Raw genomic sequence first — 115343 nt, 5'->3', positions numbered from 1 at the left:
CCGCTTGCCTCACGCGATAACAGGGCAGCCAACTCGGCGTAAACACGCGTTGCCGGGAGATTCTCCAGCCGGTTATCCTCTGACTGCAATGCATGCTGATTATTGCCGTAACCACCAATAAGCCCGGGATCGGTGGGACCGTATAGCGTAATATTCGGCCGATCGAGCGCGGCGGCAAGATGGCTTAAGCCGGTGTCAACCGAGACCACCGCCGTCGCGCCGGCCAGCACGTCGGCCACTCCCGCCAGATTAAGCCTGGGAAGCACCACAACTGAAGGGAAATTGTCCGAAAGACGCAGGGCGCGTTCATATTCCGACGCGGTGCCCCAGGGCAGCCTGATGTCAAAACCGCTGGGCGATAACAATTCTATCAGCTCGCGCCAATGCGTTTCCGGCCAATGTTTTTCTTTCCGGGTGGTGGCATGCAAAAAAACCAGATAAGGCGCGACAGGATCATGCCGGGCGGCGGCGCCGGTAAAATGTCCGGCAATGGCATAATCCCCGGGTCCCGCCGGCACGTCATAACCGAGGCTGACGGCAAACAGCTGGCGAATGCGCTCAACGGCGTGCTGCTGGCGATCGATGTGATGGCGATGATTATAAAACCAGCTCGCAAAAGGTTCACGCGCGCTTTTGCCATCCAGTCCATGTTTTTCCCCCCGGGCAACCCGGGTCACCAGCGCGGCGCTTTTTATCAATCCCTGCGCATCGATCACCCGATCGTAGCGTTTTAGCTGCAGCTGGCGCTTAAAGTCGCAGCGTTCCTGGCGGGTTGCCGCGCCAAACCAGTTTTTGCGCCAACGCCTGATTGCCACCGGTATCACCCGGTCGACCGCCGGGTGCCATGAGGGGATCTGCGCAAAACCTTCTTCCACCACCCAATCAAAACGAATGCCCGGCAACGCATGCATGGCGTCGGTCAGGGCGGGCAGCGTATGCAGCACGTCGCCCATGGAGGAGGTTTTGACAATCAGCACCTGCATCAGCGCCCCTCATCCGCAGCGAGCAGTGTGTCCAGCTCTGCCGCCACCCGCTCGGGCTGGATATCCATCAGGCTCTGATGATAGCCTTGTGCGTCGCTCCCTTTACGGATGCGCTGATAACCGCTGATTAAACGGATCACTTTGGCATGCCGGGCCAGCGGCGGGGTAAAATCGGGACTGCTGGGGCCGTAAAGCGCCACCAGGGGTCTCTCCAGCGCGGCGGCGATATGCATCAAGCCGGAATCGTTGCTGACCACCGCCCGACAACCGGCCAGCAGGGCCACCGCCTGTTCAAGGGATGTTTGCCCCGCCAGATTGCGGCAGTGTTCGCCCGCGGACGCCTCCAGCATGCCGGTTATCTCGTCGGCGGTGGCGCGATCTTTCGCCGAGCCGAACAGCAGGACCTGATAGCCGCGGGCGATAAGCGTGCCTGCCAGCGCGGCGTAATGATAATGGGGCCAGCGCTTGGCCGGCCCGAATTCCGCGCCGGGACAAAAACCGATGGCCGGCCGTTCCGTGGTGAGGGAAAAGGCGGCGCGGGCAGCCAGGATTTCATCCCGCCGGACCTCAAGGCGCGGCCAGAGCAATGGCTGCGGTAAATCCTCCGCGCTGCGGATATCCGCTTTATCATATGCCAGCGCCACATAGCGCTGCACCATGAGGGGAAACGCGGTTTTATCCAGCACGCGCAGATCGTTTAACAGGCCGTAGCGCATTTCACCGCGCCAGCCGGTGCGCCTGGCGATGCCGGCAAAAAAAGGCACCAGGGCGGATTTGAAGGAGTTGGGCAGTACGATGGCCTGCTGATAATGCTGCTTTTTCAGTCTGAGGCCAAGCCGCCGCCGCTGCGCCAACGCCAACGCGCCATGGCCAAGCGGCATCGACAGCGCCTGCTTCACCTCCGGCATACGGTTTAGCAACGGACGGCACCAATCGGGCGCCATCACCTCTATTTCCGCGCCGGGATGAAGGCTCAGCAGGGTACGGTACAGGCTTTGCGACATCATCATATCGCCAACCCACGACGGCCCGATAACCAGTATTTTCATACCGCTGATATCATCCTTGCCTGTGCATTAATGGTTGCGATTTAACCATGCTAAATATTCGCCCACGCCTTCGGCCACGGTTTTGAACGACTTAGTGTAGCCCGCGGCCCGCAGCTGGGTCAGATCGGCCTGGGTGTAAGCCTGGTAACGCCCCCTGAGTTTCTCGGGGAAATCGATATACTCAATCTGGCCTTTTTTATGGAAATCCAGCACCGCGTCCGCTACCGCCTGGAAGGACTCCGCCCGTCCGGTGCCGCAGTTGAAAATACCGGAAACCCCTTTTTGCCAAAACCATAAATTCACCTCGGCCACATCGCCGACGTAGATGAAATCACGTTTAAAGCCTTCGCTGCCGGAAAATAATTTGGGGTTTTCACCGGCATTGATCTGGTTATTCAAATGGAACGCGACGCTGGCCATGCTGCCTTTATGACCTTCATGCGGACCATACACGTTAAAGTAGCGAAAACCGCAAATCTGGGACTCGGCTTCCGGCAATATAGCGCGAACATACTGATCGAACAGGAATTTTGAGTAGCCGTACACATTCAGCGGCTGCTCGTACTGCCGTTGTTCGATAAAATGTTCCGTCCTGCCGCCGTAGGTGGCGGCGGAGGAGGCGTACAGAAAGGGAATCGAACGCTCAAGGCAATAATGCAGCAGCTCCTTGGAGTATTGATAGTTGTTATCCATCATATACTTGCCGTCCCATTCGGTGGTGGAGGAACAGGCGCCCTCATGGAATACGGCTTCGATATCGCCAAAATCATCGCCGGCCATGATGCTGGCGATAAAATCTTCCTTATCCATATAATCGGTGATATTCGCCTCTACCAGATTAATGAATTTTGTGCCGTCCTTGAGGTTATCCACCACCAGGATATCGCTGTGCCCGAGGTTGTTCAGCGACTTAACAATATTACTGCCGATAAATCCGGCCCCACCTGTGACGACTATCATGGGATACCCTTGTTGAGCTTACGCGGAGCTGGCACTGTGTCTGCTCCTTTATGTCCACTATGATACCATTTCCTCTGTGACCTTAGTATCCGTGCGGTAAAATGCCGCCGGGTTATCGCCATGCCATGAGGAATGCATGCAGTCATAATGATTGCTTTTCATTATCAGTGAGATAGCGCACTTTTCGGGTATAATCCTGTGATTTGAACAGCAGTTCGCCATCGGGGGACGCCAGATATTTTTGCCACTCCGCCAGCGGAAAACCCCCATGCGCCCCCACTACCTGCGCTGGAATCACCGAGGGCGTGCCGCCGATTTTTTTCGACACCGGCCAATTCATCCAGTCGCCCAGGTTGATGGTGCGGATATCAAGCGTATCGAGCATGGCGGCCAGAGGCAATTGGTCGGTCGGCGGCTGATCATCGCCCAATTGCGTCCAGGTATCGATGAAAAAAGCCGTCCATATGGGACACATCCGCCGCCAGGTGCTGGCCGTAGCCGCAAGAAAAGCGCCGTTAACATGATCCAGCAGGCCCGGCCGCACGGCATCGCGATAATATGCCGGGATGCGTTCCGGCGCGGCGCGGCTGAGTTTAGCCGTCATTTTCCCCTGCCGGAAACTGGAGTAAATATGATCGTCCACCAGGCGGATAACGGGCATCCGCAGCAGGTTCAAATCGGAATCGATCATCAATATACCCTCGGTGCGGGCCTGCAGAGGCGCCTGCAGCTTGACCAGGCGGCTGAGATAGATTTGTTTATAGCGATAATCGCCGTCACGGGTTTCCAGCGCCAGGGTAACTATCCTGACCTTTTCGGGCAGCGGCGGAAATTTATGCGCCGGCTGGTCGGTGACAATCACGATTTCACGCACCTCCTGCGCATAACGCTGCGCAAAGGTGGCGCTCAGCATCGCTTCCTCAATATAATCCTCGCCCACCGAGGGGATCACGACGGACGTTACCGGCACCCAAGGCAGGGAAGCGTCTATTTTTTCGTCATAAGCGATATTATGACGACGGACGATATGGCGATATTTGGCGTTAAGAAATTCGAACATATCTACCTCAAAGCGTTTTTATGCTGCCGAGCACGGCTTCGACACCCAGGACATATTTATCAATGGTGAAGTGGGTCTTTACCATATGGTTGGCCTGCTGGGCCAGCGTGCGGCGGTATTGGGCGTCCAGGTAAACCGTTTTCAACTGTTTGAACAGGGCCTGGGTATCGCCGTAGGGGAATAGCAGTCCGGTTTCCTGATGTTTAATCAATTCCATGGTGCCGGTGACATCGGAACCGATGACCACCGTATTCAGCAGCATGGCTTCAAGGATCACGCGCGGCAGTCCTTCGCTGCGCGACGCCAGGATGAAGGTATCAAAGGCGGCCAGGTATTCCATGGCGTTGCTTTTGAAACCGGTAAAAATCACCTTATCCAGCAGACGAAAGCCGGCGGCCATCCGGACCAATCGCTGATGCTCGGGACCCGCGCCGACGATCACCATTTTCCAGCGTGCCTCGGGGTAGGCCTGGTTGAATAAATGCAGGGCCTGCAGGGTATGGTGATGGGCCTTGCGCGGGATAAGCGAGCCTATGCTGCCGAAGATAAAGGTGTGATCGTCGGCGCCAAGGGTGTGGCGCAGCGGGAGTCCGTCCGGCAGGGGCTGATCGATGTCGATACCGTTAAACACCGTATAACAGATCTCCGGCTGCACGCCGCTTTGGATCAGCTTGTCCTGCACCCCGGAGGATACCGAGATAATGGCATGGCACAGGGTATTGACCATTCTGACTATCTGGCGGCTCATCACGGGTTCGATACGGCAATGTTGCACCACGGTGGTCGATAAGCCCATGGTGGCGTAGTACCCCTCGACATTGGAGCTGGGCTGGTTGTTCATATATAAAATATCATATTGGCCCATTTCCAGTAATGAACTGATTTTATTGATATTGGGATCAATTCGCCAGATTTTGTCGATGGCGTAAATCGCGGCGAGACGAACCTTTTTATTGAAGAAAAGCAGGGTGCGCAGGATTTCCTTGCCCCATTTGGCCCAGGCAGGTTGCCGGGTCTGGGGAATGAAGAACACCTGAATCCCCAGCGCGGCCAGGACCTCGCTGACCGTTTCGTTATTATCGCGGGCATAATTATTGTAAAAACAGCAGCTGATGTCGAATTTTTCGCGGTCGATGCGTTTAAGCAATTCCAGCATGCTGTTGGTGCCGCCGCCCCATTCCTTGCCGCTGTCCAAGAGAAGAATTTTCATCCGGCTTTGTGGCATCGTCATGCATTCCCAATATTTGAATGATTATCATTTAAGGTACATTAACGCGGGCACCGCCCCGTCACTATTCCGTTATTTATTGCCGGGATCCGCTATTTTTCCGGGCGCAGCGGCGCCGGGAGCGGTTTGCCATGCTCCCCGAGCATAACCCGCCGCGTCTCATCCAGGCTAGAGAATATGGCCTTGAACATGGCGTCGGCGTACACCGGCGGCGGCGCCTGTTTCACGGTACATTGCGGGATGCCGTGGAACGGATTGCGCGGCCTGACGGGCTTCGGTTCCGGCGCGGGGGCCGGGGCGTAACGTTCATTCAATAACATGCTCGGGCGCACCAGCACAATATCCGCGGGCAGCGTGGGCAACATTTGCGCCAAGACCCTGACGGTATTGGGGTGGGGGTGACCGATGGCGATGGCTGAACCGTTACGCCGGGCCAGGGCCACGGCGCGGTTGAACTGCTGGCGAATGTCCGCTTCGTTGCTGGTATCGTCCAAAAAAACGTTGCGCCTGATGACGCTGATGCCGGTGCCCGCCGCCGCCTGGCGCGACTGGCTGTTGCCGATGGTCATGCTATCGAGAAAATAAAAGGGGTATTGTTTCAGCACCTGCATGACATTCTGCATGCCGCCAAGGCTTGAGGTCATGGCGCTGCCCATATGGTTGTTGACCCCCACGGCGAAGGGCACCTTGCCGACCGCGTCGCGCACGATGCGCGTTATTTCATCGCGGCTCATCTCGGGGCGCAGGGTATCGCGTTCCAGGGGTTGCTTGCTCAGGGGCGCCATCGGCAGGTGGATCAGCACTTCGCGCCCCTGCTGATGCGCCCTGGTGGCCATTTCCCGCGCGTAGGGCGCATTCGGCAGCACCGCAATCGACACCGCCGTCGGCATGGCGAGTACCTGATACTCGTTATGCGGCTGATAGCCGAAGTCATCAATGACGATAGCCAGTTTGCCGGCGTCCACACCGGTGGAGGCGGCGAGCAGCGTGCAGACTAAAATGCGATGAAGGTTTTTCCTTAGCAAACTATCTTCCTAACCAGGGTAACGGATTCACCGCCTGGCCCTGGCGACGAATTTCAAAATAAAGCGCAGGAGTGCCCTGGCCGCCGCTGCTGCCCACCAGCGCAATAGGCTGGCCGGATCGGACCTGGGCGCCCACGCTGACCAGCGCGCTCTGGTTATAACCGTAAAGGCTCATATCGCCTTTGCCATGTTCAACCACCACTACCAGCCCATATCCCTGCAGCCAGTCGGCCATCAGGACGCGTCCGTCGGCGATGGCCCTGACTTCGCTGCCTTCGGCCGCGGCGATGACCATGCCCTTCCAGCGTAGTTCACCCTGCAGGGATTCACCAAACCGATGCAGCGTACGTCCCCGGACCGGCCACAGATCCTGGCCCGCCGGCTGGCCCAGGCCGCCGGTGCGGGATACCAGGGCGCGTTCGCTGGGCGAAGGTTTATACGTATCGCCTTTGCGTTTGGCCTGTTCCTGACGTTCGCGCACCTGCTGCGCCTCCCGCGCTTCACGCTCGGCCCGCGCCCGCGCTTCCCGCTCCGCCCGGGCGATATTATCCCGCAGTCGCGATTCGTTCTGGCGCAGTTCGTTCAGTGTTTGCTGATCCTGCGCGATAGACGAGTCGAGACCGGAGAGGGTTTTACGCCTGGCCGCGCGGGCTTTTTCCAGCGCATCTTGCTGCGCGTGCTGCTGTTGCAACAGGGCGGTTTGCTGCTGCTGCTTTTGCTGCAGGTCTTTTTTCTGGTCCGCCAGCGCCTGCCGGGTCGCGCCCAGGTCGCGGATGGATTTTTCCCGCGCTTCATTCAGGTAGCTGTAATAAGCGAAGATACGCTCGTTACGCTGGCTCTGCTCACCGCTCAGAATCAGCTGCATGCCCGCATTGCGGCCTTGGCGGAACGCGGCGTCAAGCTGTTGTGCCAGCAGTTTTTGCTGCTCGGCCAAACGTGCTTCCAATTGTTTGATGGACTGGTTCAGCCGGGCGATAGCCTTGTCCAGCGCCGCAAGCGTGGTCTGCGTTTCGTGCAGGATGCGGCTGGATTGGGAAACGGCGATTTCCTGCTGTTTCAACTGTCCGAGCAGTTTGCCGCGCTGCTGCTGTTGCAAATGCACGTTTTTTTCTTTTTCGGCAATGCTTTGCTGCAGGGTTTTGAGCTGTTCCTTGTTATCCTCGGCATGGCTGCTGGCAGGCAATAACATAACGCCAGCGAAGATAATGCTGGCGTACATGGTAAGTTTTCGCGCGGAAGGACGGCGCTGCGGGCCGTTTTCCCTGTGACTCAATCTGTTCAACGATGCCTTTCCCCTCATTGTCTGGATTATTCCACGTTGACCAGCCGCTTACCAGTCATCTCTTGCGGCAATACCGCGGCGGCGGCGCGCGCGGACCGGAGGAAACGGTTGATAAACCGCCCGGTTTTTAGCGACATGACGCGCATTGCAGGTAGTTTCTTCTTTCCGGTCATGTATATTGGCTGAATTTGCCGTAATGCGAGGGTATACTCGAAGGCTTTAAAGCGTGGCCACAACTAACGGGAGCTTTTACACCCCATGCAAGAAATTACGCAGTTTGTCAGCGATCACCCTATGCTATGTTTGGCGTGGGTCGCTTTATTGATCGCCGTCATCGTAACAACGTTCAAAAATCGTTTTTCCAAGGTTAATGAAATTTCCCGCGGCGAAGCCATCCGCTTGATCAACAAGGAAGACGCAGTGATCGTTGATCTGCGTACCCGGGATGATTACCGTAAAGGGCATATCGCCAACGCGCTTAACCTGACGTCGGCCGAGATAAAAAGCGGCAGCCTGGGCGAGCTTGACAAGGCCAAGACCAAACCGGTTATTGTCGTTTGCGCCACCGGCAGCACGTCTCGCGAACCGGCCGAAAACCTGAATAAAGCAGGCTTTGATCGGGTTTATGTTCTGAAAGAAGGCATATCCGGCTGGAGCGGAGAAAATTTACCGCTGGTCCGGGGTAAATAAATTATCACCTGAGAGGGGGAACCATGGCCAATATAGAAATCTACACTAAATCAACGTGTCCATATTGCCATCGCGCCAAGGCTTTACTCACCCGCAAGAACGCCGTGTTCCAGGAAATACCCATTGACGGGGACGCGGATAAACGGGAAGAAATGATTAAACGCAGCGGGCGCACCACGGTTCCACAAATTTTCATCGACGGACAGCACGTGGGTGGCTGTGATGATTTACACGCGCTTGATGCGCGCGGCGGCCTGGATCCCCTGCTGAAATAGACGGGGCCGGCTGACGTGCGCGGGCGCATGCAGCAAATTAACCATAGGGTTTTTTTAATGTCAGAACAAAATAGTACCGAGATGGCGTTTCAGATCCAGCGTATCTACACCAAAGACGTCTCGTTTGAAGCGCCGAACGCGCCGAAGGTTTTCCAGCTGGAATGGCAGCCGGAAATCAAACTGGATCTGGATACCGCTTCCAGCCAGCTGGCGGAAGGCATCTATGAAGTGGTGCTGCGGGTTACCGTCACTGCCTCGCTGGGCGAGGAAACCGCGTTTTTATGTGAAGTCCAGCAGGCGGGGATTTTCACCATCTCCGGCATCGACGGCACGCAAATGGCCCATTGCCTGGGCGCGTACTGCCCGAATATCCTGTTCCCGTATGCCCGTGAATGCATCACCAGCCAGGTTTCGCGCGGCACGTTCCCGCAATTGAACCTGGCGCCGGTAAACTTTGACGCCTTGTTCATGAACTACCTGCAACAGCAGTCGGAAAGCGAAGGAAGCCAACCGGCGCAGGAAGCCTGATAATGCACGCTAACGCCTCAATGATTGTTATCGGTGCCGGTTCCTACGGTACGGCCCTGGCTATTACCCTGGCACGCAACGGTCATGAGGTGGTGCTGTGGGGGCACGATCCGCAACATATCCAGGCGCTGCAGGCGGCGCGGTGCAACCAGGCGTTCTTGCCCGATGTGCCTTTCCCGCCCTCGCTGCGCCTGGAGAGCGATTTATCGCTGGCGCTCGCCGCCGGCCGCGATGTGTTGATCGTAGTCCCCAGCCACGTGTTCGGCAGCGTCCTGACGCAGCTTAAGCCGCACCTGCGGCCGGATGCGCGGGTGGTCTGGGCGACCAAGGGCCTGGAGACGGAAACCGGACGGTTGCTGGCGGATGTCGCGCGCGACGTGCTGGGCGACGCTATTCCCCTGGCGGTCATCTCCGGACCGACCTTTGCCAAGGAACTGGCGGCGGGCCTGCCCACCGCTATCGCCCTGGCCGCCACCGACGCCGTTTTTTCGGCGGATTTACAGAATTTACTCCACTGCGGCAAAAGTTTCCGGGTCTATGGCAACCCTGATTTTATCGGCGTCCAGCTCGGCGGCGCGGTTAAAAATGTCATTGCCATCGGCGCCGGCATGTCCGACGGCATCGGTTTCGGCGCCAACGCCCGTACCGCCCTGATTACCCGCGGACTGGCTGAAATGACCCGCCTCGGCACGGCGCTGGGCGCCGATCCGAGCACGTTCATGGGCATGGCCGGTTTGGGCGACCTGGTATTGACCTGTACCGACAATCAATCCCGTAACCGGCGTTTCGGCATGCTCCTGGGCCAGGGCATCGATGTGCAGTCCGCGCAGGATACCATCGGCCAGGTGGTGGAAGGTTACCGTAACACCAAGGAAGTACTGGCGCTGGCCGGGCGCGCAGGGGTGGAAATGCCGATCACCGAGCAAATCTACCAGGTGCTCTACCGGGATAAAAATGCCCGGGAAGCCGCCCTGACCTTGCTGGGCCGGGCGCAGAAAGATGAGAAAACCGGCGGCTGACGCCGGTATGTCAGAAGATAGCCATCCGCGGAAGGTAGTGAGTATGTCCACTGAAGAATTGGAATTAGTCTGGAATAACATTAAAGCTGAAGCACGTTTGCTGGCGGATTGTGAACCCATGCTGGCCAGTTTTTTTCATGCGACCCTGCTCAAACATGAAAACCTCGGCAGCGCGCTCAGCTATATGCTGGCCAATAAGCTCGCCAACCCGATTATGCCGGCCATCGCCATCCGGGAAATCGTCGAAGAGGCCTACAGCGCCGATCTGCAGATGATTATTTCGGCCGCGCGCGATATCCACGCGGTGCGCCTGCGCGATCCGGCGGTGGATAAATTTTCCACCCCGCTGCTGTATCTCAAGGGGTTCCACGCCCTGCAGGCCTATCGCATCGGCCACTGGTTGTGGCGCCAGGATCGCAAGGCGATGGCGATCTATTTCCAAAACCAGATTTCGGTTTCCTTCGGCGTCGATATCCATCCGGCCGCCAATATCGGCTGCGGCATTATGCTCGATCATGCCACCGGTATCGTTATCGGTGAAACGGCCGTTGTGGAAAACGATGTCTCCATCCTCCAGTCGGTCACGCTCGGCGGGACCGGAAAAACCAGCGGCGATCGCCACCCCAAGATCCGCGAAGGCGTAATGATTGGCGCCGGCGCAACTATCCTTGGCAATATCGAGGTCGGGCGGGGCGCCAAAATCGGCGCGGGTTCCGTGGTGCTGCAATCGGTGCCGCCCCATACCACCGCCGCCGGCGTGCCCGCAAGGATTGTCGGCCGGCCGGATAGCGATAAGCCCTCCATGGATATGGACCAGTTCTTCGGCGGCCATGGTTTTGAATATGGCGACGGCATTTGACCGGCGTTAACGGCTACGGGCGCGCGCTTTCATACCCTAATTGGCGCCAGGCTTCATAAACCACCACTGCGACGGCATTGGACAGATTCATGCTGCGGCTGCCGGGTTGCATTGGAATGCGGATTTTATGATCCCCGGGCAGGGTATCGAGAATGGCGGGCGGTAAGCCGCGCGTTTCCGGACCGAACAGCAAATAATCTCCCGGCTGATAGCTCACCGCGCTGTGGGCGGGACTGCCCTTGGTGGTCAGGGCAAACAGCCGCCGCGGCGCCTGCGCGGCCAGGAATGCGCCATAATCATGGTGACGCCTGATATCGGCGAACTCATGGTAATCCAGCCCGGCGCGGCGCAGGCGCTTATCATCCCAGGTAAACCCCAACGGCTCGATCAGATGCAGCTGAAACCCGGTATTAGCGCACAGGCGTATGATATTGCCGGTATTTGGCGGGATTTCCGGCTCGAATAAAACGATGTGTAGCATGGTGCCCCCTTGACGAGGGCGAAGGATAGCAAATAAAACGCCGCCATGCCGCAATTGCCCACTTCCGGCCGCGTCTTATTTGCTCTCGGCTTTGTTCTCCGTGCCCGCCGCCGGGCGCCGGTGATGCAACGGTAGCCACATGACCAGCCGCAGCCCGCCAAGCGGGCTGTCTTGCGCTTTAACCCAGCCGTGATGCTGCTCCACCGCTTTTTCGACAATGGCCAGGCCCAGTCCCGAGCCGCCGGATGCGCGATCGCGCGCTTCATCGGTGCGATAGAACGGGCGAAAAATCTGTTCGCGATCTTCAGCGCTGACGCCCGGCCCGTCGTCATCGACGATAATGGTGACCCCCTGCTGATCGGCGGTAAACGTCACCGAAATTTGCTGATTCGAGTAACGCAGGGCGTTGCGCACCACATTTTCCAGCGCGCTGTCGAGCGCGGCGGGATTGCAGACCAGCATCCAATTGCCGGGAGGCGAGGCGATGCGCAGGGTTTTGCCCATCTGTTCGGCTTCGAATTTGGCATCGTCCAGCACATCGTTCCACAAATCGCCGGCCGTGACGTATTCGCGGGTCAATTCGTTCTTATGCTGATTGCGCGACAGCACCAGCAAATCATTAATCATCGAGTCCAGACGCTGCGCTTCGGTCTCGATACGGGCCAGTTCATGGCCCTCGCCATGTTTACGCCGCATCAGGGCGGTGGCCAGCTGTAAACGCGTCAGGGGGGTGCGCAGTTCGTGGGAAATATCGGACAGCAGGCGTTGCTGGGCATTAACCATTCTTTCCAGGGCGCTGACCATCTGGTTGAAGCTGACGCCGGTGGCCAGAAATTCTTGTGGACCGGCTTCCAGCTCGGGATGCTGGCGCAAATTGCCCCGGGCCACCTCATCGGCGGCATGCTTGAGTTTACGCGCCGGTTTCGCCAGGCTCCAGGCCAGCCAGAGCAGCAGCGGGATGCTGATAAGCATGGTGACAATCAACAGCAGCAGCGGCCGGTCGAACATCAGGCTGATGAAGTCCGACTGTGAATTGCCGGCGGGGCGGATTTGATACAGCTGATAGTTATCCTCGCCGTCCCGCACCGGGAACGGCCCCACCAATTCCACGCGGCCATATTTTTTCTTTTGCGGATGATCGGAGTTGTCGGACTGGCCGATAAAATTACGGATAACCTGCATTTCATTACGCTGGGCGCCGATGACCCGCCCTTCGCTGGTGACCAGAATCAGCCGCTGCCCGGGAGGCGCCCATTTATCGATGGAGCGGAACAGCCGCCGCCACCACATCAGGTCGTTGGCAGGATCTCCCGCCAGCTCCGCTTCCACATGCTGTTGCAGCATAATGCCCTGGCGCTGTTCGCTGTCGAGCAGCGGCGTCAACTGACGGGAATCCAGCTTGGGCACCATCAGCACCAGCATCAGCACCAACGCCAGGGTCAGCCAGAAAATGGCGAAGATCCTGGCGGTTAAACTGTTTATCATGCGGCGGATACCATCAGGTAGCCTCGTCCCCGCAGGGTTTTAAACCACGGATGCCCGTCCCTGCGTTCCGGCAGTTTACGCCGCAGGTTGGAGATATGCATATCGATCGCCCGGTCGAACGGCGTCAGGCGTTTGCCCAGCACCTCCTGGCTCAGGTGTTCGCGGGAGACCACTTGGCCAAGATGCTGGGCCAGCAGGTAAAGCAGCGTAAACTCGGTACCGGTCAGCTCCAGCGCAACGCCGTCGAAGGTGGCTTCCTGACGCCCCGGATTCAGGCGCAGAAAATCCACCTCCAGCGCGGGCGTGCCGGCATCGCCGACCTGCTGCTGCTCGGTCCAGTGCGAACGGCGTAAAATGGCCCGGATACGCGCCACCAGCTCGCGATCGTTGAACGGTTTGGGCAGATAGTCATCCGCGCCCAGCTCAAGCCCCAGCACCCGATCCAGTTCGCTGCCGCGCGCGGTCAGCATAATCACCGGCGTTTGATGCTGCTGGCGCAGCTCCTTAAGCGTATCGATACCGTTTTTGCGCGGCATCATCACATCAAGCAATAGCAAATCCACCGAGCTGTCCAGCATGTTCAGCGCCTGCTCGCCGTCATAGGCGACCAGGACTTCAAAGCCTTCCATCTCGAGCAATTCTTTTAATAATGCTGTTAATTCGCGATCGTCATCAACCAAAAGGATTTTATTCATTTTTATTCACCTCATGATGCAAAATACGTCAACAATCACTACCAATCCATGACTTTACGTAGCTTTACATCCCCTGACGCATGTTTGCAGCGGCCTCAGTAGAATGACTTCATGGTTAAGCAACAAAGAAAGAGTCAAGGGGTTAAGGATGCACAAGCTTAACGTATTGGTCATCGCCGCCGCCCTGGTAACAGGAAGCACCCTGGCCGGCGAGCAGACCGCTACGGAAAGTTGGCATCACGATGATATCGCCAGTCGGCTAAGCGATAGCCATTACAGCATGTTTGACGGCGTCAGGCTCACCGAACAACAGCGGCAACAAATGCGTGATTTAATGAGTCAGGCCCTGCTTGCCACTCCTCGCTTTAATATTAGCGAAATGGAACGGCTGCATACATTGGTGACGGCGGAAAATTTTGACGAACCGGCAGTGCGGGCCCAAACGGAAAAAATGGCGCAGCAGCAGGTGATCCGTCAGGTTGAAATGGCCAAAGTACGCAACCAAATGTACAACCTGCTGACCCCGGAGCAAAGACAAATTTTGAATCAAAAACATCAGCAGCGTATCGCCGAGATCCAGCTGCAGATGGCGGAAATGACCCAAACTTCGTCCCAGAAGCCAGCGTTGAGTAACGAGTAGCAACGCCCAGTGTAGTGATGTGAGATGTGAAAAGTTGTGATGAGTACCGTAACGCGTAAGTAAGTAAATAGTGCATTCCCATTTTTCCTTGCCATAGACACCATCCCTGTCTTCCCCACCGAAAGGTGGGGTTTTTTTTGCCTGAAGATCCTGGATGCGACCCGCTCGGAAAAACCGGGCGTCGGCCATATGGCATCGGAGGCCTACAGCGAGACGGTAACATCTGTTATCAACTGCAATGCTGCATTCATCCGGCGGCGGCATTATGGTATTACGCGGCTGCGTTTATCGGCACCCCATATCCTTTTTGTGGCGAAAAAAAGCGCGGGCAAGCGGAAATGCAATGCATTATCATATGGCTTAAAACCAGCAGATAGTCGGATGTTGCCTGACCTGAATCAATTCAGCAAATCGGATTTGAGATACTATTTTTACCATAAGCCAAGGGCCTTAGTGCAAATGGGACCCGATATTCAGCCGGCATAGTGTATTCTACAATTATATTTAAAGTTCAGAGGTAGTCATGATTAAGAAAATCGGTGTACTGACAAGCGGCGGTGATTCACCAGGCATGAATGCAGCGATCCGGGGCGTGGTGCGCGCCGGCCTGTCCGAGGGATTGGAAGTGTACGGCGTCTATGACGGCTACCTCGGCTTGTTTCAGGATCGGATGAAGAAGCTGGACCGTTATAGCGTGTCGGATATGATTAACCGTGGCGGCACCTTCCTCGGCTCCGCCCGCTTTCCAGAATTCCGGGAAGAGGGTACCCGCGCGATAGCCATAGAAAATATGAAAAAGCGCGACCTTGACGCCCTGGTGGTCATCGGCGGCGACGGTTCCTATATGGGGGCGAAACGCCTTACCGAAATGGGTTTCCCCTGTATTGGCCTGCCCGGCACCATCGATAACGACGTCGCCGGCACCGATTATACCATCGGCTATTTCACCGCGCTTGAAACGGTGGTCGAGGCGATAGACAGGCTGCGCGATACGTCCTCCTCGCACCAGCGCATCTCCATCGTCGAAGTTATGGGGCGCTATTGCGGCGACCTGACTATGTCCGCGGCTATCGCCGGCGGCTGTGAATTCATCGTGCTGCCGGAAGTGGAATTCAAACCAGACGATCTGGTGTATGAAATCAAAGCCGGGATCGCCAAAGGTAAAAAACACGCCATCGTCGCCATTACCGAACATATCTGTAATGTTGCCGAGCTGGCGCAATATATCGAAAAAGAGACCGGCCGCGAGACCCGCGCCACGGTTTTAGGGCATATCCAGCGCGGCGGCAGCCCCGTGGCCTACGATCGCATCCTCGCCTCGCGCATGGGCGCGTTTTCGATTGAGCTGCTGCTGCAAGGCTACGGCGGGCGTTGCGTCGGGGTGCAAAACGAAAAACTGGTTCACCATGACATCGTCGATGCCATAGAAAATATGAAGCGGCCATTTAAAAGCGATTTGCTGGAATGCGCTAAAAAACTGTATTGATATCCGCGCCGCAAGCCGATGGCCACGGCGCCGCCAAAGGACAAGGCCCTGGTTCTCACGGATGAGAACGCCATTGCGGCGTTTCCCGGCCCCCTTAGAATAATACCCGGCTTTTCTTGCCTCACCCGCCTTTACTCCGCCCAACCTCTCGTAGACGCCAATGCCAGAGCACGCCCGTTACGCCGCCGTTCCTTTGCCGTGCCGTTGCGGCACATTCACTGGTTATCTCTTTTGATTATATAAATTACGTTTTTATTCTTTAAAACACGCAGCGATTTCTGACACTCTCTGGTTAAGCACTATTCACATGACAAAAAATTCTCTTGGGGAGTGGAACGATGTCGAAATGGCAAGCAGGGCTGTTGTTGATGCTGTTATCTGGAAGCGCACTGGCAAAGGATGTTCAATTATTAAACGTATCCTATGACCCGACGCGTGAGTTATACCAGGATTATAACGTGGCTTTCAGTAAGTATTGGCAGGACAAGACCGGAGATAAGGTGACGGTGCGCCAGTCGCACGGCGGCTCCGGCAAACAGGCCACTTCGGTTATCAACGGACTCGACGCGGATGTCGTAACCCTGGCGCTGGCATACGATGTGGATGCGATTGCCGAGCGCGGCAGCATCGATAAAAACTGGATAACCCGCCTGCCCGATAACTCCGCCCCCTACACCTCCACCATTGTCTTCCTGGTGCGTAAAGGTAATCCTAAACAGATCCATGACTGGCCGGATCTGATTAAACCGGGTATTTCGGTCATTACGCCAAACCCGAAAACCTCCGGCGGCGCGCGCTGGAATTACCTGGCTGCCTGGGGTTACGCCCTGCATCATAATAATAACGATCAGGCGAAGGCCCAGGACTTTGTCAAGGCCCTGTTTAAAAACGTCGAAGTACAGGATTCCGGCGCGCGTGCCTCTACCAATACGTTTGTGGAACGCGGCATCGGTGATGTGCTGATCGCCTGGGAAAACGAAGCGCTGCTGGCCGTCAATGAAGTCGGCAAAGATAAATTCGATATCGTGGCGCCAAGTGAATCCATCCTGGCTGAGCCTACCGTATCGGTGGTTGACAAGGTGGTCGACAAGCGGGGCACGCGTGACATCGCGACCGAATATCTGAAGTATCTTTATTCAACCGAAGGTCAACGTATCGCCGCCAAGAATTATTATCGCCCGCGCGATCCGGCAATCGCTAAAGAGTTCGCCAAGGAGTTTCCGCAGATTAAATTATTTACCCTTAAGGATGACTTCGGCGACTGGCAGAAAGTGCAAAAAGTCCATTTCTCCACCGGTGGCAGTTACGATCAAATCAGCCAGCGTTAATTATAAATTAACTCAATACGAAGTTTTATCTTAAAAAAATGCCGTGCGGCGACACCGTACGGCATTTTTATGATTTGTATGACAGCCGTTTAAAATATCCCGCAGCGCGGTCTGCCGCCGGCACAAGGGCTGGCCGCTTCGTTAATCTATCGTTAACCCACTGTATTCCATATTTTAATTATCTCCCGCTAATTTTTTATGCAACATATGGATAACAGCACCAAATTCTCAATTAATGAACACCCGGCTTGTCATGATTAAGGGTTTTTTGCCTTGGCAAAGGTCATTGCGACTTGAATAACATCATGATAGAGGGAGGGAAGGGATTCACATTATGCCATCATCCGCTATTCAGCACAGGGAACATATCGGACGCTACCACAGCCAGACTCACGATTATGTCAGTAATAAAAAAATCCAGCAAAAATTGAACGGCATGGCCGCGTCGCCAGGCGATGGGGTCGTGGGCGCCAGGGCGCATCTCATGCTTCAGGCGCTCACGCTGGCCACCAATATATCAGTGAGCCTGGCGCCGGCAGCCGTGCGGCCATCCGGGCGCGCCGTTTCCCCGTTGCTTTCTCGCCAGGCCGCGCCCACAGGCCCGGCGGCGCCACCCCCCGCAAACAGCATCCATGAAATGAAGGGCAAGGCACCACAACGGCTACTGTTTAACATGTTAAGCGCGGGACAAGGCTATGCGGAGCATGGCATCGGTCAAGACGCGATTGCGTTTATGTATATTTCGCCAGAAAAGGATAAGTCTTTTAGACAGAAGCGAATATCTTTAGATATCTCAGCCGGTCTGCAAGAACAGGATTACCGGGATTATATTGAAAAGAATTGCCATATCAGGACCAAAACCAACCAAGGGAAAGTATTGGGGGATAGTCTGCTTGTCACCGGCGAATATATCAGGAATCCCGTTCGTGGTTTCGCCGAAAAACTTAAGGAGTGGATCTGGGGTAATGGTGAACTTTCTGAAATAGGAGCCATACTGTTTGAAGTTGTCAATCTTGGTCATGACATCATTTTCGGGATTTACACTATTGGCGCGTACCCGATTATAAAATATACTTCGGCAAAAGCCTTGTCTGTATCAGGCCATTCCATCAATGGTGACAGCAACTGCGTCAGGAACGAATTTTCGGCTGAGGAAATGGCCAATCTGCTGTTCAATACCGAGGTTGGCATTACCGACCGCAGGGGTTTTTCAAATCCACTGTTACATCACAAACCACGGGAATTGCAAAAGGCAAATGCCTTTGATCCAGACGGGGTATTTGTTCACGAAAAATATCCGACCGGTATCAATACTGTCAAACATCTTGCCGTTGACCTGGATGGCGCCATCCAGCGTGTTCGGCAAACAGAAGCGGGTGAATACATTATTCCACCTGGGCAGCAGGGTAATAACGCTAAAACTGGCCGGAAAGTTTTTTATGACGCGATAAATGATAAGATCCATATCGACGGAGATGTGCCTGAAGGGCAGGGAGTTGATTATACAGTACAAAACGGTAAGAAATTTATTAAATTATATGGCGAGAATTATGAACTTAAGTATAGCGCGGGGAAAAGAACCCACGAAGTGAAATTGCGGAACCATGACGGAACGGAATCCCGGATTCCGGTATATCATGAAAAAATCAGCCATTCTTGGCATCTTGGCACACACAATAACAAACCCGCCTTCACGTTTAGACAAGAGAAAAGAATTAAGTCGTTCAAGGTGAGGTTTGACGGCGCCTATGAATATATTCAGGTTGATAACCTTAATCCCAAACACTATGGTGCCGGTAAAATTATTGAAGTCAGGTCAAAAGACACAATGGCTATGGGTGATAATGTCATAATGAGGGTGGTTGAGCTGAAGGGAGAATTAGTGCCTGTGCGCGCGGCGGTAGTGCCCAAAAGAGGCCTTAAATATGAAATTTTTAATCGGGCTATGCCTGGCCGGCGCGGCCATCCCGTCGAGTTTGACGGTCGCCGCTGGTTGTTTGAAGCGCCGACGTCAATCCATGTCGCCAAAACGCTGCGACGCGCCATTGCCAAGGATATTGTCGGGGAGAGCGTCAACGCGTTCGATTTGTCCACGCCTGATAAGCTTGGCCTGCGCTGGGATATAAATAATAATTCATATCTGAAAATTAAAAATAAATATTTTAAAGTGAAAAGGTATCCGCAAACCGCATACAAGTTTTTTCTGATGAATAATCATCGAAAAATCAACCTTCGCTTCAAGAAAAATAAATTTCATGTCGAAAATTTTAGGGAAAGGATTAACGATCTCCGTAAGATTGGCATGAGCGGCCGGGCGGGACTCAGGCCGCGTAAGCATGCTGTGGATATTCTCAAGGACCTGGATGGGTTCGACCTTGAACAGGCCAAAACACTGCTGTCTCAATACCATTTCCCCCAGGAGGGACTGTTTAACGAATATTCGTTTGCCTTGCATATTGAACAGTTTAGTGAAATTCCTCCCTGGGCAAAACGGTTTAAAATTGATGAAAGCGCCGTCAATGTGGCGCCGGCGCAAGGGCGGAAAGTGCCTGTGTTTGATCCCGATGACGAATCCGTTAACCTTGAACTCCTGCTCGGTACGCAGATTGGTGAAGGTGATTACGGTATCGTTTTCCAGGATGGCCAGGATCCCAATTGGTATATCAAGATGATGCGCCCACATCCGGATGGCGACGCCGATATAGATATTGAAATGTTGGCGGAAAAGGAGGCTGAAAGCTTTCGTTTATATTATGGCCCGGAATCGGCAAAGGTATTTGCTGATAATGATGGTAATTTTTATAACAGAATGTACAAAATTCCCGGCATAACGTTAGATTCACTTCCCGAGGGCTCCCTGCCGCACGATGCAGTTGAACGCTTTGTCGATATGCTGGAAAAACTAAATAATGTCAATATGATACACGCTGATCTCCATGGGGCGAATATGTTGTGGGATGCAGAAAGTGAAATGTTTTTCCCCATTGATATCATTGATATTAAAAAAGATTTTTTTCGCAGCGGCAACGACTATAAACACAGTCTAAACATGCGTGGCGAAGAAAGATGGGACGATGTGATTTATGAGATCAAACAAAAGATGGCGCCCTGAGGCCATGGCAAGGATGCGGCCGCTCTTTATCCGGCGATAATGAACAACGCGCCGGTGGTCACGCCAGCCGCCGCCGTGCCGCCTGGTCCAGCGAAACGTTTCGATGGCGATCACATTTTTGATGTTTCCCGCTTGTGGCTTGGCCCGTTTGTGATTATTTTCAGCCCAGCGAAACGTTTCGCTGGGAGGATCTGCCAATGAAAAAAGGATTACTGCTCAACGCCGAGGTTTCCGCGTTGATTTCCCGCTTGGGGCATACCGATGAAATCGTCATTGCCGATGCCGGGTTGCCCATACCCGCGACAGCCGCCAGGATCGATCTGGCGTTGACCCAGGGCGTGCCGGGCTTTTTACAGGTGTTCGACGTCGTGGCCAGTGAGATGCAGGTGGAAAGGGCGATAATCGCCAGCGAAATGGCCGCCCATAATCCCGCGCTGCACCAGGCGTTGCTGGCCGGGCTGTCCCAGCTGGAGCAAGCGCAGGGCAATACCATCGTCATCGACTATATCAGCCATCAGGCATTCAAAGCGCAGACCGCCCACAGCCGGGCCGTTATTCGCAGCGGGGAGTGCTCGCCCTTCGCCAACGTTATCCTCTGCTCCGGCGTCACCTTCTGAGGCATTTATGCAACCCTTACTGCAACTGAGCGGGATAGACAAGTCGTTTCCGGGCGTCAAAGCGCTTTCCGGCGCGGCGCTGACCGTGTATCCCGGCCGCGTGATGGCGCTGGTGGGGGAGAACGGCGCCGGTAAATCCACCATGATGAAGGTGTTGACCGGGATTTACAGCAAGGATGCCGGTACGCTCATATTTATGGGAAAGGAAGTTGCCTTCAGCGGCCCCAAGGCGTCGCAGGAGGCCGGTATCGGTATCATCCATCAGGAACTTAACCTGATCCCTGAACTGACGATCGCCGAAAATATCTTCCTGGGGCGCGAATTCCTTAACCGTATCGGCGGCATCGACTGGAAGCGGATGTATCGCGAAGCGGACCGACTCCTGGGCCGCCTGAACCTGGCCTATAGCAGCCACCGGTTGGTGGGGGAATTATCGATTGGCGATCAGCAGATGGTGGAAATCGCCAAGGTAATCAGCTTTAAGTCGCAGGTGATCATCATGGACGAGCCCACCGATGCGTTAACCGATACGGAAACGGCATCGCTGTTCAGTGTGATAAACGAACTGAAGCAGCAGGGGTGCGGTATTGTCTATATCTCCCATCGGCTAAAGGAAATTTTCGAGATCTGCGACGATGTCACGGTGATGCGCGACGGGCAGTTTATTGCCGAACGGCCGGTAAACGAGCTGCAGGAAGACAGGCTGATTGAAATGATGGTGGGCCGCCGCCTGGAGGAACAGTATCCGCGCGTCGCGCAGCGTCCGGGCGAGGAGCGCCTGCTGGTCAGCCACCTGTCGGGCCCCGGGGTGCATGACGTCAGTTTCTCCCTGCGCCAGGGGGAAATCCTGGGCTGCGCCGGGCTAATGGGCGCCGGCCGTACCGAACTGATGAAAACCCTCTATGGCGCCGCCAGGCGCACCGGCGGCAGCGTGACGCTCGACGGACGCGCCGTGGTCGCCAGGTCGCCCCAGGACGGGCTTGCCAACGGCATTGTCTATATTTCCGAGGATCGCAAGCGCGACGGACTGGTGCTGGGCATGTCGGTTAAGGAAAACATGACTTTAACCGCCCTGCGCTACTTTAGCCATCAGGCCGGTTGGCTGAAACACGCCGACGAGCGGGTGGCTGTCGGGGATTTTATCCGTTTATTTAATATCAAAACGCCGTCGATGGAGCAGCCTATCGGCCTGCTGTCCGGTGGCAACCAGCAAAAAGTCGCCATTGCGCGCGGCCTGATGACACGCCCTAAGGTGCTGATCCTGGATGAGCCGACCCGGGGCGTCGACGTGGGCGCCAAGAAAGAGATTTACCAGTTGATCAACCAGTTTAAACAGGAAGGACTCTCCATCATCCTGGTGTCCTCCGAGATGCCGGAGGTCCTTGGCATGAGCGATCGCGTCATGGTGATGCATGAAGGCCGCTTAAGCGGCATATTCCCCATCGAACAGGCCACCCAGGAAGTGCTGATGGCCGCGGCCGTCGGCAAGCTTTATCGTACCCAGCAGGAGAATCAGTAATGAATTCCCGGACTATCCCCGTTAAACGCGGCATCAGCAAAGCCTGGCTGCTGGAGCAAAAATCGTTGATTGCGCTGCTGGTGCTGATCGCCGTGGTTTCTTCAATGAGCGCCAATTTTTTCAGCCTCAACAATCTGTTCAATATTCTCCAGCAGACCTCGGTCAACGCCATCATGGCGGTGGGTATGACGCTGGTGATCCTCACCGCAGGCATTGACTTGTCCGTCGGGTCCCTGCTGGCGCTGACCGGCGCGGTAGCCGCCTCGGTGGTGGGGCTGGAAATGAATGTCATGGTGGCGGTGGGCGCCTCCCTGGCGCTGGGCGCGGCCATCGGCGCCATCACCGGCCTGATTGTGGCGAAGGGCAGGGTACAGGCCTTTATCGCCACCCTGGTCATGATGCTGCTGCTGCGCGGTATCACCATGGTGTATACCAACGGCAGTCCGGTAAACACTGGTTTCAGCGATACGGCCGACGCGTTTGGCTGGTTTGGCATCGGTCGTCCCCTTGGCGTGCCCACGCCGGTATGGATCATGGCCGTGGTGTTTCTTGCCGCCTGGTACATGCTGCATCACACCCGCCTGGGCCGTTATATCTATGCGCTGGGCGGTAATGAAGCCGCCACCCGGCTGTCCGGCATCAGCGTCGATCGGGTCAAGGTCATCGTCTACGCGCTGTGCGGGTTGCTCGCGGCGTTGGCGGGCGTTATCGAAGTGGCGCGCCTGTCCTCGGCGCAGCCCACGGCGGGTACCGGCTATGAGCTGGACGCCATCGCCGCGGTGGTGCTGGGCGGTACCAGCCTGTCCGGCGGGAAAGGGCGCATCATGGGGACGCTGGTCGGCGCGCTGATCCTGGGCTTCCTTAATAACGGACTGAATTTATTGAGCGTTTCCTCCTACTACCAGATGATTGTTAAAGCCGTGGTGATTTTGTTGGCGGTGCTGGTAGATAACAAAAGCAGTAAATAACCTCTCCCGCAGGAATGATAAAGATGAAAATGAAAAAATTAGCTTTTTTGATGTCCGCCGTGGCGTTAAGCGCCACTCTCAGCGCCAATGCCCTGGCGAAAGACAGCATCGCGCTGGTGGTGTCCACGCTGAATAATCCGTTCTTCGTTTCCATGAAAGACGGCGCCCAGCAGGAAGCGGATAAATTGGGTTATCAGCTGGTGGTGCTCGATTCGCAAAACAACCCGGCCAAGGAACTGGCCAATGTGCAGGATCTGACGGTGCGCGGCGTTAAGCTTTTGCTTATCAACCCAAGCGATTCCGACGCGGTGGGCAACGCGGTCATTATTGCCAACCAGGCCAAGATCCCGGTGATCACCCTCGATCGTAAGGCCAGCAAAGGGGCCGTCGTCAGCCATATCGCCTCCGACAACCGGGTCGGCGGCAAAATGGCCGGTGATTTTATCGGTGAAAAACTGGGCCAGAACGCCAAGGTTATCCAGCTGGAAGGTATCGCCGGCACGTCTGTTGCGCGTGAGCGCGGCGAAGGGTTTAAACAATCGGCCGATCAGTATAAATTTACTATGCTGGCCAGCCAGCCCGCCGATTTCGATCGCACCAAAGGACTTAACGTGATGCAGAACCTGCTGACCGCGCATCCGGCGGTGCAGGCGGTATTCGCGCAGAACGACGAAATGGCCCTGGGCGCCATGCGCGCCCTGCAAACCGTGAATAAAACCGATGTGCTGGTGGTGGGTTTTGACGGCACCGCCGACGGCATCAAAGCGGTGCAAAGCGGTAAACTTGCCGCCACCGTGGCGCAGCAGCCCGACCAGATCGGTATAATCGGCGTGGAAACCGCAGACAAGGTTCTGAAAGGCGAAAAAGTGGATGCGGTGATCCCGGTTGCCCTGAAGCTGGTCACCAAATAAGCCCGTAAAACCTCGACAGCAGCGCCTTGTGTTATCGCCGCGCGCCGGCGATAACGCTTCTAACCAGGATACAGGCTATGGCAATAAAAAAGCTGGTGGTTCTCGGCAGCATTAACGCGGATCATATACTTAATCTACAACAATTTCCCCGTCCCGGTGAAACGGTAATTGGCGGCAGCTATCAGGTGGCGTTCGGCGGCAAAGGCGCTAATCAGGCGGTGGCCGCCGGCCGCAGCGGCGCCGATATCGCCTTTATCGCCTGCGTGGGCGAGGATGCTATCGGCGCGCAGATTCGCCGGCAGCTGCAGGCGGACAACATTGATATTCTGCCCGTGGAACCCAGCCCTGGCGCCAGCACCGGCGTCGCGCTGATTTTTGTCAACGCGGAGGGTGAAAATGTCATCGGCATCCATCCCGGCGCTAACGCCGCGGTAACGCCGGCCTACCTGGCCCGCTATGAGCAGTTGGTCATCCATGCCGCGGCATTACTGATGCAGTTGGAATCCCCCCTTGATACCGTGATCGCCGCCGCCCGCCTGGCGCGCGATCACCAGACCCAGGTGATATTAAACCCGGCCCCGGCGCGTCAGCTGCCGGACGAATTGCTGGCCTTGGTAGACATTATTACGCCCAATGAAACCGAGGCGGAGCAACTGACCGGCGTCGCCGTCACCGATGACGCCAGCGCCGCCCGCGCCGCGCGGATTTTGCATGATAAGGGCATCGCTACGGTTATCATTACCCTTGGCCGCCGCGGCGTGTGGCTGAGCGAACGTGGCAATGGCAAGCGGGTTCCCGGATTCAAGGTCAAGGCGGTGGATACCATCGCGGCGGGCGATACGTTTAACGGCGCGCTGATGACCGCGCTGCTGGAAGACCAGGACCTGGATAACGCCGTCAGGTTCGCCCATGCCGCCGCCGCGTTGGCGGTAACCCGTCCGGGGGCGCAGCCGTCAATTCCCTGGCGTGATGAAATCGACGCTTTTCTGCAGGGTTAGGAGCTTATTTGGCCACCATGAAGGATGTTGCCCGTCTGGCGGGCGTTTCCACGTCCACCGTATCGCACGTGATCAATAACAACCGGTTTGTCAGCGATCGGGTGCGCGCTAAAGTGATGGCGGTGGTGGAACAGCTCAACTACGCGCCGTCGGCCCTGGCCCGCAGTTTAAAGATCAACCAGACGCGCACTATCGGCATGCTGATTACCTCCAGTAATAACCCGTTTTACGCGGAGGTGGTGCATGGCGTCGAACGTAGTTGCTACGAGCGGGGCTACAGCCTGATCCTGTGTAATACCGAAGAGGATGCCGATCGCATGAGCCGTAGTATGGAGACGCTGCTGCAAAAACGCGTCGACGGGCTGCTTATCATGTGTACCGAAAATAACCGGCCTTCCCGTCTGGCGCTGCGCCGCTACCCCTCGCTGCCGATTGTCATGATGGATTGGACGCCGTTTGAGGACGCGCTGGATATTATCCAGGATAACTCGTTATTGGGCGGGTGCCTGGCTACCGACTATCTGATTGCGCGCGGCTACAGCAAAATCGCCTGTATATCCGGCCCGCAGGATAAAACCACCGCCCGCCATCGCCTGCAGGGGTATCGCCTCGCCATGGCGCGCGCCGGGCTGGCGGTGCCGGCCGGTTATGAGGTTTTCAGCGATTTCGAATTTGGCGGCGGCGTAAGCGCGATGCAACAACTGCTGTCCCTCAGCGAGCCGCCCCATGCGGTATTTACCGGCAATGATGCGGTTGCGGTGGGCGTCTACCAGGCGCTGTACCAGGCCGGGCTGTCGGTGCCGGGAGATATGGCGGTCATCGGTTATGATGATATCGAGCTGGCAAAATACCTTACCCCGCCGCTGACCACGATCAACCAGCCGAAAGACTCGCTTGGCCAATTGGCGATCGACACCCTGCTTTACCGGTTGGAACATCCCGATACCGAACCCCAGGTGCTGGTGCTGACCCCCGAGCTGGTGGAGCGGGCGTCGGTCGGCCGTCGCTGAGTTGTGCCGTGGGTTTAATCATGGCGAAAAAAAACCGCAAACACGGGGGATGAGACCCGGTTTACGGTTCAGGGCGACGATAACGAGGGGGCGGGACGGTTAACGCGCTGTGAACCCGCCCGTGGCGTTATCTCAGGCCTGTTTGGCCTGCGCCGCCGCTTTGACGATCACCGCAAAGGCGTCGGCTTTCAGCGAGGCGCCGCCTACCAGCGCGCCGTCGATATCCGGCTGGGTAAACAGTTCCGCCGCGTTGCCGGCATTCACCGAGCCGCCGTACTGAATAATAACCTGTTCAGCCACCGCGGCGTCGTGTTTGGCGATATGGCCGCGGATAAATTTATGAACCGCCTGCGCCTGCGCCGGGGTGGCCGATTTGCCGGTACCGATGGCCCAGATAGGTTCGTAGGCGATAACCGCGTTGTCAAAGGCCTTGGCGCCCATGGCGTTTAATACCGCGTCCAGCTGGCGGGCACAGACCGCTTCGGTCTCACCGGCTTCGTTTTCGGCTTCGCTTTCGCCGATACACAATACCGGGATCAGGCCCGCTTCTTTCAGAACCGCGAATTTCTCGGCGATAAGTTCGTCGCTTTCTTTATGATAGGTGCGGCGTTCGGAGTGGCCGATGATGATATATTTGGCGCCAATATCCTTTAGCATCTCGGCGGACACTTCACCGGTAAACGCGCCGGAGAGATTGGTATCGACGTTTTGGGCGCCCAGCGCCAGTTGGCTGCCGGCAAGCTGGCGCTTAGCCTGCTCCAGATAGACGACCGGCGGCGCAATAGCCACGCCACAGCCGGTCACGCCGTTTAATTCCGTGCGCAGCGCGGCGATCAGATCGTTAACCAAACGCTTGCTGCCGTTCAGCTTCCAGTTACCCATCACTAACGGATATCGCATTTTAAAATCTCCAATAGGGAACGCGAAATAAAAAAATTGACTGTCCCGGGGACAGCATTACCTGTCCCCAGTATAGAGAGAAAGCGCCGCGGTGGCTTTGTTTTTTGTCATGAAACCGCGGCCGCTCAGGGTTCGGATAAGGCGAGCTTAACCGGCTCTATGGCAAAAGTGAGACCTTTATCACCATTATCGGCCACCACATAACGCAAGGCTCCCCAGGACTGCTGGAAAAAGCGCGAGCCTTTCCCTTTGGCCAGCAGGTCGGCCACCCGGGCGTTACTTTGCGCCGCCGTCAATGCCGGCTCGAACTCCCGCAGCAGCGCGGCCATATAACTCACGGCCACGGCGCGCGCCGCTTTTTCGCTGCCGCCTTCCACCGCCAGATAGGTCAGTTGCAAGGTCTTGATCTTGCCGCTGCCCTTTTCCAGGGCGGTGGACGCATACAGGGTGCCGTTGATTTTACTGGCGGCGCGCGTGAGATTCATGCCGTCGCCACGGCTGTCGATAGCCCGGAACTCGCCTATCTGCAGCGCGGGATTGTGCGCATTAAACTGCTCGCGGAATGTCACCACCGTCAGATCAAAGGTGGGGGCGCCGGCCAGCAAATAAGGCGCGGGGGCGGGCGTGTCGGCGGGATTTTCCGCCGCCGCGCCCATCGCCGCCGGGAACAGCAATGCCAGCAACAGGGCCGGGATAACGAAGCGGATTTTGCTGTTCACAGTGCGTAGATTCCCAGTGATCTTAACCAGTAAATTCGCATGGCGCTTACCAGTAGTGCTCGCTGGTAATATGGCCCGGCTTGCGCCGCAGATGTTTACGCATTTCGCGGGTATCTTTTAATATCTGCTGGGTGTCCCTGACCATTTGCGGATTACCGCATAACATCACATGGCCGGTTTGGGCATTTAACGGCAGCCCAACCGCGGCTTCCAGGGACCCGTCGGCTATCAGGGCGGGAACGCGGCCGGTCAGCGAGCCGGGAACCTCCTCGCGGCTGACCACCGTCTGCACATGCAGCTTGCCGTTAAAACGCTGCTGCAGTTCCAGCATCAGGGGCAGGTAGCTGAGGTCACGGGCAAAACGCGCGGCGTGTACCAGCACGATATCCTTAAAGCGCTCCAGTCCCTCCCCCTGCTGCAGGATGGACAGAAAAGGCCCCAGCGCCGTGCCGGTCGCCAGCATCCATAGCGTTTCACATTCCGGGATTTCATCAAGGACAAAAAAGCCGGCGGCCTCTTTGGTGATCATTAACGAATCCCCAGGCTGCAAGGCGTGGAGCGGCGGGCTAAGCTTACCCTCCGGCACCGTCACCAGGTAAAATTCCAGGTTATCGCTGTGCGGCGCGTTGACGTAGGAATACGCGCGCTGGACACGCTCGCCGTTGATCTCCAGGCCGAGTTTGGCAAACTGTCCGGCGGTAAAAGGATCGACGGGGGCGTTAACGGTTAAGCTAAACAGGCTCTCCGTCCAGTGTTCCACATGTATGATTTTCCCGGTCACCCATTCTGCCATAACTCACTTTCCCCTTGGTCTTTCCGGCCGGTACCCGGACCGGCTAACGATTCTCCACTCTGTCACAGCGGCTGGTGATGATAGCGGATCCGGTAAGCGCCGGCATGGTTGCCTGCGCTACCTTTTTTGTTACGCCGCGAACGCGTCATTATCGGCTAATTCAGCCTTGGCATCCAGCGGGACGACTGTAATTGTTAACAATACGTTTTGCAATTGATGCCATGGCGCGAAATCCGCAGGTTAAAGAATAAAGGGGTGCAGGGCGGCATCCTTGCGATCAAGGTAATGGGTTGAGGCGATACGCCTGATGGTGCGGCTGTTGCCGCGGATCAACAAGGTTTCAGTGGTAGCCAGGTTGCCTTTGCGGGTGATGCCGTTTAACAGATCCCCTTTGGTAATGCCGGTGGCGGAAAAGACCACGTTGTCATTGCGCGCCATATCGTTAAGCGTCAGCACGGTATTGGCGCTGATGCCCATGGCGGCGCAGCGCGCCAGCTCATCGTCGCCTATCAGGCGGTTGGCCGCGGTGTCGCCTTTGACCTGATGGCGGGGCAACAGCCGGCCCTGCATATCGCCATCCATCGCGCGGATGGCCGCCGCCGAGATAACCCCTTCAGGCGCGCCGCCTATACCGTACATCACGTCCACTTCGCTATCCGGCATGCAGGTAAGCAGGGAGGCGGCCACATCGCCGTCGGGAATGGTAAATACGCGCACGCCAAGCCGCTGCAAAGCGGCAATACAGTCGTCATGACGGGGTTTGGCCAGAATGGCCACGGTCAGCTGCGAAAGCGGCTTATTCAGCGTATGGGCAATATTACGCAGGTTTTCGTCCAGGGGCAGGCTGAGGTTAATGGCGCCTTTGGCATCTGGGCCGACCACCAGCTTTTCCATATACATATCAGGCGCATGCAGAAAAGCGCCTTTTTCACCCACCGCCAATACCGCCAGCGCATTTGCCTGGCCCATGGCCGTCATACGGGTGCCTTCGATAGGGTCCACCGCGATATCCACCGCGTCTCCCTGGCCGGTGCCGACGGCTTCGCCGATGAAAAGCATCGGCGCTTCGTCAATTTCGCCTTCGCCAATCACAATCCGGCCGTCGATCTGCACCTGGTTGAGCATAATGCGCATGGCCTGAACCGCCGCATTGTCGGCCGCGTTCTTATCGCCGCGGCCCAGCCAGCTATAGCCCGCCAGCGCGGCGGCTTCGGTCACCCGGGAGAATTCGATGGCTAATTCACGTTTCATGCTTAAACCTTGCGTATCCACTTAAGAGAAGTTTATCGCAAAGTTTATCACACCTGGCGCGCATTCCGGGCGCGGGGACCGCGGCGCAATGCGGCCAGGGTAAAAAAACGTGCCGGCCGGGGTATTATTCGTCCGAGCGTTCTTCCCATGAGCGGGCGCGCTCAACCGCTTTTTGCCAGCCGCTATAGCGAACGTTGCGTTCCACCGTTTCAATGCTTGGGCGGAATTCTCGCTCGATAATCGCCTTGCTCCTGACCTCCTCCAAATCGCTCCAGAAGCCTACCGCCAGGCCGGCCAGATACGCCGCGCCCAGTGCGGTCACTTCCCGTACTTCGGGACGCTCGACGCGGGTGCCGAGGATATCGGACTGGAACTGCATCAGGAAATTATTGGCCACGGCGCCGCCGTCAACCCGCAGGGACTGCAGGCGGGCGCCGGAATCGGCCTGCATGGCGTCAAGAAGATCGCGGGTCTGGAAGGCGATGGATTCCAACGTGGCGCGAATAATATGATTCGCATTAACGCCGCGGGTCAAACCGAATATCGCGCCGCGCGCATAGGGATCCCAATACGGCGCGCCCAGGCCGGTGAACGCCGGCACCACGTACACCCCGTTGGTATCCTTCACCTTGCTGGCGAAATACTCCGAATCGGTAGCGTCGCTTATCAGTTTCATTTCGTCGCGCAGCCACTGGATGGCGGCGCCGGCAACAAACACCGCGCCCTCCAGGGCGTAATTGACTTCCCCACGCGGTCCGCAGGCGATGGTGGTCAGCAGGCCGTGTTTCGATTGCACCGCCTTGGTGCCGGTATTCATCAGCAGGAAGCAGCCGGTGCCGTAGGTATTCTTGGCCATACCAGGCTGGACGCACAGCTGTCCGAACAACGCGGCTTGCTGATCGCCGGCAATACCGGCGATGGGAATACGGGTCCCGCCTTTACCGCCGATATTGGTCTGGCCGTACACTTCGGACGAGGGACGGACCTCGGGCAGCATGGAGCGGGGAATATCCAGGATTTCCAGCAGCTTGTCGTCCCATTGCAGGTTATGGATGTCATACAGCATGGTACGGGAGGCGTTGGTATAGTCGGTAACGTGCACGCGACCCTGGGTCATGCGCCAGATAAGCCACGTATCTATGGTGCCGAACAGCAGTTCGCCGCGTTTGGCGCGTTCCCGGGCGCCCTCGACATTATCCAGGATCCATTTCACCTTGGTGCCCGAGAAATAGGGATCGATAACCAGCCCGGTGGTTTTGCGTACGTACTCCTCATGGCCATCGCGTTTAAGCTTTTCACACATATCCGAAGTACGGCGGCACTGCCAGACGATGGCGTTGTAAACAGGCTTGCCGGATTCCTTATCCCAGACCACCGCCGTTTCACGCTGGTTGGTAATGCCGATGCCCGCGATCTGGTCGGAGCGGATGTCGGCTTTAGCCAGCACTTCCACCAGTGTCGAGCTTTGCGATGCCCAAATTTCCATCGGGTCGTGCTCTACCCAGCCTGGTTTGGGATAAATCTGGGTGAATTCGCGCTGCGAAACGCTGACGATATTGGCGTCATGATCCATGACAATGGCGCGTGAGCTGGTCGTTCCCTGATCGAGAGCCACAATATATTTTTTATCTGATGACATAATAGATTCCTGCAAAAGTTAACATTGGCACAGTAAGCATTACGCTTTGCGTTCGGATTTTGCTGTGTTTGCCGAGCGGGTCTCTTCCAAACCATCCTCGATAATATTAGAAGGAAGGTAAGGGCTGATCAGCGAGCGATAGATAAAGGCGCCAAGGCAGCCGCCGATGATCGGTGCAATCAGCGGCACCAGGAAGTAGGGAATTTCACGGCCGCCGGTAAAGGCTACCTTGCCCCAGCCCATCAGGTAGGCGAATACCTTGGGACCGAAATCACGGGCGGGGTTAAGGGCGAACCCGGTCAACGGCCCCATGGATGCGCCGATGACCGCGATAAGGATACCGATCAGCAGCGGCGCCAGCGGGCCGCGGGGAATGCCATTGCCGTCGTCGGTCAAGGCCAGGATCAGGCATAACAGAATGGCGGTAATCACCGTTTCCACTAAAAACGCCTGGATCACGGAAATATGCGGGTTAGGATAGGTTGAGAATACCCCGGCCAGCTGGAGGCTTTCCACGCTGCCGCGGACCATATGGTTTGCCTGCTCGAAGTCGATGAACAGGTTGTAGTAAAGACCGTAGACCACCGCTGCGCCGCAGAAGGCGCCGAGCATTTGCGCAACGATGTAGGGCACCACCTTGCGGCGCTCGAAATTGGCGAACAGCCATAGCGCGATGGACACCGCGGGGCTGAGATGCGCGCCGGAAACGGCGGCGGTAAGATAAACCGCCATGGCGACGCCAAAGCCCCAGATGATACTGATTTCCCATTGGCCGAAGCTGGCGCCGGCCAGCTTCAGTGCGGCAACGCAGCCGGCGCCGAAGAAAATCAGCAAGGCGGTGCCCAGAAATTCAGCGATACATTGGCCTTTCAGTGTTGGAGTTTTTTGTTGGCTCATAATCTTTTCCTGCTGGCGAAAAGTGGGGTAGCAGCGGTGGACATGTCTGCTTACCGAATCAAATCTTACCTAGTAAGGCATGTAGGTATGTTGTAAATTTATCGTTAACGAGCAGAAACGAGAAATATCGAAATCAAATTGTGTGCAGTACGTCATAAAAATGAGCGTATTCGCTTAATTTAGGCTGTTATGGGCAAAATTTCTGTGTGCTGGCTATCACCTTTTTTAACAAAATGTGTTAATTGCTAAAACGAGCATCTCATCGCCGGCAAAACTTTCCGCTGCACGTTGGGTTCATAGCGTACAATAACCGACTCATTCGGCCGTTTAGACGATTGCGGCTGGACACTGGGGGAGGCGCTACATAAAATCCCCTCTCCAGGCTGTACCCGGGGCAATGTGATACGCGCCTGTAGCGGTGCTGACGCCAAGACGATTTAAGGGCTACACGCCGGCGTGTAGCTCCCATTCATGATTACACCTTGTAGGCTTAAGGGGGCTGAAATGGCTTTTGAAGTATTTGAAAAATTAGAAGCGAAGGTACAGCAGGCGATAGATACCATCACGCTGTTGCAAATGGAAATTGAAGAATTGAAAGAGAAGAATAACAGTCTGGCTCAGGAAATTCAGCAAGCGTCCAGCAACCGCGAGTCGCTGGTTAACGAAAATGAGCAGTTGAAGCAGGAGCAGGGCGTGTGGCAAGAGCGTTTACGCGCATTGCTCAGTAAGATGGAGGAAGTGTAACGCCGGCTTGCGGGCAACAACAAGGGCGATGCCAGATCGCCCTTTTGCGCGTTGCCGCCAATTACTCAAGATCTAGCGCGTCTTCCGACAGGATAATACCGGTATTGTCGGCGTAAAGATGATCGCCGGAAAAGAAGGTTACCCCGCCAAAATTGACCCGGATATCGCTCTCGCCTATGCCTTCGCTCGCGGCGCCGGCAGGCGTGGCGGCCATGGCCTGGATGCCTAGGTCAAGCTCTTCAAGATCGTCCACCTGGCGCACCGCGCCGTAAACCACGATACCTTCCCACTCGTTTTGCACCGCAAGCGTGCCCAGCTCGGCATTAATCAGCGCGCGCCTGACCGACCCGCCGCCATCAACGACCAACACGCGGCCAAGGCCGTTTTCTTCAAGCACGTCATAAAGCAAACCATTATCCTCGAAACATTTCACGGTAACGATTTGCCCGCCAAACGATGTCCTCCCGCCGAAATTGCTGAAGAGAGGTTCGACAACATTCACGTCTTCATGATAAATGTCGCATAGTTCTGAAGTATCGTATTTCATAGGATTTACGTCGGTTTGCCGCTGGAGCGGAAAGTATATCGCGTTCTCGCGCCAGTTGCCAAAACCATCAATTGTTAACTTGATGCGCGTCAGAAAACGTTTAGCTAAACAGCAGCCCCACGGCAAACAGGATATTGATCAGCAGCGCGCATTTTACGGTTTTTTCCAGCATGGGACGGATGCCTGACGGGTCTGGCTCGTGCAGGACATAACGCGCCTGCATATACAGCGCCGGCACGGCCAGGGCGAACAGCCAGCCTACCAGGTTGCGCAACTCAAGCAGGGTGAAAACGGCCAGGCACAACACCGCGCACGCCAGCAGGCCCGCATGATAATAACGCGCCCGCAGCGGCCCGAGACGCACCGCGAGCGTGTTCTTCCCGGTCAGGCGATCGGTTTCGATATCCCGCAGATTATTGATATTCAACACGGCGGCCGCCAATAGCCCACAGGCGGTAGCCGGTAGCATCACGATGGTATGGAAGGCGCCGGTTTGCAGATAATAGCTGCCGCCGACGCTGAGCCAGCCGAAAAAAATCAGCACCGACAGATCGCCCAAGCCCATATAACCGTAGGGGCGCGTACCCATGGTATAAGTAATGGCGGCGATAATCGACAGTACGCCGAGGGCCAGGAAACCCAGGATATCGGCGGGTTTTTCGCAGGCCACGGCAATAAGCGTTGCGCCGGAAATCAGCGACAGGGCGATGGCGATAATCAACGCCAGTTTCATCTGCCCGCGGGAGATAACGCCCATCTGCATACCGCGCAGCGGCCCGATGCGGCCGTGATCGTCGCTGCCTTTCACTGAATCGCCATAATCGTTGGCCAGATTGGACAGGATTTGCAGCAGCGCGGCGGTAAGCAGCGCCAGCAGCGCGACGCCGGGTTTAAAATGGCCTTGCCAGCCGGCAATCGCCGAGCCGGTGACGATAGAGGCCAGCGCCAGCGGCAGCGTGCGCAGGCGCAGGCTGACCATCCAGGCTTTGGTCGGGCTGATGGTGACGGTTTCGCTCATAATTAACGAATCTTATGTGTAATACCCGGTTTTGGCAAAAAAAACGGGAGGCCGGAGCCTCCCATTGCGGATGTCGTTTACCCCTTGGCGCTTACAGGATAAATCGGCTCAAATCTTCGTCAGATATTAGCTCATCCAGATGGCTACGAACATAATCTGCATCAATTGAAATTGTTTTACCATCCCATTCGCTGGCGTCATAGGAAATATCTTCCATCAGGCGCTCAAGCACGGTATGCAGGCGACGGGCGCCGATATTCTCGGTGCGTTCGTTGACCTGCCAGGCGGCCTCGGCGATGCGTCGGATGCCGTCGGCGGTGAATTCGATGCTGACGCCTTCGGTGGCCATCAACGCTTTGTACTGAATCGTCAGGGAAGCGCTGGGTTCGGTCAGGATACGCTCGAAATCGTTGGTCGTCAGAGCTTCAAGCGCGACGCGGATCGGCAGCCGGCCTTGCAGCTCCGGAATCAAATCGGACGGGCTGGACACCTGGAACGCGCCGGAGGCGATAAACAGGATATGGTCGGTTTTTACCATGCCGTGTTTCGTCGAGACGGTACAGCCTTCCACTAACGGCAGTAAATCCCGTTGCACGCCCTCGCGGGAGACATCCGGGCCGGACGTTTCGCCGCGTTTGCAGATTTTATCAATTTCATCGATAAATACGATGCCGTGCTGTTCGACGGCTTCGATAGCCAGCTCTTTCAGCTCTTCCGGATTGACCAGCTTTGCCGCCTCTTCCTCGACCAGCAGCTTCAGCGCTTCCTTGATTTTAATCTTGCGTGGTTTTTGTTTTTGCCCGGCCAGGTTTTTGAACATCGATTGCAGCTGATTGGTCATCTCCTCCATTCCCGGAGGCGCCATAATCTCGACGCCCATCGGCGCGGCGGCCAGGTTTATCTCGATCTCTTTATCGTCCAGCTGGCCTTCGCGCAGCTTTTTACGGAAATTCTGACGCGCCGCCGACGGTTCGGCGGTCTCCTCCGGCTGGCCCCAATTATTTTTCGGCGGCGGGATCAGCACATCCAGCACGCGTTCTTCCGCTAACTCTTCAGCGCGCTGGCGGTTTTTATCCATGGATTGCAGGCGCACCATTTTTACCGCCGCGTCGGTGAGATCGCGGATGATTGAATCCACTTCTTTGCCGACGTAACCGACTTCGGTAAATTTAGTGGCTTCTACCTTGATAAACGGCGCGTTGGCCAGTTTTGCCAGACGGCGGGCGATTTCTGTTTTACCGACGCCGGTCGGGCCGATCATCAGGATATTTTTTGGCGTCACTTCATGACGCAATGCTTCGTCCAGCTGCATGCGGCGCCAGCGGTTGCGCAGCGCGATGGCAACCGCGCGTTTTGCATTATGCTGTCCGATAATATAGTCGTCGAGTTCGCTGACGATTTCGCGTGGAGTCATCTCAGACATTTTCAGGCTCCTTCACTTTGGAGGTGATTTCTTTAATCGTGTGGAATTGATTGGTGTAAATGCAGATGTCCCCCGCTATCGTCAATGCTTTCTCCACGATATCCCGCGCGCCAAGCTCGGTGTTATCAAGCAAGGCGCGCGCGGCGGCCTGGGCATACGGCCCGCCGGAACCAATGGCGATCAGATCGTCTTCCGGCTGGATAACATCGCCATTGCCGGTAATGATAAGCGACGTCTGTTCATCCGCCACCGCCAGTATGGCCTCCAGCTTGCGTAACATGCGATCCGTACGCCAGTCCTTAGCCAACTCCACGGCCGCCTTGGTCAGATGGCCTTGATGCAGTTCCAGCTTACGCTCGAACAGTTCGAATAAGGTAAAGGCATCCGCGGTGCCGCCGGCAAAACCCGCTATCACTTGATCATGGTAAAGCGTACGGACTTTGCGCACATTCCCTTTCATCACGGTATTACCCAGGGTAGCCTGGCCGTCGCCGCCGATGGCCACACGGCCATTGCGGCGTACGCTTACGATTGTTGTCACGTGCAACCCTCCGGTAACTATAGATTCAAGCGTCTCATAATGAGTATGAGACATATTGAATTTATAGATGGGGTGGGATTAAGGGTTTTCAACCCCCACTGGCAATGGGAATGCAATTTGACACCCCGGACGCGCGTAAATTTTGCAGCGACTTATCGGCGCCGGCGCGGGTGGAATAGGGGCCCAACATGACGCGGTTCCAGCCGCCATTGCTGGTGATCCGGCTTTCAATGCCGCCGAAGGCGAGCTGGGCGCGGATAGACTCGGCCTGATCCATCGCTTTAAACGAACCACACTGGATCAGCCAGCGTTGGGCTTTTTCCGCCGGTTCTTTTTCCGCCTTCGCTTCGGCGCGGGCTTCCGTTTTCGTCTGGGGCGCCGGTTGTATGGCGGTCACCGGCGCCTGATGAGGCTGTTGCACCTGCTGTGCGGCCGGCGCCTGGCGCGGCGGTTGTTGCACCTGCTGTGCGGCCGGCGCCTGGCGCGGCGGCTGTTGCACCTGCTGTGCGGCCGGCGCCTGGCGCGGCGGTTGTTGCACCTGCTGTACGGCCGGCGCCTGGCGCGGCGGCTGTTGCACCTGCTGTGCGGCCGGCGCCTGGCGCGGCGGCTGTTGCACCTGCTGTACGGCCGGCGCCTGGCGCGGCGGCTGTTGCTCAACCGGCGTGGAGAAAACCTGGCGCGGTTGTACCGGCGTGGCGGCAGGCGTTGGACGCGGCGCAGGCGTCGTCTGGAATGATTGCTGGTTCTGCTGGTTACGGGCGTGATTTGCCGCCGACGATTTCACCTGGTCGTTATAAGGCACTTCGTTGAGGTGGGTCGGCTGCTGGCGCATGTCCGCTTGCATCTGCTCAAGCAACTGGCGCTGCTCGTCGGTCAACTGGGCGGGTGTTTGCACCTCGCCGCCCGCGGTGGGCTCGGTAGGCGTTTGCACCCCTATCTGGCGATTTTCCAGCTCTTTAATATAACGCCAACGCTCTTCCGGTTTAGGCGGCAGGCCGTTGCTGGTATGGTTGCCGTGGCTCGGCAGAATGACTGCCTCCTCCGTCTTATTGTGGGCAATAAAGTAGAGACCGCCAATAAACGTAATCAATACGGCAACGGCCAATGCGATCATGGTCTTTGAGATGCCGGAAGAGGTGCGTTTTTTTCGACTGTTGGTTTTTTTGCGCCGCGTGTTTGTCCTTCCACGGCCTACATAGTCTCTTTGTGCCACTGTCGTTTCGCTAAGTTTGAGAAAGTAACCAGCCCGTCATGTTACTGAAGGCAATAATATTTGACCAGCGCCTGTAGTCCTAAAGCGCATTTCGTTTTATGCGGGGCATGGCGGTACTGCCCCGGACGATCAGTTTGCTATCCAATAGCAGGGAGGTATTCGCTACCGCCTGTTGCCTGAGCTGCTGCAAGAGTAACAATAACGCCTCTCGGCCAAGCTGGTAGCTCGGCTGGGCCACGGTAGTCAACGGTGGGTCGCAGAATTTCGCAAGCGTTATATCGTCGAAGCCGACCAGGGACAAATCCCCCGGCACGTCCAGCCCAATTTTCTTCGCCTGGGATAAAACGCCAAACGCTATGATATCACTGTGACAAAAGATAGCAGTAGGCGGATACGTTCGCGAAATTAATGCATTAAGTCCCGCCGCGCCTGCCTCGTAACTCACGTCGCCCTGGATGACAATATGATCTTCGGGCGGGATGCCATGACGTCGCAGCGCCTGAATATACCCCTGTACCCGATAATGACAAAGCATCAGATGCTCCGGGCCGCTAATGCAGGCGATACGCTGGTGGCCAAGGCTGAACAGATAATCCACCGCCTCATAGGCCGCGGTAAGATTATCGATATGCACCGTGGGCAATGCAAGCTCCGGAACAAACTCATTGACCATCACCATCGGCGGCAGGTTTTGCTGCTCTGCGATATCAATGGCAAATGGCGGCTCGGACCCGAGCAGCAACATACCATCTATCTGCCTGGCAATGATCAAATCACTGAAGCTTTTTTTATGTGGGCGCTGGTGGGCGTAGTCGGCAATCAGGACCAGATAGCCGTTTTCATCGGCGGTTTCCTCAATGCCGCGCAGGATTTCAGAGAAAAAGGGATCGCAGATATCCGGCACCAGGGCCAGCAGGTTGCAGGTTTCATTTCGTTTTACCTGGCGGCCGAGAGGCTGCGGGGAATAGCCGACATCGCTTACGGCGAGCTGGACTTTTCTACGCGTGGTGACGGAGACTTTCTCCGGATTCATGAGCGCCCTGGAAACCGTGGCTGTCGACACGCCGGCTTTTTCCGCCACATCCTTCATGGTCGCCAGGCCGGCAAACTTTTTAGATTCCACATCTTTCTCCTGATGTCAGCGCAATAGGCACGTTTTATCGCGCATGTTCCATACGGTGTTCCGGTGCGACCCTCAACACCAGCGCCCGGAAAGATGCCGGCCGCGCGTGGCGGCACGGGACGATCCCAGTGTCCCCTGGCCCGTCTTTTCTATCAGATAGTGCGTTACTTGAGTGACTAAAAAGATCGTTCCGGTACAAACTTTGAATATTATCCGAATGTGATGCGCAAAATACTGATAACCCCGTCAGGATTAAATATCCACCGGATCCACATCCAGCGACCATTTTACCTTGCGCGCCTGGGTCATGGTGCCCACCAGCGGCAGGCTGGCGGCGACCAGTCGTTGCAATTGCGCGCGCGAAGGGTGCTGCAGCAGCAGTTGCCAGCGAAAACGTCCGCCGCGTTTGGGCTGCAGCGCTGGGATAGGTCCCATCAGCCACAGGGACTCATCGCGTAACGGGCTGGCATCCAGCAACTGGCGCAGTCGCTCCAGGAACTGCCTGGCCTGTTGGTTATCGTGGTCTTCCGCCCGAAACAGAATATGGCTGGTAAAGGGCGGCAACAGCACCGTCTGGCGTTCGGCCAGCGCCTGTAGCGCAAAAGCCATATACCCTTCATGCAGTAATACCTGCAATAACGGATGATCGGGATGATGCGTTTGCAAGAACACTTCGCCCGGTTTACCGGCGCGCCCCGCGCGTCCCGAAACCTGGGTATAGAGCTGCGCGAACCGCTCCGCCGAGCGGAAATCGGCCGAAAACAGCGCGCCGTCCACATCCAGCAGCGACACCAGCGTGACGTCCGGGAAATGGTGCCCTTTCGCCAGCATCTGGGTGCCGATTAAAATACGGGCGCCGCCTTTATGCACTTCGGCCAAATGGTGTTCCAACGCGCCTTTGCGCGACGTGGTGTCGCGATCGACACGGGTAATGGGGGTGGTGGGGAATAATGCCGTCAGCGTTTCTTCAAGCTGCTCGGTACCGAGGCCGACCGGCACCAACTGGGTTGAACCGCACTGCGGGCATTGATTGGGGATCGGTCGCTGGCTGTCGCAATGATGGCAACGCATCAGGCGCTGCTGCTGGTGAAGGGTATAATAATGATCGCAGCGCTGGCATTCGGCGATCCAGCCGCATTCGTGGCATAACAGCGCCGGGGCGAAGCCGCGCCGGTTCAGGAACAGCATCACCTGGTTGCCGGCATCAAGATGGGTACGCATTTTTTTCAACAGCGGCTGCGACATGCCGTTGGTCAGCGCCAGTCCCTTCAGATCCTGCAACTGCTGCGTGGCGGGCCTGGCGTTGCCCGCGCGTTTGCCAAGCGTCAGGTTGCGGTATTTTTTCAGTTGGACGTTATACAGCGTTTCCAGCGCGGGCGTCGCCGACCCCAGCACAATGGGAATGTTTTCTTCGCGCGCGCGGAATACCGCCAGGTCGCGGGCATGATAACGCCAGCCCTCGTGTTGTTTATAAGAGCTGTCATGCTCTTCGTCGATAACGATAATGCCCAGGCGGGCAAAGGGCGTAAACAGCGCCGATCGGGTGCCGATGACAATCGCCGTTTCGCCGCTGCGCGCGTTCAGCCAGACCGCCATGCGTTCACTGTCGTTTAAACCGGAATGCAGCACCTCCACCGGCGCGTGAAAGCGTTCACGAAAGCGGGCAATCGTCTGCGGGGTCAGGCCTATTTCCGGCACCAGGATCAGTGCCTGCTTGCCTTTGGCCAGGATATTTTCCAGCACCGTCAAATAGACTTCTGTCTTGCCCGAGCCGGTAACCCCGGCCAGCAGCCAGGCGGCGAACCGATCGTCTTCGCTGCGGATGGCGCCGACGGCGGTGGCCTGTTCGGTATTAAGCCGCAGTCGTTCCCCCTCGACCCGATAACTCTCGCGCCAGTCGCCGACGGCGGCGGGGCTGGAACGTAAATCACTCAACCCCTTGGCGCGCAGGGCCTGCAGCGCGCTGTCGGCCAGCATGAGTTCCCCAACCTGATGCCGGTAGACAGGGCCTTGCAACAGGGCGGCCAGCGCCTGCTGCTGTTTCGGCGCCCGTTTCAGGGTGTCAAGCGCCGTAGCGCGTCCCTGCTCGGTGGCGAACCATTGCCATAACGGCGCCGTTTCCGCCGCTTTGCCCTGGCGAATCAATACCGGCAACGCGTGGAACAGCACTTCCCCGACCGGGTAATGATAATAACCGATGGCCCAGTTCAGAATCCGCCACAGACTTTGCGGGAATAGGGAATGTTCATCAAGCACGTCGGTGATGCTTTTGAGTTTATCCAGCGGCAGTTCGCTTTCTTCGCTGATGCCGGTGACGATGCCGATGGCGTGGCGTTGTCCAAAGGGAACGCGGACGCGCCCACCCACCGCGGGGCGCAGATGGCCGGGCAAAAGATAATCGAACGTGCGTGCCAATGGCACCGGTAGCGCAACGTGAACAACAGGCATCGACTCATCCAGGGTGGAAAAATTGCGCTGATAGTGTACACTGTGTCGCCTTCAATGCACGGATGTGTTTGCAAAGCCCGGCGGCATTCTGTATGATTCGCCGCCTTTGGTGCCATCCGGCATTAGAGAAACTCAACTCCCTTCGCGTGGTGTCCGGCGGAAGAAGACTGGATAGCGACGCGGCCTTACGACGAGGTTTTCCATGAAAAAAGATATCCATCCGAAATACGTAGAAATTACTGCAACCTGTTCTTGCGGTAACGTTATCAAGACCCACTCCACCCTGGGCCACGATTTGACCCTGGACGTTTGCGGCGCCTGCCATCCGTTCTACACCGGTAAACAACGTGTTGTTGATACCGGCGGACGTGTTGATCGCTTTAACAAACGTTTCAGCGTTCCGGTCAGTAAAAAATAATTGCCTGACCGACAGCACAAAAATCACCCAGTGTGACTTTTGCTGTTTAACGAAGCCCCGGCCGCAAGGCTGGGGCTTCGTTTTTTAACGGCAGGAAAAGAACGCGCCCGCCCCGCTGTGTTGATCGCCCTTGATGTTCAAGCCCCCCGCAGAAAAGTGCCGCGCTGGTCGTTACCTTTCTTTCAGCAGCCTGGTAATGCCGCCTTCGCGCCGGATTAACGCATAGAATAATGCGTTGCAGCCATAATTATCCGTGGCTTTAATATCGATATCCGGCTCGTCAAGCAAACGTCTTATCGCCTGGGTATGACCATTGAGGACGGCGCAATGCAACGGGGTCCATCCGTCATTCTGGCGCCTGTTGATCTGGATATTGGGTTTGCGCAACAGAAGGTCCACCAAAACGGTATTGCCTTGGGTCGCGGCATAATGCAGCGCTGTCCAGCCTTCAGCCTGGGCGGAATTGATATCGATGTCCGGCAATGCAATCAAGCGGATAGCGATATCGGTGCGCAACAGGGCCAGCGCGCTTAGCAACGCCGTGTAGCCGAGGCTGTCGGCGCAATCAGCATTAATCCCGGGCGCGGACAGCAACCGGTGAACGATGGGATCAAGACCGTCCTTGGCCGCGAGTTGCAAGGGGGTACAGCCGTCGTTATCACAACGGTTCACATCAATGCCAGGGGTGGCCAGCAATTGTTGTATCGCCGTTATTTTCCCGGCAAGCATGTCCTTTGCAACATCCGCCGGACCGAGAGTCATGGCGGCATAGTGCAGAGGGGTGGCACCGATATGATCGCCGGCGTTAACGTTAATCTCCCGCCTTGCCAGCAGTAACTCCAGCACGGCGACATGACCGAACGCGGCGGCGCAATGCAGCGCCGTTGAACCGAGATGGTTAACGGCGTGGATATTAACGTCGGGCTGGGCCAGCAGTTGCGCGCTGATAGCGTCATCATTGTTCAGGGCGACAAAATGCAGGGCGCTGAGTCTATTCCGATCGGCGGCATTGACGTCTATTTTCGGCAGCGCAAGCAGTTGTCTGACGATAACGGGATGATGATGCCGGATCGCCTCCATTAACAGCGTCCTGTCATTTTCTGCTTTAGTGAGCGTGGCGATATCCAAGGCCATGGCTTGGCAAAACGGCACTATTCGCGTATTTCCCTGGCAAACTTGGGCAAATATTTGCTGCGCCAGCGCAGTTTTTTCAATGCGCCGAAACGCAAAAAGCGCCTCGTCCCGGTCGATACCGCCCAATCTCATCACATTAAGCAAATCACCCAAGTCCAGGTTGCGGAAAATAGCGGCCTTTATTTCGGATGGCATGGCGGCGAAATCCGGCCCGGAAGGCGGAACGACATTTTTTATCTGGAGGATAGGGCGCGCAGCAAATGCCCGGGCCATGTCCACGCCTTGGCTATGCACGATCGCGCGCCCGGCGAGGGCTTGCGCCTTTTTCTTCACCCGGCCGCCGGGGCGAGACAGTGTTTCCGGCCATGACGTTACCGATTGTATTTTTTTGAGGAAGCGTTGAGGCAACGATATCTCCTGAGAATATGGCAAACGGCGTTGCGTCGAAAATAAGCAGATTGGCGCAGGGGCCCCGGAAATAGGTAAACAAAAAGGATGCATAATGTTAAGCCTATAGGATACAAGGATTTTTATGATAATGGTTACAACAGGGAAATCAGCTTATTTTATCGCGGCTATGCGACGATGGCGGCGTCCCCCGACAGGCACGCAGGGATGGGGTGAATTTATTTTTCTGATTTTGAAGGGCTTTTTTTCATTATTGCGGCCGGCTAGAGTTGGGCGGAGGGTAAAGGGAGCCGCTTATAATGTTAATGCCCGTCAGTTAACGACCAGCAGCGTGCAACGGCACAGGCATTTATGCCAGGCAACGGGGGACGCAGGCAACGATTGCCCGCGCGCGGATGGCGCTAGCGCGAAGCCTTCGCCACGCGCTGTCTTTACCTGGCCGGGGTTAGTATTCCCACGTGTCGGGATTGATGCCCATTTCGCGCATCAGCTCCTTGGCGGCTTCGGGAATTTCGTCGCTACGTTCTTTACGCAGGTCGTTATCGTCTGGCAGCGGCTGGCCGGTAAACGCATGCAGGAACGCCTCGCAAAGCAGTTCGCTATTGGTGGCATGCCGCAGGTTGTTGACCTGGCGCCGGGTTCTTTCGTCGGTCAGGATTTTGAGAACCTTCAGCGGAATGGATACCGTAATTTTTTTTACCTGCTCGCTTTTTTTACCATGTTCAGCATAAGGGCTGACATACTCACCTTTCCATTCCGCCATGGGATACCTTAACTCTCATCAAATGAATATAATATGCTTAAAACGGGCAGATTATGCCGTAACTGTCTGTCTCTCACTACCGTATGCCCGCTTATTTTGCGATTTATCAACTTTTCCTATCACCCCGCCCTCGACCTGGCCTGGCGGCTGCGGTAAAAAGTCAGTTAGATTTTAACACTTAAAACCCGCATAATTTTAGCTGTTATTAATGCATTGCTCAATCTATACGCAAAGAAGTTTAGATGTCCAGATGTATTGACGTCTATCGCCGGGCGGTTTACTCTTTGACCTTCACTCTCACGCACACAGTCAGGATGCGAGTACATGACGCGTAAGCAGGCCACCATCGCAGTTCGCAGCGGGTTAAATAATGATGAACAGTTCGGCTGCGTCGTTCCCCCCATCACCCTTTCCAGCACCTATAACTTTACCGACTTCAATCAACCGCGCGTGCATGATTACTCGAGGCGCGGTAACCCGACCCGGGATGTGGTGCAGCGCGCGTTGGCGGAACTGGAGGGCGGCGCGGGCGCGGTGATGACCAGCAGCGGCATGTCGGCGATACATCTTGTCTGTACCGTATTCCTGCAACCCGGCGATCTGCTGGTGGCGCCGCATGATTGCTACGGCGGCAGCTATCGCCTGTTCGACAGTCTGAGCAAACGCGGCGCGTACCGGGTCAAATTTGTCGATCAGGGGGATGCGGGGGCGTTGCAGGCGGCACTGGACGAAAAACCCAAGCTGGTACTGATCGAAACGCCCAGCAACCCGCTGCTGCGGGTGGTGGACATCACCGCTATATGCCAGGCCGCCCATCGGGCGGGCGCCCTGTGCGTGGTGGATAATACCTTTATGAGCCCGGCCCTGCAGCAGCCGCTGGCCCTGGGGGCCGATCTGGTGGTGCACTCCTGTACCAAATACCTTAACGGGCACTCCGACGTGGTGGCCGGCACGGTGATAGCCAAGGACGACGCGCTCGCCACCGAGCTTGCCTGGTGGGCCAATAACATCGGCGTGACCGGCGCCGCCTTCGATAGCTATCTTTTGTTGCGCGGCATCCGCACCCTGGCGCCGCGCATACGCCAGCAGCAAAGCAATGCCCTGGATATCGTGGCCTATTTGCAACAGCAGCCGCTGGTGAAAAAATTATATTACCCCGGCCTGCCGGACAATGCCGGTCATGAAATCGCCTGTCGCCAGCAAAAAGGGTTCGGCGCCATGCTCAGCTTTGAAGTGAACGGCGATGAATCCGTGCTGCGCCGCTTTTTAGCCAGCCTGGAATTATTTACCCTGGCGGAATCCCTTGGCGGCGTAGAGAGCCTGATTTCCCATGCCGCCACCATGACCCACGCGGGTATGGCGCCTGCGGCACGCGCTGCGGCCGGTATATCGGAAACATTATTGCGGGTGTCCGTCGGCATTGAAGACAGCGAAGATTTAATTGCCGATCTGGAACAGGCTTTCCAGGCGGCGGCGAAGAGGTAGTTATGAGTGCTCTGGGAACGACGGTACGCTTGGCCGGCAGGCAACTGCACAAGTTTGGCGGCAGTAGTCTGGCCGATGTGAAGTGTTACCAACGGGTCGCGGGCATTATGGCCGATTACAGCCAACCCGGTGATTTAATGGTGGTCTCCGCGGCGGGCTCCACCACCAACCAGCTGATCAGCTGGCTTAAGCTGAGCCAAACCGATCGCCTTTCCGCGCATCAGGTCCAGCAGACCCTGCGCCGCTACCAGCAGCAACTGTTCGCCGGCCTGCTGCCGCCCGACCTGGCGGATGCGATGATGACGGAATTTATCCGCGATCTGGAGCGTTTGGCGGTATTGCTGGACGGCGCGGTGACCGATAGCGTGTATGCGGAAGTGGTCGGCCACGGTGAAATCTGGTCGGCGCGTCTTATGGCGGCGGTACTCAACTGCCAGGATATCGAGGCGGTCTGGCTGGACGCGCGGGATTTCCTGCGCGCTGAATATGCCGCCCAGCCGCAGGTAGACGAAGGGCGTTCATGGCCCTTATTACAGCAGCTATTGACCCAATACCCCAGCAAACGTCTGGTGGTCACCGGCTTTATCTGCCGCAATCAGGCCGGGGAAACAGTATTGCTTGGGCGTAACGGCAGCGACTATTCCGCCACCCAAATCGGCGCGCTGGCCGGTGTGGCCAGGGTGACCATCTGGAGCGACGTGGCCGGGGTCTATAGCGCCGATCCGCGCAAGGTGAAAGACGCCTGCCTGCTGCCCCTGCTGCGATTGGACGAAGCCAGCGAGCTGGCGCGCCTGGCGGCGCCGGTATTGCATACCCGCACCCTGCAGCCGGTATCCGGCAGCGATATCGATCTGTTATTGCGCTGCAGCTATCAGCCGGAACAGGGGTCTACACGTATCGAGCGGGTACTGGCTTCCGGCACCGGGGCGAAAATCGTCACCAGCCACGACGATGTCTGCCTGATCGAGCTGACCATTGCGCCGCAGCACGACTTTTCCCTGGCGCAGAAAGAACTCGACCAGGCGTTAAAGCGCGCGCAAATCAAGCCGCTGGCGGTAGGCGTTCATCGCGATCGGCGGCTGTTGCAGCTGTGCTATACCTCCGAACTGGTCCATAGCGTGTTCCAGACCCTGCAGCAGGCGGAGCTGCCGGGAGAGCTTAAGCTGCGCGCAGGACTGGCGCTGGTGGCGATGGTCGGCGCGGGGGTTACTAAAAACCCGCTGCACTGCCATCGTTTTTACCAACAGTTAAAATATCAGCCGGTGGAATTTTTCTGGCAGGCGGAGGACGGCATCAGCCTGGTGGCGGTATTGCGCGTCGGTCCCACCGAACATGTGGTGCAGGGATTGCACACCTCGTTGTTCCGCGCCGAAAAGCGCATCGGCCTGATCCTGTTCGGCAAAGGCAATATCGGCTCGCGCTGGCTGGAGTTGTTCGCCCGCGAGCAGGAAAGCCTGTCGGCGCGCACTGGTTTTGAGTTTATCCTCAGCGGCGTGGTGGACAGCCGGCGCAGCCTGCTCAGCTATGACGGGCTGAACGCCAGCCGGGCGCTGGCTTTCTTTCATGATGAGGCCGTCGAGCAGGAGCCGGAAGACCTGTTTTTATGGATGCGCGCCCATCCCTATGATGATTTGGTGGTGCTCGATGTCACCGCCAGCGAAGCGCTGGCCGGACAATATCTGGATTTCGCCAGCTATGGTTTTCACGTTATCAGCGCCAATAAGCTGGCGGGCGCCTCCAGCGGTGACAACTACCGCCAGATCCGCGACGCCTTTGCCAAAACCGGTCGTCATTGGTTATACAACGCCACCGTGGGCGCCGGCCTGCCGGTTAACCATACGGTGCGCGATCTGCGCGACAGCGGCGACAGCATCTTGTCCATAAGCGGCATTTTTTCCGGTACCCTTTCCTGGCTTTTTCTGCAATTCGACGGCACGGTGCCTTTTACCGATTTGGTGGAACAGGCCTGGCAGCAGGGGCTGACCGAACCCGATCCGCGGGTGGATTTATCCGGCCAGGACGTGATGCGCAAGCTGGTGATCCTGGCGCGCGAAGCGGGTTATGAAATCGAGCCGAACCACGTGCGGGTGGAATCGCTAGTATCGCCCGACAGCGTGCTCGGGTCGGTGGATCAGTTTTTTGAGGACGGCCATGCCCTTAATGAACAAATGGTCCAACGTCTGGAGGCGGCGAATGAGATGGGCCTGGTGCTGCGCTATGTGGCGCGTTTTGACGCCAACGGCAAGGCGCGGGTCGGGGTGGAGGCGGTACGTCCCGAGCACCCGCTGGCGTCGTTGCTGCCTTGCGATAACGTGTTCGCCATCGAAAGCCGCTGGTACCGCGATAACCCGTTGGTCATCCGTGGGCCGGGCGCGGGCCGGGATGTTACCGCCGGCGCCATCCAGTCGGATTTGAACCGGCTGGCGCAATTATTATAATGCCATTCACGGGCGGAGAAATCCGCCCGCTGCTACCTGTGTTTATCTCCCCCTCTATTGAGCAGAATTCGGTATCTGCTTAATTAAACGAAGTATAACCTTAGCTTTGAAAATTCATTAATTTTTTGTCTGCTTCTGAAATTTATCATATTGTGTATTTTACTTATTGCCGTAAATATAGCGGGTAATACCCATCGTCAGTAGATAATAAAAGGAGTTGTCAAAGGATGAATGGATGCCATCAATTGCAGGCCGAATCCCTTAGTATCATCAAGACTAATCTCAAACCTCTACAGCAACAGAACGACTGTATCCCGGGGCTGAAATCATGTATTAGCATAAAAAATAACTGCATCGCGCTCTATTTTGATAGATTGCCCAAGGAGATTATCGGCGATATTTTGGGTAGGCTGCCGGTGCCGGACTTGATCCGATTGTCACAGACGACGCCAGATTTCGAGGCGGAATCTCAACGTATTCTGAATTTATTACAGGAAAAGTCTAAAGCGGAAATTTATTTTCAACTGGTCGCCAGTGGCGATGATAGTGCCTTGCGTACTCTTATCAAGCTGGGCCAGAACCTCGGCCATAGCATTGATCATGAAACGGGTAATACGCTATTGCATGAAGCGGTGAATGCTAATCAACCTACAGTAATGGAAGCCCTTTTAGAGTCAGGAACGATAGATGTTAATACCAAAAATCTTACAGGATTCACGCCATTGCTGATGGCGGTAAAAAAGGAAGATATTGTTGCGGTTAATAAGCTGATCAATGCGCCTGGCATTAACATGAATATTAGTTATGATATCAGTGATAGAGGTATTTATGGTTTTGGAGAATATGATTTTGTATTCGCCCTCTCGCATAAATATAATTCAGGCGCCACCGCTCTCCATTTTGCCGTCGATGCCGGTAATGTTGAGGTGTTCGACGCTATATGTAAAAATGAAAACACGGATGTCAATATTGTTGACCAGGACGGTAACACTGCTTTAATGAAAGCAATTTTCAAGAAACAAAATGAAATGGTTCGCCGGTTGTTAAAAAGAAATGATATTATTCTGTGCCAGCAAGACCAACGGTGCCGCGAATTGCTGCATACCGCCGTGCTGGGCGGCAATGATGATATCTTGCCGGATCTGCTGGAAACCCTGGCCGATGTAAATATTGAGGACCGTCGGGGCGACACCGCTTTGCATATTGCGGTGATAAAAGGCGCCAAAGAAACAGTCGACAGATTACTTACTGCGTCAAAGATAAATATTGATGCCCGCAACCGCGGACTGTGGACACCGCAACAAATAGCGCATTCCGGGGGGCTTGCCGATATTGTACGTTTATTAGAACAAAGACGACTGCGCGACCGGCGGCCTCGGACATCAGAATCGGTTGAACATCACAGCGGCGGATAAAGTGAATTTTTTTCATAATGCGTGAAGATTACTCCCCATCCTGCCAAATGATTTTGTTGACTCCACTAACGATTTCAGTCAAATTCTATTTAGCCGTCTAAACGTATAGACGCATAAAACAACCGATCGCAACGGACCACCACCGGCGTAGAGTGTTAGTGAACCATCACACGCGTTAAGAGGAAAAGGTATGAGTTTTTTTCACGCCAATCAGCGGGAAGCCCTGAACCAAAACCTGGCTGAATTACAGGGCAGCATTAATGTCTCGTTTGAGTTTTTCCCTCCGCGCACCAGTGATATGGAGCAAACCCTGTGGCATTCCATCGACCGGCTAAGCGCCCTCAAGCCCACCTTTGTCTCGGTGACCTACGGCGCCAATTCCGGCGAGCGCGACCGCACCCATAGCATTATCAAGGATATCAAGGAGCGCACCGGCCTGGAGGCCGCGCCCCACCTGACCTGTATCGACGCCACCCCGGACGAGCTGAAAAAAATCGCCGAGGATTACTGGCATAGCGGTATCCGTCATATCGTGGCGCTGCGCGGGGATTTACCCCCCGGGAGCGGGGCGCCGGCCATGTATGCCGCCGATCTGGTGACATTGCTGAAAAAAGTCGGCGATTTTGATATCTCCGTGGCCGCGTATCCAGAGGTACACCCGGAGGCGAAAAGCGCGCAATCGGATTTGATTAACCTGAAAAAGAAAGTGGACGCGGGCGCCAACCGGGCGATTACCCAATTCTTTTTTGATGTGGAAAGTTACCTGCGCTTTCGCGATCGCTGCGTGGCGACCGGGATTGATACCGAAATTGTGCCCGGTATCCTGCCGGTCTCCAATTTTAAGCAGTTGCAGCGTTTTGCCGCCATGACCAATGTCAAGGTCCCCAACTGGATGACCAGTATGTTCGAAGGACTGGACGACGATGCCGAGACGCGCAAAATGGTCGGCGCGTCCATTGCCATGGACATGGTGAAAATCCTCAGCCGGGAAGGGGTGAAGGATTTTCATTTTTATACCCTCAATCGCGCCGATTTAACCTATGCCATCTGCCATACCCTGGGTGTGCGGCCGCAGGTAGCCACCGCCCCGTCCGCGCGTTAAAAAGCATTTTTACCCGGCAATCATAAAAAAACCGGACCATAACAGGTCCGGCTTCAGGGTATTGAGATCAGGGTTTCACATTAACCGGTATTACGCATTCCCGCCGCCACGCCGGCAATGGTCACCATCAGCGCCTGCTCGACCCGTGGGTCGGGGTGTTCCTGCTGGCGCGAGCGATGCAACAATTCAGCCTGCAGTACATTCAGCGGGTCGGTATAAACATTGCGCAGCGCGATGGACTCCGCAATCCACGGCAGATCGGCCATTAAATGATCGTCGTTGGCAATGGTCAGCACCACGTTAATGTCGTCCGCCAATTGCTTGCGCAGCTGTTTACCCAGCGGCCAGAGCTTTTCTTCCACCAGGCGCTGATCGTAATATTCCGCCAGCCACAGGTCGGCCTTGGCGAACACCATTTCCAGCATGCCGATGCGGGTGGAGAAAAACGGCCAATCGCTGCACATGGCTTCCAGCTGATCTTGTTTGCCTTCTTCCACCGCTTTTTGCAGCGCCGCGCCGGCGCCCAGCCACGCGGGCAGCATCAGGCGATTTTGCGTCCAGGCAAAAATCCACGGAATGGCGCGCAGGCTCTCAACGCCGCCGGAGGGACGCCGTTTGGCAGGACGCGAGCCCAGGGGCAGTTTACCCAGTTCCTGCTCCGGCGTAGCCGAACGGAAGTAAGGTACAAAATCGGGGTTTTCACGCACGTAGCCGCGATACATATTGCATGAGGTGGTTGAAAGGTCGTCCATCAGGGCGCGCCATTCCTGCTTCGGTTCCGGCGGCGGCAGCAGGTTGGCTTCGAGGATCGCACCGGTGTACAGCGCCAGGCTGCTGATGGCCACTTCCGGCAGGCCGAATTTAAAGCGGATCATTTCGCCTTGTTCGGTCACCCGCAGGCCGCCCTTCAGGCTGCCCGGGGGTTGCGACAGCAGGGCCGCGTGGGCCGGCGCGCCGCCACGGCCAATAGAACCGCCGCGGCCGTGGAACAGCGTCAGGGCGATGCCCACTTTTTCGCAGGTTTTGATTAACGCGTCCTGCGCGCGGTATTGCGCCCATGAGGCCGCCATGACCCCCGCATCCTTGGCCGAATCCGAATAGCCAATCATGACCATCTGTTTGCCCTGGATAATGCCGCGGTACCAGTCAATGCTGAGCAGCTGGCTCATCACCTCATCGGCATTATTCAAATCGTCCAGGGTTTCAAACAACGGCGCCACCGGCAGGATAAACTGGCAGCCGGCTTCCTTTAGCAGCAAATGTACCGCCAGCACATCGGAGGGCGTCTTGGCCATGGAGATGACATAGGCGGCAATGGAGCCTTCCGGCGCGTCGGCGATCACCCGGCAGGTATCGAGCACCTCGCGGGTTTCGTCGCTGAGCTGGTAATGACGGGGCAGCAGCGGGCGTTTGGAGTTCAATTCGCGGATCAGAAACGCCTGTTTATCGCTTTCAGACCAGCTTTCGTAATCCCCCAGCCCCAGGTAGCGGGTGACTTCGCTTAACGCTTCCGTGTGACGCGTGCTTTCCTGGCGCACGTCGATACGCACCAGCTGGATGCCGAAGCACTTGATACGCCGTAGGGTATCCAGCAACTGGCCGCTGGCAATAATGCCCATGCCGCAGGCTTTCAGCGATTCGTAGCAGGCAAACAAGGGCGCCCAAAGCTGATCGTTGTGCTCCAGCAGATCTTCCGGCGGCAGTACCAGCTCGCCCCTGAGTTTCGCCGACAGCCAGTTCTGGGTGCCGATCAACTGGGCGCGCAACCGCTTCATGATGACCCGATAAGGTTCCTGGATTTCGTCGCCGCCGGCCAATGCCCGTAGCTCCGGCGTGCATTCCGTCATCGACAGCTCGGATACCAGTACCTGGATGTCGCGGATAAACAGATCGGCGGCTTTCCAGCGGCTTAACAACAACACGCGCCGGGTGATATCGGCGGTGACGTTGGGGTTGCCGTCCCGATCGCCGCCCATCCAGGAGGTAAATCGCACCGGCACGTTCTCCACCGGCAGTTTATAACCGAACACCGTTTCCAGCTGTTCGTTCAGTTCGCGCAAATACTGCGGCACGCCTTCCCACAGGCTGTTTTCCACATTGGCGAAACCCCATTTTGCCTCGTCCACCGGCGATGGACGGTTTTTGCGTATCTCGTCCGTATGCCAGTATTGCGACACCAGCTGGCGCAGACGCCGCATAATCTGTTTACGCTCATAGTCCGCCAGATCGCTGTGATCCAGCTGTTTCAGGCAGCTGTTGACTTCAACCATCATATGGATCAGGGTGCGGCGGGCAATTTCGGTGGGATGGGCGGTTAATACCAGTTCGATTGACAGTGACTCCACCGCGGCGCGAATATCTTTATCATCCAGCGCGTTATTCTCTTTCAGACGGGCAAAGACCTTACCCAGGCCTTCCGGGTTATTCGCCGCCTCGCCGTGGGGGGAAATGACGTGGAACTGTTCCGCGGTATTGGTCAGGTTCAAAAACTGACTGAAGGCGCGCGCCACGGGCAGCAACTCGTCATTGGATAAGTTCTGTAAAGTGGAAAGCAGTTCCTGGCGATGGGTTTCGCTACCCGCACGGGAGGACTTTGACAGCTTGCGGATGGTCTCTACCTTATCCAGGATATTCTCGCCCATCGCATCTTTTATGGTGTCGCCCAGAAGTTTCCCGAGCATACTAACGTTGCTTCGCATTGCCGAATATTGTTCGTTCATAAGGACCCTGATCCAACTCACCTGAAAATTTATTTCACCCGAATGACGTAAATCACCCACCGTTATCTAGCCATGTATCCATTCATTCGTCAAATGACATCAATTCACGCCATATAACATTAAAATCGCGTCAATTCTTGAAAGTTAACAACATGTAATGATTATAAGAAATACTTATCGCCATAAACCTGGCCGCGCCTTTCATACGGGGCCAGGCGCGCGAAGTCTGGGGCAAAGGACAAAAAGTCAGCGATGATCATTGCAGGCAGAAATGTCGTATCACTTGGGAAATTAATTCCCGCGTCGGTTTAATAAAGGCGGTATCAATATATTCGTCGGGCTGATGCGCCTGTTTTATCGATCCCGGGCCCAAGACGAGAGTGGGGCACAGCTGCTGGATAAACGGCGCTTCGGTACAGTAATTGACCACGTCGGTTTTGACGCCCAGCAACGTCTCCACCACTGCCACCAGACGATGGTCCGCCGGGCATTCATAACCGGGGATGGGCGGATGCAGGGCGGTAATGGTTAACCGTCCCGGCCAGCGCGCGCTTACCGGCGCCAGGGCCTCGGTCAATAACCCGTCCAGGTCGCCGAGCGTCAGGCCGGGCAACGGGCGGATATCCATATGCAGCTCGCAGCAGCCGCAAATGCGATTGGCGGAATCACCGCCGTGGATGTGGCCGAAATTCATGGTGGGGTAGGGGATGTCGAAGGCCGGGTGATGGTAACGTTCCTGCAACGTATTGCGTAGTATCATCAGGTGGGAAATGGCCTCGTGCATCAGTTCGATAGCGTTAACGCCCAGGCTCGGGTCGCTGGAGTGGCCTGATTGGCCCTGGATACGCACCGCATTGGAAATATGGCCTTTATGGGCGCGCACCGGCTGCAGCGAGGTCGGTTCGCCGATAATGGCGCAATCCGGGCGCAGCTCGCTGGACTGGGCGAAATAGCTGGCTCCCGCCATACTGGTTTCCTCATCGGCGGTGGCGAGGATATATAATGGCTTTTGCAGCTTGCTGGTATCGATATCGCGCAGCGTGTCGAGGATAAAGGCAAAAAAGCCTTTCATATCGGCGGTGCCCAGGCCATACAGCTTATTATTGTCTTCGGTCAGGGTAAAGGGATCGCGTGTCCAGCGTCCGTCGTCAAACGGGACGGTATCGGTGTGCCCCGTCAGCAGCAGGCCGCCGGCGCCGCTGCCGATACGGGCCAGCATATTATATTTGTTGCGCGTGCCCGGCACCGGCTGGATTTCGACCTGGAAACCCAGCGTCGTGAACCACCCCGCCAGCAAATTGATTAAGGTCTGATTACTTTGATCCAGGGCGCTGTCGGTGGCACTGATGGACGGCGTGGCGATCAGGGCGCGGTACAACTCCATAAACGGGGGTAATTTTGTCTTCACTGTTGACAGCCTTTAGTTTGGATAGTATCAATATTCATGCAATAATAGTGAATAAAAATACACTAACGTTGAGCGTAAAGTAAACGGATACTTACCAGACTACTACGCTTGACCTCGCGGGTGAACAGCGAATAGTTGCTTAAGCGACGACTTAGGCGACAAAGAGTTGCTGGAGATCCCTTCTCGTCGTAATAGCAAATCAAGAAGGTGAACAAAAGTCATGCTGAATACGCTGATTGTTGGTGCCAGCGGATACGCCGGAGCTGAGCTTGCGGCCTATCTCAACCGTCACCCGCATATGAACATAACCGCTTTGGCGGTTTCAGCGCAAAGTGCGGATGCCGGGAAATTACTGTCCGAACTGCATCCCCAGCTTAAGGGCGTGGTCGATTTACCGCTGCTGCCCCTGACCGACGCCGCTGAACTGGCGAAAACGGTGGATGTGGTGTTTCTCGCCACCGCCCATGAGGTCAGCCACGATCTGGCGCCGGTATTCCTGGCCGCCGGCTGCGTGGTGTTCGACCTCTCCGGCGCGTTCCGCGTCAATCAGGCATCGTTCTACAGCCAGTATTATGGTTTTGAACACCAGCATGCCGACTGGCTGGCGAAGGCGGTCTACGGCCTGGCGGAATGGCAGGGCGAGGCGTTGCAGCAGGCGCAACTGATTGCCGTGCCGGGCTGCTATCCCACCGCGTCCCAGCTGGCGCTCAAGCCGCTGGTCGACGGCGGTCTGCTTAACGACGCCCAGTGGCCGGTGATCAACGCCGTCAGCGGCGTCAGCGGCGCTGGCCGGAAAGCGTCGCTTGCCGCCAGCGTCTGCGAGGTCAGTCTGCAACCCTACGGCATATTTACCCATCGCCACCAGCCGGAAATCGCCGCCCATCTTGGCATCCCGGTGATATTTACCCCCCATTTAGGCAATTTTGCCCGCGGTATCCTGGCCACCATCACCTGCCGCTTAAACGCGGGCGTGACGGCGGGCGATGTGGCCGAATCCTATCATAACGCCTATCACGATAAACCCCTGGTACGGTTGTATGAGAAAGGCGTGCCGGCGCTGAAGGCGGTAGTGGGACTGCCGTTTTGCGATATTGGCTTCGCGGTGCAGGGCGAGCATTTAATCGTGGTGGCCACCGAAGATAATTTATTAAAAGGAGCGGCCGCGCAGGCAGTACAATGCGCTAATATCCGCTTTGGTTTTGCACAAACGCAGGCGCTGCTGTAACGGCTGGCGACGAGGTAATAAAAATAATGAATCCGTTAATTATAAAACTGGGTGGCGTGTTACTCGATAGCGAAGAGGCGCTGGAGCGTTTATTTTCGGCGCTGGACAGCTATCGCGCGCAGCATCAACGCCCGTTGCTGATTGTTCATGGCGGCGGTTGCCTGGTGGACGAGCTGATGAAAAAACTGGCGCTGCCGGTGACCAAGGTCAACGGCCTGCGGGTTACGCCGGCGGATCAGATTGATATCATCACCGGCGCGCTGGCCGGCACGGCCAATAAGACCCTGCTGGCCTGGTCAAAAAAACATGCCATCCCGGCGGTCGGGTTATGCCTGGGCGACGGCAATAGCGTCGATGTTACAACGCTTGATGAGAAACTCGGCCATGTCGGCAAGGCGCAGCCGGGTTCGCCGGCGTTGTTAAATACCTTGCTTGGCGCCGGTTACCTGCCGGTTATCAGCTCTATCGGCATTACCGCCGACGGCCGGCTGATGAACGTCAATGCGGACCAGGCCGCCACCGCGCTGGCCGCCACCCTGGGGGCCGATCTGATCTTATTGTCCGATGTCAGCGGCATTCTCGACGGCAAAGGCCAGCGCATTGCCGAAATGACCGCCCATAAAGCGGAGCAGCTGATAGCGCAGGGGATCATTACCGACGGCATGATTGTAAAAGTCAACGCGGCGCTGGATGCGGCCCGCACGCTGGGCCGTCCGGTGGACATCGCCGGCTGGCGGCATGCGGAACAACTGCCGGCGTTGTTTAACGGCGAGTCCATCGGCACGCGCATCCTGGCCTGACGTTGCCGGCGGGATACCGGCTGGGTAAGATAACATGCGCGGCCGCATGGCTATCCGGTGGGCCTGGCGCAGGTTCAGCAGCATTTCCATGGGAGCGCCGTTTCCGGCGTCCCCTCATCATTCGGCATGGGCGCGCGGCGGCGAGCGCGCCGGCAAAAAAAATAATGGAGCACGGTTATGGCACTTTGGGGCGGACGGTTCAGCCAGGCGGCGGATCAGCGGTTTAAATCATTTAACGACTCGCTGCGCTTTGATTACCGGCTGGCGGAGCAGGATATTATCGGCTCGGTGGCCTGGTCGAAAGCGCTGGTTACCGTCGGTGTGCTGACGGCGGAGGAACAGCTGCGCCTGGAGGAAGCCCTGTCTTTTCTTCTGGAGGAAGTGAGTGCCGCGCCCGAGTCCATCCTTGCCAGCGACGCCGAGGATATTCATAGCTGGGTGGAGCAGCGCCTGATTGAAAAAGTCGGCGACCTGGGCAAAAAACTGCATACCGGCCGCAGCCGCAACGATCAGGTGGCCACCGATCTGAAGCTGTGGTGCAAGATGCAACTGTCCGAGCTGCTGGCCGCCGTGCGCCAGTTGCAAACCGCGCTGGTCGCCACCGCCGAGGTCAACCAGGACGCGGTGATGCCTGGTTATACGCATTTGCAGCGCGCCCAGCCGGTCACCTTTGCCCATTGGTGCCTGGCCTATGGCGAAATGCTGGCGCGCGATGAAAGCCGCCTGCGGGACACCCTAAAACGTCTTGACGTCAGCCCGCTGGGTTCCGGGGCGCTGGCCGGCACCGCTTACGCCATCGATCGCGACCAGTTGGCCGGCTGGCTGGGTTTTGCCACGGCAACGCGCAATAGCCTCGATAGCGTGTCCGATCGTGACCATGTGCTGGAGTTGCTGTCCAATGCCGCCATCAGCATGGTCCATCTCTCGCGTTTTGCCGAAGACCTGATTCTGTTCAACAGCGGCGAGGCGGCGTTTATCGAATTGTCCGATCGGGTCACTTCCGGCTCGTCCCTGATGCCGCAAAAGAAAAATCCCGATGCGCTGGAGCTTATCCGCGGCAAGTGCGGCCGGGTCCAGGGGGCGCTTACCGGCATGATGGTGACCCTGAAAGGGCTGCCGCTGGCGTATAACAAGGATATGCAGGAAGACAAGGAGGGCCTGTTCGACGCGCTGGATACCTGGCTGGATTGCCTGCATATGGCCGCGCTGGTGCTGGAAGGGCTACAGGTGAAGCGTGCGCGTTGCCGCGAGGCGGCGCAGCAGGGCTATGCCAATGCCACCGAACTGGCCGATTACCTGGTCGCCAAGGGCATCCCGTTTCGCGAGGCGCATCATATCGTCGGCGAGGCGGTAGTCGAGGCCATCGGCCAGGGCAAAGCCCTGGAAGCGCTGGAGCTGGCTGAATTGCAGGCGTTCAGCCCGGTTATTGGCGAGGATGTTTATCCGGCCCTGTCGCTGCAATCGTGCCTGGACAAACGCTCGGCAAAAGGCGGCGTGTCGCCGCAGCAGGTGGCGGCCGCCATTGCCGAGGCGAAAAACCGTTTGGCGTAGCTGTCAGGCCGGTTGCAGTAAAAACGCTTCCAGCTCTTCGCTGCCGCCGATATGGCGCCCGCCGATAAACACCTGCGGCACGGTGGAACGGCCGGTTACCGCGCGCAGACTGACGGTGGTGGCGTCTTTACCCAATGAGATTTCTTCATACTGGATTCCGTTGTCGCGCAGCATCTGCTTGGCTTTGGCGCAGAACGGACAGCCTGGTTTGGTAAACAGCGAAACGGATTCCTGGACTTTGCATTCCGGCGCCAGGTAACACAGCATGGTATCGGCGTCGGAAACTTCGAACGGGTCGCCCGGTTTGTTCGGTTCAACAAACATTTTTTCCACCACGCCGTCGCGTACCAGCATCGAATAACGCCATGAGCGCGGGCCGAATCCCAGCTCGGCTTTTTCCACCAGCATGCCCATGCCTTGGGTAAATTCACCGTTGCCGTCGGGGATAAAGGTAATATGTTCGGCGTTTTGGTCGGCTTGCCAGGCGTTCATGACAAACGTATCGTTAACCGAAATACAGACGATGCTGTCCACGCCGTGCTTGTGGAATAACCCGGCCAGCTCATTGTAGCGCGGTAAATGGCTGGAGGAGCAGGTAGGCGTAAAGGCGCCCGGCAGTGAAAATACGATAACCGTTTTATGCTTGAACAGTTCGTCGGAAGAGATATCGACCCAGTTGTCATCCTTACGGGTGTGGAAAGTAACCGATGGGACTTTCTTGCCTTCATGACTACTAAACATTGAAGAACCTCTTAACAGAAAAGAAAAAAGTGACTTTAACAGCTTGTCATACTGCGCGGGAATTATTATTAAGATTAACTATTGATAGGGATAATCGTTGATTGCTATCCTATCTATCGACGCGAACTATCGCGGCACGGAGGATGTTAATGAATATTCGCGATCTTGAGTATTTGGTGGCCCTGGCCGAGCACCGTCATTTCCGACGGGCGGCCGATGCCAGTCATGTCAGCCAGCCCACCCTGAGCGGCCAGATTCGTAAGCTGGAAGACGAACTGGGCGTGATGCTGCTGGAGCGCACCAGCCGTAAGGTCCTGTTCACCCAGGCCGGGCTGCTGCTGGTGGATCAGGCCCGCACGGTCCTGCGCGAAGTGAAAATACTGCGCGAGATGGCCAGCCAGCAGGGGGAGTCCATGTCCGGCCCATTGCATATCGGCCTGATCCCTACCGTCGGCCCCTATTTACTGCCGCATATTATCCCCACCCTGCATGAGACCTACCCAAAGCTGGAAATGTACCTGCACGAGGCCCAAACCAGTCAACTGCTGCTGCAACTGGACAGCGGCAAACTCGATTGCGCCATCCTGGCCTTGGTAAAAGAGAGCGAAGCTTTTATCGAAATCCCGTTATTCGATGAACCAATGCAACTGGCTGTTTATGCCGATCATCCCTGGGCGGACCGTGAACGTGTGCCGATGTCGGATTTATCGGGGGAGAAACTGTTGATGCTGGAAGACGGCCATTGCCTGCGCGATCAGGCGCTGGGCTTCTGCTTCCAGGCCGGCGCCGACGAGGATACGCATTTTCGCGCCACCAGCCTGGAAACCCTGCGCAACATGGTGGCGGCCGGCAGCGGCATTACCTTGCTGCCCGCATTGGCGGTGCCTAATGAGCGTAAGCGTGACGGCGTCTGTTATATGAAATGCTATAAACCCGAGCCGAAACGCACCGTGGCGTTGGTCTACCGGCCCGGCTCACCGCTGCGCGCCCGCTATGAGCAGTTGGCCGAGTCGATACGCACCCATATGCAGGCCTATATGGGTACCGACTTAAAAGAGGCGGTTTAAGCCGTTCAGCGCCGCCACACGGAAGGCTTCCGCCATGGTGGGATAGTTGAAGGTGGTATTAACGAAATAATCGATAGTATTGCCTTCGCCTTTTTGCTCCATGATGGCCTGGCCGATATGGATGATCTCCGCGGCGCGCTCGCCAAAGCAGTGGATGCCGAGTATCTGCCGGGTATCACGGTGAAAAAGGATTTTCAGGCTGCCGACATTCATGCCGACAATCTGCGCGCGCGCCAGATGCTTGAACTGCGCCCGTCCCACTTCGTACGGCACCTTCAGCAGCGTTAATTCCTGTTCGGTTTTACCCACCGAGCTGATTTCGGGAATGGTATAGATACCGGTGGGTATATTTTCAATCAGCTGCACATTGGCCTGGCCCTTGATGATCACCTGTGCGGCGATTCGCCCCTGGTCATAAGCGGCCGAGGCAAGGCTTGGGTAGCCGATAACATCGCCGACGGCGTAAATATGCGTCAGGGCGGTCTGGTACATGCTGTTGACTTTAATCAGCCCCCGGCTGTCCGCCTCCAGTCCCACGTTGCCAAGGGACAGCGAATCGGTATTGCCGGTGCGCCCATTGGCATACAGCAGGCAGTCCGCGCGCATCCTTTTGCCGGAACGGAAGTGGACTTCCACGCCATTCTCGGTGCCTTCGATTTTTTCATATTCTTCGTTATGGCGGATAACCACGCCGTTTTCCCAAAAATGGTATGACAGCGCGTCCGACATTTCCTGGTCGAGAAAGGCCAACAGCCTGTCGCGCGTATTGATCAGATCCACCTTGACGTTCATGCCGCGAAAGATTGATGCATATTCACAGCCGATCACGCCGGCGCCATAAATAATCACATGCTGCGGATCGTGCTTTAAATCCAGGATGGAATCGCTGTCATAAATGCGCGGATGGGTGAAATCGACATCGTTGGGGTGATACGGACGGGAACCACAGGCGATAACGATATGCGCCGCGCTGAAATGCTCGGCGGTATTATCCGGATACTGGACCTTGACGGTATGGGCATCGACAAAAGTCGCGTCGCCGGTAATAATCCGGCACTGATTACGTTCATAAAATCCCTGGCGCATCCGGATCTGCTGTTTTATCACGCTATCGGCGTGATGCAGGATATCGGCGAAGCTGGCGCGCGGCAGATGTTGACTACCGTTATACAGCGGATTCTGGTTAAATTCGATAATCCGGCTAACCGCCTGGCGCAGCGCCTTGGAGGGAATGGTCCCCCAATGGGTACAGCCGCCGCCGACGCTGTTATAGCGTTCGATAACCGCGACGCGGGCGCCCTGTTTCGTCAGGCCCATGGCGGCGCCTTCCCCACCCGGGCCTGAACCAATGATAATGGCATCGTAATCGTACTGTGGTTGCATACCGGCTTAGCCTATATTTATACAAAATCACAACGTCAATGTAACATTGTAGACGGGAGATCCCAATCTTCACGGCCTTTTTTCTTGGTCTATGGCACCGGCGCCTACGGCGAACAACATTACGTCAAAATTCGCAGTTTGTATCAACGCTGTTGCAACAAATTTTGATATAGTGGCATTTTTACCGGTAATGTGGGGCAGGTCAGGACTATGGGCGTCAGAGCGCAACAAAAAGAGCGGACCCGTCGTTCCCTTGTCGAAGCGGCCTTTAGCCAGTTAAGCGCCGAGCGTAGTTTTGCCAGCCTGAGCCTGCGCGAAGTAGCCCGTGAAGCCGGCATTGCGCCCACCTCGTTCTATCGCCACTTTCGCGATGTCGATGAACTGGGCCTGACCATGGTGGACGAAAGCGGCCTGATGCTGCGCCAACTGATGCGCCAGGCGCGCCAGCGTATCGCTAAAGGCGGCAGCGTTATCCGTACGTCGGTGGCCACGTTTATGGAGTTTATCGGCAATAACCCTAACGCCTTTCGCCTGTTGCTACGCGAGCGATCCGGCACTTCGGCGGCGTTTCGCGCCGCCGTCGCCCGGGAAATACAGCATTTTATCGCGGAGTTGGCCGATTACCTCGAGCTGGAAAACCATATGCCGCGCAGCTTCACCGAAGCCCAGGCCGAGGCCATGGTTATCATTGTCTTTAACGCCGGCGCGGAAGCGCTGGACGTGGACGTCAATCAGCGCAGGCTGCTGGAAGAGAGGCTGGTCCTTCAGTTGCGCATGATTTCGAAGGGCGCGTTTTACTGGTATCGCCGGGAACAGGAAAAGTCGACCGCCCTCTCTTTTGACGCAAGCAGGTAGATAATATGACGACACGACCCCTGGGTGAAAAAGGCACGCTCCTATTGGCGCTGATTGCCGGTTTATCCATTAACGGTTCCTTCGCGGCCCTGTTCAGCACTATTGTGCCTTTTTCCATCTTCCCGCTGATTTCGCTGGTGCTGTCGGTATACTGCCTGCACCATCATTATCGCGACTGCGCCATGCCGGAGGGTTATCCTTCCCTGGCGGCGGTAAGCTTCCTGCTGGGCCTGTTGATGTACAGTGCTATTATCCGGGTGGAATACCCGGTTATCGGCTCAAATTTTATTCCAGCCATCCTGATGGTGGTCCTGGTATTCTGGATTGGGCGCAAATTGAAACGGCTAGACAAAATCCAACGGGATTCATAAATTTCTTGAGCCTGGATTATTAAACAATAGCCAATACTGAACGCGAAGACCGCATCAGCTATTTTTAAATGACGTATAATCCGTCGTTTTACAAAATGAACTCCGCTATGCTCAAAGGTTGCTAATTTATCAAAGAGAAAAGTATAATTGTTAATTTTTTTGAATGCTATACAAAAATTTTCATTAAGATATTCTCTCCTGTTGTTTTTTATGTATTTATAGTAAAGTTTTTTTCCTGCGGTTAGCCTTGTAAAATATAAGCAAATGAAGTTTTACTTCAAGTAAAATAGGGTGTTAATTATGTGTAATTCTAATTTCTCCAACATAAATATTAGTAATACAATAATACATGACAATTTTTTTTATATTTCATCGGATGATGAGACTGACGATGAGTTTTCTGCGCGCCCCCTGTTTTCCCAGCCATTAGTCCAGGTCAACAATGCTGTAATGACGCTACCTAAAATTTGCTATAAAGCAGGGGTTGCCCTGTCCACGGCGCTGTCGGCAAATAGCTATTTCCGAGGAATTTCTATTGTGACCAACCGAAATGAAGCACCCCCTATGGGTTCTACCAGCTTGCAGATATATGATCCGCAGTATAATATTTTCAACTATAAGCTATGTATGGGTATCATGGCGGCTTGTTTTGTCGCTGGGTTTACGCTCGGTAATATAAACTCGTTAATTAATAAGTTATTTAATTTTAATCGTATTGCTAGAGTTCCATTAGCTATGTACTGTATAGTCGCCTTATTCTATTTCTCTCTAGGCTTGTTATGGTACCCTCACTTTTCAAGTGCGCTTAATTATCTGTGATTCTTAAAAAGGCCTATGGCGGGGGGTATTCTTATGATGATAGGTAGAAATATCAGCCTTCAGTTTATCTTCGGATCGATTTTATGTAATAGAAAATTAGTTAGTATTGATAGGAGTTAATGATGCCTGTCTCAGACCCAACAATGCCGACCACAACAACCCATTGCCCTTTAGAGGAGATTAGCCAGGGGGATAATGGTTTCGGTCAGGGCGTTACGCGTTTTGCCAGATCATTTAGCGGCGCGGCCAACAGCGCCTTACCCTTTATCAAGACCCTGTCTGTAGTCACTTTGTCTGCCGCGTCGGCAATAGGTATCGTCTTTGGCGCCCAACGGCTTATCGCTGTTTCAATCCAAAATATCAGCAAGCCGCCCCCCGTTACCCATCTGGACGTCAGGGAATGGAAAGGCAAAATCATGGGCCTGGGTTTGAGCATCGGCATGTTGGGCGGCGGCGCTGCGGGATTCGCCGCAGGCTGTGCGCTAGAATCATGCAAATCATTTTGTGGTGCGGATCCGCTGCGTCATCGTGATAGTGTTTTTTATACCGTAGGAATTGGTTTTATCGTAGGCGCTTTAGCCGGTGTGGCTTATACAAACTTTATCGACATTGAACTGGACAATATTACCCAATAGGATAGTTAATCTGGTCAGGCGGTTACTGTAAGCGAACCGGCTAACTTCGGAATCAATTTTGCCGCTTGCAGGCACCGACCCGGGCGGTTGTTAGGGATATTACCGGCTTCGGGGAGTTTAACCTTTATTTGTGAAAATAGTCTATCAGCGCTTTCGTCTTTTTACATCGTTATGCCATTTAATCCCTTTGCCGAGGAATCATTATATGAACCCTGAAATTAATAATCGAGAAAAGAATAATGCCGGGATGGACAGCCAAGTGTCTCATGCCGATAAATATCACAATAATACGACAAGCAAATTTTTTAAGTTGATGACGAAATTGGCACGTGCCTGCAATTCCGCCACGGCGTTTTGTTGCTCTAATCCTTTATCGGTGATTTCCATCCCGCTTACCGTATCATTAACAAATAAGTTAATTTATGATTTGTTAGGTAGCCTGAAAGCCGCAAGGGCCGACCGATGCTACTTCCAGCTTGAGTTGGAAGGGTGCTGGAAACCGCTGCAAGATTGCAGGATTAACATTGATAAAACGTTAGCGATGGAAAAGTCTTGCGCAGAGTTGAAGGAGATATGCAGTGAAATCCGCACGAGATGCGATACAGAACAGTGGCGCCACGAGCTATTTGAAAATACGCTGGTGAATTGTTTCATGACCGGACTTATGGCCGGCGCTGCAGCCTTTGTAATAGATTATGTTTATCAAGCCGCCCATAACCAGTTTAATCATAAGCCTGGCATGTTAAAGATGTCCATGGTCAGTTTTTTTATGGGTGCGTTATTTTATCTCGGTCTCATGAAAATAAACGATACCGCTTTAGGCTTCGATTGCTAGTTCAGCGCCTTTGCTGTCCGCACCCCGGGGGCGGTCGGTCAAGCTGAAATGTCACCAGCATTGACTATGACAGTGACAAATAAACATCCTTTAAGGGGGATCAGCGGTTCTAGGCGGGCACGAAGCATGCGTAAGAGCCTCATTTTAGGTGCCATTGATCTATGGCTGCGTTTTGGCGGTTAACAGCACTCCGCATTCCATATGGCGGGTATAAGGAAATTGATCAAACAGCGCCAATCGTTCGATACGGTGGGTTTCCGCCAACGTTGTCAAATTACCGCACAACGATTCCGGGTTACATGAGATATACAGGATGCGCGGATACCCCTGCACCAGCCTGACGGTGGCATCATCCAACCCGCTGCGCGGCGGGTCGACAAATATGGTTTCGCAGCGGTAGCTTGCCAGGTCGATGTCCTTCAGGCGGGTAAACTCCCGCACCCCTTGCATGGCTTGGGTAAACTCCTCAGCCGACATGCGGATAATCTGCACGTTGGTCATTCGATTGGCGGCGATATTAAACTGTGCCGCTTCCACCGAAGGCTTGGCTATTTCCGTGGCCAGCACCCGGTTAAAATTACCCGCCAGCGCCAGGGAAAAATTGCCGTTGCCGCAATACAGCTCCAGCAGATCCCCTTGTGCCGGTTCAGTGGCCGAGAGCGCCCACTCAAGCATCTGGATATTCACGGCGGCGTTGGGTTGGGTAAAGCTATTTTCGATTTGACGGTAAATGATTTCCCGTCCCGCCACCGGCAAGCGCTCATCGACATAATCACGGTCCAGGCAAATTTTGGTTTTGGTGGCGCGGCCAATCAGGTTGACCGCAAAACCCTGCGTCCTCAGATGATCGCGCAGCGCGCCCGCATGCTCGCGCCATTCGTCGTCTAACGGACGATGATAGATAAGGGTAATCACCGCTTCACCGCTCAGGGTCGTCAGGTAATCAAGCTGGAACAGCTTGCGCCGCAGGATCGGCGATGGCCGCAATGCGTCCATCATGGCGACCATCAATCGGTTCATCAGTTCGCCGCCGGCGGCGAAGTGATCGATGCGGATCCGGTCCTTGGTCTGCTGATCAAACATTATATGATACAAATCCTGCTCATCATGCCAGACCCGGAATTCAGCACGCATCCGGTAATGTTCGGGCTGCGAGCGGAATATTTCCGCCTCGGGCGCCTGAAACGCCGCCATCATCGCGTTCAGTCGAGCGGCTTTTTCCGCCAGTTGGGTTTCATACGCGCTAATGGGTAACGTCTCGTCGGTCATGATGATCTCTCGCTAATATCCGTTATTTGTACCACTTTGTGGGGGATTGTAGGGGATAAACCGGTGATGTCCAGTGTTGTTGCGCTTATAAATAGTTTGATTATTAGTGCTATAGACATGCTTATCTCTTTGATTGTAGGATTATTGTCCGGTCTTTCGTAAGTTAAAAGGGAATCCAGTGGAAAGCTGGAGCTGACGCGCAGCGGTAAGGGGACTTCAGGGCGATCGCGCAAGCAGACACTGTCTTTATGATGGGAAGTCGTCGCCTGGCGTATTATACGCATCCCAAGCCCGAAAACCTGCCGGTATTCTGTCGCAATATCCCTGTTTATCGCGAGCCATCAAACATGGAACCTGCGGCATCCTATTTTATCATTTGGATGCTATGGCAATGCCTAAGATTAACAATACCGTGCTGCTGGCGCTCTGCGTCACGGCATTCTCCGGGTGGGCGCAAGACGGCGCCCAGGATCAGGCCGCGCAAATGATGGTCGTATCCGCCAACCGTTTTCCCCAGCCAATATCCACCGTACTGGCACCGACCAGCGTGGTTACCCGCAGCGATATCGACCGCGGCCAGATCAAATCGGTGGCCGAAGCGCTAAGCCGTCTGCCGGGCGTGGATATCGCCCAATCCGGCGGATTGGGGCAGCAAAGCTCACTGTTTATCCGCGGCACCGATTCAAGCCATGCCCTGGTGCTGATAGACGGCGTGAGGCTGAACCAGGCCGGCATCTCAGGTTCTTCCGACCTTAGCCAGATTCCGCTGTCCCTGGTGCAGCGCATCGAATATATCCGCGGCCCGCGTTCCGCGGTCTATGGGTCGGACGCCATCGGCGGCGTGGTGAATATCATTACCACACGCGAGCAGCCGGGCACCACCCTCAGCACCGGTATAGGGTCCCATGGCTATCAAACCTATGATGGCTCCACCCAGCAACAGCTTGGAGAGGACACCACCGCCACCGTTGCGGGCAACTATACCTATACCCATGGTTTTGATGTGCGCGCCAACCTGCCGGATACCTATGGCGATCCCGCGCAGCCCGACCGCGATGGTTTTATGAGCAAAACGTTGTTTGCCTCGCTTGATCATATCTTTAACCAGCAGTTCAGCGGTTTTGCCCGCGCCTATGGCTACGACAACCGCAGCGGCTATGACGGCAGCTACGCCTATACCGACCCTGATCATTTTGACGCGCTGCCCGATACCCGTAAACTCTACAGCCGTACTTACGATACCGGCATGCGTTACCAGGACGGGATCTACGCGTCGCAGCTGTCCTTTAGCTATAACCATACTCAGGATTATAACTACGATCCTCAATATGGACCCTATTCCGCCTCCGCCACCCTTGACGATTCCAAACAGTATAATGCGCAGTGGAGCAATACCCTGCAGACAGGCCATGGCACGGCAGGCGCTGGGGTGGACTGGCAAAAGCAGACCACCGAACCAGGCACCGGTTACCTTACCGACGGCTATGAGCAACGCAATACCGGTATCTACGCCACCGCTTCGCAGCTTGTCGGGCCGGTTACCCTCGAGGGCGCGGTGCGCGGTGATGATAATTCGCAGTTCGGCTGGCACGGCACGTGGCAAACCAGCGCCGCCTGGGAGTTCATTGAGGGCTACCGGCTTATCGGGTCTTACGGCACCGCCTACAAGGCACCCAACCTGAGTCAGCTTTACAGTGGTTTTGGCGGCAACGAAGATTTAAAACCCGAGGAGAGCAAGCAGTGGGAGGGCGGGGTGGAAGGGCTGACCGGCCCGCTGACCTGGCGCGTCTCGGCATACCGCAACGATATCGACAACCTGATTGATTATGACACCAACGACGACACTTATAAGAATATCGGCAAGGCGCGGATCAAAGGTGTGGAATGGACCGGCTCGGTCTATACCGGCCCGCTGCAGCATCAACTGACGCTGGAGTACCTCGATCCCCGCGACGCCACCACCAATCAGGTGCTGGCGCGACGCGCCAAGCAGCAGGTGAAATATCAGCTGGATTGGCAGGTGGCCGATATCGACTGGTCGCTTAACTACCGTTATCTCGGCGAGCGTTACGATACCAACTACAACACGAATGACCGGGTGCGAATGGGCGGCGTCAGTTTGTGGGACATCGCCGCCTCTTATCCGCTAACCCCCCATCTGACGGTTCGTGGTAGAATAGCCAATCTGTTCGACAAAGACTATGAGACGGCTTATGGCTACCAGACCGCAGAGCGAGAATTTTATCTCACCGGAACTTATTCCTTCTGACGGTAGCAACATCAAACGGCCCACGATCCTGATTTTCGACTCTGGCGTGGGCGGTTTATCTATCTATGATGAAGTGCGGCAACTGTTGCCGGACCCGCATTATATCTACGTATTCGACAATGAGGCTTTTCCGTATGGCGAAAAGCCGGAAGACTTTATTGTCCAGCGGGTCGTGAATATCGTTGCGGCGGTGCAGCGCCTGCACGTGCTTGATATGGTGATTGTCGCCTGCAATACCGCCAGCACCATTTCCCTGCCGGCCCTGCGCGAGCGGTTTGAGTGCCCTATTGTCGGCGTAGTGCCGGCGATAAAACCCGCCGCCAAGCTAACCCGTAATGGTATCGTCGGGCTGTTGGCTACCCGCGCCACCGTGCACCGTAGCTATACCCATGAGCTGATCGCTAAATTCGCCGCGGATTGCCATATCATTACGCTTGGATCCGCCGAGCTGGTGGAGCTTGCTGAAGCCAAGCTTCATGGCGAAACCATCGCCCTGCCGGTGCTGCAGAAAATCCTGCGCCCCTGGTTGCGGCTTCCCGAGCCGCCCGACACTGTGGTCCTTGGTTGTACCCATTTTCCATTATTAGGCGACGAGCTTAAAGCGGTGTTGCCGGACGGTACCCGGCTGGTGGATTCCGGTTCAGCGATCGCCAAACGCGCGGCCTGGCTTATCGCCCATGAAATAGACGGTGCTTATTCGACGGAAGCGAACCAGGCCTATTGCCTGGTGGCTTCACCGCAGGCCATGGAGCTGGTACCGGTATTACAGCGCTATGGCTTCGTTTCGCTGGAAAAATTGCCGATGCAGCCTGCGGTTGTGTGATAATTCAGCGGTCGGCGCAATATGTGAAATAAGTACTTGTCAGGCTGGGGAAAGTCCCTATAATGCGCCTCCACTGACCGGGAACAAACGCTAACGCGATGCCGGGTCGGGAAGGGAAAAGCGCCCGGTTCGGGCAAATAAAAGCTTGACTCTTCAGCGGGAAAACGTAATATACGCAACCCGCGCCAGGTGAGATTGATGCACGCTGGCCATGCTCTTTAACAATTTATCAGACAATCTGTGTGGGCACTCACAAGACCGTATCGAAACACAAAATACCAAGTCTTGAAGAGTGAACAAACAGTTAATTCATAAGATTAACAGTATGACAATCTTTGAGCATCAAGCTTTTAATTGAAGAGTTTGATCATGGCTCAGATTGAACGCTGGCGGCAGGCCTAACACATGCAAGTCGAGCGGCAGCGGGAAGTAGCTTGCTACTTTGCCGGCGAGCGGCGGACGGGTGAGTAATGTCTGGGGATCTGCCTGATGGTGGGGGATAACTACTGGAAACGGTAGCTAATACCGCATAACGTCGCAAGACCAAAGTGGGGGACCTTCGGGCCTCACGCCATCGGATGAACCCAGATGGGATTAGCTAGTAGGTGAGGTAATGGCTCACCTAGGCGACGATCCCTAGCTGGTCTGAGAGGATGACCAGCCACACTGGAACTGAGACACGGTCCAGACTCCTACGGGAGGCAGCAGTGGGGAATATTGCACAATGGGCGCAAGCCTGATGCAGCCATGCCGCGTGTGTGAAGAAGGCCTTCGGGTTGTAAAGCACTTTCAGCGGGGAGGAAGGCGATAAGGTTAATAACCTTGTTGATTGACGTTACCCGCAGAAGAAGCACCGGCTAACTCCGTGCCAGCAGCCGCGGTAATACGGAGGGTGCGAGCGTTAATCGGAATTACTGGGCGTAAAGCGTACGCAGGCGGTCTGTTAAGTCAGATGTGAAATCCCCGGGCTTAACCCGGGAACTGCATTTGAAACTGGCAGGCTAGAGTCTCGTAGAGGGGGGTAGAATTCCAGGTGTAGCGGTGAAATGCGTAGAGATCTGGAGGAATACCGGTGGCGAAGGCGGCCCCCTGGACGAAGACTGACGCTCAGGTACGAAAGCGTGGGGAGCAAACAGGATTAGATACCCTGGTAGTCCACGCTGTAAACGATGTCGATTTGAAGGTTGTGGCCTTGAGCCGTGGCTTTCGGAGCTAACGCGTTAAATCGACCGCCTGGGGAGTACGGCCGCAAGGTTAAAACTCAAATGAATTGACGGGGGCCCGCACAAGCGGTGGAGCATGTGGTTTAATTCGATGCAACGCGAAGAACCTTACCTACTCTTGACATCCAGAGAAGTTTGCAGAGATGCGAATGTGCCTTCGGGAACTCTGAGACAGGTGCTGCATGGCTGTCGTCAGCTCGTGTTGTGAAATGTTGGGTTAAGTCCCGCAACGAGCGCAACCCTTATCCTTTGTTGCCAGCACGTAATGGTGGGAACTCAAAGGAGACTGCCGGTGACAAACCGGAGGAAGGTGGGGATGACGTCAAGTCATCATGGCCCTTACGAGTAGGGCTACACACGTGCTACAATGGCGCATACAAAGAGAAGCGAACTCGCGAGAGTAAGCGGACCTCACAAAGTGCGTCGTAGTCCGGATTGGAGTCTGCAACTCGACTCCATGAAGTCGGAATCGCTAGTAATCGTGGATCAGAATGCCACGGTGAATACGTTCCCGGGCCTTGTACACACCGCCCGTCACACCATGGGAGTGGGTTGCAAAAGAAGTAGGTAGCTTAACCTTCGGGAGGGCGCTTACCACTTTGTGATTCATGACTGGGGTGAAGTCGTAACAAGGTAACCGTAGGGGAACCTGCGGTTGGATCACCTCCTTACCGAAATAGATACTAATTGTGTAGTGTCCACACAGATTGTCTGATAACTGTAACGAGCAAGAAAAACCTTCTATAGGCTTGTAGCTCAGGTGGTTAGAGCGCACCCCTGATAAGGGTGAGGTCGGTGGTTCGAGTCCACTCAGGCCTACCATTCCTTCCCATGCTGCGTTGCGGCGCCACTCGTTTATTTCAATAAACTTCGTGACCCCACGCCTTGCCTGGAAACGAATGGGCTATCAAGTTGTTCTCCTTTCTAAATGCCATTGCTTTGTAGCTTAATTGATGCACAGCAATTTCAGTGCGGGAAAGAGTCTGGTTGATGTTAAAAGGTTAAACGACTTGGGGCTATAGCTCAGCTGGGAGAGCACCTGCTTTGCACGCAGGGGGTCAGCGGTTCGATCCCGCTTAGCTCCACCATTTCCTGACGGGGATGGGTGGTAAGATTGTCTGGTTTTTCTTATTTATTTCAGAGCACATTGTTACGCAACCGCGTATCAGTATGCTGCGAAATACATGCTCTTTAACAATCCGGAACAAGCTGAAAATTTGAAAAAAACATGCTGAGCAAAATCAGTATGCGATTCTCTCAAAGCAAGCAAACCTAATGATTGCCGTGTCGATGGCAATCTCTGTAGCCCAGGCGAGGGTTTACTCTCACCAGGGTGAGACTGTGCGAACAGTGTCAGGGCAAGGCGCACGGCGCGCAGCCAGCGGAGTGGACTGTATGTCCATGAGCATGGCGAGCACCGCGCAACGATGCCATGGCAGTGTGCAGCCAGTCGCAACACAGACACTTTAGGGTTGTGAGGTTAAGTGAATAAGCGTACACGGTGGATGCCTAGGCAGTCAGAGGCGATGAAGGACGTGCTAATCCGCGAAATGCGCCGGTGAGCTGATATGAAGCGCTATCAGCCGGCGATGTCCGAATGGGGAAACCCAGTGCAATTCGTTGCACTATCATTACGTGAATCCATAGCGTATTGAGGCGAACCGGGGGAACTGAAACATCTCAGTACCCCGAGGAAAAGAAATCAACCGAGATTCCCCTAGTAGCGGCGAGCGAACGGGGAACAGCCCAGAGTCACCATCAGCGTTTGCATCAGGAGAACGGTCTGGAAAGTCCGGCAACACAGGGTGATAGCCCCGTATCCGAAGGTACAAGTGCTGTGAGCTCGATGAGTAGGGCGGGACACGTGATATCCTGTCTGAAGATGGGGGGACCATCCTCCAAGGCTAAATACTCCTGACTGACCGATAGTGAACCAGTACCGTGAGGGAAAGGCGAAAAGAACCCCGGCGAGGGGAGTGAAATAGAACCTGAAACCGTGTACGTACAAGCAGTGGGAGCCTTGATTTATCAGGGTGACTGCGTACCTTTTGTATAATGGGTCAGCGACTTATATTCTGTAGCAAGGTTAACCGAATAGGGGAGCCGTAGGGAAACCGAGTCTTAACTGGGCGTTAAGTTGCAGGGTATAGACCCGAAACCCGGTGATCTAGCCATGGGCAGGTTGAAGGTTGGGTAACACTAACTGGAGGACCGAACCGACTAATGTTGAAAAATTAGCGGATGACTTGTGGCTGGGGGTGAAAGGCCAATCAAACCGGGAGATAGCTGGTTCTCCCCGAAAGCTATTTAGGTAGCGCCTCGTGAATTCATCTTCGGGGGTAGAGCACTGTTTCGGCTAGGGGTCCACCCCGGATTACCAACCCGATGCAAACTGCGAATACCGAAGAATGTTACCACGGGAGACACACGGCGGGTGCTAACGTCCGTCGTGAAGAGGGAAACAACCCAGACCGCCAGCTAAGGTCCCAAAGTCATGGTTAAGTGGGAAACGATGTGGGAAGGCACAGACAGCCAGGATGTTGGCTTAGAAGCAGCCATCATTTAAAGAAAGCGTAATAGCTCACTGGTCGAGTCGGCCTGCGCGGAAGATGTAACGGGGCTAAACCATGCACCGAAGCTGCGGCAGCGGACATATCACTTAAGACAATTGTACGGAAAAAACGATTGACGGAGCGCAGCGACGTCAATGCGTTCATCACGTCGAGTTGACTTAAGGATATGTCCGTTGGGTAGGGGAGCGTTCTGTAAGCCTGCGAAGGTGGCCTGTGAGGGCTGCTGGAGGTATCAGAAGTGCGAATGCTGACATAAGTAACGATAAAGCGGGTGAAAAGCCCGCTCGCCGGAAGACCAAGGGTTCCTGTCCAACGTTAATCGGGGCAGGGTGAGTCGACCCCTAAGGCGAGGCCGAAAGGCGTAGTCGATGGGAAACAGGTTAATATTCCTGTACTGGGTGTGACTGCGAAGGGGGGACGGAGAAAGCTAGGTTCGCCGGGCGACGGTTGTCCCGGTTTAAGCGTGAAGGTGGAAAGAGCAGGTAAATCCGCTTTTTCATTCAACACTGAGGCGTGATAACGAGCCACTACGGTGGTGAAGGAATTGATGCTACGCTTCCAGGAAAAGCCTCTAAGCTCCAGGTCACATCGAATCGTACCCCAAACCGACACAGGTGGTCAGGTAGAGAATACCAAGGCGCTTGAGAGAACTCGGGTGAAGGAACTAGGCAAAATGGTGCCGTAACTTCGGGAGAAGGCACGCTGGCATTAGGTGGAGGGACTTGCTCCCCGAGCTGAAGCCAGTCGCAGATACCAGCTGGCTGCAACTGTTTATTAAAAACACAGCACTGTGCAAACACGAAAGTGGACGTATACGGTGTGACGCCTGCCCGGTGCCGGAAGGTTAATTGATGGGGTTATCCGTAAGGAGAAGCTCTTGATCGAAGCCCCGGTAAACGGCGGCCGTAACTATAACGGTCCTAAGGTAGCGAAATTCCTTGTCGGGTAAGTTCCGACCTGCACGAATGGCGTAATGATGGCCAGGCTGTCTCCACCCGAGACTCAGTGAAATTGAACTCGCTGTGAAGATGCAGTGTACCCGCGGCAAGACGGAAAGACCCCGTGAACCTTTACTATAGCTTGACACTGAACATTGAGCCTTGATGTGTAGGATAGGTGGGAGGCTTTGAAGTGTGGACGCCAGTCTGCATGGAGCCAACCTTGAAATACCACCCTTTAATGTTTGATGTTCTAACTCCGGCCCATAATCTGGGTCGAGGACAGTGTCTGGTGGGTAGTTTGACTGGGGCGGTCTCCTCCTAAAGAGTAACGGAGGAGCACGAAGGTTAGCTAATCACGGTCGGACATCGTGAGGTTAGTGCAAAGGCATAAGCTAGCTTGACTGCGAGAGTGACGGCTCGAGCAGGTGCGAAAGCAGGTCTTAGTGATCCGGTGGTTCTGAATGGAAGGGCCATCGCTCAACGGATAAAAGGTACTCCGGGGATAACAGGCTGATACCGCCCAAGAGTTCATATCGACGGCGGTGTTTGGCACCTCGATGTCGGCTCATCACATCCTGGGGCTGAAGTAGGTCCCAAGGGTATGGCTGTTCGCCATTTAAAGTGGTACGCGAGCTGGGTTTAGAACGTCGTGAGACAGTTCGGTCCCTATCTGCCGTGGGCGTTGGAAGATTGAGAGGGGCTGCTCCTAGTACGAGAGGACCGGAGTGGACGCACCACTGGTGTTCGGGTTGTCATGCCAATGGCATTGCCCGGTAGCTACGTGCGGAAGAGATAACCGCTGAAAGCATCTAAGCGGGAAACTTGCCTCGAGATGAGTCTTCCCTGTGGCTTTAAGCCACCTGAAGGGACGTTAAAGACGATGACGTTGATAGGTCGGGTGTGTAAGCGCAGCGATGCGTTGAGCTAACCGATACTAATGACCCGTGAGGCTTAACCTTACAACACCTAAAGTGTTTGACGCGAAGAGAGCGTTGCCCCAAGGGGCGGCGAGAGGATTTTCAGCTTGTAACGGAAAGTATTAAACACAACCGGTCGAGATATTGACGGGTTGTCAACAACGCGGAGCGTTGGCCTTGCACAGGGGAAATGACAAAATCGCCGGGAGCGATTTTGTACAGCGCACAGCGCTGGCCCGCAGGGCGAGTCTCAGGATGAGACGAGAAATTTGCCTGGCGGCACTAGCGCGGTGGTCCCACCTGACCCCATGCCGAACTCAGCAGTGAAACGCCGTAGCGCCGATGGTAGTGTGGGGTCTCCCCATGCGAGAGTAGGGAACTGCCAGGCATCCAATTGACGAAGCCCTCTGTGAGAACAGAGGGCTTTTTCATGTGCGTAACCCTGGCGGTTCGCTACTCGAGTAAGAGAGTAGGACCACCGGCAAAGCTTTATAAATATATTTATCCCAATATCATCTTTTAATAGTTCATGTAATAAAATTGCTGACATTTTACTAAATACTTCAGATTAAGATTATTATCAACGCGAAATGTGACAATAGACCGGACGGTTGTTTGATTACTGTTTATGGGCTGATCTATATTATGAGACACAATTAAATCAATCAGGATTTTTGTAAAATGATCAATAATCATAGAGACATTAACCACTCAGATTTATTTGGGATATATAATCAGTCACTTCATTCTCATATAAATGCACGTCCGAATGGTCGGATATTGACAGAAGTAAGTAATGTAAGCTTGCCACTGACTAAAGGTGCTAGCGAAAGCACCGATGATGACCCCGATTTGTCAGCGGTATTGTTACGGAGTATGGCGAGTTTAAATGAAGACGTTGTATTAAGGCAAACCATTGACGCCAGTTTGTCCTCCGCTAACCTGCCCTCCGGTGAAAAGGATGATGATTTCCTAAGGGCACTGGCTGCCAGCCAGCAAAGCGCCCTTGAAGATGAGGAGATCAGGCGAGCAATGGAAGCAAGTTTGGCCAGCACTACTTCCGTAGGAAATGGCCGTGTGGGCATGGCAGGGCCTGCAGCCGAGGCAAATAAGAATACGGTACAGCTCGAAACGCAGGCAATGGCCCATCTCAGCGCGATGCCGGCGTTAGAAAAGTTTCTATCTGAAACGGGATACGTTATACGGGATAGTAGTGGTGAGAATAACAATTGCTTATTTCATTCCATTGTCCAGTGTATTTACCACGATAAAGGAATTACCGGCTCTATCGGGCATAAAGCATTTGAGCTGCGTATGTTTTATGATGCAGTAAAACCAGGAAGTGAAAACCAAGGCCTCTTTTTTGATAACAATAATTCCACGGGTAGTAATAGCGGCGACGCCACTTTTATTGTTAATTTAGTCAATCAGGCTCTTGGTGAAAACATCAAGGTTAAATTGATTTCTCCTAATATTGTAGATGACGGTAATCACTACATTACTGAAGGAGAGTACTCTGGCGATGAGGCGGATAATAATAGCCCTGTACGCGAGATTATAATCTTAAATACTCCTGGTCATTATCAATCGGTGGTTAAAATAGCGTAGCACGGCAAATCCAATGTTTCGTAACGGTGATAAAAGGAAATGTTGGGGAAAATGCAGATAGTCTGGTCATGTTTACACTTTTCTTATCATAACGGCCTCATACCCTAAGGGGTAACGGAATCCTGCCCGCCAGATCGGGAAGGCGCTAAAGTTAGTCGCTGAAATCCGTCCCGATCGGGTAAACTAGGCTCAAGAGTGATTAAGAAAGGTTTTTACCATGACAATGCATGGTGTGGCGTTAAAACACCTGAATACCTTTGCCATCGACGCGGTAGCCGCCCATATCGCCACTGCCCATACCGAAACTGAATTGTTGACGCTTTGGCGCGACGCCCAACGGCGGCCTGGAGCGGTACTGCTGCTGGGCGGCGGCAGTAATGTCCTTTTTTTGGAAAATTTTGCCGGCACCGTATTGCTAAATCGCATTAAAGGAATACAGGTCAGCGAAGACAACCATGCCTGGCATCTGCATGTCGGCGCCGGCGAGGACTGGCATGGACTGGTGTCCTTCGCGTTGGCGCAGGACATGGCGGGGCTGGAAAACCTGGCGTTAATCCCCGGCCGTGTCGGGTCTGCGCCCATCCAGAATATCGGCGCCTACGGCGTGGAGCTGGAATCGGTATGCGAATACGTCGATCTGCTTGATCTGAATAACGGCGAGAAGATACGCCTTAGCGCCGCGGAGTGCCGGTTCGGTTATCGCGACAGTGTGTTTAAACACCGTTATCGGGCCAGCTACGCTATCGTGGCGGTGGGGTTTACCCTGGACAAAACCTGGCGCCCGGTGCTTACCTACGGCGATCTTGTCCGCCTGGATAGCCGGACCGTCACCCCGCGCCAGGTTTTTGATACCGTTTGCGCCATGCGCCGCAGCAAATTACCCGACCCCGCCATTACCGGTAATGCCGGCAGCTTTTTTAAAAATCCACTGGTCGGCGCTGAGGACGCACGGCGCCTGTTGCAACGGTATCCCGATGCGCCGCACTATCCGCAGCCGGACGGTAGCGTAAAACTGGCGGCGGGATGGCTGATAGATCGGTGCGACCTGAAAGGCTATGTGCTGGGCGCCGCCGCGGTGCATGCCAAACAGGCGCTGGTATTGATCAATAACGGCCAGGCTGATGGGCGGGCTATCGTCGCGCTGGCGAAACTGGTGCGCAATAGCGTAGCGGAACGGTTTAACGTCTGGCTGGAGCCAGAAGTGCGGTTTATCGCCGCCGGCGGTGAAGTAGACGCGGTGGATACTCTGTCATGAAAGATATCACTGTTCCGCTAAAATTAATCGGGCTGCTGGCCGACGGGGAATTCCACTCCGGCGAGCAGTTCGGCGATTCGCTGGGCATGAGACCGCGCGGCCATCAATAAACATATCCAGACCCTGCGGGAGTGGGGTATTGATGTTTTCACCGTTCCCGGTAAAGGGTATCGCCTCTATGCCCCGCTGCAACTTTTGGATGAGGGGAAAATCCTGTCGCTGCTGCCGCGGGGCGGGGTCACGGTGCTGCCGGTGATTGATTCCACCAATCAGTACCTGATGGAGCGCACCGCCGTCCTGCGCTCCGGCGACGCCTGTGTCGCAGAGTACCAGATGGCGGGACGGGGGAGGCGCGGCCGGCAATGGGTCTCGCCGTTTGGCGCCAATCTCTATCTGTCCCTGTATTGGCGGCTGGAGCAAGGCCCGGCGGCGGCGATCGGCCTTAGCCTGGTGATCGGCATCATCATGGCGGAAGTGCTGCATGAACTGGGCGCGCGCGAGGTGCGGGTGAAATGGCCTAACGATCTCTATCTGCACGATCGCAAGCTGGCCGGCATCCTGGTGGAGATCAGCGGCAAGGCCGGCGATGCCGCGCATCTGGTGATAGGCGCCGGAATTAACCTGGCGATGAGGGAAACGGCCGAGCCGGTCATCAATCAGGGCTGGATTAATTTACAGGAAGCGGGTATCCAGATCGATCGTAACGCTCTGGCCGCGAAGCTCATCAACGGGCTCAGGCTGGCATTGCCGATTTTTGAACGGGACGGCTTCGCCGCGTTCGTAACGCGTTGGCAGGCACTGGATAACTTTTATCATCGCCCGGTTAAGCTGCTGATTGGCGAGCGTGAAATCAAAGGTATTTCACGCGGCATCGATGCGCAGGGGGCCTTGTTGCTGGAACAAGACGGTAAGGTAAAAGCCTACCTCGGTGGTGAAATCTCGCTGCGGGGACTTTGACATGTTCATCCCGCGCGGGGTCATATGGCTACGGCCAATAATGCCGTAACAGACAATCACTGACGATTTATAGGGCGCCGTTTCCTGTTATTTATGGATTACAGCGCGCCCGGACGTTATGGACTATTTCCGCAGCCTGATATTCCCCACTGCGTGATTGGCGCTTTTGGATAAAATCAGACTCGCGCGCTCACGCGTGGGCAGGATATTTTCTTTCAGGTTTAATCCGTTAATTTCTTCCCAAAGCTGGCTGGCAATTTGTACGGCTTCTTCTTCCGTCAGCTTGGCATAATTATGAAAGTAAGAATGCGGATTGGAAAATGCACCCTGCCGAAAACGCAGGAAACGGTTGATATACCAGCTTTTTAGTAAATCTTCCGGTGCATCCACATAAATGGAAAAATCGACGAAATCGGAAACAAAAACATGATGGGAGGCATGCTGATAATCCATGCCACTCTGCAACACGTTTAATCCTTCAAGAATTAATATATCGGGTTGCGAGATGACTTTATTATCTTCCGGCACGATATCGTAGATCAGATGGGAATATACCGGAGCAGTAACTTCACTGGCGCCTGATTTTACTTCGGAAACAAAATTAACCAGGCTGCGCATATCGTAGGATTGTGGGAATCCCTTTTTCTTCATTAATTCCCGTTCTTTCAGTACGCGGTTGGGATATAAAAAACCATCGGTGGTGACCAGCTCGACCGAGCGGTGTTCAGGCCAACGGCTCAGCAACGCCTGTAATACGCGCGCGGTGGTGCTTTTACCCACCGCCACGCTGCCGGCAATGCCGATAACATACGGGATGTGCTGGCCGTTGGTGCCAAGGAACTGTTCCAATACCGCCTGGCGGCGCAGATTGGAGCTGATGTAGAAATTGATTAAACGCGAGAGCGGCAGATAAATTTCCGCCACTTCATCAAGGGAAAGATCTTCGTTAATCCCTTTCAGTTTTATTATTTCTTCCTGGGTTAACGTCAGGGGAACCGTATCACGCAAAGCGGCCCATTGCTGCCGGTTGAACTGAAGATAGGGTGTGGTAAGTGATTGATCACGATTTATCATAAGCTTAGCCAGCCTGTTGCGCAGGTCCAATCGGGGCAGCCGAGCCCACCCGGAACGAAAACAAGCTGCATAGTATAGACAGCTTCGTTAACATCGTAGAGTGTTTTTTCTGCTTAAACCATGGAATCTTGACAATGGGCGGAAGGGTACGGCCCGGGGACACTTGGGTCACAGGTCAAAGATCCGTACCCGCCGCTTATGAGCTTAGCTGGCGATGGCGTTTAGCTGCTGGTTGACGGCGAATAAGCGTTTGTAATAGATAACCGTGGGATGGTAATAACCGTCCGGCGTGCAGGCGTAATCGGGAATTTCACCCAGGCAGCGGTAGCCGAGCGCGCGGTAAAAGGCCTCCGCGGGGGAACCGGATTGGGTATCCAGGTAGAGCAGGCCGCGCTGCAGATCGCGGGCGGTGCGCTCAAGGGCGCCTATCAGCGATTTCCCAATCCCTTCGCGCCTGGCGCGGCTGTGCACCAGGAGTTTTTGTATTTCCGCCCGGTTTTGCCCGTTTGGCTTACGGCATAACTCCAGCTGGATACTGCCGACAATGCCCCGCTCGTCACGCGCAATCCATAACAATAAGTCATTCTTAGCCATGGCGGAGCGCAGGCCGTGGATATAGCCCTCCGCCTCATCCTGGGTCAGGGGATTGGTGTAGCCCACCGAGGCGCCGCGCGCAACGGCGTCCATCAGCAGGCCTGCGAGCTCGCTGCGGTAAACGGGAAGCGTGGCGGCATTCAGCTGTACTATTTTCATGATGTCATCCTCCGGCCGGTGATATCACAGAAACTACGGTATAAATAAAGCAAGACGCGTGCCAGCTGGCGATCATGGCCAACAGAGGCACCGCGCGGGAAGCGGCGATGTTCCGGGCGCCACGGCGGTGCAATAGGCCCATCGTGGTGCAGACTCGCCCTGGCCGGCCGGGGCGCTTCTCTCGGTGCATGAATAACAAACAAATTTGTGAGACATTTTCTAATTTTGGGTATTTTATGAGCGAAAGTGCGATTTACGCGATTTTTTTGTTGCATAGGTCGCCGGCTCTACCTAGAATGCGCTGCACTTGATGCCGGCATAGCTCAGTTGGTAGAGCAACTGACTTGTAATCAGTAGGTCGAGGGTTCGACTCCTTCTGCCGGCACCAACAAAAATCTGGTGGGGTTCCCGAGCGGCCAAAGGGAGCAGACTGTAAATCTGCCGTCACTGACTTCGAAGGTTCGAATCCTTCCCCCACCACCAAATTCGCCGCGGGCAACCAAGGCAATCCCTGATGCAAAGCAACATCATGCGCCAGGGGGAAGGTTGAGAACCTTCGATTAAGGTTCGAGTCGAGCAAAGCGAGACAACGTCGCTTGCGACGGCCCGAAGGGTGAGGAACGAAGTGACGAATAATCCTTCCCCCACCACCAAATTCGCCGCGGGCAACCAAGGCAATCCCTGATGCAAAGCAACATCATGCGCCAGGGGGAAGGTTGAGAACCTTCGATTAAGGTTCGAGTCGAGCAAAGCGAGACAACGTCGCTTGCGACGGCCCGAAGGGTGAGGAACGAAGTGACGAATAATCCTTCCCCCACCACCAAATTCGCCGCGGGCAACCAAGGCAATCCCTGATGCAAAGCAACATCATGCGCCAGGGGGAAGGTTGAGAACCTTCGATTAAGGTTCGAGTCGAGCAAAGCGAGACAACGTCGCTTGCGACGGCCCGAAGGGTGAGGAACGAAGTGACGAATAATCCTTCCCCCACCACCAAATTCGCCGCGGGCAACCAAGGCAATCCCTGATGCAAAGCAACATCATGCGCCAGGGGAAGGTTGAAAACCTTCGACCAAGGTTTGTATGATATGAACCTTTCAACAATCTACAGAAATATCAGGTAGCCGAGTTCCAAGATGCGGGCATCGTATAATGGCTATTACCTCAGCCTTCCAAGCTGATGACGTGGGTTCGATTCCCACTGCCCGCTCCAAATGTGCTGATATAGCTCAGTTGGTAGAGCGCACCCTTGGTAAGGGTGAGGTCGGCAGTTCGAATCTGCCTATCAGCACCACTTCTAGTCTCCCTCCTGATTCACTTTCTGTTAGAAAATAAATTTATCAGGCCTATGTCTGGTTAATGTGGTGATACCACCGATTTATTCGTGTCTTAGAGGGACAATCGATGTCTAAAGAAAAGTTTCAACGTACAAAACCACACGTTAACGTCGGTACTATCGGCCACGTTGACCATGGTAAAACGACCCTGACCGCCGCCATCACTACCGTGCTGGCCAAAGCTTACGGCGGCAGCGCCCGTGCTTTCGATCAGATTGACAACGCGCCGGAAGAAAAAGCCCGTGGTATCACCATCAACACGTCCCACGTTGAATACGACACCCCGGCCCGCCACTACGCGCACGTAGACTGCCCGGGACACGCCGACTATGTGAAAAACATGATCACCGGCGCCGCCCAGATGGATGGCGCCATCCTGGTGGTTGCCGCAACCGACGGCCCGATGCCGCAGACCCGCGAACACATCCTGCTGGGCCGCCAGGTAGGCGTTCCTTACATCATCGTCTTCATGAACAAATGCGACATGGTCGATGACGAAGAACTGCTGGAACTGGTTGAAATGGAAGTGCGCGAACTGCTGTCCCAGTACGACTTCCCAGGCGACGACACCCCGGTAATCCGTGGTTCCGCGCTCAAAGCGCTGGAAGGCGACGAAGCCTGGACCTCTAAAATCCTGGAACTGGCCGAAGCCCTGGATTCCTACATCCCGGAACCGGAACGCGCAATCGACAAACCGTTCCTGCTGCCCATCGAAGACGTATTCTCCATCTCCGGCCGCGGCACCGTGGTAACCGGTCGTGTGGAACGCGGCATCGTTAAAGTGGGCGAAGAAGTTGAAATCGTCGGCATCAAGGATACCGTCAAGACCACCTGTACCGGCGTTGAAATGTTCCGCAAACTGCTGGACGAAGGCCGTGCCGGTGAAAACGTCGGCGTCCTGCTGCGCGGCACCAAGCGTGACGACGTGGAACGCGGCCAGGTACTGGCTAAACCGGGCTCCATTAAACCGCATACCCAGTTCGAATCCGAAGTCTACATCCTGTCCAAGGATGAAGGCGGCCGTCATACGCCGTTCTTCAAAGGCTACCGTCCTCAGTTCTACTTCCGTACCACTGACGTGACCGGTACCATCGAACTGCCGGAAGGCGTGGAAATGGTTATGCCTGGCGACAACATCAAGATGATTGTTAACCTGATTGCCCCGATCGCCATGGACGACGGTCTGCGTTTCGCTATCCGCGAAGGCGGCCGTACCGTTGGCGCCGGCGTGGTTGCCAAGGTTATCGCGTAAGACTGGCGTATAAGTCTTCGAAAGATGTTGAATAACATTTGACGTAGCGCGCAGTAAAAGGGCATCATTTGATGCCTTTTTTCTACGCTGTGACAGAGAACCTATCTCATCAGCGATTTTACGTCATAATCATTGGTGAGATGGGCTCTTCATCAGCGGCGTGAAGCTTCGAAGTTTTGTTGCTTTTAAAGAGCACTCTTCGCTTGGTAGCCTCGCCCTCTGCGGGGCTAAGTTGTTTGTGTGAATCCTACGTGACAGGTTTTTTTTATGAGTGCGAATACCGAAGCTCAAGGAAGCGGGCGTAGCCTGGAAGTGGTAAAGTGGGCAGCGGTCGCTGTACTGCTGGTGGTTGCGATCGTCGGTAATTATTATTATCGTGATTTTAGCTTACCCCTGCGAGCGCTGGCTGTCGTACTGATTATCGCCATTGCAGGCGGTATTGCCCTGATGACAGTGAAAGGCAAATCGACCGTCGCGTTTGCCCGTGAAGCGCGTACCGAAGTACGCAAAGTGATATGGCCGACCCGCCAGGAAACGTTGCACACCACGTTAATCGTCGCCGCGGTGACCGCCGTGATGTCACTGATCCTGTGGGGACTGGATGGTATTCTGGTCCGTCTGGTATCGTTTATTACTGGCCTGAGGTTCTAAGATGTCCGAAGCTCCGAAGAAACGTTGGTACGTCGTCCAGGCGTTTTCCGGTTTTGAAGGTCGCGTATCGCAGTCTCTACGCGAACATATTAAATTGCACAATATGGAAGAGCTGTTTGGCGAAGTCATGGTGCCAACGGAAGAAGTCGTCGAAATCCGCGGCGGTCAGCGCCGCAAGAGCGAACGCAAATTCTTCCCGGGCTATGTGCTGGTACAAATGGTGATGAATGACGCCAGCTGGCATTTAGTGCGCAGCGTGCCCCGCGTGATGGGGTTTATCGGCGGCACATCCGATCGCCCGGCGCCTATCAGCGATAAAGAAGTGGATGCGATCATGAATCGCCTCCAGCAAGTGGGTGACAAGCCGCGGCCGAAGACGCTGTTCGAACCCGGCGAACTGGTGCGCGTCAACGACGGGCCGTTTGCCGATTTCAACGGCGTGGTGGAAGAAGTCGACTACGAAAAAAGCCGCCTGAAAGTGTCGGTGTCGATTTTCGGTCGCGCCACTCCGGTCGAGCTGGACTTCGGCCAGGTTGAGAAGGGCTGATAGCCGACCCCCTATCGATAATGATTAATGCTTGCTCAAGGCGCGAAATTGAACTAGAATTTCGCGCCTTTCGTTTTTATGTGCCCACGGGCATGTAATAGCTTATACACTGGGGAGCCTTAACCGGCGCTATCACCCGCTAGAGGAAATTCAAATGGCCAAGAAAGTACAAGCCTATGTAAAACTGCAGGTTGCAGCAGGTATGGCGAATCCAAGTCCGCCGGTCGGCCCAGCGCTGGGTCAGCAGGGCGTTAACATCATGGAATTCTGTAAAGCCTTCAATGCCAAGACTGAAAGCATTGAAAAAGGTCTGCCAATCCCGGTTGTTATCACCGTTTACTCCGACCGCTCTTTCACCTTCGTTACCAAAACCCCGCCGGCTGCCGTGCTGCTCAAGAAAGCCGCAGGCGTGAAGTCTGGTTCTGGTAAGCCGAACAAAGAAAAAGTCGGTAAAGTAACGCACGCCCAGGTTCGCGAAATCGCGGAAACCAAAGCGGCGGATATGACGGGTGCCGATGTGGAAGCGATGTCCCGCTCCATTGAAGGTACTGCTCGTTCCATGGGCCTGGTAGTGGAGGATTAAGAAATGGCTAAACTGACCAAGCGCATGCGTGTAATCCGCGACAAAGTTGATTCCACTAAGCAATATGACATCAACGAAGCCGTTGCGCTGCTCAAGGAACTGGCTACCGCCAAGTTCGTTGAAAGCATCGACGTTGCCGTAAACCTCGGGATTGATGCCCGTAAGTCCGATCAAAACGTTCGTGGCGCCACCGTCCTGCCTAACGGCACCGGCCGTACCGTGCGTGTAGCCGTCTTCACCCAGGGCGCCAACGTCGAAGCTGCCAAGGCAGCCGGCGCGGACCTGGTCGGTATGGATGACCTGGCCGATCAGATCAAAAAAGGCGAATTCAACTTTGACGTTGTTATCGCTTCCCCGGATGCCATGCGCGTCGTGGGCCAGCTGGGCCAGATCCTCGGGCCGCGCGGCCTGATGCCTAACCCGAAAGTGGGTACCGTTACCCCGAACGTCGCCGAAGCGGTTAAAAACGCCAAAGCCGGTCAGGTTCGTTATCGCAACGACAAAAACGGTATTATCCACACCACCATCGGTAAAGTGGACTTCGATACTGACAAATTGAGAGAAAACCTGGAATCCCTGCTGGTTGCGCTGAAAAAAGCCAAACCGACACAGGCCAAAGGCGTGTACATCAAGAAAATCAGCCTCTCCACCACCATGGGCGCAGGTCTGGCTATCGATCAAAGCGGTCTGGCAACGGTTGTTGCATAATTACCCCTTTGACTTGGGCGAAAGATTTGTCTAGAATCTAACGCCCATTGTTTCGTCATTGGCCGTTGTTTAGCCTGGACGAAAAAAAACAAGATTTTCGGTTGGAGCTTGGCCTTATCCAAGCCTCCGTCCAAGACCGCAGGTGCATATTACCTAAACTATTTCGAGGTGCAGGAAGGCGGCAACCAAGCGATCGCCAGTGGCTTACTTACGTAAGGGGCTGGAGTGAATGCGGGCAGCCAAGGCATTCGCAGTATGAAATAGAGCGGGTAAAATGCTTAATCGTCCTGCGTAGACGGTGACAGAAGCTGAATAACATATTCGTTTGCTGGATTCTGCTCACCGTGTTTAGCCGCTTATCGCCATTGTGGCGTTAAGCTAGTGAGTGTCGGGTGCTTTTCCCCGGCTAAATCCAGGAGCACAAGCTAATGGCATTAAACCTTCAAGACAAACAAGCGATTGTTGCTGAAGTCAGCGAAGTAGCCAAAGGCGCGCTGTCTGCTGTCGTTGCGGATTCTCGCGGCGTTACAGTAGGTAAAATGACTGAACTGCGTAAAGCAGGTCGTGAAGCCGGCGTATACATGCGTGTTGTTCGCAACACCTTGCTGCGTCGCGTCGTAGAAGGCACTCCTTTCGAATGCCTGAAAGACACGTTTGTCGGTCCGACCCTGATTGCATTTTCTCACGAACATCCGGGCGCTGCCGCTCGCCTGTTCAAGGCTTTTGCCAAGGAAAATGCCAAATTTGAGGTTAAAGCAGCAGCCTTTGAAGGCGAAGTTATCACGGCGGCCAATATCGATCGCCTGGCAACTCTGCCGACTTACGATGAAGCAATCTCACGCCTGATGTCGGCCATGAAAGAAGCCTCTGCAGGCAAATTGGTCCGTACACTGGCTGCACTGCGCGATCAGAAAGAAGCGGCTTAATTGGCCAACCCTTTCGGTTGTTATTGCGAACGTATAAACACTTTCTGAATTTTAGGAACTATTGTTATGTCTATCACTAAAGAACAAATTCTGGACGCAGTTGCAGAAATGTCCGTCATGGACGTCGTTGAACTGATCTCCATGATGGAAACCAAATTCGGCGTTTCCGCTGCTACCGCTGTTGCAGCTGCTGCCGGCCCGGCTGAAGTCGTTGAAGAAAAAACCGAGTTCGACGTTGTCCTGACCGCTATCGGCGGCAACAAGGTATCGGTTATCAAAGCCGTCCGTGCTGCTACCGGCCTGGGCCTGAAAGAAGCCAAGGATCTGGTTGAATCTGCTCCGGCAACCATGAAAGAAGGCGTGAACAAAGACGACGCCGAAGCACTGAAGAAAGCCCTGGAAGAAGCTGGTGCTTCTGTTGAGGTTAAGTAAGACCTCCCAGGTTGCAGCCTGAACCTAGGCTGATGGCTGGTGACTTTTTGGTCACCAGCCTTTTTGCGCTGTAGGGCGTCAGTGGGGTTTGACACGATTTAACCACTGGCCAACCCCAATATCTTTCTCTATCGACGACTTAATATATTGCACCTCCTGTCGAGCCTCCCTGGTTTAGCAAAGTGCGACGAAATGGTTTAAGAGTGATAGAAACAGGTATTGCGGAAGGGGAATTTTCTTTCCGAACGAGAGAAATTGTGTTGCATGACCTGTCCTTCTTGGGCGGACAGAGTGGGTCACTGATCAGCGAGCTGAGGAACCCTATGGTTTACTCCTATACCGAAAAAAAACGCATTCGTAAGGATTTTGGGAAACGTCCCCAAGTGTTGGACATCCCATATCTCCTTTCCATACAGCTTGACTCGTTCCAGAAGTTTATCGAGCAAGATCCGGAAGGGCAGTACGGACTAGAAGCAGCATTCCGTTCTGTGTTCCCCATCCAAAGCTACAGCGGCAATTCGGAACTGCAATACGTCAGTTACCGTCTGGGCGAGCCTGTATTTGATGTCAAAGAGTGCCAGATTCGTGGAGTCACCTTCTCCGCACCGCTGCGTGTAAAACTGCGCCTCGTGATTTACGAGCGTGAAGCACCGGAAGGCACGGTTAAAGATATCAAGGAACAAGAAGTCTACATGGGCGAAATTCCGCTCATGACCGATAACGGGACTTTTGTTATCAACGGGACCGAGCGTGTTATCGTCTCCCAGTTGCATCGTAGCCCCGGCGTATTCTTTGACAGCGATAAGGGCAAGACGCATTCGTCCGGTAAAGTGCTGTATAACGCACGTATCATCCCTTACCGCGGTTCCTGGCTGGATTTTGAATTCGATCCCAAAGACAACCTGTTCGTACGTATCGACCGTCGGCGCAAGCTGCCCGCGACTATCGTACTGCGCGCGCTTAACTTCACCACCGCGCAGATTCTCGATACGTTCTTTGACAAAGTCATTTATGAAATTCACGACAATAAACTGCAGATGGAACTGGTTCCTGAGCGTTTACGTGGTGAAACCGCTTCGTTTGATATCGAAGCCAACGGTACCGTCTATGTCGAAAAAGGCCGCCGTATTACCGCGCGTCATATTCGCCTGCTGGAAAAAGACGGCATCGATAAAATCCAGGTACCGGTTGAGTACATTATCGGTAAAGTGGTGGTCAAGGATTACATCGACGAAAATACCGGTGAAATCATTTGTCCGGCCAATATGGAACTGACGCTGGACCTGCTGGCGAAACTGAGCCAGGCGGGACATAAGCGTATCGAAACGCTGTTTACCAACGATCTGGACCATGGCTCGTATATCTCCGAGACCCTGCGCGTCGACCCGACCAGCGATCGCCTGAGCGCGCTGGTTGAAATCTACCGCATGATGCGTCCCGGCGAGCCGCCGACCCGCGAAGCGGCTGAAAACCTGTTCGAAAACCTGTTCTTCTCGGAAGATCGTTACGATCTGTCCGCGGTTGGCCGCATGAAGTTCAACCGGTCGCTGCTGCGTGAGGAAATCGAAGGCTCGGGCATCCTGAGCAAGCTCGACATCATTGAAGTGATGAAGAAGCTTATCGACATCCGTAACGGTAAAGGCGAAGTCGATGATATCGACCACCTGGGCAACCGTCGTATCCGTTCCGTGGGCGAAATGGCGGAAAACCAATTCCGCGTCGGCCTGGTGCGTGTCGAGCGTGCGGTGAAAGAACGTCTGTCCCTGGGCGATCTGGATACGCTGATGCCGCAGGATATGATCAACGCCAAGCCGATTTCGGCCGCGGTGAAGGAGTTCTTTGGTTCCAGCCAACTGTCGCAATTTATGGACCAGAACAACCCGCTGTCGGAAATTACCCATAAACGCCGTATTTCCGCGTTGGGCCCAGGCGGCTTGACCCGTGAACGCGCCGGTTTCGAAGTACGTGACGTGCATCCGACCCATTACGGCCGGGTATGTCCCATCGAAACGCCGGAAGGCCCGAACATCGGTCTGATCAACTCCCTGTCCGTCTATGCGCAGACCAATGAATATGGCTTCCTTGAGACGCCGTACCGCCGGGTGCGTGAAGATGTGGTCACCGATGAGATCCACTACCTGTCCGCGATTGAAGAAGGCAACTTCGTTATTGCCCAGGCCAATACCAATCTCGACGAAGAAGGCCATTTCGTCGATGATTTGATCACGTGCCGCAGCAAAGGCGAATCGAGCCTGTTCACCCGCGACCAGGTCGACTATATGGACGTCTCGACCCAGCAGATCGTCTCGGTGGGCGCGTCGTTGATTCCCTTCCTGGAACACGATGACGCCAACCGCGCCCTGATGGGTGCGAACATGCAACGCCAGGCCGTGCCGACCCTGCGCGCCGACAAGCCACTGGTAGGCACCGGCATGGAACGCGCCGTGGCCGTTGACTCCGGCGTAACCGCCGTGGCCAAGCGTGGCGGGACCATCCAGTATGTTGATGCGTCGCGTATCGTGATTAACGTTAACCCGGACGAAATGGTGGCCGGCGAAGCGGGTATCGATATCTACAACCTGACTAAATATACCCGTTCCAACCAGAACACCTGCATCAGCCAGATGCCGTGCGTGTCCTTGGGCGAACCGGTAGAGCGCGGCGATGTGCTGGCCGATGGCCCGTCCACCGATTTGGGTGAACTGGCATTGGGCCAGAATATGCGCGTGGCGTTCATGCCGTGGAACGGCTACAACTTCGAAGACTCCATTTTGGTCTCCGAACGCGTGGTGCAGGAAGATCGCTTTACCACCATCCATATCCAGGAATTGGCCTGCGTGTCGCGCGACACCAAGCTGGGGCCTGAGGAAATCACCGCCGACATCCCGAACGTGGGTGAAGCCGCGCTTTCCAAGCTGGATGAGTCCGGTATCGTGTATATCGGTGCCGAAGTGACCGGCGGCGATATCCTGGTGGGTAAGGTTACGCCGAAGGGCGAGACCCAGCTGACCCCGGAAGAAAAACTGCTGCGCGCCATCTTCGGCGAAAAAGCCTCCGACGTGAAAGATTCGTCGCTGCGCGTGCCTAACGGCGTTTCCGGTACGGTTATAGATGTGCAGGTGTTTACCCGCGACGGCGTGGAAAAAGACAAACGCGCGCTGGAAATCGAAGAAATGCAGCTTAAGCAGGTCAAGAAAGACCTGACCGAAGAGCTGCAGATTTTTGAAGCCGGCCTGTTTGCCCGTATCCATGACGTGCTGGTTTCCGGCGGCATCGAAGACGAAAAACTGTCCAAGCTGACCCGCGAACGCTGGCTGGAACTGGGTCTGACCGATGAAGACAAGCAGAATCAGCTTGAGCAACTGGCGGAACAGTACGACGAACTGAAAACCGTGTTCGAGAAGAAGCTGGAAGCGAAACGCCGCAAGATCACCCAGGGCGATGATCTGGCGCCGGGCGTGCTGAAAATCGTTAAGGTTTACCTGGCGGTGAAACGTCAGATCCAACCGGGCGATAAGATGGCCGGCCGTCACGGTAACAAGGGTGTTATTTCCAAGATCAACCCGATCGAGGATATGCCTTACGATGAAAACGGCGTCCCCGTGGATATCGTTCTGAACCCGCTGGGCGTACCGTCGCGTATGAACATCGGCCAGATCCTGGAAACCCATTTGGGCATGGCTGCCAAAGGCATCGGCGACAAGATTAACGCCATGCTTAAACGCCAGGAAGACGTGTCCAAGCTGCGCGAGTTTATCCAGAAAGCCTACGATCTGGGTGATGATGTGCGCCAGAAAGTGGATTTGACTACCTTCACGGATGACGAAGTGTTCCGTTTGGCTGAAAACCTGAAGAAGGGCATGCCCATCGCGACACCGGTGTTTGACGGCGCCAAGGAAAAAGAAATCAAGGAACTGCTGCAGTTGGGCGGCTTGCCGACCTCCGGCCAGATCACCTTGTTTGACGGCCGTACCGGTGAACAGTTCGAACGGCAGGTTACCGTGGGTTATATGTACATGCTGAAACTCAACCATTTGGTTGATGACAAGATGCATGCCCGTTCCACCGGTTCCTACAGCCTGGTTACCCAACAGCCGTTGGGTGGTAAGGCGCAGTTCGGCGGTCAACGCTTCGGTGAGATGGAAGTGTGGGCGCTGGAAGCCTATGGCGCCGCGTACACCCTGCAGGAAATGCTGACAGTTAAGTCGGATGATGTTAACGGTCGTACCAAGATGTACAAAAACATCGTGGATGGCAATCATACGATGGAGCCAGGCATGCCGGAGTCCTTCAACGTGTTGCTGAAGGAAATCCGCTCTCTGGGCATCAACATCGAGCTGGAAGAAGAGTAATTCACCCCCTATGGCTTTCAGCCAGCGCACCTGCGGCTTGAAAGACGATGGGGGATCAGCTTGGGTGCGTTCGCACCGGTAATAAGGGCGCCTGAGCGTTTCAGGCGCCTAACAGGTCTAACTCCGACAGGAGCCAATCCGTGAAAGATTTGCTTAAGTTTCTGAAAGCACAAACCAAGACCGAAGAGTTTGATGCGATCAAAATAGCTCTGGCCTCGCCAGATATGATCCGTTCCTGGTCGTTCGGCGAAGTCAAGAAGCCGGAAACCATTAACTACCGTACGTTTAAACCTGAACGTGACGGGCTTTTCTGCGCGCGAATCTTCGGGCCGGTAAAAGATTACGAGTGCTTGTGCGGTAAGTACAAGCGCCTGAAACACCGTGGCGTTATCTGTGAAAAATGCGGCGTTGAAGTCACTCAGACCAAAGTGCGTCGCGAACGCATGGGTCATATTGAGCTGGCCTCCCCGACCGCGCATATCTGGTTCCTGAAATCGCTGCCGTCCCGTATCGGCCTGCTGCTGGATATGCCGCTGCGTGATATCGAACGTGTGCTGTACTTCGAATCCTATGTGGTGGTCGAAGGCGGCATGACCAATCTGGAGCGTCGTCAGATCCTGACTGAAGAGCAGTATCTGGACGCGCTGGAAGAGTTCGGTGATGAATTCGACGCCAAGATGGGCGCCGAAGCGATCCAGGCCTTGCTGAAAAACATGGATCTGGAAGCGGAATGCGAAACGCTGCGTGAAGAGTTGAATGAAACCAACTCCGAAACCAAACGTAAAAAGCTGACCAAGCGTATCAAGCTGCTGGAAGCCTTTGTCCAGTCCGGCAACAAGCCGGAGTGGATGATCCTGACGGTGCTGCCGGTACTGCCGCCAGACCTGCGTCCGCTGGTGCCGTTGGACGGCGGTCGTTTCGCGACCTCCGATCTGAACGATTTGTACCGCCGCGTGATCAACCGTAACAACCGTTTGAAACGTCTGCTGGATCTGGCCGCGCCGGATATCATCGTGCGTAATGAAAAACGCATGCTGCAGGAAGCGGTGGATGCGCTGTTGGATAACGGCCGTCGCGGCCGGGCCATTACCGGTTCCAACAAGCGTCCGCTGAAATCCCTGGCCGACATGATCAAGGGCAAGCAGGGTCGTTTCCGTCAGAACCTGCTCGGCAAGCGCGTGGACTACTCCGGTCGTTCCGTGATTACCGTAGGCCCGTACCTGCGTCTGCATCAGTGCGGCCTGCCGAAAAAAATGGCGCTCGAACTGTTCAAACCCTTCATTTACGGCAAGCTGGAACTGCGTGGCCTCGCGACCACCATTAAAGCAGCCAAGAAGATGGTTGAACGTGAGGAAGCCGTCGTTTGGGATATCCTGGATGAAGTCATCCGCGAACACCCGGTACTGCTGAACCGTGCGCCAACCCTGCACCGTTTGGGTATCCAGGCGTTTGAACCGGTACTGATTGAAGGTAAGGCCATCCAGCTGCATCCGTTGGTTTGCGCGGCATACAATGCCGACTTCGACGGTGACCAGATGGCCGTGCACGTGCCGCTGACGCTGGAAGCACAGCTCGAAGCGCGCGCGCTGATGATGTCCACCAATAACATCCTGTCGCCGGCCAACGGCGAGCCTATCATCGTTCCGTCCCAGGACGTGGTATTGGGTCTGTATTACATGACCCGCGACCGTGTGAACGGTAAAGGCGAAGGCATGGTATTGACCGGGCCGAAGGAAGCCGAACGCATCTATCGCGGCGGCATTGCCGAGCTGCATGCGCGCGTTAAGGTGCGTATCACCGAGCATGCCAAGAACGAAGAAGGCGAATGGGTAGAGAACACCCACATCGTGGATACGACCGTCGGTCGCGCCATTCTGTGGATGATCGTGCCCAAGGGCCTGCCGTTTGCGCTGGTTAACCAGGCGCTGGGTAAAAAAGCCATCTCCAAGATGCTTAATACCTGTTACCGCGTGCTGGGCCTGAAGCCGACCGTTATCTTTGCCGACCAGATCATGTATACCGGTTTTGCCTACGCCGCCCGTTCGGGCTCGTCGGTAGGTATCGACGATATGGTTATCCCGGATAAGAAAGCGGGCATCATTGAAGAAGCCGAAGCCGAAGTGGCCGAAATCCAGGAGCAGTTCCAGTCTGGTTTGGTGACCGCGGGCGAACGCTACAACAAGGTGATCGATATCTGGGCCGCGGCCAACGAACGCGTTGCCAAGGCGATGATGGACAACCTGTCCACCGAAGCGGTGATTAACCGTGACGGCGTGGAAGAGCGCCAGGTTTCCTTCAACAGCATCTTTATGATGGCCGACTCCGGCGCCCGTGGTTCGGCGGCGCAGATTCGCCAGCTGGCGGGTATGCGTGGCCTGATGGCCAAGCCTGACGGCTCCATCATCGAAACGCCGATCACCGCGAACTTCCGTGAAGGCCTGAACGTGCTTCAGTACTTCATCTCGACCCATGGTGCTCGTAAAGGCTTGGCGGATACCGCGTTGAAGACCGCGAACTCCGGTTACCTGACCCGTCGCCTGGTCGACGTGGCGCAGGATCTGGTGGTGACCGAAGACGATTGCGGTACGCATGCCGGCGTGACCATGACCCCGGTCATCGAGGGTGGCGATGTTAAGGAACCGCTGCGTGAACGTGTATTGGGCCGTGTTACGGCTGAAGACGTTCTCAAGCCGGGTACCGCCGACATTCTGATGCCGCGCAATACGCTGCTGAACGAACAATGGTGTGACATCCTGGAAGAAAATTCCGTGGATATCATCAAGGTGCGTTCGGTCGTCACCTGCGAAACCGACTTCGGCGTGTGCGCGAACTGCTACGGCCGCGATCTGGCCCGCGGGCATCTGGTCAACAAAGGTGAGGCTATCGGCGTTATCGCCGCGCAGTCCATCGGCGAACCGGGCACCCAGCTGACCATGCGTACGTTCCATATCGGTGGCGCCGCCTCGCGTAACGCCGCCGAATCCAGCATTCAGGTGAAAAACAAGGGTACCATCCGCTTGAACAACGCCAAGTTCGTTGTCAATGGCGTGGGTAAACTGGTTATCACGTCGCGTAACACCGAACTGAAGCTGATCGACGAATTCGGCCGTACCAAGGAAAGCTATAAAGTGCCTTACGGTGCTGTTATGGCCAAGGGCGACGGTTCCGAAGTCCTGGGCGGCGAAACGGTTGCCAACTGGGATCCGCATACCATGCCTGTGATCACCGAAGTGAGCGGCTTTATGCGCTTCACCGACATGATCGACGGCCAGACCATTACCCGCCAGACCGACGAACTTACCGGTTTGTCTTCTATTGTGGTATTGGATACGGCGGAACGTACCGGTGGCGGTAAAGACCTGCGCCCGGCGCTGAAAATCGTCGATGCCAATGGCAATGACGTGCTGATCCCCGGTACCGATATGCCGGCGCAGTACTTCCTGCCGGGTAAAACCATCGTCCAGCTGGAAGATGGCTTGGCTATCACCGGCGGCGACACCCTGGCGCGTTTGCCGCAGGAATCGAGCGGTACCAAGGATATCACCGGTGGTCTGCCGCGTGTAGCCGACCTGTTCGAAGCCCGTCGTCCGAAAGAGCCGGCCATCCTGGCTGAAATCAGCGGTATTGTTTCTTTCGGTAAAGAAACCAAGGGCAAACGCCGCCTGGTCATTTCGCCGATCGATGGCAGCGATGCCTACGAGGAGATGATACCGAAATGGCGCCAGCTCAACGTGTTCGAAGGCGAACGCGTGGAACGCGGCGACGTGATTTCCGACGGACCGGAATCACCGCATGACATCCTGCGTCTGCGTGGTGTCCATGCCGTGACCCGTTACATCGTCAACGAAGTCCAGGATGTTTACCGTCTGCAGGGCGTTAAGATTAACGATAAACATATCGAAGTTATCGTTCGTCAGATGCTGCGCAAAGCAACCATCGTTAACGCCGGCGGCACCGACTTCCTGGAAGGCGAACAGGCTGAATACTCACGCGTCAAGATTGCCAACCGCCAGCTGGATGCGGACGGCAAGATTGAAATGACGTTTAGCCGCGATCTGCTGGGTATCACTAAAGCCTCGTTGGCCACGGAGTCCTTTATCTCCGCGGCCTCGTTCCAGGAGACAACGCGCGTGCTTACCGAAGCCGCCGTTGCCGGGAAACGCGATGAACTGCGCGGCCTGAAGGAAAACGTCATCGTCGGCCGGCTGATCCCAGCCGGTACCGGCTATGCCTACCATCAGGATCGCGCGCGCCGTCGCGCCTTGGGCGAAGTGCCGGTAGTACCGTCGGTCACCGCTGATGAAGCGTCCGCCAACATGGCGGAACTGCTTAACGCCGGTCTGGGTGGCAATAACGATAAATAATCGTTAATCCTTCCCCCTGACGTCCTATAAAACCGCCCTGACCGGGCGGTTTTTTTTTGCCTGGGTTTGAGTCATAGATTGAAGTTATTGGTATGAATTATATTAATGGTGACTAACTTAAATAGTGTTCTCTTTCAGAATACGAGTTTCTGGTAATTTAAATATCCGCCTTAATAATTCCCCTGAAATACATCATAATCTCATCAAGATGTTTTTATTTTTCCTGCAGATAATGTAATTCAAATAATTAATTTTCCAAAAAATATTAAGCTGCATTAACGACATAAGATAAGGAGAATTATGCATCGTTATTATAAATAAATTAAAAAGGAATTAGTGAAGCCATATCTGAATAATCACTATCCATGTAATAGCGCGCCCTGACGATTAATAGGAAAAATTCATGCCAGGAAAGCCCTCATACCCTACATCCGATCCTAAGAAATGTTCAGTCACCCGTACACCCGCCGACAACCGGCGTTTCCCATTATGGCGGCCCGTCGCCTGGGTGGCCATTGCCGCGCAGGCCGTGTTCCCACTCAGTATAGCATCTGCTCCAGCGACAGCCTTAGGACAACCGGAGTCCGCCGCGGTGGAGAATAAGATTGCCGTCCATGCGCTGTCGGCGGGGAATATGCTGTCAGAACAACCAAGCAATAAAGCGGCGCTCAATATGGCGCGTTCGGCGCTGGTAAGCGGGGCGGGCCATTATGCCAAAGACTGGTTTGATCAATTCGGCACCGTGCGGTTACAGCTCAATCTCAATGAGCGATTCAAACTGGACAATAGCGCGCTCGATCTCTTGGTGCCGTTATATGAAAACCAGGATGCTATGGTATTCATCCAAGGGGGCATACGCAATAACGATCACCGTAATACCGGTAATATCGGCGGCGGCGTGCGGACTTTTTACGGCGATTGGATGTACGGAGTGAATACTTTTTATGATAATGACTTTACCGGAAGAAATCGCCGGGCCGGGATCGGCGCGGAAGCCTGGACCCATTACCTGAAATTATCGGCCAACAGCTATTTTCGCTTGAGCAGTTGGCGCCAATCGCGGGATTTCGCGGATTATAACGAACGACCGGCCAATGGTTATGACCTGCGTGCCGAGGCTTTTCTGCCGTCGCATCCGCAATTGGGCGGCAAGCTGATGTATGAAAGCTATCGCGGCGACGAGGTGGCGTTATTTGGCAAAAACAATCGGCAAAGGGATCCCTATGCGTTTACCTTGGGGCTTAATTATACGCCGTTTCCGCTATTGACCCTAGGCGGTGAGCATCGCCAGGGTAAGAGCGGGCAGCATGATTCCCGTATCAACCTGCAAATCAATTACCGCCTGGGGGATTCGTGGCTTGACCAGGTGGACCCATCCGCCGTTGCGGCCGGGCGAACCCTGGCAGGTAGCCGTTATGATCTGGTGGAGCGCAATAATCATATCGTGCTGGACTATCAAAAGCAGGATGCTATCCGCCTGCTGATGCCGGAGCGATTGAACGGGAATTCCGGCCAACAGCTCACCATCACCGCCCAGGTTACCGCTACCCATGCCCTGGACCGCGTGGAGTGGAATGCTGCGGAATTGATCGCCGCCGGCGGTTCCATCACGCAATCGGCGCCCCATATCCTGGCGGTGACCCTGCCGTCCTATCTGCCCGCCGGCACGACAAATCGTTATACCATTGGTGCAACGGCCCATGATAAAAAAGGCAACGCTTCAAGCCCCGCCTATACCCAGCTTACGGTGACCGGTCTGGGCATCAGCCTGGCGTCGACGTCCACGACGGCAACGCCGGACAGGTTACCGGCGGATGGTGTTTCAACCAGCCTGCTATCAATCAGTCTTAGGGATGAAAGCCATCAGCCGTTGAGTGGAATGGCGGAGGCGCTGACGTTGGATATTACATTTGAACGCGGGGACGGCCAGGCTTTCGCCGCGGCAAGCGCCGGCGTAACCGGCGCGGCGCCGGTGGTGGGTGATATCAGTGAAACCGCCGCCGGTGTCTATTCGGCCACCCTGGCCGCCGGCAGCGATACCGGACGGACAGTCATTACGCCGATGATTCACGGACAAGCGTTGCAGCCAATCAGCGTTGTCTTGCTGTCGTTGGATCTGGATCATAGCCGATCGGGGTTTGATATCAGTCGCGACAATATTCTTGCCGACGGCGCCGAACAGGCGACGGTCGTCTTCAGCGCTAGGGATGGCGCCGGCAATGCCCTCACCGGCCTCGGTCCACGCTTAGTGTTTGCTATGACGGCGTTAGAGGGCGCCGTTTTGACCGAGATAGAGGAAGATAACGGTAGCTATAGCAGCGCTTTAAAGGGCACTCAACCGGGGACGGTGACCATTACGCCGGTTGTGGACGGCGTGAAGAGGGACGCCTTGGCGAAAACCGTCAGCCTGCGCGCGGCCCAGGCATACGAAGGCCACTCTGATTTCAGCGTGGGCGAAGATACGCTTACGGTGGGCGATGCCTTCACTGTCTTGCGCTTTATCGCCAAGGACAAGGACGGCAAGCTTGTCACGGCGCTGGGCGAGCGTTTGAAATTTATCGCTTTGCCGTCAGCGGGGATCTCGATTTCAGACATGGTGGAAACCGACGGGCATTATACCGCCCGGCTGAGCGGTATCGTGGCGGGCAGTATCGATATCGCGCCGTCAATCGACGGCCAGCAATTAAGCAACTTGGTGAAAGTGATAACCTTGACGCCAGGCCCGTTCAGCGAGCTTCATTCCGTATTCAGCATCAGCGGGGACCCGCTTAAAGCCAATGATGAAGATAGCGTAGAGCTTAAGCTGATACCGCGGGATGAATATGGCAACCTGACCAAAACAGTAGGCAATATTGATTTTCATCCTTCATCGTTAACGGGTTTCAGACAAGAAAATGCGCGGTTTGATGGTGAGGGGGCCTATGTCGCCCGATTGTTCGGCTCCGTACCGGGACACTATACGATAACGCCGTCGGTTGGAGGCGATCGCATGACGAGCCTGAGTAAGCCCATCACCCTGATCGCCTTGGCGGTGGATGCAGCCGAATCCGCCTTTGCAATCGATAAGGATACGCTGACGGCGGATAACACCGAGACCGCTACGCTGACCTTTAGCGCCAGGGATACGAGCGGCCGGGCAGTAGCCGGATTGGGCGCCCGGCTTGCTTTCAGCGCTTCGCCGGGAGATAACGTGACCCTCTCGCCTCTTAGCGAGAGTGATGGCACGTATACCGCCACCGTGCGGGGTACTAAACCCGGCATAGTCAGGGTCGCGCCCAAAGTGGACGGCGTCGAAATCAGCGAAATGGTAAAAGAGCTGAATTTCACTCCTGATAGCATTGAGTTAAAAGTCACAGTGGACAAGGCGCAGGCGCAAGCCGGCGAGCAGATTATGTTGACGGTGGACGCGACCTTGGGAGACGGTTCGCCGGCAGGCGATGTGCTCATCAATATCCATTCCCTTGGCGCCGTCAATCGGCAAAACAGGTCGGAAAGTGCCACGCTGTTGATTAACGATGCGCCAAAATATGAAGGCAGAGTGGCGATGGCGACGGGTAAAATCAGCATTCCGTTAACCGACCCCGTGGGGAAGGGGGTTAAAACCACTATTGAGGTTGTCGCACCCGGGGGGAAAAGTGTGACGCAAGACGTTATCTTTACCGTAGCCACCAGCCCGAACGTTCCGGCCGCCAATTATTATGGTCATATGGTAGAGTCCATCGGCGGTATCCAGCGCCCCAGGCTTACCTCAGAACTCACCGGCGGCTACAGCGAGAGTTTTAATCATGAAAATTGGGCAGTGGCGAGTTATTCACTGGCAAGCTCACACTGTAGATTGCCGTCCTTTACTTCTCTGCAGGCAGCCTATAGCACAATGCGCACGAGTGGATGGCCCTTATCCCCCGGCGGCTTTATTTGGTCTGGTACGGCATCCCCAATTGTTTTAGCCGGCCCGGCCGTCGAAGCTCTCAACAAACAGAACGGACTGAAATTGCTCATGGGGATATCAGGCGAGAACGCGGGATTTGTGGTGTGCGCCGATTAAAAATGTTCCGCTGCCCGGAGTAATCTAGGCTGGCGCTGATTAAGGCATACTTATCGGCGGGAATGATGATTGTCCCGCCGATAAATCAGATTAAAATCCTCGAAGTGCTCATCATCGTTTATTTAACCAGCGTCGGCGACCTGCCCAGATAATTGTCCCAATCCTTCCATACCGGTTGCAACCCGGCCTTTGTTACCATCCGCGCCACGGCCTGCGGCGAGCGGTTATCATGCGGCTCGAACTGCTCCAGCTCCGGCCGGCCGCCGGCATAACCGCCCGGTTGGGTCTTGGACCCGGCGCTGAGGCTGTTCACCATGATGGGCACCGCGTGATCGCGAAACCAGGGCGATTCCCGGGTGGACAACGACAGCTCTACGTCAGGGGCCAATAACCGGAAGGCGCACATCACTTGCAACAGCTGTGATTCATTCATCAGGGACGCAGGCGTAATGCCTCCGGCGCAGGGGCGCAGGCGCGGGAACGAAAGCGAATAGCGGCTTTGCCAGTAGGTCTTTTGCAGATACAGCAAATGCTCGGCCACCATATAGCAGTCTGTGCGCCAGTTATCCGACAATCCTATCAGCGCCCCCAGGCCAATCTTGTCGATTCCGGCCCGCGCCAGCCGATCCGGCGTTTCCAGCCGCCAGGCAAAATCCATTTTTTGCCCGCGCAGATGATGTTTTTGATAGGTTGGCTCATGGTAGGTTTCCTGATAAACCATCACCCCATCCAGGCCGAGGGTTTTCAACTCGGCGTAATCTTCCTGGGATAATGGCTGTACTTCCATCATCAGCGCGCTGAAATACCGGCGGATCAACGGCACGTAACGGCGGAAATAGTCCATGCCCACCTTGGTCTTATGCTCGCCGGTGACCAGCAGCAGATTATCAAAACCCATCGCCCGGATGGCCTCGCATTCCTGGATGATTTCCTGCTCATCCAGCGTCTTGCGTTTCAGGTGATTGCTCATGGAAAAACCGCAATAGGTACAATCATTGGCGCACAGGTTGGAAAGATAGAGCGGCAGATAAAACCCCACCACATTGCCGAAACGCTGGCGGGTCAGTTGCTGGGCACGCTGCGCCATGGGTTCAAGATAAGGCAGCGCCGCCGGTGACAGCAGCGCCATGAAATCCTGCCGGTCCAGGCGCGGGGCATTCAGCGCCCGCTCCACGTCGCGCGCGGTCTTGGCGTGGATTTGCAGTCCGGCGTCGTCCCAGCCGAGCCGGCGCCAGTGGTCAAGAAAAGATGTCATCAGGCCGCCCCCTCTTCCTGGGGATGGCGCAAAAATCCGGTTAGCGGGCTGGTGGCGCTGGCCTGGGTTAGCGTGGCGGCAAGCCCGGCCTCGCGCGCCAGGGCGCCGGCTTCCAGCGCCAGCCTGAACGCGCCGGCCATGGCCACCGGGTTGCGGGCCACGGCGATGGCGGTATTGACCAGTACCGCGTCGGCGCCCATTTCCAGCGCTTCCAGGGCCTGGCTGGGGGCGCCGATACCGGCGTCCACCACCACCGGCACGCCCGACTGTTCAATGATAATGCGCAGGAAATCGCGGGTGATCAAACCCTGATTGGAGCCGATCGGCGAACCTAGCGGCATCACCGCCGCACAGCCGGCCTCCTCCAGACGGCGGCATAATACCGGATCCGCGCCGCAGTAGGGCAAGACCACAAAACCTTCGCGCACCAGCTGTTCGGCCGCTTTCAACGTTTCGACCGCATCGGGCAGCAGGTATTTCATATCCGGATGGATTTCCAGTTTTATCCAGCGGGTGCCCAGCGCCTCGCGCGCCAGGCGGGCGGCGAACACCGCCTCCTCGGCGGTTTTTGCGCCTGAGGTATTGGGCAGTAACTTTACCCCTGCCTGGCGCAGGGCGGGCAGGATGGCGTCATTACCGCCGCGCAGGTCCACCCGGCGCATCGCCAGGGTGACCAATTGGCTGCCGGACGCGGCGATGGCTTGCCGCATTAATTCCGCGGTGGCGAATTTACCGGTGCCGGTAAACAGCCGGGACGTAAAAGTGGTATCGGCAATGGTTAACATGGTCAGCCTCCGGCAATGGCCTGGAAAAGTAAGATATCGTCGCCCTCGTTTACCGGCTGTTGGGCCCACCGGCTACGGGGAATAATGGTTTGATTGACCGCCAGCGCGCTGCCCTCGGGCGGGTGGCCGAGCAGCTCCAGCATGTCCAGCAGCGAGGGCGTGCCTGAAAGCGCGACGGGGGTATCGTTAAGGGTAATGTTCATAGCGCCTCTTCCCGCTGAACCGCCGCGGCGCACACCGGACAGCCGGCCGCGCGGGACAGGCGCAGGGTGCGCCAGTTCATCGACTTGCCGTCGAACAGCCGCAGCTGGCCGTCCAGCGTAGACGGCATGCCGCACAGGATTTTGATCGTCTCCAGGGCCTGCATGGCGCCCATGATGCCGACCAACGGCCCGAGCACGCCCGCGGTGCGGCAATTACGCCGCGGCTCGACGGCGTCGGGAAACAGGCAGGCATAACAGCCGTGCCGGTAGGGCGGCCGCAGCACCAGCAACTGACCGCTGAACCCCACCGCGCTGGCGCTGACCAGGGTTTTCCCCCGGCGGATACAGGCGGCATTGATGTCGTGACGGGTCTGCATATTATCACTGCAGTCCAGTACCATATCGGCCAGCGCCACCGCCTGATCGAGGTCATCCCCGGCCAGGCGCCGGCTCAGCGCGACATAATGGCCCAGGGGATTAAGCGCCTGCAGCTGCCGTAGCGCCGCCGCCGCCTTGGGCCGGGCGATATCCCCGGTGCGATAAAGGATTTGGCGCTGGAGATTGCTCACGTCCAGGTTATCGTCGTCGGCCAGCAGCAGCGTGCCGACCCCGGCGGCGGCAAGATAGAGCGCCGCCGGCGAACCCAGGCCGCCCAGTCCGGCGATCAGCACGGTTGCTGCGCTCAGATGCTCCTGGCCTCCGGGGCCTATCTCCTCCAGCAGCAATTGGCGGCTGTAGCGCAAAAAAGCCTGGTCGCTAAGCATTGCGCACCTCCCGGCCTTCGATTTTCCGCAATAACGTGGCGGTCGCCTGCCGCCAGTCGGCGGCCTTGGTGATGGCGCTGACCACCGCGATGCTGCCGACGCCGCAGCGCAGCACGTCGTCCACCCGATCGATACCAATACCGCCGATGGCCACGGTGGAGATGCCGGGCATGCCGGCCACCAGGCGTTTCAGTTCCGCCAGGCCCTGCGGCTGTGACGGCATGGCTTTGGTCTGGGTAGGGAAGATATGGCCGAGCGCGATATAGGATGGCTGTAGCGCCAAAGCGCGGGCCAGTTCGCTATCGTCGTGGGTGGAAAGACCGAGTCGCAATCCGGCGCGCTGGATGACGGCCAAATCCGCCGTAGCCAAATCCTCTTGTCCCAGGTGCACGCCATAGGCGCCGTGTTTAACCGCCAGCCGCCAATAATCGTTGATGAAAATCCGGGCGCGGTATTTCCGTCCCAGCAAAATCGCGGCCTCGATATCCGGTTCGACCCGGTCTTCCGGCTGGTCCTTGATGCGCAACTGCAGCGTGGCGACGCCGGCGTCCAGCAGCCGGACCAGCCATGCCAGCGAATCCACTACCGGATAGAGCCCGAGCCTGGGCTCGGTCGCCGCAAAGGGCGCGTCGGGCGCGATCATTTCGCCACCCCCGTATCCTCAGGCGCAAGATAGATTTCCCCGCCGCTGGCGCGAAACGCCGACGACATCTCCGCCATGCCGCTTTCCCGTACCTCAATCGCCTGGGCGGCGGCATAATCCCTGACCTCCTGGGAGATTTTCATCGAGCAGAATTTCGGACCGCACATGGAGCAAAAATGGGCTACTTTGCCGGATTCCTGCGGCAGCGTTTCATCGTGATAGGCGCGGGCGGTGGCCGGATCCAGGGCCAGATTAAACTGGTCCTCCCAACGGAATTCAAAGCGTGCCTTGGACATGGCGTTATCGCGTATTTGCGCCCCGGGATGGCCTTTGGCCAGATCGGCGGCGTGAGCGGCGATTTTATAGGTAATAAGCCCCTGCTTAACATCTTCTTTGTTCGGCAGGCCCAGATGCTCTTTCGGCGTGACGTAGCACAACATCGCACAGCCGAACCAGCCGATCAGCGCGGCGCCGATGCCGGAGGTAAAATGGTCGTAACCCGGCGCGATATCGGTGGTCAGCGGCCCCAGGGTATAAAACGGCGCTTCGTGGCAATGCTCCAGCTGTTCGGTCATGTTGCGCCGGATCATCTGCATGGGAACATGGCCAGGGCCTTCGATCATCACCTGCACGTCGTACTCCCAGGCAACTTTGGTCAATTCGCCCAGGGTATAGAGTTCGGCAAACTGCGCTTCGTCGTTGGCATCCTGGATGGAGCCGGGACGCAGGCCGTCCCCGAGGGATAATGAGACGTCGTAGTCGGCGCAAATCTGGCAAATATCGCGAAAATGCTCGTACAGGAAGCTTTCCTGGTGATGCGACAGGCACCATTTGGCCATAATGGATCCGCCGCGCGACACGATGCCGGTCAACCGTTTGGCGGTCATCGGCACGTAACGCAACAGCACGCCGGCATGGATGGTAAAATAGTCCACGCCCTGTTCCGCCTGCTCGAGCAAGGTGTCGCGAAAGCATTCCCAGGTCAGGTTTTCCGCCACGCCGTTGACTTTTTCCAGCGCCTGGTAGATGGGCACCGTGCCGATGGGCACCGGACTGTTGCGCAGGATCCACTCGCGGGTTTCATGGATATAGCGGCCGGTGGACAGGTCCATCACCGTATCCGCTCCCCAACGGGTCGCCCAGACCAGCTTCTCGACCTCTTCCTCAATGGATGAACTGACGGCCGAGTTGCCGATATTGGCGTTGACCTTGACCAGGAAATTGCGGCCGATAATCATCGGCTCCGACTCCGGATGGTTGATATTGGCGGGGATAATGGCACGACCGTCGGCCACTTCCCGGCGCACGAACTCCGGGGTAATATCCGGCGGCAAATGCGCGCCGAAGCTCTGGCCGGGATGCTGTTGCAGCAATACGTCGCCGCGGATGCGTTCGCGGCCCATATTTTCCCGCAGGGCGATAAACTCCATTTCCGGCGTAATGACGCCGGCGCGGGCATAATGCAATTGCGTGACGCGCCGGCCGGATTTGGCGCGCCGCGGCGTATGGCTGGGGGCGAAACGAACCTCATCCAGGCCCTCGTCGGCCCGGCGTTCGCCGGTATAACGCGAGCTTAGGCTGTTCAACGCCTCGCTGTCCCCGCGCTGCTCAATCCAGCCCGAACGCAGGCGGTGAAGGCCGGCGCGCACGTCTATCTCTGTCGCCGGATCGCCATAGGGTCCGGCGGTGTCGTATACCGGCACCGGCTCGTTTTCTTCGTAGCGCGGCGTTTTGCCGTTGCCGCCGATAAGCGTGGGGCTAAGCGCGATCTCCCGCATCGGCACCCGGATGTCGGCGCTGTTGCCCTGGAGATAAATACGCCGGGAGTTGGGGAAGGCTTCGCCTTTCAGACGATGGATGAATTCCTGCGCCTGGGCGCGCTGCTCACGGCGGGAAGGGGTGGTTTTGGATAACGACATAGCAATTCCTCACAATAAACGGGAAAATTGCTTGTCAGGAGCGCTACGGGAGTAATGAGGCCGGGCTTTGAATTTAGCAAAATAGACTATAAATCAAAGCGTTGCTTTACTCTTGTTCCCTTCGCAGGTATTAACCCGATCAGGTTCCGCGGATCCCGAATTAACGGTCTCAGCCTGGCGTAATGTACGCGCTAGGCACTCCGACAAGATATAGCGGCCCGTGAAGGACCGGTTACGACTTACTGCTTACCGCAAAATTACGCCAGACGCGATACGTCCGGATTATTGGCGGCCGGCACCGAGGCCAGGTAGTCCGCTTTATATTCCAGCGCCTGCTGGATCAGTTTGTCCTCCAGGGCAAAACGCGTGGCCAGGGCCTCGCCCACGCCGGAAAGCGCCTGTTGGAACTCCATACAGTTATCATGATCGATGGCCGTTTCCAATTGGCTATCATAAAATGCCATGATTTGTTTGGTATTTTCCTGCAACGCCGGATACAACTGGGTACTGATGATTCTTTTGCTGCTGCTGGTATCGTCCGCGTCCTGAACGATACGATCGTAGATATGGAAATGGCCGGCGGAAAGGTAGTCCACCAGTTTATGGCAAAAGTCGTCCAGCGCGTTTTCGTCCAGGGGAGTATGCTTTTCTTTATTGGGCTTAAGACCGATGAGATGGTAATACGCAATGAGCAACTTCCTGCGGGCCAGTATCCACTGATCGATCAGTTCGTTACTGCCGCCAACGCGTTGAGCCAGAATGTCCAGCTGGTTTAGCATGATTGACTCCGATGTAATAAAGTAACGCTGCGTTACTCATCAATTAAAGCTAATTTCTAGCTTGCCAGTGAATAAGAGGTAGTGCAACTAAAATGGAACAAGAACTCAACGGTAGCGAAAATGGCTGGTGGATCGTCAGCCAGGACAGCAAATTGTGGTTACCCAAGGGGGAACTGCCATTTGGAACGGCATCGGCCTGGTCACTTCAAGGATTGACAGCGACGCTTATCGGCGAATGGGAGGGGTCGCCCGCCTGGCTGGTACGCCACGCCATGCCCCGGGATATGGGCTCGGTGCGCCAGATCATCGATAGCGACCCAGGCTTGTTCCAACTGGCGGGCCGGGGCGTGCAACTGGCGGAGTTTTATCGTTCCCATCGCTATTGCGGCTACTGCGGCCATGAGATGCGCGTCAGTAACCGGGAATGGGCCTGCCTGTGCGATCATTGCCATGAACGGTATTATCCGCAAATCGCGCCCTGTATTATCGTGGCGATCCGCCGCGGCGACGATATCCTGCTGGCCCAGCATACCCGCCATCGCGGCGGCATTTACACGGTGCTGGCCGGTTTTGCCGAGGTGGGGGAAACCCTGGAGCAGACCGTGGCCCGCGAGGTCATGGAGGAGACGCGGATTAAGGTGAAAAACGTCCGTTATGTCACCTCGCAGCCCTGGCCTTTCCCGCATTCGCTGATGATGGCGTTTATGGCGGAGTACGCCGGCGGCGAAATCACCCCCGATCATAATGAAATCCTTGATGCCGGCTGGTACCGTTATGACGCGCTGCCCCTGCTGCCGCCGCCCGGCACCGTGGCCAGGCGCTTAATTGAGGACACGGTCGCGCTCTGCCGCGCCGATCGGGAAAATGACGGCCCGCATGCTACACTCCATTCATAACTGCAAGGGAATCCTGTATGCATGAACTGAAGAACGACCGCTATCTGCGCGCCCTGCTGCGCCAGCCTGTTGACGTCACGCCCGTATGGATGATGCGCCAGGCCGGGCGTTATCTGCCGGAATATAAAGCCACCCGCGCCGAGGCCGGTGATTTTATGTCACTGTGCAGGAATGCCGAACTGGCCTGTGAAGTGACCTTGCAGCCGTTGCGTCGTTTTCCGCTTGATGCCGCGATCCTGTTTTCGGATATCCTGACGGTTCCCGACGCCATGGGACTGGAATTGTATTTTGAACAGGGGGAGGGGCCGTGCTTTGCCCGTCCGATTACCTGTAAAGCCGACGTGGAGCAGTTGCCGATACCGGATCCGGAGGTGGAGCTGGGGTATGTGATGGACGCCGTACGCACCATCCGGCGCAACCTGCGCGGAGAAGTGCCGCTGATTGGCTTCTCCGGCAGTCCCTGGACCCTGGCCACCTATATGGTTGAAGGCGGCACCAGCAAAGTCTTCACTAAAATCAAACAAATGATGTACGCCGAGCCGCAGACGCTGCATTTATTGCTCGATAAGCTGGCGGCGAGCGTAACGCTGTACCTGAACGCCCAGATTCGCGCCGGGGCGCAGTCGGTGATGATCTTTGATACCTGGGGCGGCGTGCTGACCGGCAGCGGCTATCTTGAGTTTTCCCTTGATTACATGCAAAAAATCATCGACGGCCTGCAGCGGGAGCATGAAGGCCGCCGGGTGCCGGTAACGCTGTTTACCAAAGGCGGAGGCCAATGGCTTGAAGCCATGGCGCAAACCGGTTGCGATGCGCTGGGCCTGGACTGGAGCACCGATATTCAGGCGGCGCGCCGTCGCGTGGGCGATAAGGTCGCGCTGCAGGGCAATATGGATCCTTCGGTGTTGTACGCGCCGCCGGCGCGTATTGAACAGGAAGTGGAGTCCATTCTGGCCGGTTTCGGCCGGGGTGAGGGGCATGTCTGCAATCTGGGGCACGGTATCCATCAGGACGTGCCGCCGGCACATGCGGGCATTTTTGTTGAGGCGGTGCATCGCCTGTCGCGCCCCTATCATCTGTAAAGACTGGTGAAAAAGGTGGAAAAAACATGGATATAACAGCATTGCGCGCCGAGCAGGTCGCCACCGCCAGTAGGGTCATACGCCATGACGATTTCGCTTTTTCCACGCCCGCGATAATCGCCGGCGCCGATGTGGGGTTCGAACAGGGGGGCGACGTTACCCGCGCGGCTATCGCGCTGCTGCGTTTTCCGTCGCTGGAGCTTATCGAATACCGCATTGCCCGTGTAACGACCACCATGCCTTATATTCCGGGTTTTTTGTCGTTTCGCGAGTATCCCGCCCTGCTGGCCGCCTGGGAACAGCTGAATCAGCGGCCGGATTTGCTGTTCGTCGATGGCCATGGTATTTCCCACCCGCGCCGTCTGGGCGTCGCCAGCCATTTTGGCCTGTTGGTCGACCAGCCGACTATCGGCGTGGCTAAGCGCCGGCTGTGCGGCCGGTTTGAGCCCTTGAGCGATGAGGCGGGCGCCAGGGCGCCGCTGATGGATAAAGGCGAACAGCTTGCCTGGGTATGGCGCAGCAAGATCCGCTGCAATCCTTTATTCATCTCCACCGGCCATCGCGTCGGCATGGACACTGCCCTGTATTGGGTACAACAATGCATGCGCGGCTACCGCTTGCCGGAGCCTACCCGCTGGGCGGATGCGGTGGCCTCTAATCGCACCGCGTTTAAACAGTGGGAGCAGGGGCGCGGCGAACCGGACTTTTTCGACCTGGAATAGGGTAACCGGCTAATTTCAGGTACACTGCGACGCAGATTAAGAGTAATGGAATAGCGCGATGTTACGTAACCCGATACATTTACGTCTGGAAAAGCAGGAAGCCTGGCAGCACGTCATTTTTATGGCGTCGCTGTGTGAACGGATGTACCCCAATTATCAACTGTTCTGCGTACAGACCGGCTTTGGCGACCCTGCCGTCTACCGGCGTATTCTCGACCTGGTTTGGGAGACACAGGTTGTTAAAGATGCTAAGGTCAATTTTGATTTACAATTGGAAAAGCTGGAAGAATGCATTCCCGCAGCGGATGATTACGATTTTTACGGCGTTTATCCGGCGATTGATGCCTGTGTGGCCCTGAGTGAATTATTGCACTCGCGGCTGAGCGGTGAAACGCTGGAGCATGCCGTCACCGTCAGCGAAACCTCTATCCGCACCGTGGCCATGCTGGAAATGACCCATGCGGAGCGGGAAATGACCGAAGAGGAGCTGAATGCCCTGCCCTCGATTGAAGAGGAATGGGACATTCAGTGGGAAATTTTTCGCCTGTTAGCTGATTGTGAAAACCGCGACGTAGAATTGATCAAAGGGCTGCGCGCAGACCTGCGCGAAGCCGGAATTAGCAATATTGGAATAATTTTACAGCAATAAGGCAATAAAACGTGATTTAAGACCTGTTTTGCCATGTCTTAATACTTCACATCTGCACCCCGTCTGGTCTACATTTGGGGGGGCATAAAAAAAGTGGCTATCGGTGCGTGTTTGCAGGAGAGTGCCGTATTCCGGCTTATCCGTCGTACTCGATGCTTAGCAAGCGATAAACACACTGTAAGGATAACATATGAACAAGACTCAACTGATTGATGTAATTGCTGATAAGGCCGATCTTTCGAAGGCGCAGGCGAAGTCGGCTCTGGAATCCACTTTGGCAGCAATTACCGAGTCTCTTAAAGAGGGTGATGCAGTACAATTGGTTGGTTTCGGTACTTTCAAAATTAATCATCGCAACGAACGCACTGGCCGTAATCCTCAGACCGGTAAAGAAATCAAAATCGCCGCGGCCAATGTTCCGGCATTTGTTTCTGGCAAGGCTCTGAAAGACGCTGTTAAGTAACCACCGTGTGTTGGTGAAAAGATTAAGCATAGGGGCAACCGTGCCCCTTTTGTTTTTGCGCCGGTGCGGTTGGCTCGGGCTGCTGGCCTGTCTCCTCACGGCATGCGGTTCGCATTCCAAGGCGCCGCCTGCGTTCACCGCCAGCGGTTATGTCGCCGATCGGGGCGCCATGCGTTTATGGCGTAAAGACGACGCGGCACAGCAAACGGTCAATATCGTCAGCGTCTACAGCCCCTATCAGGGCGAAAATACCATCATTACCCGCTATCAATTCCTCCATGACGACGTGCGCCAGATTAACTGGACGCAAAACGGCGCACATCCGCAAACCGTGCAAATCCGCTTTGACGATCAGGGTAATCCCAGCTATATGCAGCGTCAGCGCGATGGGCTGCGTGAAAAACTCAGTGATGACGAACTGGCGTTGTATCAGTTTGAAGCCAGGCGATTGCTGGATGTCAGCAGCACGCTACGTGCCGGACAGGTAAAGCTGATGCAGGGGATATGGCGCGACGGCGTGATAACCACCTGCGACGGCAAGACGGCGCGGCCTGATTTTGACCAGCGCTCGGCCTCGTGGATTGCGGCGCGCGCCCAACATTCCACCGGACAACTGGGCATCGCCTGGCTGGAGGCACCGGAAGGGACGCAGCTATTACTGGTCGCCAATGAAGACTTCTGCCACTGGCAACCTAAAAAAAGCGAGTTGTAGTCACCCGCCTGCAAGCCAACATCGACAGGGCGCCGCGCATTGCCCAACGTCATGAATGCGCGACACCAGATGATGACAGGATTATTGCTCGCGTTGGATCGCGCGATAGCCGATATCCGACCGGCAGAAACTGTCCTGCCAGCGAATAGACTTCGCCGCGCGATAGGCCCTGGCCTGAGCATCCGCCACCGTTTCGCCCAGCGCGGTAACGCACAAAACCCGCCCTCCCTGCGTCAGTACCTTACCGTCCGCCAGACAGGTGCCGGCATGAAAGACTTTTTCGCCTGCTGTCTCAGCCGTCGGCAGGCCGCTGATTTCGTCCCCGGTGCGGTAATCCCCCGGATAGCCGCCGGCGGCCAGGACCACACCCAGGGCCGGTCGTTCATCCCATAACGAGCTTTCCCGATCCAGATGCCCTTCGGTGGCCGCCAGGCACAGCGCCACCAGATCGGAACGCATGCGCAGCATGATGGGCTGGGTTTCCGGATCGCCGAAGCGGCAGTTAAATTCAATCACCTTTGGCTGTCCATCGGCGTTGATCATCAGTCCGGCATATAAAAAGCCGGTATAGATATTCCCTTCCGACGCCATGCCGCGCACCGTCGGCCAGATAACCTGATCCATAACACGCTGGTGGATTTCATCCGTAACCACCGGGGCGGGGGAATATGCCCCCATGCCGCCCGTGTTGGGACCGGTATCGCCGTCGCCGACCCGTTTATGGTCCTGGCTGGTGGCCATCGGCACGACATGATCGCCGTCCACCATCACGATAAAGCTGGCTTCCTCGCCTTCCAGGAATTCCTCCACCACGATGCGGTGCCCGGCATCGCCGAAGGCGTTACCGGCCAGCATATCCTCAATGGCCGCTTCCGCTTGCGCAAGCGTCATAGCCACGATCACGCCTTTGCCGGCGGCCAGGCCGTCCGCTTTGATAACAATGGGCGCGCCTTTGCTGCGCACGTAGGCCAGCGCCTGGTCGATATCGGTAAAGTTACCGTATTCCGCGCTGGGAATATGGTGGCGGGCCAGGAAATCCTTGGTAAACGCCTTCGAGCCTTCCAACTGCGCCGCCGCTTTGGTCGGGCCGAATACCGGCAGGCCGGCTGAGCGGAACGCATCCACCACGCCCATCACCAGAGGCGCTTCGGGGCCGACGATGGTCAGGCCGATGGCGTGGCTTTGGGCGAAGGCAACCAGCGCCGGGATATCGGTCGGGCCGATGTCGACGTTTTCAAGCGCCGGTTCGAGGGCGGTGCCGGCATTGCCGGGCGCCACGTAGACTTTATCCGCCAGCGGCGATTGGGCGGCTTTCCAGGCCAGGGCATGCTCGCGGCCGCCGTTCCCGATAATTAAGATATTCATTGGTCGCTCCTGGGCTTAGTGGCGGAAATGACGCATATCGGTAAAGATCATGGCGATGCCATGTTCGTTGGCCGCGGCAATGACTTCGTCATCGCGAATGGAACCGCCGGGTTGGATCACGCAGCTGATGCCGACCGCCGCCGCCGCGTCAATTCCGTCGCGAAACGGGAAAAACGCATCGGAGGCCATGGCCGAGCCGCGCACGTCCAGCCCTTCGTCCGCCGCCTTGATGCCGGCGATTTTCGCCGAATAAACGCGGCTCATCTGGCCCGCCCCGATACCAATGGTCATGTTATCGCGGGCATAAACGATGGCGTTGGATTTAACGAATTTAGCCACTTTCCAGCAAAAAAGCGCGTCGCGCAGCTCGCTTGCGGTCGGCCGGCGTTCGGTGACGATGCGCAGATCCGCCTCGCCGACCATGCCTAAGTCGCGATCCTGTACCAACAGGCCGCCGTTAACCCGCTTGAAGTCCAGCGCCGGCACCCGGGACGACCAGACGCCGCTGGCCAGTACCCGGACATTTTGCTTGGCGGCAAGGATGGCCAGGGCGTCGTCGTTAACGGACGGCGCGATAATCACTTCCACGAACTGGCGGCTGATAATGGCTTGCGCGGCGGCGGCGTCAAGGGGGCGGTTAAAGGCGATAATGCCGCCAAACGCCGAGGTGGGATCGGTTTTATAGGCGCGCTCATATGCCTCGAGCAACGCGCCGCCGGTGGCCACGCCGCAAGGATTGGCATGCTTGACAATCACGCAGGCCGGCTCGGCGAATTCCTTTACGCACTCCAGGGCGGCGTCGGTATCGGCGATATTGTTATAGGATAGCGCCTTGCCCTGCAACTGCCGCGCGGTGGCGACCGAGGCTTCCCGCACCGGCTCTTCTATATAGAAGGCGGCCAGCTGATGGCTGTTTTCTCCGTAGCGCATATCCTGTTTTTTGATAAAGTTCAGGTTAAGGGTGCGTGGGAAACGTCCGGCGGGTACGGTGGTATCGCCGTGATAGGCCGGTACCTGGCTGCCGAAGTAGTTGGCGATCATGCTGTCGTAGGCGGCGGTATGCTCAAAGGCCTTGATGGCCAGATCAAAACGGGTCGCCAGCGTCAGCGAGCCGTTATGCGCATCCAGCTCGGCAATGATCCCGGCGTAATCGCCGCTGTTAACCACGATCGTCACGTCTTTATGATTCTTGGCGGCGGAGCGCACCATGGTAGGCCCGCCGATATCGATATTCTCCACCGCTTCCTCGCGGGTACAGCCTTCACGCGCCACTGTGCTGGCAAACGGATAAAGATTAACCACCACCATATCGATGGGGTCGATATGGTGCTGTTGCATAATTGCATCGTCCTGGCCGCGTCGCCCCAGAATGCCGCCATGGACCTTGGGATGCAGGGTTTTCACCCGTCCATCCATCATTTCTGGAAAACCGGTGTAATCGGAAACCTCGGTCACCGGCAGCCCTGCCTCCGCCAGCAGCCGCGCGGTGCCGCCGGTGGAGAGCAGCGTGATGCCGCGTTGCGATAATGACTGAGCGAATTCTACGATACCGGCTTTGTCAGACACACTGAGCAAGGCGCGGCGAACAGGACGTGGTTGTTGCATGGTCAATTTATCCCTTGATTGGATAGCTTTAATAAAAAACTGGTATCAAGCGGCGGTTTTTTACTGAAAAAAGCCGCCGCTTGATAAAATACGCGAGCCGATAAAATTTGCGTGAATTGTAGCGAAAACGATTGCGCGATGCTCGGCAATTTTTGCCTGCGGCAATCATCTGTGGATAAGTTTGTGCAAAAGAGGGTATAAACCCCGGTATTGCTGTGGAATGCAGCAAACAGTTCGGATTGGGCAAATTAGCTGTTGCGGCTTCGGTTGAAATCCCTATAATGCGCCTCCATCGACCGGCACCGTGCAGCACATCGCAGGGTAGCGGAAACGAGTCAGAAGACAGGCCGAACGGGCTTGACACTGAAAGAGGAAAGCGTAACATACGCCACCTCGCGCCAGACTGATTACAGCGGCGCACTGCTCTTTAACAATTTATCAGACAATCTGTGTGGGCACTCACAAGACCGTATCGAAACACAAAATACCAAGTCTTGAAGAGTGAACAAACAGTTAATTCATAAGATTAACAGTATGACAATCTTTGAGCATCAAGCTTTTAATTGAAGAGTTTGATCATGGCTCAGATTGAACGCTGGCGGCAGGCCTAACACATGCAAGTCGAGCGGCAGCGGGAAGTAGCTTGCTACTTTGCCGGCGAGCGGCGGACGGGTGAGTAATGTCTGGGGATCTGCCTGATGGTGGGGGATAACTACTGGAAACGGTAGCTAATACCGCATAACGTCGCAAGACCAAAGTGGGGGACCTTCGGGCCTCACGCCATCGGATGAACCCAGATGGGATTAGCTAGTAGGTGAGGTAATGGCTCACCTAGGCGACGATCCCTAGCTGGTCTGAGAGGATGACCAGCCACACTGGAACTGAGACACGGTCCAGACTCCTACGGGAGGCAGCAGTGGGGAATATTGCACAATGGGCGCAAGCCTGATGCAGCCATGCCGCGTGTGTGAAGAAGGCCTTCGGGTTGTAAAGCACTTTCAGCGGGGAGGAAGGCGACAAGGTTAATAACCTTGTTGATTGACGTTACCCGCAGAAGAAGCACCGGCTAACTCCGTGCCAGCAGCCGCGGTAATACGGAGGGTGCGAGCGTTAATCGGAATTACTGGGCGTAAAGCGTACGCAGGCGGTCTGTTAAGTCAGATGTGAAATCCCCGGGCTTAACCCGGGAACTGCATTTGAAACTGGCAGGCTAGAGTCTCGTAGAGGGGGGTAGAATTCCAGGTGTAGCGGTGAAATGCGTAGAGATCTGGAGGAATACCGGTGGCGAAGGCGGCCCCCTGGACGAAGACTGACGCTCAGGTACGAAAGCGTGGGGAGCAAACAGGATTAGATACCCTGGTAGTCCACGCTGTAAACGATGTCGATTTGAAGGTTGTGGCCTTGAGCCGTGGCTTTCGGAGCTAACGCGTTAAATCGACCGCCTGGGGAGTACGGCCGCAAGGTTAAAACTCAAATGAATTGACGGGGGCCCGCACAAGCGGTGGAGCATGTGGTTTAATTCGATGCAACGCGAAGAACCTTACCTACTCTTGACATCCAGAGAAGTTTGCAGAGATGCGAACGTGCCTTCGGGAGCTCTGAGACAGG

Annotated in this window: 92 protein-coding genes, 6 tRNA genes, 4 rRNA genes, 3 other RNA genes, 1 pseudogene and 2 riboswitches (2 of these 108 cut by a window edge); of the genes and pseudogenes, 64 read left to right on the top strand and 42 right to left on the bottom strand. The window is 55.7% G+C overall.

Annotated elements, in window-relative coordinates:
- The 7 genes from rfaC to envC form a co-directional block, all read right to left on the bottom strand.
- Positions 1 to 983 carry the 5' portion of a lipopolysaccharide heptosyltransferase RfaC gene (rfaC, locus tag ACL2XF_RS19955; protein WP_410012735.1) on the bottom strand. Its footprint begins 13 nt before the window's first position, so only the first 983 of its 996 coding nucleotides appear in the window; it begins with the start codon at positions 981 to 983; its stop codon lies off the left edge, out of view.
- The gene (gene rfaF / locus ACL2XF_RS19950; RefSeq protein WP_410012734.1) at positions 983 to 2032 is read right to left on the bottom strand and encodes an ADP-heptose--LPS heptosyltransferase RfaF; all 1050 of its coding nucleotides are present in this window, start codon (positions 2030 to 2032) and stop codon (positions 983 to 985) included. The genes rfaC and rfaF overlap by 1 nt, the downstream gene beginning before the upstream one ends.
- A gap of 27 nt (positions 2033 to 2059) precedes the next feature.
- On the bottom strand, positions 2060 to 2992 hold the full coding sequence (gene rfaD, locus ACL2XF_RS19945) for an ADP-glyceromanno-heptose 6-epimerase (protein ID WP_410012733.1): 933 nt from the start codon (positions 2990 to 2992) through the stop codon (positions 2060 to 2062).
- Positions 2993 to 3134: 142 nt separating this feature from the next.
- Positions 3135 to 4052, bottom strand: a complete 918-nt coding sequence (locus tag ACL2XF_RS19940; protein ID WP_413727406.1) for a hypothetical protein — start codon at positions 4050 to 4052, stop codon at positions 3135 to 3137.
- Between the two features lie 7 nt (positions 4053 to 4059).
- Complete coding sequence (locus ACL2XF_RS19935) at positions 4060 to 5277, bottom strand: glycosyltransferase (RefSeq protein WP_410016661.1); 1218 nt, start codon at positions 5275 to 5277, stop codon at positions 4060 to 4062.
- A gap of 95 nt (positions 5278 to 5372) precedes the next feature.
- Positions 5373 to 6305 (bottom strand): divergent polysaccharide deacetylase family protein, encoded by a 933-nt coding sequence (locus tag ACL2XF_RS19930; protein ID WP_410012731.1) that lies wholly within the window; start codon positions 6303 to 6305, stop codon positions 5373 to 5375.
- Position 6306: 1 nt separating this feature from the next.
- Positions 6307 to 7605, bottom strand: a complete 1299-nt coding sequence (gene envC, locus ACL2XF_RS19925; RefSeq protein WP_410012730.1) for a murein hydrolase activator EnvC — start codon at positions 7603 to 7605, stop codon at positions 6307 to 6309.
- Positions 7606 to 7845: 240 nt separating this feature from the next.
- On the opposite strand from envC, the gene ACL2XF_RS19920 reads away from it, so the two are divergent.
- Genes ACL2XF_RS19920 through cysE form a run of 5 tightly spaced genes read left to right on the top strand, consistent with a single transcriptional unit; the run spans position 7846 to position 10958 of the window.
- Positions 7846 to 8277 (top strand): rhodanese-like domain-containing protein, encoded by a 432-nt coding sequence (locus ACL2XF_RS19920; protein WP_410012729.1) that lies wholly within the window; start codon positions 7846 to 7848, stop codon positions 8275 to 8277.
- A gap of 23 nt (positions 8278 to 8300) precedes the next feature.
- Positions 8301 to 8552: a glutaredoxin 3 gene (grxC, locus tag ACL2XF_RS19915; RefSeq protein WP_331122111.1), complete on the top strand. Its 252-nt coding sequence runs from the start codon at positions 8301 to 8303 to the stop codon at positions 8550 to 8552.
- A gap of 57 nt (positions 8553 to 8609) precedes the next feature.
- Complete coding sequence (secB, locus tag ACL2XF_RS19910; protein ID WP_410012728.1) at positions 8610 to 9080, top strand: protein-export chaperone SecB; 471 nt, start codon at positions 8610 to 8612, stop codon at positions 9078 to 9080.
- A 2-nt stretch (positions 9081 to 9082) separates the two neighbouring features.
- Positions 9083 to 10099 carry an NAD(P)H-dependent glycerol-3-phosphate dehydrogenase gene (gpsA, locus tag ACL2XF_RS19905; RefSeq protein WP_410012727.1) on the top strand — a complete coding sequence of 339 codons (1017 nt, stop codon included), beginning with the start codon at positions 9083 to 9085 and terminating at the stop codon, positions 10097 to 10099.
- Positions 10100 to 10142: 43 nt separating this feature from the next.
- Entirely contained in the window at positions 10143 to 10958 is an 816-nt protein-coding gene (gene cysE, locus ACL2XF_RS19900; RefSeq protein WP_410012726.1) for a serine O-acetyltransferase, read from the top strand.
- Between the two features lie 13 nt (positions 10959 to 10971).
- Here cysE and trmL read toward each other — a convergent pair whose 3' ends face one another.
- The 3 genes from trmL to cpxR form a co-directional block, all read right to left on the bottom strand.
- Positions 10972 to 11439 (bottom strand): tRNA (uridine(34)/cytosine(34)/5-carboxymethylaminomethyluridine(34)-2'-O)-methyltransferase TrmL, encoded by a 468-nt coding sequence (gene trmL, locus ACL2XF_RS19895; RefSeq protein WP_410012725.1) that lies wholly within the window; start codon positions 11437 to 11439, stop codon positions 10972 to 10974.
- A gap of 75 nt (positions 11440 to 11514) precedes the next feature.
- The gene (gene cpxA, locus ACL2XF_RS19890; protein ID WP_410012724.1) at positions 11515 to 12924 is read right to left on the bottom strand and encodes an envelope stress sensor histidine kinase CpxA; all 1410 of its coding nucleotides are present in this window, start codon (positions 12922 to 12924) and stop codon (positions 11515 to 11517) included.
- On the bottom strand, positions 12921 to 13619 hold the full coding sequence (cpxR, locus tag ACL2XF_RS19885) for an envelope stress response regulator transcription factor CpxR (protein WP_410012723.1): 699 nt from the start codon (positions 13617 to 13619) through the stop codon (positions 12921 to 12923). Before cpxR ends, cpxA begins: the two co-directional genes overlap by 4 nt.
- Before the next feature lie 148 nt (positions 13620 to 13767).
- Between cpxR and cpxP the strand changes: the two genes are divergently transcribed.
- The 10 genes from cpxP to rbsR all read left to right on the top strand — a co-directional run bounded on the left by cpxP (position 13768) and on the right by rbsR (position 26208).
- The gene (gene cpxP, locus ACL2XF_RS19880) at positions 13768 to 14259 is read left to right on the top strand and encodes a cell-envelope stress modulator CpxP (protein ID WP_410012722.1); all 492 of its coding nucleotides are present in this window, start codon (positions 13768 to 13770) and stop codon (positions 14257 to 14259) included.
- A gap of 523 nt (positions 14260 to 14782) precedes the next feature.
- Positions 14783 to 15745 carry a 6-phosphofructokinase gene (gene pfkA, locus ACL2XF_RS19875; protein WP_410012721.1) on the top strand — a complete coding sequence of 321 codons (963 nt, stop codon included), beginning with the start codon at positions 14783 to 14785 and terminating at the stop codon, positions 15743 to 15745.
- A 338-nt stretch (positions 15746 to 16083) separates the two neighbouring features.
- Positions 16084 to 17073, top strand: a complete 990-nt coding sequence (locus ACL2XF_RS19870; protein ID WP_410012720.1) for a sulfate ABC transporter substrate-binding protein — start codon at positions 16084 to 16086, stop codon at positions 17071 to 17073.
- A gap of 334 nt (positions 17074 to 17407) precedes the next feature.
- Complete coding sequence (locus ACL2XF_RS19865; protein WP_413727405.1) at positions 17408 to 20185, top strand: hypothetical protein; 2778 nt, start codon at positions 17408 to 17410, stop codon at positions 20183 to 20185.
- A 197-nt stretch (positions 20186 to 20382) separates the two neighbouring features.
- Entirely contained in the window at positions 20383 to 20802 is a 420-nt protein-coding gene (gene rbsD / locus ACL2XF_RS19860; RefSeq protein ID WP_413721806.1) for a D-ribose pyranase, read from the top strand.
- A gap of 7 nt (positions 20803 to 20809) precedes the next feature.
- Positions 20810 to 22321: a ribose ABC transporter ATP-binding protein RbsA gene (gene rbsA, locus ACL2XF_RS19855; protein ID WP_413727404.1), complete on the top strand. Its 1512-nt coding sequence runs from the start codon at positions 20810 to 20812 to the stop codon at positions 22319 to 22321.
- The gene (gene rbsC, locus ACL2XF_RS19850; protein WP_410012716.1) at positions 22321 to 23289 is read left to right on the top strand and encodes a ribose ABC transporter permease; all 969 of its coding nucleotides are present in this window, start codon (positions 22321 to 22323) and stop codon (positions 23287 to 23289) included. The genes rbsA and rbsC overlap by 1 nt, the downstream gene beginning before the upstream one ends.
- A 23-nt stretch (positions 23290 to 23312) precedes the next feature.
- Complete coding sequence (gene rbsB, locus ACL2XF_RS19845; RefSeq protein ID WP_410012715.1) at positions 23313 to 24200, top strand: ribose ABC transporter substrate-binding protein RbsB; 888 nt, start codon at positions 23313 to 23315, stop codon at positions 24198 to 24200.
- Between the two features lie 77 nt (positions 24201 to 24277).
- Complete coding sequence (gene rbsK / locus ACL2XF_RS19840; protein WP_413721807.1) at positions 24278 to 25198, top strand: ribokinase; 921 nt, start codon at positions 24278 to 24280, stop codon at positions 25196 to 25198.
- Between the two features lie 8 nt (positions 25199 to 25206).
- The gene (rbsR, locus tag ACL2XF_RS19835) at positions 25207 to 26208 is read left to right on the top strand and encodes a ribose operon transcriptional repressor RbsR (protein WP_413721808.1); all 1002 of its coding nucleotides are present in this window, start codon (positions 25207 to 25209) and stop codon (positions 26206 to 26208) included.
- Between the two features lie 132 nt (positions 26209 to 26340).
- Here the strand turns inward: rbsR and tpiA are convergent, their stop codons facing one another.
- From tpiA to ACL2XF_RS19805, 6 genes are all read right to left on the bottom strand, one after another.
- Entirely contained in the window at positions 26341 to 27108 is a 768-nt protein-coding gene (gene tpiA / locus ACL2XF_RS19830) for a triose-phosphate isomerase (protein ID WP_410012712.1), read from the bottom strand.
- A gap of 125 nt (positions 27109 to 27233) precedes the next feature.
- On the bottom strand, positions 27234 to 27827 hold the full coding sequence (locus ACL2XF_RS19825; protein WP_410012711.1) for a DUF1454 family protein: 594 nt from the start codon (positions 27825 to 27827) through the stop codon (positions 27234 to 27236).
- Positions 27828 to 27873: 46 nt separating this feature from the next.
- Complete coding sequence (fpr, locus tag ACL2XF_RS19820) at positions 27874 to 28620, bottom strand: ferredoxin--NADP(+) reductase (protein WP_410012710.1); 747 nt, start codon at positions 28618 to 28620, stop codon at positions 27874 to 27876.
- Positions 28621 to 28860: 240 nt separating this feature from the next.
- Positions 28861 to 29871 carry a class II fructose-bisphosphatase gene (gene glpX, locus ACL2XF_RS19815; protein ID WP_410012709.1) on the bottom strand — a complete coding sequence of 337 codons (1011 nt, stop codon included), beginning with the start codon at positions 29869 to 29871 and terminating at the stop codon, positions 28861 to 28863.
- 124 nt (positions 29872 to 29995) lie between these two features.
- Positions 29996 to 31510, bottom strand: a complete 1515-nt coding sequence (glpK, locus tag ACL2XF_RS19810) for a glycerol kinase GlpK (RefSeq protein ID WP_410012708.1) — start codon at positions 31508 to 31510, stop codon at positions 29996 to 29998.
- A gap of 39 nt (positions 31511 to 31549) precedes the next feature.
- Positions 31550 to 32407: an MIP/aquaporin family protein gene (locus tag ACL2XF_RS19805; RefSeq protein ID WP_410012707.1), complete on the bottom strand. Its 858-nt coding sequence runs from the start codon at positions 32405 to 32407 to the stop codon at positions 31550 to 31552.
- A gap of 504 nt (positions 32408 to 32911) precedes the next feature.
- Here ACL2XF_RS19805 and zapB point away from each other — a divergent pair.
- Positions 32912 to 33151, top strand: coding sequence for a cell division protein ZapB (zapB, locus tag ACL2XF_RS19800; protein WP_410012706.1), 240 nt, complete (start codon positions 32912 to 32914; stop codon positions 33149 to 33151).
- Positions 33152 to 33212: 61 nt separating this feature from the next.
- Here the strand turns inward: zapB and rraA are convergent, their stop codons facing one another.
- From rraA to priA, 7 genes are all read right to left on the bottom strand, one after another.
- Positions 33213 to 33698, bottom strand: a complete 486-nt coding sequence (gene rraA, locus ACL2XF_RS19795) for a ribonuclease E activity regulator RraA (protein ID WP_162367566.1) — start codon at positions 33696 to 33698, stop codon at positions 33213 to 33215.
- A gap of 100 nt (positions 33699 to 33798) precedes the next feature.
- Complete coding sequence (locus ACL2XF_RS19790) at positions 33799 to 34716, bottom strand: 1,4-dihydroxy-2-naphthoate polyprenyltransferase (RefSeq protein ID WP_410012705.1); 918 nt, start codon at positions 34714 to 34716, stop codon at positions 33799 to 33801.
- A gap of 91 nt (positions 34717 to 34807) precedes the next feature.
- On the bottom strand, positions 34808 to 36139 hold the full coding sequence (gene hslU / locus ACL2XF_RS19785; RefSeq protein ID WP_413727403.1) for an HslU--HslV peptidase ATPase subunit: 1332 nt from the start codon (positions 36137 to 36139) through the stop codon (positions 34808 to 34810).
- Positions 36132 to 36680, bottom strand: a complete 549-nt coding sequence (gene hslV, locus ACL2XF_RS19780) for an ATP-dependent protease subunit HslV (RefSeq protein ID WP_410012703.1) — start codon at positions 36678 to 36680, stop codon at positions 36132 to 36134. Before hslV ends, hslU begins: the two co-directional genes overlap by 8 nt.
- An 88-nt stretch (positions 36681 to 36768) precedes the next feature.
- Positions 36769 to 37893 (bottom strand): cell division protein FtsN, encoded by a 1125-nt coding sequence (gene ftsN / locus ACL2XF_RS19775; RefSeq protein WP_413727402.1) that lies wholly within the window; start codon positions 37891 to 37893, stop codon positions 36769 to 36771.
- A gap of 79 nt (positions 37894 to 37972) precedes the next feature.
- Positions 37973 to 39016: a DNA-binding transcriptional regulator CytR gene (gene cytR, locus ACL2XF_RS19770; RefSeq protein WP_410012701.1), complete on the bottom strand. Its 1044-nt coding sequence runs from the start codon at positions 39014 to 39016 to the stop codon at positions 37973 to 37975.
- A gap of 252 nt (positions 39017 to 39268) precedes the next feature.
- The gene (priA, locus tag ACL2XF_RS19765; protein WP_410012700.1) at positions 39269 to 41464 is read right to left on the bottom strand and encodes a primosomal protein N'; all 2196 of its coding nucleotides are present in this window, start codon (positions 41462 to 41464) and stop codon (positions 39269 to 39271) included.
- A gap of 202 nt (positions 41465 to 41666) precedes the next feature.
- On the opposite strand from priA, the gene rpmE reads away from it, so the two are divergent.
- On the top strand, positions 41667 to 41882 hold the full coding sequence (gene rpmE, locus ACL2XF_RS19760) for a 50S ribosomal protein L31 (RefSeq protein ID WP_162367573.1): 216 nt from the start codon (positions 41667 to 41669) through the stop codon (positions 41880 to 41882).
- A 171-nt stretch (positions 41883 to 42053) separates the two neighbouring features.
- Here rpmE and ACL2XF_RS19755 read toward each other — a convergent pair whose 3' ends face one another.
- Positions 42054 to 43211 (bottom strand): ankyrin repeat domain-containing protein, encoded by a 1158-nt coding sequence (locus ACL2XF_RS19755; protein ID WP_413727401.1) that lies wholly within the window; start codon positions 43209 to 43211, stop codon positions 42054 to 42056.
- Positions 43212 to 43869: 658 nt separating this feature from the next.
- The gene (gene metJ, locus ACL2XF_RS19750) at positions 43870 to 44187 is read right to left on the bottom strand and encodes a met regulon transcriptional regulator MetJ (RefSeq protein ID WP_410012698.1); all 318 of its coding nucleotides are present in this window, start codon (positions 44185 to 44187) and stop codon (positions 43870 to 43872) included.
- A 324-nt stretch (positions 44188 to 44511) separates the two neighbouring features.
- Here metJ and metB point away from each other — a divergent pair, with 324 nt between their 5' ends.
- The 4 genes from metB to metF all read left to right on the top strand — a co-directional run bounded on the left by metB (position 44512) and on the right by metF (position 50627).
- Positions 44512 to 45672 carry a cystathionine gamma-synthase gene (gene metB, locus ACL2XF_RS19745; RefSeq protein ID WP_410012697.1) on the top strand — a complete coding sequence of 387 codons (1161 nt, stop codon included), beginning with the start codon at positions 44512 to 44514 and terminating at the stop codon, positions 45670 to 45672.
- Between the two features lie 2 nt (positions 45673 to 45674).
- The gene (locus ACL2XF_RS19740; protein WP_413727400.1) at positions 45675 to 48110 is read left to right on the top strand and encodes a bifunctional aspartate kinase/homoserine dehydrogenase II; all 2436 of its coding nucleotides are present in this window, start codon (positions 45675 to 45677) and stop codon (positions 48108 to 48110) included.
- Between the two features lie 227 nt (positions 48111 to 48337).
- Positions 48338 to 49525 (top strand): ankyrin repeat domain-containing protein, encoded by a 1188-nt coding sequence (locus ACL2XF_RS19735; RefSeq protein ID WP_413727399.1) that lies wholly within the window; start codon positions 48338 to 48340, stop codon positions 49523 to 49525.
- A 190-nt stretch (positions 49526 to 49715) separates the two neighbouring features.
- The gene (gene metF, locus ACL2XF_RS19730) at positions 49716 to 50627 is read left to right on the top strand and encodes a methylenetetrahydrofolate reductase (RefSeq protein WP_413727398.1); all 912 of its coding nucleotides are present in this window, start codon (positions 49716 to 49718) and stop codon (positions 50625 to 50627) included.
- Between the two features lie 80 nt (positions 50628 to 50707).
- Here the strand turns inward: metF and ppc are convergent, their stop codons facing one another.
- Positions 50708 to 53347: a phosphoenolpyruvate carboxylase gene (gene ppc / locus ACL2XF_RS19725; protein WP_410012693.1), complete on the bottom strand. Its 2640-nt coding sequence runs from the start codon at positions 53345 to 53347 to the stop codon at positions 50708 to 50710.
- A 256-nt stretch (positions 53348 to 53603) separates the two neighbouring features.
- The gene (gene argE, locus ACL2XF_RS19720) at positions 53604 to 54755 is read right to left on the bottom strand and encodes an acetylornithine deacetylase (protein WP_410012692.1); all 1152 of its coding nucleotides are present in this window, start codon (positions 54753 to 54755) and stop codon (positions 53604 to 53606) included.
- Between the two features lie 220 nt (positions 54756 to 54975).
- On the opposite strand from argE, the gene argC reads away from it, so the two are divergent.
- The 3 genes from argC (at position 54976) to argH (ending at position 58331) form a co-directional block, all read left to right on the top strand.
- The gene (argC, locus tag ACL2XF_RS19715) at positions 54976 to 55980 is read left to right on the top strand and encodes an N-acetyl-gamma-glutamyl-phosphate reductase (protein ID WP_413727397.1); all 1005 of its coding nucleotides are present in this window, start codon (positions 54976 to 54978) and stop codon (positions 55978 to 55980) included.
- Positions 55981 to 56006: 26 nt separating this feature from the next.
- Positions 56007 to 56780 (top strand): acetylglutamate kinase, encoded by a 774-nt coding sequence (gene argB, locus ACL2XF_RS19710; protein ID WP_410012690.1) that lies wholly within the window; start codon positions 56007 to 56009, stop codon positions 56778 to 56780.
- 177 nt (positions 56781 to 56957) lie between these two features.
- Positions 56958 to 58331: an argininosuccinate lyase gene (gene argH, locus ACL2XF_RS19705; RefSeq protein ID WP_413721813.1), complete on the top strand. Its 1374-nt coding sequence runs from the start codon at positions 56958 to 56960 to the stop codon at positions 58329 to 58331.
- Positions 58332 to 58334: 3 nt separating this feature from the next.
- On the opposite strand, the gene ACL2XF_RS19700 is transcribed toward argH, so the two are convergent.
- Positions 58335 to 59072 (bottom strand): glutathione peroxidase, encoded by a 738-nt coding sequence (locus tag ACL2XF_RS19700; protein ID WP_410012688.1) that lies wholly within the window; start codon positions 59070 to 59072, stop codon positions 58335 to 58337.
- A gap of 149 nt (positions 59073 to 59221) precedes the next feature.
- Here ACL2XF_RS19700 and oxyR point away from each other — a divergent pair, with 149 nt between their 5' ends.
- On the top strand, positions 59222 to 60139 hold the full coding sequence (gene oxyR / locus ACL2XF_RS19695) for a DNA-binding transcriptional regulator OxyR (protein ID WP_162367587.1): 918 nt from the start codon (positions 59222 to 59224) through the stop codon (positions 60137 to 60139).
- Here oxyR and sthA read toward each other — a convergent pair.
- Positions 60122 to 61522 (bottom strand): Si-specific NAD(P)(+) transhydrogenase, encoded by a 1401-nt coding sequence (gene sthA, locus ACL2XF_RS19690; RefSeq protein WP_410012687.1) that lies wholly within the window; start codon positions 61520 to 61522, stop codon positions 60122 to 60124. The two genes, oxyR and sthA, sit on opposite strands and share 18 nt — an antisense overlap.
- A 210-nt stretch (positions 61523 to 61732) precedes the next feature.
- On the opposite strand from sthA, the gene fabR reads away from it, so the two are divergent.
- From fabR to ACL2XF_RS19665, 5 genes are all read left to right on the top strand, one after another.
- A complete protein-coding gene (gene fabR, locus ACL2XF_RS19685; protein ID WP_410012686.1) occupies positions 61733 to 62377 on the top strand; it encodes an HTH-type transcriptional repressor FabR in 645 nt (214 codons plus the stop codon).
- 5 nt (positions 62378 to 62382) lie between these two features.
- Positions 62383 to 62748 carry a YijD family membrane protein gene (locus ACL2XF_RS19680; RefSeq protein WP_410012685.1) on the top strand — a complete coding sequence of 122 codons (366 nt, stop codon included), beginning with the start codon at positions 62383 to 62385 and terminating at the stop codon, positions 62746 to 62748.
- A gap of 300 nt (positions 62749 to 63048) precedes the next feature.
- The gene (locus ACL2XF_RS19675; RefSeq protein WP_413727396.1) at positions 63049 to 63567 is read left to right on the top strand and encodes a hypothetical protein; all 519 of its coding nucleotides are present in this window, start codon (positions 63049 to 63051) and stop codon (positions 63565 to 63567) included.
- Between the two features lie 119 nt (positions 63568 to 63686).
- Entirely contained in the window at positions 63687 to 64202 is a 516-nt protein-coding gene (locus ACL2XF_RS19670; protein ID WP_410012683.1) for a hypothetical protein, read from the top strand.
- 205 nt (positions 64203 to 64407) lie between these two features.
- Complete coding sequence (locus tag ACL2XF_RS19665) at positions 64408 to 65037, top strand: hypothetical protein (RefSeq protein WP_413727395.1); 630 nt, start codon at positions 64408 to 64410, stop codon at positions 65035 to 65037.
- A gap of 159 nt (positions 65038 to 65196) precedes the next feature.
- Here the strand turns inward: ACL2XF_RS19665 and trmA are convergent, their stop codons facing one another.
- Entirely contained in the window at positions 65197 to 66306 is a 1110-nt protein-coding gene (trmA, locus tag ACL2XF_RS19660) for a tRNA (uridine(54)-C5)-methyltransferase TrmA (RefSeq protein WP_410012681.1), read from the bottom strand.
- Positions 66307 to 66438: 132 nt separating this feature from the next.
- A riboswitch (cobalamin riboswitch) is annotated at positions 66439 to 66628 on the top strand.
- A gap of 69 nt (positions 66629 to 66697) precedes the next feature.
- Here trmA and btuB point away from each other — a divergent pair.
- The 10 genes and pseudogenes from btuB to birA all read left to right on the top strand — a co-directional run bounded on the left by btuB (position 66698) and on the right by birA (position 78872).
- Positions 66698 to 68575, top strand: coding sequence for a TonB-dependent vitamin B12 receptor BtuB (gene btuB / locus ACL2XF_RS19655; protein WP_413721814.1), 1878 nt, complete (start codon positions 66698 to 66700; stop codon positions 68573 to 68575).
- Positions 68520 to 69398: a glutamate racemase gene (gene murI, locus ACL2XF_RS19650; protein WP_410012679.1), complete on the top strand. Its 879-nt coding sequence runs from the start codon at positions 68520 to 68522 to the stop codon at positions 69396 to 69398. The genes btuB and murI overlap by 56 nt, the downstream gene beginning before the upstream one ends.
- Positions 69399 to 69749: 351 nt before the next feature.
- Positions 69750 to 71292 (top strand): 16S ribosomal RNA (locus ACL2XF_RS19645).
- Between the two features lie 74 nt (positions 71293 to 71366).
- Positions 71367 to 71443 (top strand) — tRNA-Ile (locus tag ACL2XF_RS19640).
- Between the two features lie 190 nt (positions 71444 to 71633).
- Positions 71634 to 71709: transfer RNA gene (locus ACL2XF_RS19635), tRNA-Ala, on the top strand.
- A gap of 390 nt (positions 71710 to 72099) precedes the next feature.
- Positions 72100 to 75094, top strand: a 23S ribosomal RNA gene (locus tag ACL2XF_RS19630).
- A gap of 230 nt (positions 75095 to 75324) precedes the next feature.
- A 5S ribosomal RNA gene (gene rrf, locus ACL2XF_RS19625) occupies positions 75325 to 75440 on the top strand.
- The 16S, 23S and 5S rRNA genes sit together here with 2 tRNA genes alongside, the layout of an rRNA operon.
- A 293-nt stretch (positions 75441 to 75733) precedes the next feature.
- Entirely contained in the window at positions 75734 to 76660 is a 927-nt protein-coding gene (locus tag ACL2XF_RS19620) for a hypothetical protein (RefSeq protein ID WP_413727394.1), read from the top strand.
- A 217-nt stretch (positions 76661 to 76877) separates the two neighbouring features.
- The gene (gene murB, locus ACL2XF_RS19615) at positions 76878 to 77915 is read left to right on the top strand and encodes a UDP-N-acetylmuramate dehydrogenase (RefSeq protein WP_410012677.1); all 1038 of its coding nucleotides are present in this window, start codon (positions 76878 to 76880) and stop codon (positions 77913 to 77915) included.
- A pseudogene (gene birA / locus ACL2XF_RS19610) lies at positions 77912 to 78872 on the top strand (bifunctional biotin--[acetyl-CoA-carboxylase] ligase/biotin operon repressor BirA). Before murB ends, birA begins: the two are co-directional and overlap by 4 nt.
- Before the next feature lie 123 nt (positions 78873 to 78995).
- Here birA and coaA read toward each other — a convergent pair.
- Together coaA and ACL2XF_RS19600 are read right to left on the bottom strand one after the other, a co-directional pair.
- A complete protein-coding gene (gene coaA, locus ACL2XF_RS19605) occupies positions 78996 to 79946 on the bottom strand; it encodes a type I pantothenate kinase (protein WP_410012675.1) in 951 nt (316 codons plus the stop codon).
- A gap of 204 nt (positions 79947 to 80150) precedes the next feature.
- Positions 80151 to 80699: a GNAT family N-acetyltransferase gene (locus ACL2XF_RS19600; protein WP_413727393.1), complete on the bottom strand. Its 549-nt coding sequence runs from the start codon at positions 80697 to 80699 to the stop codon at positions 80151 to 80153.
- Between the two features lie 312 nt (positions 80700 to 81011).
- Between ACL2XF_RS19600 and ACL2XF_RS19595 the strand changes: the two genes are divergently transcribed.
- The 17 genes from ACL2XF_RS19595 (at position 81012) to ACL2XF_RS19515 (ending at position 99893) form a co-directional block, all read left to right on the top strand.
- Positions 81012 to 81087 (top strand) — tRNA-Thr (locus ACL2XF_RS19595).
- A gap of 10 nt (positions 81088 to 81097) precedes the next feature.
- Positions 81098 to 81182: transfer RNA gene (locus ACL2XF_RS19590), tRNA-Tyr, on the top strand.
- 42 nt (positions 81183 to 81224) lie between these two features.
- Positions 81225 to 81352, top strand: a non-coding RNA gene (locus ACL2XF_RS19585) — RtT sRNA.
- A 42-nt stretch (positions 81353 to 81394) separates the two neighbouring features.
- Positions 81395 to 81522, top strand: a non-coding RNA gene (locus ACL2XF_RS19580) — RtT sRNA.
- 42 nt (positions 81523 to 81564) lie between these two features.
- Positions 81565 to 81692, top strand: a non-coding RNA gene (locus tag ACL2XF_RS19575) — RtT sRNA.
- Positions 81693 to 81834: 142 nt separating this feature from the next.
- A tRNA-Gly gene (locus ACL2XF_RS19570) sits at positions 81835 to 81909 on the top strand.
- 5 nt (positions 81910 to 81914) lie between these two features.
- Positions 81915 to 81990, top strand: a tRNA-Thr gene (locus ACL2XF_RS19565).
- Positions 81991 to 82100: 110 nt separating this feature from the next.
- A complete protein-coding gene (gene tuf, locus ACL2XF_RS19560) occupies positions 82101 to 83285 on the top strand; it encodes an elongation factor Tu (RefSeq protein ID WP_410012673.1) in 1185 nt (394 codons plus the stop codon).
- Positions 83286 to 83552: 267 nt separating this feature from the next.
- Complete coding sequence (gene secE, locus ACL2XF_RS19555) at positions 83553 to 83936, top strand: preprotein translocase subunit SecE (RefSeq protein WP_410012672.1); 384 nt, start codon at positions 83553 to 83555, stop codon at positions 83934 to 83936.
- Position 83937: 1 nt separating this feature from the next.
- Positions 83938 to 84483 carry a transcription termination/antitermination protein NusG gene (nusG, locus tag ACL2XF_RS19550; RefSeq protein WP_410012671.1) on the top strand — a complete coding sequence of 182 codons (546 nt, stop codon included), beginning with the start codon at positions 83938 to 83940 and terminating at the stop codon, positions 84481 to 84483.
- Between the two features lie 154 nt (positions 84484 to 84637).
- The gene (gene rplK / locus ACL2XF_RS19545; protein ID WP_162368658.1) at positions 84638 to 85066 is read left to right on the top strand and encodes a 50S ribosomal protein L11; all 429 of its coding nucleotides are present in this window, start codon (positions 84638 to 84640) and stop codon (positions 85064 to 85066) included.
- 3 nt (positions 85067 to 85069) lie between these two features.
- Positions 85070 to 85774, top strand: a complete 705-nt coding sequence (rplA, locus tag ACL2XF_RS19540) for a 50S ribosomal protein L1 (RefSeq protein WP_162368657.1) — start codon at positions 85070 to 85072, stop codon at positions 85772 to 85774.
- 428 nt (positions 85775 to 86202) lie between these two features.
- Positions 86203 to 86700 (top strand): 50S ribosomal protein L10, encoded by a 498-nt coding sequence (rplJ, locus tag ACL2XF_RS19535; RefSeq protein ID WP_162368656.1) that lies wholly within the window; start codon positions 86203 to 86205, stop codon positions 86698 to 86700.
- 66 nt (positions 86701 to 86766) lie between these two features.
- Entirely contained in the window at positions 86767 to 87132 is a 366-nt protein-coding gene (gene rplL, locus ACL2XF_RS19530) for a 50S ribosomal protein L7/L12 (RefSeq protein WP_410012670.1), read from the top strand.
- Between the two features lie 323 nt (positions 87133 to 87455).
- Positions 87456 to 91484: a DNA-directed RNA polymerase subunit beta gene (gene rpoB / locus ACL2XF_RS19525; protein ID WP_410012669.1), complete on the top strand. Its 4029-nt coding sequence runs from the start codon at positions 87456 to 87458 to the stop codon at positions 91482 to 91484.
- A 140-nt stretch (positions 91485 to 91624) separates the two neighbouring features.
- Positions 91625 to 95848 carry a DNA-directed RNA polymerase subunit beta' gene (rpoC, locus tag ACL2XF_RS19520; RefSeq protein ID WP_410012668.1) on the top strand — a complete coding sequence of 1408 codons (4224 nt, stop codon included), beginning with the start codon at positions 91625 to 91627 and terminating at the stop codon, positions 95846 to 95848.
- A 592-nt stretch (positions 95849 to 96440) separates the two neighbouring features.
- Positions 96441 to 99893 carry an inverse autotransporter beta domain-containing protein gene (locus ACL2XF_RS19515; RefSeq protein ID WP_413727392.1) on the top strand — a complete coding sequence of 1151 codons (3453 nt, stop codon included), beginning with the start codon at positions 96441 to 96443 and terminating at the stop codon, positions 99891 to 99893.
- A 118-nt stretch (positions 99894 to 100011) separates the two neighbouring features.
- Here the strand turns inward: ACL2XF_RS19515 and thiH are convergent, their stop codons facing one another.
- The 7 genes from thiH to rsd all read right to left on the bottom strand — a co-directional run bounded on the left by thiH (position 100012) and on the right by rsd (position 106241).
- Entirely contained in the window at positions 100012 to 101148 is a 1137-nt protein-coding gene (gene thiH / locus ACL2XF_RS19510; RefSeq protein ID WP_410012666.1) for a 2-iminoacetate synthase ThiH, read from the bottom strand.
- Positions 101148 to 101933 (bottom strand): thiazole synthase, encoded by a 786-nt coding sequence (locus tag ACL2XF_RS19505; protein WP_410012665.1) that lies wholly within the window; start codon positions 101931 to 101933, stop codon positions 101148 to 101150. Before ACL2XF_RS19505 ends, thiH begins: the two co-directional genes overlap by 1 nt.
- A gap of 2 nt (positions 101934 to 101935) precedes the next feature.
- On the bottom strand, positions 101936 to 102136 hold the full coding sequence (thiS, locus tag ACL2XF_RS19500; protein ID WP_410012664.1) for a sulfur carrier protein ThiS: 201 nt from the start codon (positions 102134 to 102136) through the stop codon (positions 101936 to 101938).
- Positions 102133 to 102900 (bottom strand): HesA/MoeB/ThiF family protein, encoded by a 768-nt coding sequence (locus tag ACL2XF_RS19495; protein ID WP_413727391.1) that lies wholly within the window; start codon positions 102898 to 102900, stop codon positions 102133 to 102135. Before ACL2XF_RS19495 ends, thiS begins: the two co-directional genes overlap by 4 nt.
- Complete coding sequence (thiE, locus tag ACL2XF_RS19490; RefSeq protein ID WP_413721821.1) at positions 102893 to 103543, bottom strand: thiamine phosphate synthase; 651 nt, start codon at positions 103541 to 103543, stop codon at positions 102893 to 102895. Before thiE ends, ACL2XF_RS19495 begins: the two co-directional genes overlap by 8 nt.
- Positions 103540 to 105462, bottom strand: a complete 1923-nt coding sequence (gene thiC, locus ACL2XF_RS19485; protein ID WP_410012661.1) for a phosphomethylpyrimidine synthase ThiC — start codon at positions 105460 to 105462, stop codon at positions 103540 to 103542. Before thiC ends, thiE begins: the two co-directional genes overlap by 4 nt.
- 99 nt (positions 105463 to 105561) lie before the next feature.
- A riboswitch (TPP riboswitch) is annotated at positions 105562 to 105675 on the bottom strand.
- Positions 105676 to 105719: 44 nt separating this feature from the next.
- Positions 105720 to 106241 carry a sigma D regulator gene (rsd, locus tag ACL2XF_RS19480; protein WP_410012660.1) on the bottom strand — a complete coding sequence of 174 codons (522 nt, stop codon included), beginning with the start codon at positions 106239 to 106241 and terminating at the stop codon, positions 105720 to 105722.
- Positions 106242 to 106333: 92 nt separating this feature from the next.
- Between rsd and nudC the strand changes: the two genes are divergently transcribed.
- The 6 genes from nudC to ACL2XF_RS19450 all read left to right on the top strand — a co-directional run bounded on the left by nudC (position 106334) and on the right by ACL2XF_RS19450 (position 110765).
- Entirely contained in the window at positions 106334 to 107137 is an 804-nt protein-coding gene (nudC, locus tag ACL2XF_RS19475; RefSeq protein WP_410012659.1) for an NAD(+) diphosphatase, read from the top strand.
- 17 nt (positions 107138 to 107154) lie between these two features.
- Positions 107155 to 108219: a uroporphyrinogen decarboxylase gene (hemE, locus tag ACL2XF_RS19470; protein ID WP_410012658.1), complete on the top strand. Its 1065-nt coding sequence runs from the start codon at positions 107155 to 107157 to the stop codon at positions 108217 to 108219.
- A gap of 26 nt (positions 108220 to 108245) precedes the next feature.
- The gene (nfi, locus tag ACL2XF_RS19465) at positions 108246 to 108941 is read left to right on the top strand and encodes a deoxyribonuclease V (RefSeq protein ID WP_413721823.1); all 696 of its coding nucleotides are present in this window, start codon (positions 108246 to 108248) and stop codon (positions 108939 to 108941) included.
- A gap of 58 nt (positions 108942 to 108999) precedes the next feature.
- Complete coding sequence (locus tag ACL2XF_RS19460; RefSeq protein ID WP_413727390.1) at positions 109000 to 109590, top strand: YjaG family protein; 591 nt, start codon at positions 109000 to 109002, stop codon at positions 109588 to 109590.
- A 190-nt stretch (positions 109591 to 109780) separates the two neighbouring features.
- On the top strand, positions 109781 to 110053 hold the full coding sequence (gene hupA / locus ACL2XF_RS19455) for a nucleoid-associated protein HU-alpha (RefSeq protein ID WP_162368642.1): 273 nt from the start codon (positions 109781 to 109783) through the stop codon (positions 110051 to 110053).
- Between the two features lie 40 nt (positions 110054 to 110093).
- Entirely contained in the window at positions 110094 to 110765 is a 672-nt protein-coding gene (locus ACL2XF_RS19450) for a DUF1481 domain-containing protein (protein WP_413727389.1), read from the top strand.
- A gap of 81 nt (positions 110766 to 110846) precedes the next feature.
- Here ACL2XF_RS19450 and purD read toward each other — a convergent pair whose 3' ends face one another.
- The 3 genes from purD to ACL2XF_RS19435 are packed head-to-tail and all read right to left on the bottom strand — an operon-like array spanning position 110847 to position 114120.
- A complete protein-coding gene (purD, locus tag ACL2XF_RS19445; protein WP_410012654.1) occupies positions 110847 to 112130 on the bottom strand; it encodes a phosphoribosylamine--glycine ligase in 1284 nt (427 codons plus the stop codon).
- 15 nt (positions 112131 to 112145) lie between these two features.
- The gene (gene purH / locus ACL2XF_RS19440; protein ID WP_413727388.1) at positions 112146 to 113735 is read right to left on the bottom strand and encodes a bifunctional phosphoribosylaminoimidazolecarboxamide formyltransferase/IMP cyclohydrolase; all 1590 of its coding nucleotides are present in this window, start codon (positions 113733 to 113735) and stop codon (positions 112146 to 112148) included.
- Between the two features lie 28 nt (positions 113736 to 113763).
- Entirely contained in the window at positions 113764 to 114120 is a 357-nt protein-coding gene (locus ACL2XF_RS19435; protein WP_410012652.1) for a hypothetical protein, read from the bottom strand.
- A 175-nt stretch (positions 114121 to 114295) separates the two neighbouring features.
- Between ACL2XF_RS19435 and ACL2XF_RS19430 the strand changes: the two genes are divergently transcribed.
- Positions 114296 to 115343: ribosomal RNA gene (locus ACL2XF_RS19430) — 16S ribosomal RNA — on the top strand; it runs 495 nt beyond the window's last position.

It is taken from the genome of Sodalis sp. RH19 (assembly GCF_047324215.1).
In the GTDB taxonomy this organism is placed as follows: domain Bacteria; phylum Pseudomonadota; class Gammaproteobacteria; order Enterobacterales; family Enterobacteriaceae; genus Acerihabitans.
The sequence above is the reverse complement of the archived record's forward strand: the minus strand, read 5'-3'. Positions and strand labels throughout refer to the sequence as shown.

Bases quoted from the DNA above. Each gene is read 5' to 3' on its own strand.
- rfaF (WP_410012734.1), bottom strand. From the start codon at position 2,032: ATGAAAATACTGGTTATCGGGCCGTCGTGGGTTGGCGATATGATGATG.
- rfaD (WP_410012733.1), bottom strand. From the start codon at position 2,992: ATGATAGTCGTCACAGGTGGGGCCGGATTTATCGGCAGTAATATTGTT.
- ACL2XF_RS19940 (WP_413727406.1), bottom strand. From the start codon at position 4,052: ATGTTCGAATTTCTTAACGCCAAATATCGCCATATCGTCCGTCGTCAT.
- ACL2XF_RS19935 (WP_410016661.1), bottom strand. From the start codon at position 5,277: ATGCCACAAAGCCGGATGAAAATTCTTCTCTTGGACAGCGGCAAGGAA.
- envC (WP_410012730.1), bottom strand. From the start codon at position 7,605: ATGAGGGGAAAGGCATCGTTGAACAGATTGAGTCACAGGGAAAACGGC.
- ACL2XF_RS19920 (WP_410012729.1), top strand. From the start codon at position 7,846: ATGCAAGAAATTACGCAGTTTGTCAGCGATCACCCTATGCTATGTTTG.
- grxC (WP_331122111.1), top strand. From the start codon at position 8,301: ATGGCCAATATAGAAATCTACACTAAATCAACGTGTCCATATTGCCAT.
- secB (WP_410012728.1), top strand. From the start codon at position 8,610: ATGTCAGAACAAAATAGTACCGAGATGGCGTTTCAGATCCAGCGTATC.
- gpsA (WP_410012727.1), top strand. From the start codon at position 9,083: ATGCACGCTAACGCCTCAATGATTGTTATCGGTGCCGGTTCCTACGGT.
- cysE (WP_410012726.1), top strand. From the start codon at position 10,143: ATGTCCACTGAAGAATTGGAATTAGTCTGGAATAACATTAAAGCTGAA.
- trmL (WP_410012725.1), bottom strand. From the start codon at position 11,439: ATGCTACACATCGTTTTATTCGAGCCGGAAATCCCGCCAAATACCGGC.
- cpxA (WP_410012724.1), bottom strand. From the start codon at position 12,924: ATGATAAACAGTTTAACCGCCAGGATCTTCGCCATTTTCTGGCTGACC.
- cpxR (WP_410012723.1), bottom strand. From the start codon at position 13,619: ATGAATAAAATCCTTTTGGTTGATGACGATCGCGAATTAACAGCATTA.
- cpxP (WP_410012722.1), top strand. From the start codon at position 13,768: ATGCACAAGCTTAACGTATTGGTCATCGCCGCCGCCCTGGTAACAGGA.
- pfkA (WP_410012721.1), top strand. From the start codon at position 14,783: ATGATTAAGAAAATCGGTGTACTGACAAGCGGCGGTGATTCACCAGGC.
- ACL2XF_RS19870 (WP_410012720.1), top strand. From the start codon at position 16,084: ATGTCGAAATGGCAAGCAGGGCTGTTGTTGATGCTGTTATCTGGAAGC.
- ACL2XF_RS19865 (WP_413727405.1), top strand. From the start codon at position 17,408: ATGCCATCATCCGCTATTCAGCACAGGGAACATATCGGACGCTACCAC.
- rbsD (WP_413721806.1), top strand. From the start codon at position 20,383: ATGAAAAAAGGATTACTGCTCAACGCCGAGGTTTCCGCGTTGATTTCC.
- rbsA (WP_413727404.1), top strand. From the start codon at position 20,810: ATGCAACCCTTACTGCAACTGAGCGGGATAGACAAGTCGTTTCCGGGC.
- rbsC (WP_410012716.1), top strand. From the start codon at position 22,321: ATGAATTCCCGGACTATCCCCGTTAAACGCGGCATCAGCAAAGCCTGG.
- rbsB (WP_410012715.1), top strand. From the start codon at position 23,313: ATGAAAATGAAAAAATTAGCTTTTTTGATGTCCGCCGTGGCGTTAAGC.
- rbsK (WP_413721807.1), top strand. From the start codon at position 24,278: ATGGCAATAAAAAAGCTGGTGGTTCTCGGCAGCATTAACGCGGATCAT.
- tpiA (WP_410012712.1), bottom strand. From the start codon at position 27,108: ATGCGATATCCGTTAGTGATGGGTAACTGGAAGCTGAACGGCAGCAAG.
- fpr (WP_410012710.1), bottom strand. From the start codon at position 28,620: ATGGCAGAATGGGTGACCGGGAAAATCATACATGTGGAACACTGGACG.
- glpX (WP_410012709.1), bottom strand. From the start codon at position 29,871: ATGAAACGTGAATTAGCCATCGAATTCTCCCGGGTGACCGAAGCCGCC.
- glpK (WP_410012708.1), bottom strand. From the start codon at position 31,510: ATGTCATCAGATAAAAAATATATTGTGGCTCTCGATCAGGGAACGACC.
- ACL2XF_RS19805 (WP_410012707.1), bottom strand. From the start codon at position 32,407: ATGAGCCAACAAAAAACTCCAACACTGAAAGGCCAATGTATCGCTGAA.
- zapB (WP_410012706.1), top strand. From the start codon at position 32,912: ATGGCTTTTGAAGTATTTGAAAAATTAGAAGCGAAGGTACAGCAGGCG.
- rraA (WP_162367566.1), bottom strand. From the start codon at position 33,698: ATGAAATACGATACTTCAGAACTATGCGACATTTATCATGAAGACGTG.
- ACL2XF_RS19790 (WP_410012705.1), bottom strand. From the start codon at position 34,716: ATGAGCGAAACCGTCACCATCAGCCCGACCAAAGCCTGGATGGTCAGC.
- hslU (WP_413727403.1), bottom strand. From the start codon at position 36,139: ATGTCTGAGATGACTCCACGCGAAATCGTCAGCGAACTCGACGACTAT.
- priA (WP_410012700.1), bottom strand. From the start codon at position 41,464: ATGCCTGTTGTTCACGTTGCGCTACCGGTGCCATTGGCACGCACGTTC.
- rpmE (WP_162367573.1), top strand. From the start codon at position 41,667: ATGAAAAAAGATATCCATCCGAAATACGTAGAAATTACTGCAACCTGT.
- ACL2XF_RS19755 (WP_413727401.1), bottom strand. From the start codon at position 43,211: ATGCCATCCGAAATAAAGGCCGCTATTTTCCGCAACCTGGACTTGGGT.
- metJ (WP_410012698.1), bottom strand. From the start codon at position 44,187: ATGGCGGAATGGAAAGGTGAGTATGTCAGCCCTTATGCTGAACATGGT.
- metB (WP_410012697.1), top strand. From the start codon at position 44,512: ATGACGCGTAAGCAGGCCACCATCGCAGTTCGCAGCGGGTTAAATAAT.
- ACL2XF_RS19740 (WP_413727400.1), top strand. From the start codon at position 45,675: ATGAGTGCTCTGGGAACGACGGTACGCTTGGCCGGCAGGCAACTGCAC.
- ACL2XF_RS19735 (WP_413727399.1), top strand. From the start codon at position 48,338: ATGAATGGATGCCATCAATTGCAGGCCGAATCCCTTAGTATCATCAAG.
- metF (WP_413727398.1), top strand. From the start codon at position 49,716: ATGAGTTTTTTTCACGCCAATCAGCGGGAAGCCCTGAACCAAAACCTG.
- ppc (WP_410012693.1), bottom strand. From the start codon at position 53,347: ATGAACGAACAATATTCGGCAATGCGAAGCAACGTTAGTATGCTCGGG.
- argC (WP_413727397.1), top strand. From the start codon at position 54,976: ATGCTGAATACGCTGATTGTTGGTGCCAGCGGATACGCCGGAGCTGAG.
- argB (WP_410012690.1), top strand. From the start codon at position 56,007: ATGAATCCGTTAATTATAAAACTGGGTGGCGTGTTACTCGATAGCGAA.
- argH (WP_413721813.1), top strand. From the start codon at position 56,958: ATGGCACTTTGGGGCGGACGGTTCAGCCAGGCGGCGGATCAGCGGTTT.
- ACL2XF_RS19700 (WP_410012688.1), bottom strand. From the start codon at position 59,072: ATGTTTAGTAGTCATGAAGGCAAGAAAGTCCCATCGGTTACTTTCCAC.
- oxyR (WP_162367587.1), top strand. From the start codon at position 59,222: ATGAATATTCGCGATCTTGAGTATTTGGTGGCCCTGGCCGAGCACCGT.
- sthA (WP_410012687.1), bottom strand. From the start codon at position 61,522: ATGCAACCACAGTACGATTACGATGCCATTATCATTGGTTCAGGCCCG.
- fabR (WP_410012686.1), top strand. From the start codon at position 61,733: ATGGGCGTCAGAGCGCAACAAAAAGAGCGGACCCGTCGTTCCCTTGTC.
- ACL2XF_RS19680 (WP_410012685.1), top strand. From the start codon at position 62,383: ATGACGACACGACCCCTGGGTGAAAAAGGCACGCTCCTATTGGCGCTG.
- ACL2XF_RS19675 (WP_413727396.1), top strand. From the start codon at position 63,049: ATGTGTAATTCTAATTTCTCCAACATAAATATTAGTAATACAATAATA.
- ACL2XF_RS19670 (WP_410012683.1), top strand. From the start codon at position 63,687: ATGATGCCTGTCTCAGACCCAACAATGCCGACCACAACAACCCATTGC.
- ACL2XF_RS19665 (WP_413727395.1), top strand. From the start codon at position 64,408: ATGAACCCTGAAATTAATAATCGAGAAAAGAATAATGCCGGGATGGAC.
- trmA (WP_410012681.1), bottom strand. From the start codon at position 66,306: ATGACCGACGAGACGTTACCCATTAGCGCGTATGAAACCCAACTGGCG.
- btuB (WP_413721814.1), top strand. From the start codon at position 66,698: ATGCCTAAGATTAACAATACCGTGCTGCTGGCGCTCTGCGTCACGGCA.
- murI (WP_410012679.1), top strand. From the start codon at position 68,520: ATGGCTACCAGACCGCAGAGCGAGAATTTTATCTCACCGGAACTTATT.
- ACL2XF_RS19620 (WP_413727394.1), top strand. From the start codon at position 75,734: ATGATCAATAATCATAGAGACATTAACCACTCAGATTTATTTGGGATA.
- murB (WP_410012677.1), top strand. From the start codon at position 76,878: ATGACAATGCATGGTGTGGCGTTAAAACACCTGAATACCTTTGCCATC.
- coaA (WP_410012675.1), bottom strand. From the start codon at position 79,946: ATGATAAATCGTGATCAATCACTTACCACACCCTATCTTCAGTTCAAC.
- ACL2XF_RS19600 (WP_413727393.1), bottom strand. From the start codon at position 80,699: ATGAAAATAGTACAGCTGAATGCCGCCACGCTTCCCGTTTACCGCAGC.
- tuf (WP_410012673.1), top strand. From the start codon at position 82,101: ATGTCTAAAGAAAAGTTTCAACGTACAAAACCACACGTTAACGTCGGT.
- secE (WP_410012672.1), top strand. From the start codon at position 83,553: ATGAGTGCGAATACCGAAGCTCAAGGAAGCGGGCGTAGCCTGGAAGTG.
- nusG (WP_410012671.1), top strand. From the start codon at position 83,938: ATGTCCGAAGCTCCGAAGAAACGTTGGTACGTCGTCCAGGCGTTTTCC.
- rplK (WP_162368658.1), top strand. From the start codon at position 84,638: ATGGCCAAGAAAGTACAAGCCTATGTAAAACTGCAGGTTGCAGCAGGT.
- rplA (WP_162368657.1), top strand. From the start codon at position 85,070: ATGGCTAAACTGACCAAGCGCATGCGTGTAATCCGCGACAAAGTTGAT.
- rplJ (WP_162368656.1), top strand. From the start codon at position 86,203: ATGGCATTAAACCTTCAAGACAAACAAGCGATTGTTGCTGAAGTCAGC.
- rplL (WP_410012670.1), top strand. From the start codon at position 86,767: ATGTCTATCACTAAAGAACAAATTCTGGACGCAGTTGCAGAAATGTCC.
- rpoB (WP_410012669.1), top strand. From the start codon at position 87,456: ATGGTTTACTCCTATACCGAAAAAAAACGCATTCGTAAGGATTTTGGG.
- thiH (WP_410012666.1), bottom strand. From the start codon at position 101,148: ATGACATCTTTTCTTGACCACTGGCGCCGGCTCGGCTGGGACGACGCC.
- ACL2XF_RS19505 (WP_410012665.1), bottom strand. From the start codon at position 101,933: ATGTTAACCATTGCCGATACCACTTTTACGTCCCGGCTGTTTACCGGC.
- thiS (WP_410012664.1), bottom strand. From the start codon at position 102,136: ATGAACATTACCCTTAACGATACCCCCGTCGCGCTTTCAGGCACGCCC.
- ACL2XF_RS19495 (WP_413727391.1), bottom strand. From the start codon at position 102,900: ATGCTTAGCGACCAGGCTTTTTTGCGCTACAGCCGCCAATTGCTGCTG.
- thiE (WP_413721821.1), bottom strand. From the start codon at position 103,543: ATGATCGCGCCCGACGCGCCCTTTGCGGCGACCGAGCCCAGGCTCGGG.
- thiC (WP_410012661.1), bottom strand. From the start codon at position 105,462: ATGTCGTTATCCAAAACCACCCCTTCCCGCCGTGAGCAGCGCGCCCAG.
- rsd (WP_410012660.1), bottom strand. From the start codon at position 106,241: ATGCTAAACCAGCTGGACATTCTGGCTCAACGCGTTGGCGGCAGTAAC.
- nudC (WP_410012659.1), top strand. From the start codon at position 106,334: ATGGAACAAGAACTCAACGGTAGCGAAAATGGCTGGTGGATCGTCAGC.
- hemE (WP_410012658.1), top strand. From the start codon at position 107,155: ATGCATGAACTGAAGAACGACCGCTATCTGCGCGCCCTGCTGCGCCAG.
- nfi (WP_413721823.1), top strand. From the start codon at position 108,246: ATGGATATAACAGCATTGCGCGCCGAGCAGGTCGCCACCGCCAGTAGG.
- ACL2XF_RS19460 (WP_413727390.1), top strand. From the start codon at position 109,000: ATGTTACGTAACCCGATACATTTACGTCTGGAAAAGCAGGAAGCCTGG.
- hupA (WP_162368642.1), top strand. From the start codon at position 109,781: ATGAACAAGACTCAACTGATTGATGTAATTGCTGATAAGGCCGATCTT.
- purD (WP_410012654.1), bottom strand. From the start codon at position 112,130: ATGAATATCTTAATTATCGGGAACGGCGGCCGCGAGCATGCCCTGGCC.
- purH (WP_413727388.1), bottom strand. From the start codon at position 113,735: ATGCAACAACCACGTCCTGTTCGCCGCGCCTTGCTCAGTGTGTCTGAC.
- ACL2XF_RS19435 (WP_410012652.1), bottom strand. From the start codon at position 114,120: ATGTTACGCTTTCCTCTTTCAGTGTCAAGCCCGTTCGGCCTGTCTTCT.